At 72.6% G+C, this 114,509-nt stretch carries 114 protein-coding genes, 3 tRNA genes and 4 pseudogenes (2 of these 121 running past the window's edge); 89 read left to right on the top strand and 32 right to left on the bottom strand.

Annotation, left to right across the window (positions count from 1 at the left end; all coding sequences use genetic code 11):
• The 4 genes and pseudogenes from ettA to E4P38_RS01665 form a co-directional block, all read left to right on the top strand.
• Positions 1-1,669: the 3' portion of an energy-dependent translational throttle protein EttA gene (gene ettA / locus E4P38_RS01680; RefSeq protein WP_135129968.1), read on the top strand. It extends 2 nt beyond the left edge of the window; only the last 1,669 of its 1,671 coding nucleotides appear in the window; the start codon is cut by the window's left edge — 1 of its three bases falls inside, at position 1; the stop codon is at positions 1,667-1,669.
• A 64-nt stretch (positions 1,670-1,733) separates the two neighbouring features.
• Positions 1,734-2,147: a thioesterase family protein gene (locus E4P38_RS01675; protein WP_167760396.1), complete on the top strand. Its 414-nt coding sequence runs from the start codon at positions 1,734-1,736 to the stop codon at positions 2,145-2,147.
• A pseudogene (locus tag E4P38_RS01670) lies at positions 2,045-3,175 on the top strand (AMP-binding protein); the annotation flags it as partial. The gene E4P38_RS01675 and the pseudogene E4P38_RS01670, both read left to right, overlap by 103 nt.
• Positions 3,172-4,320 (top strand): thiolase family protein, encoded by a 1,149-nt coding sequence (locus tag E4P38_RS01665; protein ID WP_135129965.1) that lies wholly within the window; start codon positions 3,172-3,174, stop codon positions 4,318-4,320. The pseudogene E4P38_RS01670 and the gene E4P38_RS01665, both read left to right, overlap by 4 nt.
• A gap of 6 nt (positions 4,321-4,326) precedes the next feature.
• Here the strand turns inward: E4P38_RS01665 and E4P38_RS01660 are convergent, their stop codons facing one another.
• From E4P38_RS01660 to E4P38_RS01620, 9 genes are all read right to left on the bottom strand, one after another.
• A complete protein-coding gene (locus E4P38_RS01660) occupies positions 4,327-4,803 on the bottom strand; it encodes an MOSC domain-containing protein (RefSeq protein ID WP_135129964.1) in 477 nt (158 codons plus the stop codon).
• A 50-nt stretch (positions 4,804-4,853) separates the two neighbouring features.
• A complete protein-coding gene (locus tag E4P38_RS01655; RefSeq protein WP_135129963.1) occupies positions 4,854-5,507 on the bottom strand; it encodes an energy-coupling factor transporter transmembrane protein EcfT in 654 nt (217 codons plus the stop codon).
• Positions 5,507-6,238, bottom strand: a complete 732-nt coding sequence (locus E4P38_RS01650; RefSeq protein WP_135129962.1) for an ABC transporter ATP-binding protein — start codon at positions 6,236-6,238, stop codon at positions 5,507-5,509. Before E4P38_RS01650 ends, E4P38_RS01655 begins: the two co-directional genes overlap by 1 nt.
• Before the next feature lie 17 nt (positions 6,239-6,255).
• Positions 6,256-6,822: a biotin transporter BioY gene (locus tag E4P38_RS01645; protein ID WP_135129961.1), complete on the bottom strand. Its 567-nt coding sequence runs from the start codon at positions 6,820-6,822 to the stop codon at positions 6,256-6,258.
• 89 nt (positions 6,823-6,911) lie between these two features.
• Positions 6,912-8,498, bottom strand: a complete 1,587-nt coding sequence (locus E4P38_RS01640; protein WP_209308872.1) for a glycoside hydrolase family 13 protein — start codon at positions 8,496-8,498, stop codon at positions 6,912-6,914.
• A 34-nt stretch (positions 8,499-8,532) separates the two neighbouring features.
• Entirely contained in the window at positions 8,533-8,964 is a 432-nt protein-coding gene (locus tag E4P38_RS01635; protein WP_135129960.1) for a globin, read from the bottom strand.
• On the bottom strand, positions 8,961-10,274 hold the full coding sequence (locus tag E4P38_RS01630) for an MFS transporter (RefSeq protein ID WP_135129959.1): 1,314 nt from the start codon (positions 10,272-10,274) through the stop codon (positions 8,961-8,963). The genes E4P38_RS01635 and E4P38_RS01630 overlap by 4 nt, the downstream gene beginning before the upstream one ends.
• Positions 10,271-11,269 carry a mechanosensitive ion channel domain-containing protein gene (locus E4P38_RS01625; RefSeq protein WP_135129958.1) on the bottom strand — a complete coding sequence of 333 codons (999 nt, stop codon included), beginning with the start codon at positions 11,267-11,269 and terminating at the stop codon, positions 10,271-10,273. Before E4P38_RS01625 ends, E4P38_RS01630 begins: the two co-directional genes overlap by 4 nt.
• Before the next feature lie 56 nt (positions 11,270-11,325).
• On the bottom strand, positions 11,326-13,398 hold the full coding sequence (locus E4P38_RS01620; RefSeq protein WP_135129957.1) for a prolyl oligopeptidase family serine peptidase: 2,073 nt from the start codon (positions 13,396-13,398) through the stop codon (positions 11,326-11,328).
• 231 nt (positions 13,399-13,629) lie between these two features.
• On the opposite strand from E4P38_RS01620, the gene E4P38_RS01615 reads away from it, so the two are divergent.
• Entirely contained in the window at positions 13,630-14,157 is a 528-nt protein-coding gene (locus tag E4P38_RS01615) for an HNH endonuclease (protein WP_135129956.1), read from the top strand.
• Complete coding sequence (locus tag E4P38_RS01610; RefSeq protein WP_209308871.1) at positions 14,154-15,017, top strand: hypothetical protein; 864 nt, start codon at positions 14,154-14,156, stop codon at positions 15,015-15,017. Before E4P38_RS01615 ends, E4P38_RS01610 begins: the two co-directional genes overlap by 4 nt.
• A gap of 11 nt (positions 15,018-15,028) precedes the next feature.
• On the opposite strand, the gene kynU is transcribed toward E4P38_RS01610, so the two are convergent.
• Entirely contained in the window at positions 15,029-16,294 is a 1,266-nt protein-coding gene (gene kynU, locus E4P38_RS01605; protein ID WP_135129954.1) for a kynureninase, read from the bottom strand.
• Between the two features lie 38 nt (positions 16,295-16,332).
• Here kynU and E4P38_RS01600 point away from each other — a divergent pair, with 38 nt between their 5' ends.
• Genes E4P38_RS01600 through E4P38_RS01590 form a run of 3 tightly spaced genes read left to right on the top strand, consistent with a single transcriptional unit; the run spans position 16,333 to position 18,576 of the window.
• A complete protein-coding gene (locus E4P38_RS01600; protein WP_135129953.1) occupies positions 16,333-17,757 on the top strand; it encodes an amidase in 1,425 nt (474 codons plus the stop codon).
• 39 nt (positions 17,758-17,796) lie between these two features.
• On the top strand, positions 17,797-18,057 hold the full coding sequence (locus tag E4P38_RS01595) for a hypothetical protein (RefSeq protein ID WP_135129952.1): 261 nt from the start codon (positions 17,797-17,799) through the stop codon (positions 18,055-18,057).
• Positions 18,058-18,108: 51 nt separating this feature from the next.
• Positions 18,109-18,576 (top strand): DUF5130 family protein, encoded by a 468-nt coding sequence (locus E4P38_RS01590; RefSeq protein ID WP_135129951.1) that lies wholly within the window; start codon positions 18,109-18,111, stop codon positions 18,574-18,576.
• Between the two features lie 146 nt (positions 18,577-18,722).
• On the opposite strand, the gene pepN is transcribed toward E4P38_RS01590, so the two are convergent.
• The gene (gene pepN, locus E4P38_RS01585) at positions 18,723-21,272 is read right to left on the bottom strand and encodes an aminopeptidase N (RefSeq protein ID WP_135129950.1); all 2,550 of its coding nucleotides are present in this window, start codon (positions 21,270-21,272) and stop codon (positions 18,723-18,725) included.
• A 155-nt stretch (positions 21,273-21,427) separates the two neighbouring features.
• On the opposite strand from pepN, the gene E4P38_RS01580 reads away from it, so the two are divergent.
• On the top strand, positions 21,428-22,093 hold the full coding sequence (locus E4P38_RS01580) for a DsbA family protein (RefSeq protein ID WP_135129949.1): 666 nt from the start codon (positions 21,428-21,430) through the stop codon (positions 22,091-22,093).
• Positions 22,094-22,127: 34 nt separating this feature from the next.
• Positions 22,128-22,883, top strand: coding sequence for an SDR family oxidoreductase (locus E4P38_RS01575; protein ID WP_135129948.1), 756 nt, complete (start codon positions 22,128-22,130; stop codon positions 22,881-22,883).
• Position 22,884: 1 nt separating this feature from the next.
• Here E4P38_RS01575 and E4P38_RS01570 read toward each other — a convergent pair whose 3' ends face one another.
• Positions 22,885-23,550, bottom strand: a complete 666-nt coding sequence (locus E4P38_RS01570; RefSeq protein ID WP_135129947.1) for a DUF429 domain-containing protein — start codon at positions 23,548-23,550, stop codon at positions 22,885-22,887.
• A 26-nt stretch (positions 23,551-23,576) separates the two neighbouring features.
• Here E4P38_RS01570 and E4P38_RS01565 point away from each other — a divergent pair, with 26 nt between their 5' ends.
• On the top strand, positions 23,577-24,077 hold the full coding sequence (locus E4P38_RS01565; RefSeq protein ID WP_135129946.1) for a ribose-5-phosphate isomerase: 501 nt from the start codon (positions 23,577-23,579) through the stop codon (positions 24,075-24,077).
• Here the strand turns inward: E4P38_RS01565 and E4P38_RS01560 are convergent.
• From E4P38_RS01560 to E4P38_RS01550, 3 genes are read right to left on the bottom strand one after another with little or no spacing between them, the layout of a single operon-like run.
• Positions 24,074-25,318, bottom strand: coding sequence for a GNAT family N-acetyltransferase (locus tag E4P38_RS01560; protein WP_135129945.1), 1,245 nt, complete (start codon positions 25,316-25,318; stop codon positions 24,074-24,076). The two genes, E4P38_RS01565 and E4P38_RS01560, sit on opposite strands and share 4 nt — an antisense overlap.
• 43 nt (positions 25,319-25,361) lie before the next feature.
• Positions 25,362-26,006, bottom strand: a complete 645-nt coding sequence (locus E4P38_RS01555) for a response regulator transcription factor (RefSeq protein WP_135129944.1) — start codon at positions 26,004-26,006, stop codon at positions 25,362-25,364.
• Entirely contained in the window at positions 25,997-27,307 is a 1,311-nt protein-coding gene (locus E4P38_RS01550) for a sensor domain-containing protein (protein WP_135129943.1), read from the bottom strand. The genes E4P38_RS01555 and E4P38_RS01550 overlap by 10 nt, the downstream gene beginning before the upstream one ends.
• Before the next feature lie 225 nt (positions 27,308-27,532).
• On the opposite strand from E4P38_RS01550, the gene E4P38_RS01545 reads away from it, so the two are divergent.
• On the top strand, positions 27,533-28,516 hold the full coding sequence (locus tag E4P38_RS01545) for a sigma-70 family RNA polymerase sigma factor (protein WP_135129942.1): 984 nt from the start codon (positions 27,533-27,535) through the stop codon (positions 28,514-28,516).
• A gap of 69 nt (positions 28,517-28,585) precedes the next feature.
• Positions 28,586-28,966: a VOC family protein gene (locus E4P38_RS01540; RefSeq protein WP_135129941.1), complete on the top strand. Its 381-nt coding sequence runs from the start codon at positions 28,586-28,588 to the stop codon at positions 28,964-28,966.
• 6 nt (positions 28,967-28,972) lie between these two features.
• Here the strand turns inward: E4P38_RS01540 and E4P38_RS01535 are convergent, their stop codons facing one another.
• Positions 28,973-29,353 carry a holin gene (locus E4P38_RS01535; protein ID WP_135129940.1) on the bottom strand — a complete coding sequence of 127 codons (381 nt, stop codon included), beginning with the start codon at positions 29,351-29,353 and terminating at the stop codon, positions 28,973-28,975.
• A gap of 262 nt (positions 29,354-29,615) precedes the next feature.
• Here E4P38_RS01535 and E4P38_RS01530 point away from each other — a divergent pair, with 262 nt between their 5' ends.
• From E4P38_RS01530 to E4P38_RS01500, 6 genes are all read left to right on the top strand, one after another.
• Positions 29,616-30,830: a TerD family protein gene (locus tag E4P38_RS01530; RefSeq protein WP_167760394.1), complete on the top strand. Its 1,215-nt coding sequence runs from the start codon at positions 29,616-29,618 to the stop codon at positions 30,828-30,830.
• A 206-nt stretch (positions 30,831-31,036) separates the two neighbouring features.
• The gene (locus E4P38_RS01525) at positions 31,037-35,008 is read left to right on the top strand and encodes a TerD family protein (RefSeq protein ID WP_167760393.1); all 3,972 of its coding nucleotides are present in this window, start codon (positions 31,037-31,039) and stop codon (positions 35,006-35,008) included.
• Positions 35,005-35,772 (top strand): hypothetical protein, encoded by a 768-nt coding sequence (locus E4P38_RS22690; protein ID WP_167760392.1) that lies wholly within the window; start codon positions 35,005-35,007, stop codon positions 35,770-35,772. The genes E4P38_RS01525 and E4P38_RS22690 overlap by 4 nt, the downstream gene beginning before the upstream one ends.
• A complete protein-coding gene (locus E4P38_RS01510; RefSeq protein WP_135129936.1) occupies positions 35,765-36,130 on the top strand; it encodes a hypothetical protein in 366 nt (121 codons plus the stop codon). Before E4P38_RS22690 ends, E4P38_RS01510 begins: the two co-directional genes overlap by 8 nt.
• Entirely contained in the window at positions 36,127-36,345 is a 219-nt protein-coding gene (locus E4P38_RS01505) for a hypothetical protein (protein WP_135129935.1), read from the top strand. Before E4P38_RS01510 ends, E4P38_RS01505 begins: the two co-directional genes overlap by 4 nt.
• 24 nt (positions 36,346-36,369) lie before the next feature.
• Positions 36,370-36,639, top strand: a complete 270-nt coding sequence (locus E4P38_RS01500; RefSeq protein WP_135129934.1) for a WXG100 family type VII secretion target — start codon at positions 36,370-36,372, stop codon at positions 36,637-36,639.
• A gap of 64 nt (positions 36,640-36,703) precedes the next feature.
• Here the strand turns inward: E4P38_RS01500 and E4P38_RS01495 are convergent.
• Positions 36,704-36,777 (bottom strand) — tRNA-Gly (locus E4P38_RS01495).
• A 106-nt stretch (positions 36,778-36,883) separates the two neighbouring features.
• Between E4P38_RS01495 and E4P38_RS01490 the strand changes: the two genes are divergently transcribed.
• From E4P38_RS01490 to E4P38_RS01465, 6 genes are all read left to right on the top strand, one after another.
• Positions 36,884-36,957, top strand: a tRNA-Pro gene (locus tag E4P38_RS01490).
• Between the two features lie 127 nt (positions 36,958-37,084).
• A complete protein-coding gene (gene tig / locus E4P38_RS01485) occupies positions 37,085-38,533 on the top strand; it encodes a trigger factor (protein ID WP_135129933.1) in 1,449 nt (482 codons plus the stop codon).
• Between the two features lie 270 nt (positions 38,534-38,803).
• Positions 38,804-39,436, top strand: a complete 633-nt coding sequence (locus tag E4P38_RS01480) for an ATP-dependent Clp protease proteolytic subunit (protein ID WP_280791038.1) — start codon at positions 38,804-38,806, stop codon at positions 39,434-39,436.
• 22 nt (positions 39,437-39,458) lie between these two features.
• The gene (locus E4P38_RS01475) at positions 39,459-40,088 is read left to right on the top strand and encodes an ATP-dependent Clp protease proteolytic subunit (RefSeq protein WP_135129931.1); all 630 of its coding nucleotides are present in this window, start codon (positions 39,459-39,461) and stop codon (positions 40,086-40,088) included.
• A gap of 306 nt (positions 40,089-40,394) precedes the next feature.
• Positions 40,395-41,669: an ATP-dependent Clp protease ATP-binding subunit ClpX gene (gene clpX / locus E4P38_RS01470; RefSeq protein ID WP_135129930.1), complete on the top strand. Its 1,275-nt coding sequence runs from the start codon at positions 40,395-40,397 to the stop codon at positions 41,667-41,669.
• A gap of 188 nt (positions 41,670-41,857) precedes the next feature.
• Complete coding sequence (locus E4P38_RS01465; protein WP_135129929.1) at positions 41,858-42,778, top strand: DUF559 domain-containing protein; 921 nt, start codon at positions 41,858-41,860, stop codon at positions 42,776-42,778.
• A 70-nt stretch (positions 42,779-42,848) separates the two neighbouring features.
• On the opposite strand, the gene E4P38_RS01460 is transcribed toward E4P38_RS01465, so the two are convergent.
• Positions 42,849-44,369, bottom strand: a complete 1,521-nt coding sequence (locus tag E4P38_RS01460; protein WP_135129928.1) for an AMP-binding protein — start codon at positions 44,367-44,369, stop codon at positions 42,849-42,851.
• Between the two features lie 97 nt (positions 44,370-44,466).
• Positions 44,467-47,052: a valine--tRNA ligase gene (gene valS / locus E4P38_RS01455; protein WP_135129927.1), complete on the bottom strand. Its 2,586-nt coding sequence runs from the start codon at positions 47,050-47,052 to the stop codon at positions 44,467-44,469.
• Between the two features lie 111 nt (positions 47,053-47,163).
• Between valS and E4P38_RS01450 the strand changes: the two genes are divergently transcribed.
• The 24 genes from E4P38_RS01450 (at position 47,164) to holA (ending at position 73,078) form a co-directional block, all read left to right on the top strand.
• Positions 47,164-48,519: a folylpolyglutamate synthase/dihydrofolate synthase family protein gene (locus tag E4P38_RS01450; protein WP_135129926.1), complete on the top strand. Its 1,356-nt coding sequence runs from the start codon at positions 47,164-47,166 to the stop codon at positions 48,517-48,519.
• Positions 48,516-48,881, top strand: a complete 366-nt coding sequence (locus tag E4P38_RS01445) for a DUF4233 domain-containing protein (RefSeq protein ID WP_135129925.1) — start codon at positions 48,516-48,518, stop codon at positions 48,879-48,881. The genes E4P38_RS01450 and E4P38_RS01445 overlap by 4 nt, the downstream gene beginning before the upstream one ends.
• Positions 48,882-49,018: 137 nt before the next feature.
• On the top strand, positions 49,019-50,257 hold the full coding sequence (locus tag E4P38_RS01440) for an NADH:flavin oxidoreductase/NADH oxidase (protein WP_135129924.1): 1,239 nt from the start codon (positions 49,019-49,021) through the stop codon (positions 50,255-50,257).
• Positions 50,258-50,323: 66 nt separating this feature from the next.
• Positions 50,324-50,734 carry a nucleoside-diphosphate kinase gene (ndk, locus tag E4P38_RS01435; RefSeq protein ID WP_135129923.1) on the top strand — a complete coding sequence of 137 codons (411 nt, stop codon included), beginning with the start codon at positions 50,324-50,326 and terminating at the stop codon, positions 50,732-50,734.
• A gap of 7 nt (positions 50,735-50,741) precedes the next feature.
• Positions 50,742-51,080 (top strand): hypothetical protein, encoded by a 339-nt coding sequence (locus tag E4P38_RS01430; protein ID WP_135129922.1) that lies wholly within the window; start codon positions 50,742-50,744, stop codon positions 51,078-51,080.
• A 24-nt stretch (positions 51,081-51,104) separates the two neighbouring features.
• Positions 51,105-53,027: a TIGR03960 family B12-binding radical SAM protein gene (locus E4P38_RS01425; RefSeq protein WP_135129921.1), complete on the top strand. Its 1,923-nt coding sequence runs from the start codon at positions 51,105-51,107 to the stop codon at positions 53,025-53,027.
• Positions 53,027-53,794: a TIGR03936 family radical SAM-associated protein gene (locus E4P38_RS01420; protein WP_135129920.1), complete on the top strand. Its 768-nt coding sequence runs from the start codon at positions 53,027-53,029 to the stop codon at positions 53,792-53,794. The genes E4P38_RS01425 and E4P38_RS01420 overlap by 1 nt, the downstream gene beginning before the upstream one ends.
• 308 nt (positions 53,795-54,102) lie before the next feature.
• On the top strand, positions 54,103-57,084 hold the full coding sequence (locus E4P38_RS23725; protein ID WP_280791035.1) for an Rne/Rng family ribonuclease: 2,982 nt from the start codon (positions 54,103-54,105) through the stop codon (positions 57,082-57,084).
• Positions 57,085-57,285: 201 nt separating this feature from the next.
• Positions 57,286-57,597, top strand: a complete 312-nt coding sequence (gene rplU / locus E4P38_RS01410) for a 50S ribosomal protein L21 (protein WP_135129918.1) — start codon at positions 57,286-57,288, stop codon at positions 57,595-57,597.
• A gap of 7 nt (positions 57,598-57,604) precedes the next feature.
• On the top strand, positions 57,605-57,859 hold the full coding sequence (rpmA, locus tag E4P38_RS01405; RefSeq protein WP_135129917.1) for a 50S ribosomal protein L27: 255 nt from the start codon (positions 57,605-57,607) through the stop codon (positions 57,857-57,859).
• Positions 57,860-57,994: 135 nt separating this feature from the next.
• Positions 57,995-59,509 (top strand): GTPase ObgE, encoded by a 1,515-nt coding sequence (gene obgE / locus E4P38_RS01400; RefSeq protein WP_135129916.1) that lies wholly within the window; start codon positions 57,995-57,997, stop codon positions 59,507-59,509.
• A complete protein-coding gene (proB, locus tag E4P38_RS01395; protein ID WP_245160722.1) occupies positions 59,506-60,633 on the top strand; it encodes a glutamate 5-kinase in 1,128 nt (375 codons plus the stop codon). Before obgE ends, proB begins: the two co-directional genes overlap by 4 nt.
• A gap of 13 nt (positions 60,634-60,646) precedes the next feature.
• Positions 60,647-61,129 (top strand): peptide deformylase, encoded by a 483-nt coding sequence (gene def, locus E4P38_RS01390; protein ID WP_135129915.1) that lies wholly within the window; start codon positions 60,647-60,649, stop codon positions 61,127-61,129.
• Position 61,130: 1 nt separating this feature from the next.
• Positions 61,131-61,721 carry a GNAT family protein gene (locus E4P38_RS01385; RefSeq protein ID WP_135129914.1) on the top strand — a complete coding sequence of 197 codons (591 nt, stop codon included), beginning with the start codon at positions 61,131-61,133 and terminating at the stop codon, positions 61,719-61,721.
• 34 nt (positions 61,722-61,755) lie between these two features.
• Positions 61,756-63,009 carry a glutamate-5-semialdehyde dehydrogenase gene (locus tag E4P38_RS01380; protein WP_209308869.1) on the top strand — a complete coding sequence of 418 codons (1,254 nt, stop codon included), beginning with the start codon at positions 61,756-61,758 and terminating at the stop codon, positions 63,007-63,009.
• 34 nt (positions 63,010-63,043) lie between these two features.
• Positions 63,044-63,931 carry a MoxR family ATPase gene (locus E4P38_RS01375; protein WP_135129913.1) on the top strand — a complete coding sequence of 296 codons (888 nt, stop codon included), beginning with the start codon at positions 63,044-63,046 and terminating at the stop codon, positions 63,929-63,931.
• Complete coding sequence (locus E4P38_RS01370; RefSeq protein WP_135129912.1) at positions 63,931-65,370, top strand: VWA domain-containing protein; 1,440 nt, start codon at positions 63,931-63,933, stop codon at positions 65,368-65,370. The genes E4P38_RS01375 and E4P38_RS01370 overlap by 1 nt, the downstream gene beginning before the upstream one ends.
• A gap of 375 nt (positions 65,371-65,745) precedes the next feature.
• On the top strand, positions 65,746-66,453 hold the full coding sequence (gene nadD, locus E4P38_RS01365) for a nicotinate-nucleotide adenylyltransferase (protein ID WP_245160721.1): 708 nt from the start codon (positions 65,746-65,748) through the stop codon (positions 66,451-66,453).
• Complete coding sequence (gene rsfS, locus E4P38_RS01360) at positions 66,450-66,926, top strand: ribosome silencing factor (RefSeq protein WP_135129911.1); 477 nt, start codon at positions 66,450-66,452, stop codon at positions 66,924-66,926. Before nadD ends, rsfS begins: the two co-directional genes overlap by 4 nt.
• Positions 66,923-67,663, top strand: a complete 741-nt coding sequence (locus tag E4P38_RS01355) for a histidine phosphatase family protein (RefSeq protein WP_135129910.1) — start codon at positions 66,923-66,925, stop codon at positions 67,661-67,663. Before rsfS ends, E4P38_RS01355 begins: the two co-directional genes overlap by 4 nt.
• Positions 67,664-67,742: 79 nt before the next feature.
• Complete coding sequence (locus E4P38_RS01350) at positions 67,743-68,633, top strand: DegV family protein (RefSeq protein ID WP_135129909.1); 891 nt, start codon at positions 67,743-67,745, stop codon at positions 68,631-68,633.
• A gap of 141 nt (positions 68,634-68,774) precedes the next feature.
• A complete protein-coding gene (locus E4P38_RS01345; protein ID WP_135129908.1) occupies positions 68,775-69,620 on the top strand; it encodes a ComEA family DNA-binding protein in 846 nt (281 codons plus the stop codon).
• Positions 69,617-72,064 carry a ComEC/Rec2 family competence protein gene (locus tag E4P38_RS01340; RefSeq protein WP_135129907.1) on the top strand — a complete coding sequence of 816 codons (2,448 nt, stop codon included), beginning with the start codon at positions 69,617-69,619 and terminating at the stop codon, positions 72,062-72,064. Before E4P38_RS01345 ends, E4P38_RS01340 begins: the two co-directional genes overlap by 4 nt.
• Before the next feature lie 12 nt (positions 72,065-72,076).
• A complete protein-coding gene (holA, locus tag E4P38_RS01335) occupies positions 72,077-73,078 on the top strand; it encodes a DNA polymerase III subunit delta (RefSeq protein ID WP_245160720.1) in 1,002 nt (333 codons plus the stop codon).
• Between the two features lie 149 nt (positions 73,079-73,227).
• Here holA and rpsT read toward each other — a convergent pair whose 3' ends face one another.
• The gene (rpsT, locus tag E4P38_RS01330) at positions 73,228-73,488 is read right to left on the bottom strand and encodes a 30S ribosomal protein S20 (protein WP_135129906.1); all 261 of its coding nucleotides are present in this window, start codon (positions 73,486-73,488) and stop codon (positions 73,228-73,230) included.
• Between the two features lie 203 nt (positions 73,489-73,691).
• On the opposite strand from rpsT, the gene lepA reads away from it, so the two are divergent.
• The 4 genes from lepA to E4P38_RS01310 all read left to right on the top strand — a co-directional run bounded on the left by lepA (position 73,692) and on the right by E4P38_RS01310 (position 78,680).
• Complete coding sequence (gene lepA / locus E4P38_RS01325; RefSeq protein WP_135129905.1) at positions 73,692-75,536, top strand: translation elongation factor 4; 1,845 nt, start codon at positions 73,692-73,694, stop codon at positions 75,534-75,536.
• Positions 75,533-76,189 carry an MOSC domain-containing protein gene (locus E4P38_RS01320; protein ID WP_135129904.1) on the top strand — a complete coding sequence of 219 codons (657 nt, stop codon included), beginning with the start codon at positions 75,533-75,535 and terminating at the stop codon, positions 76,187-76,189. Before lepA ends, E4P38_RS01320 begins: the two co-directional genes overlap by 4 nt.
• Positions 76,190-76,282: 93 nt before the next feature.
• On the top strand, positions 76,283-76,960 hold the full coding sequence (locus tag E4P38_RS01315; RefSeq protein ID WP_167760390.1) for an LppX_LprAFG lipoprotein: 678 nt from the start codon (positions 76,283-76,285) through the stop codon (positions 76,958-76,960).
• Between the two features lie 7 nt (positions 76,961-76,967).
• Complete coding sequence (locus tag E4P38_RS01310) at positions 76,968-78,680, top strand: MFS transporter (RefSeq protein ID WP_245160719.1); 1,713 nt, start codon at positions 76,968-76,970, stop codon at positions 78,678-78,680.
• On the opposite strand, the gene E4P38_RS01305 is transcribed toward E4P38_RS01310, so the two are convergent.
• The 4 genes from E4P38_RS01305 to E4P38_RS01295 all read right to left on the bottom strand — a co-directional run bounded on the left by E4P38_RS01305 (position 78,658) and on the right by E4P38_RS01295 (position 80,695).
• Complete coding sequence (locus tag E4P38_RS01305; protein WP_135129901.1) at positions 78,658-79,197, bottom strand: Clp protease N-terminal domain-containing protein; 540 nt, start codon at positions 79,195-79,197, stop codon at positions 78,658-78,660. The genes E4P38_RS01310 and E4P38_RS01305 overlap by 23 nt on opposite strands.
• A 2-nt stretch (positions 79,198-79,199) precedes the next feature.
• Positions 79,200-79,433, bottom strand: coding sequence for a helix-turn-helix domain-containing protein (locus E4P38_RS01300; protein WP_135129900.1), 234 nt, complete (start codon positions 79,431-79,433; stop codon positions 79,200-79,202).
• 66 nt (positions 79,434-79,499) lie between these two features.
• Positions 79,500-79,637: a hypothetical protein gene (locus tag E4P38_RS22685; protein WP_167760389.1), complete on the bottom strand. Its 138-nt coding sequence runs from the start codon at positions 79,635-79,637 to the stop codon at positions 79,500-79,502.
• 92 nt (positions 79,638-79,729) lie between these two features.
• On the bottom strand, positions 79,730-80,695 hold the full coding sequence (locus E4P38_RS01295; RefSeq protein WP_135129899.1) for a zinc-binding dehydrogenase: 966 nt from the start codon (positions 80,693-80,695) through the stop codon (positions 79,730-79,732).
• A 69-nt stretch (positions 80,696-80,764) separates the two neighbouring features.
• On the opposite strand from E4P38_RS01295, the gene E4P38_RS01290 reads away from it, so the two are divergent.
• A complete protein-coding gene (locus tag E4P38_RS01290) occupies positions 80,765-81,349 on the top strand; it encodes a class I SAM-dependent methyltransferase (RefSeq protein WP_135129898.1) in 585 nt (194 codons plus the stop codon).
• Positions 81,350-81,359: 10 nt separating this feature from the next.
• Here E4P38_RS01290 and E4P38_RS01285 read toward each other — a convergent pair whose 3' ends face one another.
• The 3 genes from E4P38_RS01285 to E4P38_RS01275 are packed head-to-tail and all read right to left on the bottom strand — an operon-like array spanning position 81,360 to position 83,428.
• Positions 81,360-81,779 carry a hypothetical protein gene (locus E4P38_RS01285; protein WP_209308868.1) on the bottom strand — a complete coding sequence of 140 codons (420 nt, stop codon included), beginning with the start codon at positions 81,777-81,779 and terminating at the stop codon, positions 81,360-81,362.
• Between the two features lie 19 nt (positions 81,780-81,798).
• On the bottom strand, positions 81,799-82,806 hold the full coding sequence (gene selD, locus E4P38_RS01280) for a selenide, water dikinase SelD (RefSeq protein WP_209308867.1): 1,008 nt from the start codon (positions 82,804-82,806) through the stop codon (positions 81,799-81,801).
• 34 nt (positions 82,807-82,840) lie between these two features.
• Complete coding sequence (locus E4P38_RS01275; protein ID WP_135129897.1) at positions 82,841-83,428, bottom strand: WYL domain-containing protein; 588 nt, start codon at positions 83,426-83,428, stop codon at positions 82,841-82,843.
• Between the two features lie 63 nt (positions 83,429-83,491).
• On the opposite strand from E4P38_RS01275, the gene E4P38_RS22680 reads away from it, so the two are divergent.
• From E4P38_RS22680 to selB, 3 genes are all read left to right on the top strand, one after another.
• A tRNA-OTHER gene (locus tag E4P38_RS22680) sits at positions 83,492-83,587 on the top strand.
• A gap of 29 nt (positions 83,588-83,616) precedes the next feature.
• Positions 83,617-84,933 carry an L-seryl-tRNA(Sec) selenium transferase gene (gene selA, locus E4P38_RS01270; protein ID WP_135129896.1) on the top strand — a complete coding sequence of 439 codons (1,317 nt, stop codon included), beginning with the start codon at positions 83,617-83,619 and terminating at the stop codon, positions 84,931-84,933.
• Positions 84,924-86,669, top strand: coding sequence for a selenocysteine-specific translation elongation factor (gene selB / locus E4P38_RS01265; protein WP_135129895.1), 1,746 nt, complete (start codon positions 84,924-84,926; stop codon positions 86,667-86,669). The genes selA and selB overlap by 10 nt, the downstream gene beginning before the upstream one ends.
• Before the next feature lie 3 nt (positions 86,670-86,672).
• On the opposite strand, the gene E4P38_RS01260 is transcribed toward selB, so the two are convergent.
• The gene (locus E4P38_RS01260) at positions 86,673-86,978 is read right to left on the bottom strand and encodes a hypothetical protein (protein WP_135129894.1); all 306 of its coding nucleotides are present in this window, start codon (positions 86,976-86,978) and stop codon (positions 86,673-86,675) included.
• A 58-nt stretch (positions 86,979-87,036) separates the two neighbouring features.
• On the opposite strand from E4P38_RS01260, the gene E4P38_RS01255 reads away from it, so the two are divergent.
• Together E4P38_RS01255 and E4P38_RS01250 are read left to right on the top strand one after the other, a co-directional pair.
• A complete protein-coding gene (locus E4P38_RS01255; RefSeq protein ID WP_209308866.1) occupies positions 87,037-87,687 on the top strand; it encodes a TetR/AcrR family transcriptional regulator in 651 nt (216 codons plus the stop codon).
• 42 nt (positions 87,688-87,729) lie between these two features.
• Positions 87,730-88,104, top strand: coding sequence for a PH domain-containing protein (locus E4P38_RS01250; RefSeq protein ID WP_135129892.1), 375 nt, complete (start codon positions 87,730-87,732; stop codon positions 88,102-88,104).
• Between the two features lie 11 nt (positions 88,105-88,115).
• On the opposite strand, the gene E4P38_RS01245 is transcribed toward E4P38_RS01250, so the two are convergent.
• Positions 88,116-88,886, bottom strand: coding sequence for an enoyl-CoA hydratase-related protein (locus tag E4P38_RS01245; RefSeq protein ID WP_135129891.1), 771 nt, complete (start codon positions 88,884-88,886; stop codon positions 88,116-88,118).
• Positions 88,887-88,934: 48 nt separating this feature from the next.
• Here E4P38_RS01245 and hemW point away from each other — a divergent pair, with 48 nt between their 5' ends.
• The 10 genes from hemW to E4P38_RS01195 all read left to right on the top strand — a co-directional run bounded on the left by hemW (position 88,935) and on the right by E4P38_RS01195 (position 98,124).
• Positions 88,935-90,173, top strand: coding sequence for a radical SAM family heme chaperone HemW (gene hemW, locus E4P38_RS01240; protein WP_135129890.1), 1,239 nt, complete (start codon positions 88,935-88,937; stop codon positions 90,171-90,173).
• Between the two features lie 9 nt (positions 90,174-90,182).
• Entirely contained in the window at positions 90,183-91,091 is a 909-nt protein-coding gene (locus tag E4P38_RS01235; RefSeq protein WP_135129889.1) for an oxygenase MpaB family protein, read from the top strand.
• Positions 91,092-91,445: 354 nt separating this feature from the next.
• Positions 91,446-91,745, top strand: coding sequence for a TraR/DksA C4-type zinc finger protein (locus E4P38_RS01230; RefSeq protein ID WP_135129888.1), 300 nt, complete (start codon positions 91,446-91,448; stop codon positions 91,743-91,745).
• A gap of 62 nt (positions 91,746-91,807) precedes the next feature.
• Positions 91,808-93,631: a sulfate permease gene (gene sulP, locus E4P38_RS01225; protein WP_209308865.1), complete on the top strand. Its 1,824-nt coding sequence runs from the start codon at positions 91,808-91,810 to the stop codon at positions 93,629-93,631.
• The gene (locus E4P38_RS01220) at positions 93,628-94,524 is read left to right on the top strand and encodes an ABC transporter ATP-binding protein (protein WP_135129887.1); all 897 of its coding nucleotides are present in this window, start codon (positions 93,628-93,630) and stop codon (positions 94,522-94,524) included. The genes sulP and E4P38_RS01220 overlap by 4 nt, the downstream gene beginning before the upstream one ends.
• Positions 94,521-95,267, top strand: a complete 747-nt coding sequence (locus tag E4P38_RS01215; protein WP_135129886.1) for an ABC transporter permease — start codon at positions 94,521-94,523, stop codon at positions 95,265-95,267. The genes E4P38_RS01220 and E4P38_RS01215 overlap by 4 nt, the downstream gene beginning before the upstream one ends.
• A 20-nt stretch (positions 95,268-95,287) precedes the next feature.
• On the top strand, positions 95,288-96,394 hold the full coding sequence (locus E4P38_RS01210) for a histidine kinase (RefSeq protein WP_135129885.1): 1,107 nt from the start codon (positions 95,288-95,290) through the stop codon (positions 96,392-96,394).
• The gene (locus E4P38_RS01205) at positions 96,391-96,996 is read left to right on the top strand and encodes a response regulator transcription factor (RefSeq protein ID WP_135129884.1); all 606 of its coding nucleotides are present in this window, start codon (positions 96,391-96,393) and stop codon (positions 96,994-96,996) included. The genes E4P38_RS01210 and E4P38_RS01205 overlap by 4 nt, the downstream gene beginning before the upstream one ends.
• Before the next feature lie 127 nt (positions 96,997-97,123).
• Entirely contained in the window at positions 97,124-97,588 is a 465-nt protein-coding gene (locus E4P38_RS01200) for an SRPBCC domain-containing protein (protein ID WP_135129883.1), read from the top strand.
• A 71-nt stretch (positions 97,589-97,659) separates the two neighbouring features.
• A complete protein-coding gene (locus tag E4P38_RS01195; protein ID WP_135129882.1) occupies positions 97,660-98,124 on the top strand; it encodes a YdeI/OmpD-associated family protein in 465 nt (154 codons plus the stop codon).
• A gap of 106 nt (positions 98,125-98,230) precedes the next feature.
• Here E4P38_RS01195 and E4P38_RS01190 read toward each other — a convergent pair.
• A pseudogene (locus tag E4P38_RS01190) lies at positions 98,231-98,521 on the bottom strand (type II toxin-antitoxin system VapB family antitoxin); the annotation flags it as partial.
• A gap of 230 nt (positions 98,522-98,751) precedes the next feature.
• Between E4P38_RS01190 and hrcA the strand changes: the two are divergent.
• The 10 genes and pseudogenes from hrcA to E4P38_RS01145 all read left to right on the top strand — a co-directional run bounded on the left by hrcA (position 98,752) and on the right by E4P38_RS01145 (position 107,529).
• Positions 98,752-99,774 carry a heat-inducible transcriptional repressor HrcA gene (hrcA, locus tag E4P38_RS01185; protein ID WP_245160718.1) on the top strand — a complete coding sequence of 341 codons (1,023 nt, stop codon included), beginning with the start codon at positions 98,752-98,754 and terminating at the stop codon, positions 99,772-99,774.
• A 15-nt stretch (positions 99,775-99,789) separates the two neighbouring features.
• Positions 99,790-100,920: a molecular chaperone DnaJ gene (dnaJ, locus tag E4P38_RS01180; RefSeq protein WP_135129880.1), complete on the top strand. Its 1,131-nt coding sequence runs from the start codon at positions 99,790-99,792 to the stop codon at positions 100,918-100,920.
• A gap of 1 nt (position 100,921) precedes the next feature.
• A complete protein-coding gene (locus tag E4P38_RS01175; RefSeq protein ID WP_135129879.1) occupies positions 100,922-101,683 on the top strand; it encodes a 16S rRNA (uracil(1498)-N(3))-methyltransferase in 762 nt (253 codons plus the stop codon).
• Between the two features lie 89 nt (positions 101,684-101,772).
• Positions 101,773-102,132: a histidine triad nucleotide-binding protein gene (locus tag E4P38_RS01170; protein WP_245160717.1), complete on the top strand. Its 360-nt coding sequence runs from the start codon at positions 101,773-101,775 to the stop codon at positions 102,130-102,132.
• Positions 102,133-102,164: 32 nt separating this feature from the next.
• Positions 102,165-102,986 carry an enoyl-CoA hydratase/isomerase family protein gene (locus E4P38_RS01165; protein WP_135129878.1) on the top strand — a complete coding sequence of 274 codons (822 nt, stop codon included), beginning with the start codon at positions 102,165-102,167 and terminating at the stop codon, positions 102,984-102,986.
• 285 nt (positions 102,987-103,271) lie between these two features.
• Positions 103,272-104,705: pseudogene (locus E4P38_RS23720) on the top strand (PhoH family protein); the annotation flags it as partial.
• Positions 104,706-104,969: 264 nt separating this feature from the next.
• Positions 104,970-105,326 (top strand): annotated as a pseudogene (locus E4P38_RS23715) (PhoH family protein); the annotation flags it as partial.
• Between the two features lie 5 nt (positions 105,327-105,331).
• On the top strand, positions 105,332-105,835 hold the full coding sequence (ybeY, locus tag E4P38_RS01155; protein ID WP_135129877.1) for an rRNA maturation RNase YbeY: 504 nt from the start codon (positions 105,332-105,334) through the stop codon (positions 105,833-105,835).
• Positions 105,832-107,187, top strand: coding sequence for a hemolysin family protein (locus tag E4P38_RS01150; RefSeq protein WP_135129876.1), 1,356 nt, complete (start codon positions 105,832-105,834; stop codon positions 107,185-107,187). The genes ybeY and E4P38_RS01150 overlap by 4 nt, the downstream gene beginning before the upstream one ends.
• Before the next feature lie 6 nt (positions 107,188-107,193).
• The gene (locus E4P38_RS01145) at positions 107,194-107,529 is read left to right on the top strand and encodes a cytidine deaminase (protein WP_135129875.1); all 336 of its coding nucleotides are present in this window, start codon (positions 107,194-107,196) and stop codon (positions 107,527-107,529) included.
• Positions 107,530-107,596: 67 nt separating this feature from the next.
• Here the strand turns inward: E4P38_RS01145 and E4P38_RS01140 are convergent, their stop codons facing one another.
• Complete coding sequence (locus E4P38_RS01140) at positions 107,597-108,157, bottom strand: hypothetical protein (RefSeq protein ID WP_135129874.1); 561 nt, start codon at positions 108,155-108,157, stop codon at positions 107,597-107,599.
• Positions 108,158-108,217: 60 nt separating this feature from the next.
• Between E4P38_RS01140 and era the strand changes: the two genes are divergently transcribed.
• From era to E4P38_RS01115, 5 genes are all read left to right on the top strand, one after another.
• Positions 108,218-109,135, top strand: a complete 918-nt coding sequence (era, locus tag E4P38_RS01135; protein WP_135129873.1) for a GTPase Era — start codon at positions 108,218-108,220, stop codon at positions 109,133-109,135.
• A gap of 33 nt (positions 109,136-109,168) precedes the next feature.
• On the top strand, positions 109,169-109,915 hold the full coding sequence (recO, locus tag E4P38_RS01130; protein WP_135129872.1) for a DNA repair protein RecO: 747 nt from the start codon (positions 109,169-109,171) through the stop codon (positions 109,913-109,915).
• Positions 109,912-110,676: an isoprenyl transferase gene (locus E4P38_RS01125; RefSeq protein ID WP_135129871.1), complete on the top strand. Its 765-nt coding sequence runs from the start codon at positions 109,912-109,914 to the stop codon at positions 110,674-110,676. Before recO ends, E4P38_RS01125 begins: the two co-directional genes overlap by 4 nt.
• A 126-nt stretch (positions 110,677-110,802) precedes the next feature.
• Positions 110,803-111,570 carry a hypothetical protein gene (locus tag E4P38_RS01120; RefSeq protein WP_135129870.1) on the top strand — a complete coding sequence of 256 codons (768 nt, stop codon included), beginning with the start codon at positions 110,803-110,805 and terminating at the stop codon, positions 111,568-111,570.
• A gap of 141 nt (positions 111,571-111,711) precedes the next feature.
• Complete coding sequence (locus tag E4P38_RS01115; RefSeq protein ID WP_135129869.1) at positions 111,712-112,443, top strand: hypothetical protein; 732 nt, start codon at positions 111,712-111,714, stop codon at positions 112,441-112,443.
• A gap of 5 nt (positions 112,444-112,448) precedes the next feature.
• Here E4P38_RS01115 and E4P38_RS01110 read toward each other — a convergent pair whose 3' ends face one another.
• Complete coding sequence (locus tag E4P38_RS01110; protein ID WP_135129868.1) at positions 112,449-112,874, bottom strand: transcriptional repressor; 426 nt, start codon at positions 112,872-112,874, stop codon at positions 112,449-112,451.
• A 68-nt stretch (positions 112,875-112,942) separates the two neighbouring features.
• Between E4P38_RS01110 and E4P38_RS01105 the strand changes: the two genes are divergently transcribed.
• The 4 genes from E4P38_RS01105 to E4P38_RS01090 all read left to right on the top strand — a co-directional run.
• Positions 112,943-113,218, top strand: coding sequence for an antibiotic biosynthesis monooxygenase (locus tag E4P38_RS01105; RefSeq protein ID WP_135129867.1), 276 nt, complete (start codon positions 112,943-112,945; stop codon positions 113,216-113,218).
• 55 nt (positions 113,219-113,273) lie between these two features.
• Entirely contained in the window at positions 113,274-113,654 is a 381-nt protein-coding gene (locus E4P38_RS01100) for an HNH endonuclease (RefSeq protein ID WP_245160715.1), read from the top strand.
• 79 nt (positions 113,655-113,733) lie between these two features.
• Positions 113,734-114,234 (top strand): hypothetical protein, encoded by a 501-nt coding sequence (locus tag E4P38_RS01095; protein ID WP_135129866.1) that lies wholly within the window; start codon positions 113,734-113,736, stop codon positions 114,232-114,234.
• An 84-nt stretch (positions 114,235-114,318) separates the two neighbouring features.
• A protein-coding gene (locus E4P38_RS01090) for a glycine--tRNA ligase (protein WP_245160714.1) crosses the window boundary here: on the top strand, positions 114,319-114,509 show its start. 1,234 nt of this gene lie beyond the right edge of the window; the window shows 191 of its 1,425 coding nt (coding positions 1-191); its start codon is at positions 114,319-114,321; its stop codon lies beyond the right edge, outside the window.

The raw sequence follows: 114,509 nt of genomic DNA, 5'->3' as shown, positions 1-114,509 counted from the left end.
GGCTCAGTACATCTACACGATGGTCCGCGCACGCAAGGCGCACGGCGACAAGGTGATCCTCGACAACGTCACCCTGTCGTTCCTGCCCGGCGCCAAGATCGGCGTCGTCGGCCCCAACGGCGCCGGCAAGTCGACCGTCCTCCAGATCATGGCCGGCATGCAGCAGCCCTCGAACGGAGAGGCCAGCCTCGCGCCGGACGCCTCGGTCGGCATCCTGCTGCAGGAGCCGCCGCTCAACGAGAAGCTCGACGTGCGCGGCAACGTCGAGGAGGCCGTGAAGCCACTCCGCGACGCCCTGACCCGCTTCGAGCAGGTCAGCGCGGCGATGGGCGAGCCCGACGCCGACTTCGACGCACTCATGGGCGAGCAGGGCGAGCTCATGGAGGTCATCGAGCAGCACGACGGCTGGGAGCTCGACGCCCGCATCGAGCAGGCCATGGACGCGCTGCGCTGCCCGCCAGGCGACGCCGACGTCACCGTCCTCTCCGGTGGCGAGCGCCGCCGCGTCGCGCTGTGCCGGCTGCTGCTCGAGGCGCCGGACCTGCTGCTGCTCGACGAGCCCACCAACCACCTCGACGCCGAGAGCGTGGCGTGGCTGGAGCAGCACCTGGAGAAGTACGCCGGCACCGTCGTCGCCGTCACCCACGATCGGTACTTCCTGGACAACGTCGCCGAGTGGATCCTCGAGCTCGACCGCGGCCGCGCGTACCCCTACGAGGGCAACTACTCCACCTACCTGGAGACCAAGTCCACCCGCCTCCAGGTGGAGGGCGCCAAGGACGCCAAGCGGCAGAAGCGGCTCAAGGACGAGCTGGAGTGGGTGCGCTCCGGCGCCAAGGCCCGCCAGGCGAAGAGCAAGGCCCGCCTCGCCCGCTACGAGGAGATGGCTACCGAGGCCGAGAAGACCCGCAAGCTCGACTTCGAGGAGATCCAGATCCCGCCGGGCCCGCGCCTGGGCAGCATCGTCGTGGAGACCAAGAAGCTCACCAAGGGCTTCGGCGACCGCGTGCTGATCGACGACCTCTCGTTCACGCTGCCGCGCAACGGCATCGTCGGCGTGGTCGGCCCCAACGGCGCCGGCAAGACCACGCTGTTCAAGATGCTGGTCGGCGAGGAGAAGCCCGACGACGGCGAGATCAAGGTCGGCGAGACGGTCAAGCTCTCCTACGTCGAGCAGAACCGCGGCGGCATCGACCCGATGAAGACGCTCTGGGACGTCGTCTCCGACGGCCTCGACCACATCAAGGTCGGCAACGTCGAGATGCCGTCTCGCGCCTACGTCGCGGCGTTCGGCTTCAAGGGCCCGGACCAGCAGAAGCGAGCCGGAATCCTGTCCGGTGGCGAGCGGAACCGGCTCAACCTCGCCTTGACCCTCAAGCAGGGCGGCAACCTGCTGCTGCTCGACGAGCCGACCAACGACCTCGACGTGGAGACGCTGACCAGCCTGGAAGGCGCGCTGCTGGACTTCCCGGGCTGCGCCGTGGTGGTCAGCCACGACCGGTGGTTCCTCGACCGGGTGGCGACGCACATCCTCGCCTACGAGGGCGAGTCGAAGTGGTTCTGGTTCGAGGGCAACTTCCAGGACTACGAGAAGAACAAGGTCGAGCGGCTCGGCCAGGAGGCCACCCGCCCGCACCGCGCGACCTACCGCAAGCTGGCCCGCGACTGAAGGAGGGCCGGGAGCGCCCAGGATCACAGCGCGTTCCCGGCAGCCGTACGGCAGGGTGTCCGCCGTGAGGCACACGGTGCAGGTCCCCATGCGCTGGGCGGACATGGACGCCTACCAGCACATCAACAACGTCGCGTTCCTCGGCTACTTCGAGATGGCGCGGGTCAACCTGTTCTTCGAGCACCCCACGCACGACACCAGGACCGGCATGCGCCGCGGCCTCGTCGTCGCCTCCCACGAGATCAAGTACAAGCGCTCGGTCGTCTACGACGCCGACCCCCTGGAGATCCAGATCTGGGTGTCGACCGTGCGCGCGGCGTCGTTCCTGTGCCACTACGAGGCCTTCGACCACGGTCAGCTCGCCGTCACCGGCAACACCATGCTGGTGCCGTTCGACTTCGCGCTGAACCGCCCCCGCCGGATCACCCCGGAGGAGAAGGAGTTCCTGGCGCGCTACACCGACGAGCCGTCGACCTGAGCGCGGACATGCCCCCCGTCCGCGAAATCGCGTCAGCGGCGGACCCCGTGGCGGCCGTGCTGGACGCCCACGAGCGCGGCGAACTCATCGCGCTGCAGACCTCGGGGACGACGAGCCGTCCCCGGTCGGTCGTCCGCACCACCGCGTCCTGGGTCGACTCCTTTCCGCACGTCTCGCGCCTGGCCGGCATCGACCGGCGCTCCCGCGTGTGGGTGCCCGGCCCGATGTCGGCGACCATGAACCTGTTCGCCGCGGTCCACGCCCGCACGGTCGGCGCCACCCTGGTCGATGGACCGGAGGACGCCACCCACGCCCACCTCACCCCGGCGACCCTGCTCACCGCCCTCTCCGGCGGCGGTGACCTGCGGGGTGTCCACGTCGTCGTCGCCGGCGACCGGCTCTCCCGCGACACGGCCGCGCGCGCCGAGGCGGGCGGCGCCCGCGTCAGTCACTACTACGGAGCGGCCGAGCTCTCCTTCGTCGCCTGGGGCAGCTCCGAGGAGGACCTGCGGCCGTTCCCCGGGGTCGAGGTACAGATCCGCGCCGACGCCATCTGGGTGCGCTCGCCGTATCTCTCCCTGGGCTACGGCGGCGGTGCCGACGGCCCCCTCACCGTGGACGACGACGGGTTCGCCACCGTCGGCGACCGCGGCAGCCTCGAGCAGGGGGCGCTCACCGTGACCGGCCGCGGCACCGAGCTGGTGCTCACCGGCGGCGCCAGCGTGCTGGTGGCCGACGTGGAGCAGGTGTTGCGGCGGGGGATCGGCAGCGACGTCGTCGTCGTCGGCGTACCGCATCCCCGTCTCGGCCACGTTGTCGGCGCCGTCCTGCTCGAACCGGCCGCTGCGGCCCCGGTCCGCGCGGTGGCGCGGGCCGAACTGGCGTCGGCCCAGCAGCCGCGGTTGTGGTTCTCGGTGCCGTCCTTCCCGCTGACCGTGAGCGGCAAGGTCGACCGCACCGCGCTGGCGGCCTTGGCCGCGACCGGGCAGCTGACCGCCCTGACGCCGCTGAGCGGAAGCGGGACGTGAGCAGCGTCGACGACGCCCCGGTGCTGATCTCGGCCCGGCGTACCCCCATCGGCACGGCCGGGCGCTCGCTCGCCGGATTCACCGCCGCCGACCTCGCCGCGCCCGTGATCGCGGCCCTTGCCGACGAGCTCGAGCCCGCCGAACGCGCCGACCTCCGCGAGGTCGTCCTCGGCAACTGCATGGGACCCGGCGGCGACGTCGCCCGGGTCGCGGCGCTGCAGGCCGCGCTCCCGGTCGGCGTCCCCGGCCTCACCGTCGACCGGCAGTGCGGCAGCGGCCTGGCCGCCGTCGTGCTCGCCGTCGCGATTCTGCGAGCAGAGCCGGGCGTCGTCCTCGCCGGGGGAGTGGAATCGGCGTCGACCGCTCCGTGGCGGTCCTGGCCCCCCGTCGACGGCGGCGAGCCCACCCGTTACGAGCGCGCCCCGTTCGCGCCGGCGGGCCTGGGTGATCCCGACATGGGGGTGGCGGCCGATCTCCTCGCCCGCGACTTCGCCGTTCCCCGGAGCGCCCAGGACGAGTACGCCGCGCGTTCGCACGCCCGCGCGTTCGCCACGCAGCGGGCCGGCGGATTCGACGCGGAGATCGTGCCCGTCGGCGACGTCCAGACGGACGACCGTCCGCGCGAGGGCCTGTCGGTCGAGCGGCTCGCCCGCCTGCGCCCGGCCTTCCTGCCCGACGGCACCGTCACCGCAGGGAACTCCTGCGGCATCAACGACGGCGCGGCACTCGTCACCGCGGTCGACGCCGGGACGCACCGCCGCCTCGGCGTGCCCGGTCTGCGCGTGCTCGCCACCGCCACCGCCGGGGTCGACCCGAACAGGCCGGGCATCGGCGTCGTCCCGGCCACCCGGCTCGCGCTCGACCGGGCCGGGCTCACCCTGGACGACATCGACGTGATCGAGTTCAACGAGGCCTTCGCCGGGCAGGTGCTGGCCTGCTGCGCCGCCCTGGACCTCGATCCCGAGCGCGTCTGCCCCGAGGGCGGCGCCCTCGCCCTCGGCCATCCGTGGGGTGCGTCCGGCGCCGTCCTCGCAGTGCGCCTGTTCTCCCAGCTCGTCCGGCGTGATCAGGGGCAGTACGGCCTCGCGGCGATCGCGGTCGGCGGCGGCCAGGGCGTCGCGATGGTCGTGCAGAGCTGCCGTTGAGCTCGGTCAGACCCGCCGGGGGACGGGACGGTCGGCCCCGACCGGCGCTCCACGGCGGGCCGCCTCGTCGTGGGACACCGGCCGGACGACGGCCCCGTCCGCGATCTCCGCGCCGCCGAACACCGCCGCGTTGATCCCGCCGCGGTGCAGCATCGCCTTCACCAGCTTCGCGCCGGTCAGCCGCTCGAGGTGCGCGCACGGCGGGCAGCGCTTCATCCCGAACAGCAGTGCGTCCCCGACGGCGAACCACCGCCCCACCAGCGCGGGCAGGTCCACGCCCACGGTGACGAGGTTGCGCCGGGTGTCGCCGGGCGTGAGCTGCACCCCGACCTCGGCGGCGACGGCGGCCACCTCGTCCCGGTCGATCAGCGTCAGCTGCTTATCCAGGTCCGGATACCGGGCCCAGGTGCCCCCGCCGAGCGCGTAGCGGTCGCCGTCCAGTCCGGCCCCGGCGACCAGTAGCCCCGTCGGCACGCGGCGCATCGGCGCGGCGGCGGCTCCGGTCAGCCAGATCTCGGTGACGACGCCGCCGGTTACGTCGTCCCCAGGTTCTCGGCCGCCGCCCGGCGACGCGGACGGCGGCCGGGCACGTCACCCGCACCGCGGGCGTCCAGCGCCTCACCGACCGTGGTCGCCATCCGGAGCACCTGCACGAGCAGCGGCACGACCATGGCCAGCCGCACCCGGTCCGCGCCGCGCGCCGCCTGGGCTTCCCGGATGCGGGCCGCCCGGTCGGCGACCAGCGGGATGAACCGCAGCGTCATCGCGATGACCAGCCCGATCCGCGCCGGGCGCACCCCGAACACCCGCAGCGGCGAGGTCAGCCATTCGATGACGGCCACCAGGGCGGTCACCCGCGTCGTCGCGGTGACCACCGCCGCGGCGACCACCAGGGTCAGCAGCCGGAGCACGGCGACCGCGCCGACGAGGGGGCCGGTCACCAGCAGGTGGAACCCGAACAGCGCGGCTAGCCAGATCCACACGGGTCGCACCTGCGCGGTCAGCGCCCGGAACGGAAGCCGCGCCCAGAGTAGCCCGGTGGCGAGCACGAGCAGCAGCGCGGTCGCCACCAGATCCAGACGCCCGGTCGCGAACAGCCCGACGCCGAGCACCGCCAGCACGGCGAGCTTCAGCCCGGCGGGCGCCCGGTGCACGGGCGAGGCCCCCGGCACGTACAGCGACAGCATCAGCCCATCCTCGCCACGTACCAGGGCACCGTCTCGCCCGGCGAGCCGTCGGCGACCACGCGGCCGTCCTCGAACACGAGGACCCGGTCGAACCCGTCCAGCAGGTCGAGGTGATGGGTGACCACGACCGCGTCCTGCTCCAGCGCATCGATGACCCGGGAGACCCGCCGCGTGTTGGCCAGGTCCAGCAGCGTCGTCGGCTCGTCGAACACGATCCGCTGGGGCCGCATGACCAGCACGCCGGCGATCGCCAGCAGCTGCTTCTGGCCGCCGCTGAGCAGGTGCGCCGGGTGGTCCCGGTGTCCCGCCAGGCCGTAGCGGACCAGCATCTCCTCGACCCGCCGAGCCGTCTCCTCGGCGGCCACGCCCTGGTTGTGCGGCCCGAACGCCATGTCCTCCTCGACCGTCGGGTGCACGATCTGCGCGTCCGGGTCCTGGAAGACGAAGCCGACCCGGCGGCGCACCTCGCGGCCCTGCGTGCGGGTGTCCAGCCCGTCGACCAGCACGCTGCCCTCAGCGGGGATCACCAGGCCGTTGAGCAGGCGGGCGAACGTGCTCTTGCCCGAGCCGTTGGCGCCGATGACGCCGATCCGCCGTTCGGTCAGGGTCAGCGAGACGTCGGTCAGCACCGGGCGGTCGCCGTAGAAGTGGGCGACGTCGTGCACCTCGATCGCCGTCCGCGGAACGATGGCCGCCGCGGCCGCGGCGTCGGCCCGCCGTCCGCGCCGCACAAGGAGCCCCAGGATCGTCAGCCGGCCGTCGCGCGCCGGGCCGGCAGCTCGATGACCGGGTACGCCTTGTGGACGGCGACCGCGACGAGCGAGGCGGCGACCGCCTTGACCAGGTCGCCGGGGACGAACGCCATCGACCCGGTGAACGCCGTCGACAGCGGCACGTCCCCGAACAGGCTCAGGAACGGGATCCCGATCGCGTAGATGACCAGCACGCCGCCGATCAGGTTGGCCACCAGCGCCCACGCGAGGTTGTAGCGGCGCCAGAACAGCTCGGTGAGCAGGCCGATGACGAACGCGGCGATCGGCCAGCTGTACAGGAAGCCGGCGGACGGCCCGACGAAGACGGCGAGCCCTCCGCGGCCGCCCGAGAGGACCGGCAGCCCGACCGCGACCACCGCGAGGAACACGAGCAGGGCGAGACCGCCTCGGCGCGCGCCGAGCACCGATCCGGCCAGCATGACGCCGAGGGTCTGCGCGGTGATCGGCACCGGGATCCCCGGCACGGGCACCGGCGGCAGCAGCCCCAGCACCGCCATGATCGCGGCGAACAGCGCGATGTAGGCGAGGTCCTTGGTCTTCACAGCACGGTCTCCCGGGGGCGTCGTCGTCGCCCGGAAAGTACCGGAGCCGCGGTAACGGACCCCGCGCGCTCCCGGAACGTCCGGCCTTCTCAGGCCGCGAGCCACACCGCCGTGTCGTCGGGCAGGGTGCCGTCGCCGAGATCCGCGCTGGCCAGGAGCACCTGGCCCTCCGGCAGCGGGACCGGCGCTCCCGAGACGTTGACCAGGCAGACGAGGCCGCCCGGACGGCGGAACGCAAGGCAGCCGTCGGGCGCCGGTAGCCAGTCCAGCGCCTCGCCGCCGAACAGCGGCGAGGTCGTGCGTAGCGCGAGGGCCGCCCGGTACAGCGACTGTATCGACGTAGCGTCTGCCGCCTGCCCGGCCGCGGTCAGCGCCGCCCAGCCCTCGGGCATCGGCAGCCAGGTGTCCGCCCGCGAGGAGAACCCGTAGGAGGGTTCCGTCCCCGACCACGGCATCGGCACCCGGCAGGCGTCCCGGCCGCGCTCGGCGTGCCCCGAGCGCTCCCAGATCGGGTCCTGGAGCGCCTCGTCGGGCAGGTCGACGTCGGGCATGCCGAGCTCGTCGCCGTTGTAGAGGTAGACCGCTCCGGGCAGGGCGAGCTGGAGCAGCGCGGCGGCGCGCGCCCGGCGGAGGCCCAGCTCGCCGCCGCCGTACCGGGTGACGTGCCGCGGCCGGTCGTGGTTGGACAGCACCCAGCAGGCCGGCGCGGGGGTGCCGGCGACCGCGGCCAGGGAGTGGGTGACGGCGTCGCGGAGGTCGCCCGCCGCCCACTCCGCGGTCAGCAGCTTGAAGTTGAACGCCAGCTGCAGCTCGTCGGGACGGAGGTACTGCGCCAGGCGCGCGTCGTCGGACACCCACACCTCGCCCACGGCCATGGTGCCCGGGTAGGCGTCGAGGACCGCCCGGATCCGGCGGTGGACGACGTGCACGTCGTCCTGGTCGAACCGCAGGTCGCCGGCGCCGTGGTCGTCGAGCAGGCCGACGCCCTCCAGCAGCACCATGTCCGGCAGGCCGTCGGGCTTCGCCATGCCGTGGGCCACGTCGATGCGGAAGCCGTCGACGCCGCGGTCGAGCCAGAACCGCATCGTCGCCTCGAGGTCGGCGACCACCTCGGGGTTGGTGAAGTTCAGGTCCGGCTGCTCCGAGGCGAAGATGTGCAGGTACCACTCGCCGTCGGGCACACGGCTCCAGGCGGGGCCACCGAAGATCGAGGGCCAGTTGTTGGGCGGCTCGGCGCCGTCCGGCCCGCGTCCGTCGCGAAAGAAGTAGCGCGCCCGCTCCGGGGAACCCGGCGCCGCGGCCAGTGCCGCCTGGAACCACTCGTGGTCGTGCGAGCTGTGGTTCGGGACCAGGTCGATCGTCACCCGGAGGCCCACGGCATGCGCCTCGGTCAGCAGGGTGTCGAACTGCGCGAGGTCCCCGAAGACCGGTTCGACGTCCCGTGGGTCGGCGACGTCGTAGCCGTGGTCGGCCATGGGCGACGGGTAGAACGGCGTGATCCACAGCGCGTCCACCCCGAGGTCTGCCAGGTACGGGAGACGGCTGCGGATGCCGGCCAGGTCGCCGACGCCGTCGCCGTTCCCGTCGGCGAAGCTGCGGATGTAGATCTGGTAGAAGACCGCCGACCGCCACCAGTCGGCGGACGGGGACAGAACAGGATTCGGGTCCGGGTGCACCGGGCTCTCCAGAGGTCGATCGGGTGCGGGGACGTCAGGGGGTGAGGTCGACCTCGGCGTCGTCTGGGAAGCGGTTCTGCATGCTGAGCGCGGCCATCTCCAGGTAACCCCAGAGCGTCGCGTCCTGCTCGGGGGAGAGCCCCAGGGAGTCGACGGCGGCGCGCATGTGCGCGAGCCACGCGTCGCGCTCGGCCGGGCCGATGGCGAACGGCGCGTGCCGCATCCGCAGCCGCGGGTGGCCACGTTCCTGGGAGTAGGTCGTCGGGCCGCCCCAGTACTGCTCGAGGAAGCCGCGCAGCCGCGTCTCGGCGCCGTCCCAGTCGTCCTGGGGGTACAGCGGCGCGAGCACCGGGTCGGTGCGGACCCCGGCGTAGAAGTGGTGGACGAGCGCCCGGAAGACCGGCGCGCCCCCGACCTCGTCGTAGAAGGTGCGCGCCGAGGGGAGGGACCGGCTCGACTCGCTCATGGAGTCGATGGTCCCTCAGCCGCGCCGTCGGCTGCCATGTGACCCCGGGTACGTCGGTAGGCGATGAGCGCCGGCGCCACCGCGATCAGCCCGAGGCCGCCGGACAGGGCGAGCACTCCGCTGGCCGACACCCCTTCGGCCCCGAGGCCCGCACCGAGGGCACCGATGGCCTGGACGCCGTAGAGCCCGCTGACCGCGACGCCGAAGGCGCGGCCGCGGTAGGCGCTCGGCACGGCCTGGACGAAGGAGACGTTGAGCGGGATCAGCCACGAGGCCCCGAGGCCGGACACGAAGAGCAGACCCACCACGAGCCAGAAGGCGAGATTGCTCGGCTCGGCCAGGACCGCGATCAGCCCGGCGGCGAGGATCGGCGCCAGCGAGAGGACGACGAGGGGGACGACGAGCCGTTCGCGCCGGTCGGGTGCGACCAACCGGGCGATGACCAGTCCGCCGATCGTCACTCCCAGCGGGTTGGCCGCGAGCAGGACACCGATGGCCGACGTCCCGTGGCCGAGCTCCTCGACGAGCGGGGCGGCGACGCCCTCGGAGGCGTAGGCGAACGCCGTCGCGACCCAGAGCACGCCCATGATCGCCAGCAGCCGGGGGGAGCGGGCGATCAGCCGCAGGCCGTCCCCGGTGTCCTGCCACAGGGAGCGGCGGCCGCCACCGGCCTCGGACGTCGGGGCGGGCCGCCGTCGCAGGCCGCGAGCCAGCCAGAGCGCGGACACCGCGAACGTCGCACCGTCGATGAGCAGCGCCGCCGACGGACTGAGCGCGGTGACCAGTAGCCCGGCGGCCAGGAAGCCGACCACCTGTGCCAGCTGCAGCGTGATGTTGGTCAGGGACGTCGCGACGGCATAGCGGTCGCCGTCGAGCACGTCGGCCATCAGCGCCGACCGGGCCGACTCGAACGGCGGTGCGCACAACGACACGAGGAAGAGGAGGCCGAGCAGGACCGGCAGCGGCGTGCCGGGGATGGCCATGAGGCCGAGCAGCACCGCGCGGGTGACGTCGGCGGCGATGAGCACCCGATGGCGGGGCAGCCGGTCGGCCAGCGCGGACAGCACCGGGCCGCCCAGCAGCCAGGGCAGATGGCCGATCGCGAAGGTCATCGCCGACAGCAGCGGCGAGGAGGTGCGCTGGTAGACCAGCACGGTGAGCGCCACCCGTGCGAGCTCGTCGCCGGCGGTGGAGAGGAGGAACGTGCCGAACAGCGGCCGGAACTCCCGGACGGCGAAGACCTCCCGGAAGGTCGCCTGCCGAGCCGGTGCGCCGACGGGGGAGAACCCCTCCGGCGCGGGCGCGCTCACCGGACTCCCGTCGCGGCACCGGTCAGGAGCGGCAGCGGCGTCCGGATGCCCTCGGCGACGAACCGCTCCTTGAGCCGCATCCGCAGCTCCCGGCCGACCCGCAACTGGTCGGCATCGGTCGAGCGGACGACGAGCCGGGGGAAGACGCCCTCCGCGGTGATCTGCTCGACGCCGAGCGACTCCGGCTCGGCGAGCAGGACGGCGGCCCACTCGTCCTCGTACATCGCGTCGGCGACCTCCTGCATCGCCGTCCGGGCGTACTCGAGGTCGGTGTCGTGGGCGACGGGCATGTCGATGACCACCTGGGCGAAGCCCTGGCTCTTGTTGCCGACCCGCAGGTTCTCGCCGTTGCGGACGTACCAGACGACGCCGTTGACGTCGCGGAGCCGCGTGATCCGCAGGCCCACCGCCTCGACCGTCCCGCTGGCCTCGCCGAGGTCCACGACGTCCCCGACGCCGTACTGAGAAAGGACCCCCTGCCCCCCACCGCTCGCAAGCTCGCGACGGGACCCTGCAGGGGGCCACAGCCCGACCACGCCGGCGCTGGCGACGATCGGGGCGAGGTTGATGCCCAGCTCGCCGAGGACCAGCACCACACCGATGCCCAGCACGAGGATCGAGGCGACGATGCGCAGCACCGACCCGATGGCCTCGGCCGGCTGGGTGCGGCGCTCGGTGGCCTGGTCGAGCGCCTCGGAGTTCGACGGCACCCGGTTGCGCAGCGGCCGCAGGATCGTCGGCACCGCGCCGGTGGCCGTGCGGTCGGTGAGCCGGCGGATGCCCCGGTGCATCAGCGCCCGGACACCGACGGCGAGCAGCACGATCAGCAGGATCTTCGCCGGCGAGGCGATCAGCGTGTCGGCATTGGCCGCGAGCCAGTCCAGGCCGAACCACTCGTAGACCTTCGCGCACAGCGTCGTGGAGTCCTCGACGCAGCTGGGAACCGCGCCCGAGACTCCGTCGGCCGCGGCGAACACGAGCTGTGATCGAGACATCACCCAGGAGTCTCCCAGGTGCGGCGCGCCCTGTCAGCGAAGGGGCGAGATACGTCCTACCGGCGAGCGAGACCGGTGTGCTCGGCGAGGAAGGCCAGTTGGTCGGCCGCCAGCCCCACGGTCCGGCTCACCGCGCGTGCTCCGTGCCCCACCGACGTCTCGCGACGCAACACGATCGGTGCCTCTCCTGCGGTCGCGTGCTGCAGGGCGGCAGCGAGCTTGCGGCCGTGCAGCGGGTCGACGCGGGTGTCGGACTCGAAGGTCGTGAACAGCACCGCCGGGTACGCCGTCCCCTCGCGGACCGCGTGGTAGGGCGAGTAACCGAGCAGCCAGCCGAGCTCGTCGGGCTTCTCCGCCGTGCCGTACTCGTCGTTCCAGGTGCGGCCCAGGCCGAACAGCTCGTACCGCACCATGTCCAGCAGCGGCGCGCTGCAGACCACCGCGGCGGCGAGTTCCGGCCGCTGGGTCAGCGCGGCCCCCACCAGCAGCCCACCGTTGGACCCGCCCATGACGGCGAGCTGCTCGTGCGTCGTCCAGCCCTGGGCCACCAGGTGCTCACCGGCGGCCGCGAAGTCGTCGAAGACGTTCTGCTTGCGCTCGCGCATCCCCGCGCGGTGCCACTCCTCGCCGTGCTCGGAGCCGCCGCGGAGGTTGGCCACGGCCCACACGCCACCGGCGGCGACCCAGGCCAGGGCCTGCGCGGTGTATGCCGGGGTCAGGGACACGTTGAAGCCGCCGTAGCCGTAGAGCACGGTCGGCCGCGGCGTGTCGGGAGTGCCGTTGCCGGAGAGCACGAACAGGTGCACCGGGATCCCGTCGGCCGACGTCGCGTGGGTCTCGACCACGGTCAGGTCGGGCACCTCGCCGGCGACGGACGCCTCCTCCCACGTGGTCAGCGTGGTCGGCGACGCGGCCTCCCAGCGCAGTACCGATGGCGGGGTCGCGTAGTCGGTGTAGCCCACCCAGGCCGACGTCCCGCCCTCCGGGGGCGCGCTGACCCCCGAGACGCTGCCCACGCCGAGGCCCGCGACGTCGGCGAGGCGGCCGGAGCCGTTCGCGGCCCACACCGACAGCCGGTCGGTGGCGTCGACCGCGTGGACGGCCAGCACCTGCAGGTCGCCGTCCGCTCCGTCGACCAGGGCGACGTCGGAGAGGACGGCGTCCGGTTGCTGGGGGATGACGTCCTGCCAGGACTCCGGTGACCACGTGCCCGGGTCCGCGGGATCGGCGACGGCGAGCCGCCAGCGCGGGGTGTCGCGGTCCGACATCAGCCACAGCCGGCCGTCCCGGGCGACCCAGGCGGCGGTCTGGGCGTCCACGCCCACCTGGAAGTCGCGGAGTTCGCCGCCTCCGGCGAGGTCGGCGATCCAGACGTCGTCGCGCGGTGCGGTGCCCGCGGACCCGGAGACGACCAGCCAGCGGCCGTCCCGGCTGGTGTGCACGCCGAAGTAGGTCGTCGGGTCGCTGCCCTCGCCGTGGACGAGCACGTCGTCACCGGCCGGGGCGCCCACCCGGTGGCGCCACACCCGCCGGTGGAACTGCTCCTCGCCGTCGGGCACGAGCTCCGGGGCCAGGCGGCGGACGTAGTAGAGCTCGTCGCCGCCGGGCAGCCACGCGACGGGGGAGTAGCGGCAGCGGTCGATCGGACCGTCGACGACCTCGCCGGTTGCGACGTCCAGGACGTAGAGGCTGGATTCCTCGTCGCCGCCGGTGGAGAGCTGGTAGGCCAGCCGGTCGCCCTCCCAGGACGCGGACCAGGCGTCGAGGGTCGTCGTGCCGGCCGGATCGAGCGCCATGGGGTCGACCAGCACCCGCTCCGTGCCGTCGGCCTCGCGGACGCGCAGCACGGCGTGCTCCTGGCCCGGGTCGCGCCGGGTGGAGAAGGCCCGCTCGCCGCGCCACACCGGGATGCCGACCGCGCCGGCGTGCACGAGCTTCTCCAGCCGGACGGCGAACTCCTCGCGCAGCGGCAGGGCGCCGAGCACCTCGGCCGTGACGGCGTCCTGGGCCTCGGTCCAGGCCCGGGTGCGCGGATCGGCGGCGTCCTCGAGCCAGCGGTACGGGTCGGCGACGGGATGTCCGTGCAGGTCCTCGACGAGGTCGAGCCGCGGGGCCTCGGGATAGCGCATCGCACCAACGGTAGTGGCCGACGGAGGGCCCGTGGGCCGCGCTCCGAGGGGTGCGACGGAAACCGACAGCGCCGATCGCCGTTTCTCGGGTCAGAATGGGGGCCGCCCGTGGGTCGCTCGGCACCCGGCGGTCCGGGCGTCCGGAGGTGATCCGTGCCGCGTCTCGCGCCCGGGTCGTCGTCCGTGGGCCATCCAGGTCCGCGCCGCGACCCCGTTCGTTCGCTCCTGCCTGTGCCGTCACCGGGCACCACGAGCGCGACCCTGCTGCTCAACGCCACCTACGAGCCGCTGTGCGTGGTGTCCAGCCGCCGCGCCATCGTGCTGGTGCTCGCCGAGAAGGCCGAACCGGTCGACTCCGCCGACGACGTGGTGCACGCCGAGCTGATCAGCCTGGCGGTCCCGGTCGTCGTCCGGCTGACCCGGTACGTGCGGGTGCCCTTCCCGGCGTCCGTCCCGTTGTCGCGGCGGGCCGTGTTCACCCGCGACGGACAGACGTGCGTCTACTGCGGGGGGTCGGCGACGAGCATCGACCACGTCGTGCCGCGCAGCCGGGGCGGCACGCACACCTGGGACAACGTCGTCGCGGCGTGCCGGCGGTGCAACCACACCAAGGCCGACCGGTCGCTGGCGGAGATGGGCTGGGCGCTGCCGCACCCGCCACGCACGCCCAGCGGTGCCGCATGGCGCCTGCTGGGCACCCGGACCGTGGACCCGCGGTGGCGTGAATGGCTGGGCGTGCCCGAGAGCGTCAGCGCGTGACGTCACCGGCCGGTGCCCGCCGGCTCTGGGCGCTCGGTGAGCCGTACCACGCGCTGCTCTACTTCGCGGCCGAGTGCCTCGGTGCCGGTGAGAACGTCGGACTGCGGGGGTTCTGGAACGGCTACTTCGCCGCCCGTGCCGCACCGCTCGGTGCCGTGGGACCGGAGGTCGTGACGGCGACCTTCTACAACTTCGCTCCGGGCTTCGTGGCCCGCCGGGTTCCCGCGATCTGGTCCGCCACGACACCGGAGGCCGCGCTGCAGGCGCGGCTGGACGGGATCGACCGGGCCGTCCGGCGGGTGCTGGGGGAGGAATGGCCGGGCTCGGCCGAGGCGGCCGAGGCCGCGGAGCTGGTAGGGACGGCGGCAGCCGCGGTGGATCTGCCCGGGCGGCCCCTGGCGGCCGCGAACCGGAGCCTTCCCGTCCCCGCCGAGCCCCATCTCGCGTTGTGGCAGGCGCTCACCACCTTGCGCGAGCACCGCGGCGACGGGCACAACGCGGCCCTGCTCGTGCGGGAGATCGACGGCGTGAGCGCCCACGTCCTCGCCGCAGGGGCCGGCCGCAGCACGCGGGACTGGCTGCAGCGGGCCCGCGGCTGGCACGACGACGCGTGGGACGCCGCCACCGAGGGGCTGACCGACCGCCGCTGGATCGACGAGGACGGGCTCACCGCCGAGGGGCTCGCGATCGTGGCAGGGGTCGAGGCCGACACCGACCGGCTGGCCCTCGGACCGTGGCGAGCGCTCGGCGATGCGCGCTGCGACCGGCTCGCCGTCCTCCTCGCGCCGCTGCGCCAGGCCGTCGTCGCGGCGGGGGAGTGGCCGGCGGGCAACCCGATCGGCGTGCCCGACCTCGAGTGAGGCTCCGTCCGTCACGTCACCCGGGCGCGCTCGGCCGGGTAGCTCTCCTGCGCGCCCTCGGCGAGGACGTCCCGGAACCGGCTCATCCCGTCCCAGACGTCGACGAACCGGGTGTAGAGCGGCGCCGGTCCCAGCCGGACCCGGTCCGGCGTCCGGAAGTCCGGCACCACCCCCCGGTCGACGAGGGCCTGGGTCAGCTGCCACGCCTGCGGATGGGCGAACGTGACGTGCGATCCGCGCCGAGCGGGATCGCGGGGGGACGCCAGCGAGATGCCGTGCGGCGCGAGCCAGGCGTCGCCGAGCGCCACGATCAGCTCGGCCATGGCGCTGCCCTTGGTGGCCAGCCGGTCCACGCCGGCCTCTGCGGTCAGCCGCGCGCCGACCTCGACCGCCGCCATGCCCAGCACGGGCGGGGTGCCGACGCCGAACCGCTCGATGCCCTCGGCGGGCTCGTACACCGGTCCCATCGCGAACTGGTCGCGCTGGCCGAACCAGCCCTGGATCGGTGAGCGCAACTGCGCCTGCAGGTCCCGTCGCACGTAGAGGAACGCCGGGGCGCCGGGGCCGCCGTTGAGGTACTTGTAGGTGCAGCCGACGGCGAGGTCGGCGTCGGCCGCGGCGAGCTGCACGGGCACGGCGCCGACGGCGTGCGACAGGTCCCACAGCACCAGCGCACCGGCGTCGTGCACCAGCCGGGTCACCGCGGCGAGGTCCGCCAGCGCGCCCGACCGGTAGGCGACCAGCGAGAGGACGACGACGGCGACCCGCTCGTCCAGCGCGGCCGCCAGCGTCGCCGGATCCAGGCCCTCGTCCAGGTCGGCCGGGAGCTCCCGCACGGTCATGCCCCGGGCCTCGGCCACCCCTCCGACGACGTACCGGTCGGTCGGGAAGTCGTCGGCGGTGCACACGAGCACGTCCCGGCCGGGCCGGGCCCGGGCGCCGGCCATGAGCAGCTTGTAGAGATTCACCGACGTGGAGTCCGCGACCAGGACCTCCCCGGGCCGCGCTCCCAGGACGCCGTCGGCCAGGGCGTCGCCGAGCCGGGTCGCCTCGCCGATCCAGCCGGCCCACGAGCCGACCAGGCCCTCCCCCCACTGCTGCTCGACCACCCGGGCGAGCGCCGCGGGGGTCTCGCGCGGCAGTCGGCCCAGCGAGTTGCCGTCCAGGTAGATCAGCCGCTCGGGGCCGTCGTCGCCGGTGCCGGTGAAGCGCTCCCGGAAGGAGGCCAGCGGATCGGCGGCGTCGAGCGCCTCGGCGGCGGCGCGGGTCAGGTCCACCTGCCCTGTCTACCGGGACCGGTCTAGCGTCGCCGTCCGTGCCCCAGCTGCACGACCTGACTGCGCTCGAGCAGGCCGCCGCCGTCCGGAGCGGCGAGGTGAGCCCGACGCAGCTCGTCGAGCACGCGCTCGCCCGGATCGCGGCGCTCGACGCCGGGCTCGGTGCGTTTCTCACCGTCACCCCCGAGCGCGCCCTGGCTGCGGCGTCCCGCGCGGAGGAGCTGCTGCGGGCCGGAGGCGACCTGCCCCCGCTGCTCGGCGTGCCGACCGCGATCAAGGACCTCAACAACACCGCCGGCGTCCGGACGACGTTCGGCTCGCGGGTCATGGCCGACAACGTGGCGACCGTGGACGACGCCGTGGTGACCAAGCTGGCCGCCGCGGGCACCATCAGCGTCGGCAAGACCAACACGCCCGAGTTCGGCTACCCGTGCTACACCGACAACGACCTCGCCGGCCCCGCGCGTTGCCCCTGGGACCCGTCTCGGCTCGCCGGCGGGTCCAGCGGGGGAGCGGCGGTCGCGGTCGCCGCCGGGATGGTGCCGTTCGCGCAGGGCAGCGACGGCGGTGGGTCGATCCGAATCCCCGCGAGCATCAACGGGATCGTCGGGATGAAGCCGAGCCGCGGCCGGGTCAGCAGCGCTCCCTTCGGGGCCGACGTGACGGGGCTCGGCGTCAACGGGCCGCTGGCCCGGACGGTGCGGGACGCCGCCGTCATGCTCGACGCGATGAGCGGGCCGGTGCTCGGGGACTTCGCCTGGGCGCCGCCACCACCGGTAGGGGAGACGTTCCTGCAGGCGGCCGACCGCATGCCGGGCCGGCTGCGGATCGGCCGGTACTCGGAGTCGCCGATGCCCGGCATCGAGCTGGACCCGGAGGTGTCGGAGGCCTTCGAGGACGCCGGGAAGCTGCTGGAGAGCCTGGGCCACGACGTCGAGGACGTGCCCCGAGGGCTCCTGGGCCCGGAGGTGCTGCCGTCCTTCGAGCGGGTGTGGGCGCTGTCCGGGACCCTGCTGCCGGTACCGCCCGACCGGGTCGGCGAACTGCGCCCGCTCACGCGGGAACTGCGCGGCCGCGGCCTGGCGATGTCGGCCCACACGGCGATGGAGGCGATGACCGCGCTGCGGCTGTTCGCCCGCCGGTTCCTCCAGGCCACCGACGCCTACGACGTCCTGCTGGCGCCCGTGGTGACGATGACCCCCCGCCCGCTCGGCTGGTTCGACGCCGAGGGCGACGGCGCGGAGGACTTCGAACGGAACAAGCGGTACGCGGCGTTCACGGCGCTGTTCAACGTGACGGGACAGCCGGCAGTGAGCCTGCCGCTGCACTGGACGCAGTCGGGACTACCGGTCGGCAGCATGCTCGTGGGTCGCCCGGCGGACGAGGCGACGCTGTTCGCGTTGTCGGCGCAGGTCGAGGCGGCGCGCCCCTGGGCCGGGCGGCACCCCGAGGGATGGGGCTAGGCGGGCTGATCCGGGGGCCGTGCCGGTAAGTTGTCCGCCGTGACCGTCGCCGAGACCATCCTCGTCTTCGCAGGCGTCCCGCTGGCCATCATCGTCCTGCTGGCGCTGCTGATCTTCCTGCCCGGCGGACGCAAGCGCGTCCGCTACAAGTCCGGTCAGCCGTGGGACCACGCGCCGATCTGGTACGAGCCCCATCCGGACGGCGCCGCCGCCGGCCACGGATCCCACGCCGCTCTTCCGGCCGGTTCCTCCGCTCCCGTCACCGCAGGGCCGCTCGGCGGCGCCCGCGGGACCTGGTGACGGGAGCCGCTGAGTCATGTCCCTGAGTTCCGACAGCCCCGGAGGCCGGCGATGACCCGCGCGCTCGAAGTCGAGTCCCACGACACCGCCACGCACGACACCGCGGCGGCGCGGACGGACGAGGCCAGTGACCTCGACTCGATCTTCAGCTTCCAGGAGCTGGCCCGGCTCGACGAGGCGCTGACCATGTCGTCCCGGGAGACCGGGCTGCGCTTCACGCTGTACATCGGTGACCTCGGCAAGCAGACCCGCATCCGCGCCGAGGAGCTGTTCGGGCACTCCGGCGACCACCTTCCCGAGTCGGTGCTGATCGCCGTCTCACCCGGGCAGCGGGTCGTCGAGGTCGTCACCGGCGCTGCCGCCGCCCGTCGGATCCCCGACCGCGCGTGCGCGCTGGCCGTGCTCTCGATGACCGGTTCGTTCGCCGCCGGTGATCTCGTGGGCGGCATCGTCAACGGGTTGCGGCAGATGTCGGACCAGGCCGGCCACCCGCCCGCCCTGCGCCACCTGCACGACTGACCACACCGCGGTCCTCCGGACCGCACCGCGGCCAGCGAGGCGCTCCGACGAGTGGGGGCCGGAGGCCTCCGCGAGGAGGAGCGGGTAGGGCTCAGTGACCGTCGGGGACGGCTCCTGGTAGCGGTGTCGGCCGGTAGGCCGACAGATCACATGGCGTCCCCGTCGCGCTCCCGGGCGCGGAGCGCGCGGGCGATCCCGTCCCTGCCCTCGAAGATGAGGCGCCGCAGCGGCGGGGGCTGCTCCTCGTCGGCCAGCCAGGCGTCGGCCGCGATGATCGTGCGCGGCTCGACGACCGGCGGGAACAGGTACTGGACGGCGTTCTTGGCGATCTCACCGGGTCGCCTGTCCCACAGTGGCCGGATCTCGGCGAAGTAGCGCTCGACGTACTGAGCGGTCAGCTCGCGCTGCGCTGGGTGCCAGAAGCCCAGCAGCATCGCCTCGTGCACCGCGTTCGGCACGGTGTCGTCGTGGAAGGCGCGCTCCCACGTCTCCGCCTTCGACTCCACGGTCGGCCGAAGCGCCCGGGCGGTCGCCGCGCGCCGCGCGCCGGTCGCGGTCGCGTCCCGCTCCTCCTCGGCGTCGATCTCAGGGTCGCCGGCCGCGCCGATCGCCACGAGCCCGGAGAGGAACGCCCAGCGCGCGTCGGCATCGACCTCGAGGCCCTCCAGGACCCGGGACCCGTCGAGCAGGCCGCGGAGGATCTTGGCGTGCGCGTCGGTGCGGGCCGCGCTGGCGAAGGTGCGCGACCACTGCAGCTGCGCGTCGCTGCCGGGCGCCGAGGCCTCGAGGGAGGCGAGGGCGTGATCGGCCAGCATCGTCCAGCCCGTGCCCGCCCACGTCGGGTCGGCGTAGGAGTTGAGCGCCGTCTGCACGCGGGCGAGCAGCGACTGGACGACGCTGATCTCGGTCTCGGCATCGACGCCGGCAAGCACGAGCTGCACCCATTCGCGGGCGGGCAGCTCGGCGTCACGGGTCATGTCCCAGGCGGCCGACCAGCACAGGGCCCGGGCCAGGGGGTCGGGGATGGCGCCGATCCGCGTGCGCAGGGTGGCCAGCGACCGCTCGTCGAGGCGCAGCTTGGCGTAGGTGAGGTCGTCGTCGTTGACGAGCACGAGGTCGGCGGCAGGGTGGCCGACGAGCTCGGGGACCTCGGTGCGCGCACCGGCGACGTCGAGCTCTACCCGGGAGGTTCGGGCGAGCCCGTCCGGCCCCTCGCTGTAGAGCCCGACCGCCAGCCGGTGGTTGCGCAGCACGGGGTGCTCGGCGACCGCTGTCTGCTCGATGGTGAAGCTCGCGTAGCGGCCGTCGTCGGTCAGGTCGAACACCGGGCGCAGCGTGTTGACCTGGCTGGTGCGCAGCCACTGGTCGACCCACTCCGACAGGTCGCGGCCCGAGCTCTCCTCGAGCGGCGCCAGCAGGTCGGCGAGCGTGGTGTTGCCGTACTCGTGCTGCTTGAAGTACCGCCGGACACCCGCGAGGAACTCGTCCCGGCCGACGTAGGCGACCAGCTGCTTGAGTACCGAGGCGCCCTTGGCGTAGGTGATCCCGTCGAAGTTGACCTCGACCGCGGCCACGTCGGGGATGTCCGCCGCGATGGGGTGGGTGGAGGGCAGCTGGTCCTGCGCGTACGCCCACGCCTTCTCGGTGTTCGCGAACGTCGTCCAGGCGGTCGTGTACTCGGTCGCCTCGGACTGGCAGAGCGTGCTGATGTAGGTGGCGAAGGACTCGTTGAGCCACAGGTCGTCCCACCAGCGCATGGTCACGAGGTCGCCGAACCACATGTGGGCGAGCTCGTGCAGCACGGTCTCGGCGCGCCGCTCGTAGCGGGCGCGGCTGACCTTCGACCGGAAGACGAAGTCCTCGAGGAAGGTGACCGCCCCGGCGTTCTCCATGGCGCCGGCGTTGAACTCGGGCACGAAGAGCTGGTCGTACTTGTCGAAGGGGTACGGGTAGTCGAACACCCGGTGGAAGAAGTCGAAGCCCTGCTTGGTGACGCGGAACAGCTCGTCGGGGTCGAGGAACTTGGCGAGGGACGCCCGGCAGTAGAGCGCCAGCGGGATGCCCTCGTGGGAGTCGGTGACCTTGGCGTAGGGCCCGGCGATCAGCGCGACGAGGTAGGTCGAGATCCGCTTGGTCGGCTCGAAGTGCGCGAGCTGGGAGCCGCCCGGCCCGGCCTCGATCGTGCGCCCGCCGGTGTTGGAGATGACCTGCCAGTCGAACGGCGCGACCACGTGCACCGTGAACGCGGCCTTCAGGGCGGGCTGGTCGAAGCAGGCGAACATCCGCTTGGCGTCGGCCGGCTCGAACTGCGTGTAGAGGTAGACCTGCCCGTCCTCGGGGTCCTGGAAGCGGTGCAGGCCCTCGCCGCTGTTGGAGTACCGGTAGTCGGCGGTGACCACGAGCGTGTTCGTCTCCGCGAGGCCCGGCAGCGGCAGGCCGCCCTCGGCGGTGTAGCTGCTCACGTCCAGCTCGACCCCGTTGAGGGTGGCGGAGTGCACGATCTCGGCGACCAGGTCGATGAACGTGTCCGCGCCCGGCTGGCGGCTGGTGAACTCGACGGTGGTGACCGACCGGAACGTCTGCTCGCCGGGGCGGCCGGCCCCGTCGGTGACGTCGAGGTGCAGGTCATAGTTCTGGACGGCGAGCAGTTCGGCGCGCGCGGCGGCGTCGGTGCGGGTCAGGTTGGGTACGGACACACAGGAAAGCTTTCCATGCGGGGACGACGTTCCTCCTCGGTGCTCCACAGCGGCTCGCCGAGCGGAGGCGGGAACAACCCGACGGCGATCCGGATTTGGACAGGCAGCGGGCCCGGCGCGATCAGCCGGGCCGACGAATCCCGGAGGACGGTTACATGACCGAGGCAGTGCAGAGCGCCCCCACCAAGGCCCGCGTGGACTTCTGGTTCGACCCGCTGTGTCCCTGGGCGTGGCTGACCAGTCGCTGGGTCCTCGAGGCGGCCAAGGTGCGCGACCTCGACCTGCACTGGCACGTCATGTCCCTCGCCGTCCTCAACCGCGGGCGGGACCTGCCCGAGGACTACCAGGAGATGATGAAGCAGGCGATCGGACCCGTGCGGGTCGCCATCGCCGCGGCCCAGAAGCACGGCGACGAGGTCCTGGGCGACCTCTACACCGCGATGGGCACGCTGCGGCACCACGAGAAGCTGGAGCTCGAGGACCTGATCGTCCCGGCGCTCGAGCGCGTCGGTCTCCCGGCGGAGCTGGCCGAGGCGGCGACCTCGACCGAGTACGACGCGGACCTCGAGAAGAGCCACCACGAGGGCATGGACCCGGTCGGTGACGACGTCGGCACGCCGGTCATGCACATCGACGGGGTGGCGTTCTTCGGTCCGGTGATCAGCAAGGTGCCGACCGGCGAGGCGGCCGGCAAGGCGTTCGACGGCGCCGTCCTGCTCGCCAACCTGCCCGACTTCTGGGAGCTCAAGCGCACGCGGACGACCGGCCCGGACATGGACTCGGTGCCCGCCGACGTCCTGGAGCTGACCGGCCGCCGCTGAGGCCCCCGGGACGGGGGTGCGGCATGCTGTCGCGGTGCCGCACCCCGAACGTCTGCGCATCCTGATCTCCGGCGCCAGCTCCGGCCTGGGCGAGGGCATGGCCCGCCGGTTCGCCGCCATGGGCCGCGACCTCGCGCTCTGCGCCCGCCGGCTGGATCTGCTGGAGGCGCTCCGCAAGGAGCTGCTCGCCGCTCATCCGGGGATCCGGGTCGAGGTCGCCGAGCTCGACGTCGACGACCCCGACGCGGTGGCCCGGGTGATCCCCGAGCTGGCCGACCGGCTCGGCGGCCTGGACCGGGTGATCGTCAACGCCGGCATCGGCAAGGGCGCCTCGATCGGCACCGGCAAGGCGTGGGCCAACCGCGCGACGCTGGCCACCAACGTGCTCGGCTCGCACGCTCAGTGCGAGGCGGCGATGGAACTCTTCCGTGCCCAGGGCGCCGGACATCTGGTGCTGATCTCCTCGGTGGCGTCCATCCGCGGGATGCGCGGCACCCGTACGGCCTACGGCGCCAGCAAGGCCGCGCTGAACGCGCTCGCCGAGGGCATCCGCTCCGACGTCCTCGGCTCGCAGATCAAGATCTCGACGATCCTGCCGGGCTTCATCGAGACCGACATCAACGTCGGCCGCCGGGGTCCGCTGACCGTCGGGCTGGACAAGGGTGTGAAGGCGCTGGTCGAGGTCGTCGAGCGCGAGCCGGTGCGCGGCTACGTGCCCGAGTGGCCGTGGCGCCCGGTGGCCCGCCTGCTTCGCGTCCTCCCGCTCTCTGTGGTCCGCCGCCTCACCTGAGCTACCAGGAGATCCGCATCGGGCGGCCCCGCCGGTCGACTGCGCCGTCCCCGACGCTCTCGGCGACCCCGTCGGCCAGCCGCTGGGCCGACCAGGCTGCCGCGCAGGCGTCGAGCGCGTCGATGACCGGCACCTTCGGCGGTGCCGTGGCGAGGGCGTCGAGAACGTCCATCACCGGCGAGAGCGCCCGCACCCGCTGTGCCAGCCCCCGCGCGCTCGCCTTCCGGTCGGCGACGCGGGCGTCGATGCTGCGGAAGGCCAGTTCGGGGTGCACCTCGTGCACGGGGGTCGTCGCCTGCTCGGCCAGCGCGGTGTCGAGCGCCCGGATCGCCGGGACCAGGTTCCAGGCCTGGATCGACAGCGCCTTCCCTGACGCCTGGCGCGACACCTCGCACGCTTCTGCGTAGTCGTCGCAGTCGAGGACGGCGCGCACCGGGGCCGGGAACACCGAACTGCCGGCTCGACCGAGCCGCCGCCGAGCCAGGACGTCGCAGGCGCGGGAGCCGTCGTCCGAGAGGCCGATGGGCATGTCGATCCCGACGACGTCCACCTCCGGCACGGCGAGGACGGCGGCGACGTCGGGCAGCGCCAGGACGGTGACGGTGCTGCCGTCGAGGAGGGCCCCGACCCAGCCACCGCGCCAGCCGTCGACTCCCAGGACCGCCATCCCGGCAGCCTGTCAGACTTGCCGCCATGCGCGTCTTCGTCGGGACCGACCATGCCGGCCTGGAGTTCAAGGAGCACCTGAAGCAGGCGCTGACCGCCGCGGGGCACGAGCCGGTCGACTGCGGGGCGTTCGAGTACGACGCCCAGGACGACTACCCGCCGTTCTGCTTCGAGGTGGGGGAGCGGACCGTGGCCGAGCCCGGCACTCTCGGCGTCGTCATCGGGGGATCGGGCAACGGCGAGCAGATCGCGGCCAACAAGGTGCCCGGCGTCCGTGCGGCCCTGGTCTGGAACACCTCGACCGCGCAGCTCGCGCGCCAGCACAACGACGCGAACGTCGTGTCCATCGGTGCCCGCCAGCACTCCGACGAGGAGGCCACCGCACTCGTCCTCGAGTTCCTGCAGACCCCGTTCAGCGAGGACGAGCGCCACGTCCGCCGGATCGGCCTGATCAGCGACTACGAGCGCGACCGGCACCGCCCGGCCGGCGGGCTCCCGACGCGAACCCCGCCCCGAGCCTCCAGCTAGAACTCCTCCGGGCACCACGGGGTGACCGGCCAGAAGAACGCCGTCGACGCGAGCGTGACCGCGCCCGGGCTGATCTCGGTGACCCGCCCGGCCGCCTGGAGGGTGGCCAGGGAGACCCCGCCCAGATAGGCGGCCGAGAGCTCCTCGATGCCGAGCACCAGATCGGGGTCGCGGTCGGTGCGGTCGCAGAATGCGCCGGCGGGATGCCCCCAGACGTGCCAGCGCCCGGCGTTCCACGGGCAGAACTCGTCGCGCACCTCGAAGACCAGATTGATGTTCGTCGGGTACCGCCGTGCGGACAGTGCGGGCCCGACGTCGACCAGCCGGACCCACATCCCGTCGGCCGGCCGGAGATTCAGGGCGCGCGGATCGGTGACCAGCTGGCGGAGCGGGTCGTCGGCCGAGGCCATCGGCACCTGCAGCGTGCGCACCAGGTCGACCGACAGCAGCACCTTCCACAGCGACGCGTAGGCCGGTGCGGTGCTGGCCCGCGCCTCCTCCACGATCAGCGTGCCGTCGGGCTCGCCGCCGTCGGTCCAGCCGCCCTTCATCCGGAAGGTGGCGTACCCGGTGACGGTCCCGTCGGCCTCGGTGTGCAGCAGGAAGCGGCGCTCGGTGGCGCCTTCGCGGTCGTCGGGCTCGTCGCGGAGCAGCCGGGTCCACCAGCGCTCGTCGCGCGCCAGGTTGCCCGGCACGAACCGGCGCACCGCGTCGTACACGGCCGCCGCCGCCGGCCGGTAGGTCTCCAGCGGGACGACGTCGACGCGCCCGGCGCCCAGGTCGATGTCCGGTCGCAGCCGCAGGCGTTCGCTCCGGCCGGTCATCCCGCCCTTGACGGTGGCCGGCGCGTACCCGAAGCGTCCGTAGATCGAGGACTCCGACGCCCAGAGCGCAGCCACGGGCTCCCGTCCCTGCTCGTGGATCTCGGTCAGCTGCCGCCGCATCATCGAGGTCAGCACGCCGCGTCGGCGGTGGGTGGGCGCCACGGTCACCCAGGTGATGCCGGCGCACGGCACGACGGCGCCGGGGACGGTCAGCTGGCGGCTGTAGATGCCGGCCGTGGCGACGACCTGGTCGCGGTCCCACAGGCCCAGCGACCGGTCCATCTCGGCGACCGGTGGGGGAATGTCGGTGTAGGGGCCGGTGGGGGTCTCCCCGAACGCCCCGACCATGGTCTTCAGGAAGACGGGCCACTCCTCGGGGGTCGCGGGGCGGAGCTGCAGGGCGGGATCGTCGGCCACGGACAGATGTCTACCGGGCACCGCCGACGCCCGGCCACCGAGTTCAGCCGCGCAGGTAGGCCAGGGTCGCCATCACGCGGCGGTGCTGGTCGTCGTCCTGGGAGAGACCGAGCTTCGCGAAGATGTGCTGGGTGTGCTTCTCCACCGCGCCTGGCGTGACGACCAGGCTCCGCGCGATCGCCGTGTTCGAGTGGCCCTCCGCGATCAGGCCCAGCACCTCCCGCTCGCGCGGGGTCAGCCGGCGGACCGGGTCGTCGGCGCGGCGCCGGGCGAACAACTGGGCGACCACCTGCGGGTCGAGCACCGTGCCCCCGCCGACGACGTCCTCCAGTGCGGCGAGGAACGAGTCGACGTCGGCCACCCGGTCCTTGAGCAGGTAGCCGACGCCGCCCGCGCCGTCGGCGAGCAGCTCGTCGGCGTAGGCGACCTCGACGTACTGCGAGAGCACCAGCACCGCGGTCCCCGGGACGGCGAGCCGCGCCTCGACCGCCGCCCGCAGCCCCTCGTCGGTGTGCGTCGGCGGCATCCGGACGTCGACGACCGCGACGTCCGGGCGGTGCTCGCGCACCGCCCGGACCAGGGAAGGGCCGTCCGCGACCGCGGCGACCACCTCGGTACCGGCCTCCTCGAGCAGGCGGACCAGGCCCTCCCGGAGAAGGACGGAGTCCTCGGCCAGGATCACCCGCACGGCAGCTCCGCCGTGAGCCGGGTGGGGCCGCCGCGCGGGCTGTCGACGGTCAGTCCGCCGTCCACCGCGAGCAGCCGGTCGGTGAGCCCGGACAGGCCGTGCCCGGGAGCGACCACCGCACCGCCGATGCCGTCGTCCTCGACGACGACGCGCACCCGGTCGCCGCTGCACCGGACCTCGACCCGGCAGGTCGTCGCGTCGCTGTGCTTGGCCACATTGGCCAATGCCTCGCTGACGACGAAGTAGGCGGTGTTCTCGGTGACCGGCGCCAGCCGCTCGGCGGGGAGGTCGACGGCCAGGTCGACCGGGACCGGCGAGCGGGCGGCGATGGCGGCGAGGGCGGCGGCGAGGCCGCGGTCGGCCAGGACCGGGGGCGCGATGCCACGGGACAGAGCCCGGAGGTCCTCGAGCGTCTCCCGCGCCAGGCCGGCGGCCTCGCCGAGCGCCGCCCGGGCGGCGCCAGGGTCGCGCTCCATCTGCCGCTGGGCCCGGGCGAGGTCCATGTTCAGCCGGACCAGCTGCTGCTGGGGGCCGTCGTGGATGTCGCGCTCCAGCCTGCGCAGCGCCACCGCCTCGGCGGCGACGGCGGCATTGCGGCCCTCGGTGAGCCGGCCGAGCTCGGCCTGGGTGGCGGCGCGCGAGGTCAGCAGCACCCGCCCCAGCGAGGCCTGCAGCACGGCGACTCCTCGGACGACAAACGGCAGCAGGACGGCGAAGACGAGGCCGATGACGGTGTAGACGAGGATCCGGCGTCCCGCGGTGCTCTCGAGGCCGACCAGCTCGAGGAGGTCCTGGTTGTCGGCGGTCCGGGACGCATCTGGGAGCGCCCAGTCCCACGCCCCGTACGTGATGCCGCCCAGGGCGACCGACCAGAAGGTCACGGTGAGGACGAAGGAGAAGATCGCCACCGGGAAGCGGACGATCGCGTGCAGCGCGTCGAGCCACGGCTGGGGATCGCGCAGCGGCGTGGTCAGCCGCCGGACGGGGCGACCCTCCGCGCGGAGGTAGGCCGGCTCCGGCAGCGGGCGGCGGAGGACGGCGGGCAGCCAGGTGCGCTCGAGCGTGGCGAGTGCCCGCGCGGCGAGGAGGGCGGCCGCGAGCACTGCGACACCCACCCACACGACGAGCAGCCCCACGCCGAGGCTGAGGCCGGTGACGAGGACGACGAAGGCGGCGATGGCGACGGGGAAGCTCACGAGGACGTAGCCGGTGTCGACGCCGAGCTGGCGGAACCAGCCGCGCGAGCGGGCGATCGGGGTGGGCGAGGCCACGGTGGGGAGCACGAGGGTGTCTGCGGTCATGCCGTCGAGCCTGGTTCCGGGCGGCGTCCGGACCCATCCCGCTGGCTGGTCGATCGGGGGTCGGGCCCGCCCGACTGTCGGCTGCTGGTCATCTCGGTCGCCGATGCTCCCGCACTGCCCCGGCCCCGTGTCCAGTCCCGGCCCCGACCGGGCGATCAGGGCTCCCGAACTGTCGTCGTCCTGTGGTCTGCTGGACGGACACAACGACACGAGGAGTGGTCACAGGTGACCAGCGTCGCCATCGGACCGACCGACCAGCTCGACCCACGCCTGCTCGAGCACCGCCGCGAGCTCACCGGGTACTGCTACCGGATGCTCGGGTCGTCCTTCGACGCCGAGGACGCGGTGCAGGAGACGCTGGTGCGTGCCTGGCGCGGTCTGGGCGACTTCGAGGGCCGGTCGGCGCTGCGGTCGTGGCTGTACCGGATCGCGACCAACGTGTGCCTGGACCAGTTGTCGGGCCGGCAGCGCCGGGCGCTGCCGATGGACCTGTCCGGATCGCCGTGGCAGCCCGTCGAGCACTCCCTGGCCCAGCGTCGCCCGGGGACGGCGTGGGTGGAGCCGGTGCTCGACCGGCAGGTGATCCCGGACGACGCCGACCCCGCCGAGCGGGCGGTGGCGAAGGAGTCGATCCGGCTGGCGTTCGTCGCGGCGCTGCAGCACCTGCCGCCGCGCCAGCGCGCCGTCCTGATCCTGCGCGAGGTGCTGCGCTGGAAGGCCGACGAGGTGGCCCAGCTCCTCGACAGCACGGTCGCCTCGGTCAACAGCGCGCTGCAGCGGGCCCGGGCGACGCTCGCCGCCGCTGGTGGTGCGCCCGCACCCCGGCCCCTGGACGCCGACGACCGGGAGCTTCTCGCTCGCTACGTCGACGCCTTCGAGCGCTACGACATCGACGCCTTCGTCCGCCTCCTTCACGACGACGCCACCCAGCACATGCCGCCCTACGAGATGTGGCTGCGCGGGGCCGAGGACATCGGCACCTGGATGCTCGGCCCGGGGGAGGGCTGCCGGGGTTCGGTGCTGGTTCCGCTCGAGGCCAACGGAACGCCGGCATTCGCGCAGTACCGCCCGCGCGAGGGTGGTGGACGGGAGCCGTGGGCTCTGCACGTGCTGGAGGTGGAGGACGGGCGGATCGCCCACATCTCGAGCTTCCTGGACCTCGACAGCGGCCTGTTCCTGCTCCTGGGCCTGCCGGCCGTCCTCGACTGAGCCGCCGTCCGCCGATGAGTTCGGGGCACCCGCGCGGTCACCACCAGGACCGATCGAGAGGGGATCTCCGTGCTCACCGACAGCCCGGCATTCAGTGGTTTCTCCGTGGACGACCTGGACCGTGCCCGCAATTTTTACGAGCAGACGCTGGGGCTCCAGGTCTCCGCTGTGCCCGAGATGGGCGGCCTTCTCCGGCTGAAGCTCGGCGGCGGCACGGACGTCCTCGTCTACGCGAAGGACGACCACGTGCCGGCGACGTTCACGGTGCTGAACTTCCCGGTCGCCGACGTCGAGAAGGCGGTCGACGAGTTGATCGGCCGCGGCATCACGTTCCAGCAGTACGAGAACCCGCCGACCGACGAGAAGGGCATCATGCGGGCCGGCGGGCCGTTGATCGCCTGGTTCACCGACCCGGCGGGCAACGTCTTCTCGGTGATCCAGCAGGACTGAGCGCGCTCAGTACCCGGTCCGCACGGCAGTCGGTTCCGGAGGGGCCTGCTCCGGAACGGTCGGCTGCGGAACGGCCGGGGCCTCGTCGGTCGTGGTCCGCTGAACCGGGATCGCCGGCGCCGGCGCGGCTGGGGCTTCGCCCTTCAGCCGCTCCTCGCCGATGAAGGAGGGCCCGTCGCCCTTGCCGAGGGTGCCACCGGCGACCGCGAACAGGATGGTGACCAGCGAGGCCATCCCTGCGACCGAGAGCTTCTCGAACCACGAGGTGTCGAGAAGCCCGGTGCCTGCGGCGGTCAGGAGCGAGGCGAGCGACGCGGCGAACGAGCGGATCGCCCGTTCCAGCGTTGCGATCAGGAATGCGCGTGAGAACAGGCTCTGGACGGACATGACGGCCGGCTTCCCCCAGGCGGATGTGTCGGAGAAACGATCCCGCTCGCCGTTCTCGGGATACAGCCGGTCGAACCTGTATCTCCTCGGGGAGGCAGCACTCCGGGTGTCGGTGCCGGGCTGTTCCTGAGTGCTCACGCGGCGTCCGGCGCCGAGAGGGTCTCCGCCAGCCCGAAGCCGTCTCGACACCGCCCAGGCGGATCAGGCGGGCCGACCCCTTCGCATGGACTCGGCTGTAGTCGGGGCGATCCCCTACTTGGTCGTGGTGCAGGCGCCTGACATCATCTGCCCACTGAGCGGAGGCCATCGTCTGGCGGGGGCACGGGTGGGCGCTGTACGGCTGAGCAAAGGGCAGAACACGACTCTGTCGAGCGCCGACCTGGCCTTCTTCCTCATGACCACACCCGCGGGTGGCATCGACACGTCCGCGCTCGTCCTGGGGCAGAACGGAAAGATCCGGCAGGAGTCGGACTTCGTCTTCTACAACCAGCCCGCTCATCCATCCGGCTCCGTTCGGCATCTCGGGGCCGATGCCGTCACTGGGGTCGACGGTATCCAGGTCACGTGCGGTGGACTCGATGCCGGAGTGGACCGCGTCCTGATCACGGTGTCCGTGGATACGGGCTCGATCCGTGGCTATTCACACGCGAAGCTGCTCGTCCGTGATCTCGTGACCGGCGCCGACGCCTACGAGGTCGACGTGGCCGGCGAGGGCGACGAGTCGGCGCTCGTCCTGGCCGAGCTCTATCGGCGGAACGGGGCGTGGAAGCTGCGCGCGGTGAGCCAGGGCTACGACTCGGGACTCGCCGGCTTGGCGACCGACTACGGGATCGAGATCGCCGAATCGACCACGGCCCCTCCGTCGGCACCATCGTCGGACACGCAGCAGGACGGGGTGCCGACGCCGATCCAGGCGCCGACAGATCCGGCGCCGCCGGTGCCGGACCCCGAAGAGGTCGCGCTCGTCCGGAATCTGATGCTGCAGTACGGGCAGGCGTGTCAAGCCATCGGGCAGCACGTCGACGAGGCCGCGCAGGTGGCGCACGTCGTCCTCCAGGCGCGACAGATGGCGGAAGTCCGCCCCCAGCACGAGATCTCCATCGCCCACTTCGCGAAACTCGCCACGGAGAAGGAGCGAGATTTCTCCGCCCTGTACGAGGCCTTTGAGGGTGCCCGCAGGCGTGCGCGCGCCATCGGCAGTCAGATATATGCGGCAGCGTCGACCGTCAAGGTGCCCTTCGATCCTGAGATGGTCGCGCTGATCGTGCTCGACGAGGCGGGGACCTACGGCTTCGCGCAGGTGGGCTCCCATGTCATGAGGACCGAATTCGCCCCGAGTCCACAATCCTTTCTCGACGGATTCCGCCGCGCTCAACAGTCGATAGAAGACGACGACTCGACGATCCTGAGCGCGGCATTCCCCGGGTACGTGGTGGCAGAAGCGCAACCGGCCTCGTCGTCGCACGGCGTCCTGTAGACGCCCACCGTGACTGCCCTGTTGCGCCGCCTCGGACGGGCGAACGCTTTGCTGACCGGGGATCCGGCAGAGCCAGACATCGACGGTCACCCCCGTCCCGGTGGATCGAGGACGCCGTCGGACCGTTCGTGGCTCACCCCAGTGTCTGGTGTGGCCACTGGTCCGCGGGCGGGTAGGTGCCGGTGTTGGTCGGCGGAGGGCGGCGCGTGAGCACGGTCAGACTCAGCAAGGGGCAGAACACCGGTCTCACCGCGCTTGGGCTGGCCTTTCGGCTGGTGACCTCCCCGCGTGGCGGCGTCGACACGTCGGCTCTCGTTCTCGGGACGTCCGGCAAGACCCGCTCCGATTCCGACTTCGTCTTCTACAACCAGCCGCAGCACCCGTCGGGCTCCGTCCGACTCGTGCCCGACGGCGGCGGGGCCGATGCCGTCGAGTTGACCTTCGCCGGTCTGGACGCCGGTGTCGAGAAGGTCCTCGTCGCGGCCTCGGTCGACTCCGGTTCCATCCGGCGATACGACCAGTTCAGCTTGGTCATCCGCGACCTGGCGACCGGGGACGACGCGTACGAGATCGACGTCGTCGGCGAGGGGAACGAGACGGCGATCGTGCTCGCCGAGGTGTACCGCCGCAACGGCGGCTGGAAGTTGCGCGCAGTCAGTCAGGGCTACGACTCAGGTCTCAGCGGCCTCGCTACGGACTACGGCATCACCGTCGACGACCCGGTCCCCTCGGAGGAGTCGCCGTCCGCGGCACCGACACCGTCCGAGACCCAGGCGCCACCGAAGCCGGCCGCGCCGCCACCGGCAACCGTCGCCACGGGATCCCCCGGAGCCGGAGCGAGCGTCTCCTACGCGCACCGGACCCGATCGACCGCAGGCAAGCTGCAGCAGCCGTCCGACCGGGCGCCCGCTGGGCTGCCTGCGACAGCACGCCCACCAGCACGTCCGGCATCGCCGCCGTCGAGGCGCACGGGAGGCAGGACCGCTGACGCGAAGCCCGCGCTCGTGACGGCCAGTGCCACGTGGGACGCCGTTCGTACCGCGGCGCTCACGGACGTCCAGGTGCTCGCCGACATGATCGCTGCCGCTGCGCGCGGCTTCCAGTCCGCCCTGCCCAGCATCTCGGACGAGGTGCGGGAACTGGATGCCTGGCACCAGAACCTGCGGTCCGCGTGGATCAGCCGCTTTCCCAAGAACCCGCCGCCGGCGGACAGAGGAAACGAGCCGTACTCGCTGACCGCGCCCCCTACGTCGCCGGCTGCGTGGATCTCGCGCGCCCGCGCGGTGATCGACGAGCTGGACGCGCACACGGTGAAACTCACGTCGGACGGACGGCGCAACTACCGGTTCTCCATGGCCAGGCAGTACACGGAACTGGTCCAGGAGCTGCCCAGCGTGACGATGAGCTTGCGCCAGGCCGCCTGGGACACGATGAACGATCGCGGCTCCGGGCGCGGGAGCGCCGCAGCCAACGAGGCCGTCCAGCGGTGGGCGGACATCGCGCTCCCGCCCGCACCGATCGGTCCCTTCACCGCGCCAATCGCAGAGGGCGGCAACTTCACCCGCGGTCTGGGGCCGACCAAGATCACGGTGGGCTTCGCCCGGGCGCAGAGGCTGACCTTCTCCACGGAACGCCCCGCTACCCCCAACGGCCGCCGGCACCATTCGGTCGACCTGCCCAGCCGTCCGCGGATCCCGATCGTCCTCGACCTCGACGAGACCGGTGGCTTCGTGACGGCGATGCCCCAGGTCGCGGAAGCCACCGCGCTGTCGCTCCTGAGCGCGCTGCCGCCTGGACAGGTGAAGCTCGACGTCTTCGACCCCGACCGGCTCGGCGAGTCCGCCAAGTTCCTGTACGGCCTCGGTGACGCCGCCGAGAAGGTGATCGGCCAGAAGGTGCGCACGACCTCCGCGGAACTGGCGCAGTTGCTCGTCGAGATCGAGGAGCACATCACCTTCGTCACGCAGAAGTACCTGCAAGGGTCGTACGACTCGCTGACCGCCTACAACCTGGCATCCGGTGATGTGTCAGAGCCCTACCGGCTCCTCGTCCTCTACGACTACCCGAGCGGATTCAGCCGGGACAACGAGTACGACAAGGAACAGTTCGACCGCTTCCAGAAGATCCTCTCGACGGGCCGTCGGTGCGGAGTCTTCTGCGTGATCGTCCATTCCGGAGTCGCCAGCGACTACGCGAACCGCGTCTCCCAGGAGGTCCCCTGGCTGAGTCGGACCGACTTCAACCCCCAGCTGGTTCTGCGAAGTCTGGGGGCAGATCCACGCGCGGAGCTGGCGTTGCGCGGTACCTCCGGCGTCTTCGCCGACATGGCGGCGCACTGGTCGTTCGAGGCGGCACCGGCACCGGCACCGGAGGTGGCCAGCAGCCTGATCGCGCACATCGAGCGGGGCTTGCGGCTGGCGTCCGACGTCCGGGTGGACCCCGATCGCGTCTCTGAGCTCGCGACCTCGTCCATGAACCGGGACGTGGCACGCGGAACCCGCCAACGGGAGCCGATCGCTGCGGCGTACGACCCGTCGACGTGGTGGCAGGGCTCTAGCCACGACGAGATCACCGCCATCGTGGGCCGGCTGGGTGCCGCCGACACCGCTCGGATTCGTCTCGATTCGCAGACCGCGTCGAGCGTGCTGATCGGTGGCCGGCCCGGCTCCGGGAAGTCCATCCTGCTCCACGCCCTGATCATGAGCCTGACCCAGCAGTACGGGCCCGACGAGCTGTCCTTGTATCTCGTGGACTTCAAGGAGGGCGTCGAGTTCAAGCAGTACGCCACGTACCACCTGCCACAGGCCAAGGTGGTCGCCATCGAGTCGGAGCGCGAGTTCGGCGTCTCCGTCCTGGAGAGCCTGGCCGATGAGATCGTCCGCCGCGGCCAGCTCTTCCGGGAGGCGGGCAGCGGCGAGGAGACGAACATCGGCCACTTCCGGCGCCGCACCGGGAGGTCGCTGCCGCGCGTCGTCCTCGTCATCGACGAGTTCCAGGTGATGTTCGATCGCGATGACAGGCTTGGTGGCCGCGCCGCCGAACTGCTCGAGCGGGTGCTGCGCACTGGGCGTGCGTTCGGCGTCCACGTGATCCTGGCGTCGCAGACGATCGCCGGGATGCCTGCCCTCGGTCGCCATCTGCCGAACCTGATCCCCACCCGGGTGGTGCTGCAGTCGGCCGACGCGGACTCTCGACTACTCCTCAGCGAGGACAACGCCGACGCGAAGCTGCTCCAGCGGCCAGGGGAGGCCATCTTGAACACCAAGGGCGGCCTGAAGGACGCGAACCAGCGTTTCCAGTCCACGTACTGGGATCCCGAAGATCGAGCATGGGTCCTGGACCACCTGCGCGAACAGGCTGACCGGCTGGGCCATCGCAGTTTTCCCGTGGTGTTCGAGGGGCAGCGCGGCGCGGACGTCGCCGAGGTCGACCCCGAGACGTTCACCGTTCCGCCGTCCGACAAGCGCGTCAGTGTGCCGCTGGGCACGCCGATGACGCTGGCCGGGCCCGTCCGCGCGGATCTGAGGCGGGAGCCGGGGGCGAATCTCTTGGTCATCACCGAGGGACCCGGCGCGTTGCTCGTCAGCGTCGGCGTCCTCGGAAGAGCTGGCACGCACGTCGAGGTCCTGGACTTCGGCGGCGCGGAAGAAGACGACGGTGCGGCGCTGGAGGCGCTGTCCAATGTCCCGACCACGATGGTCTCGCGCCGGCGGGACGCCAAGGCGCGCTTGGCCGGCGTGGCCGAGATCGTCGAGGCACGGCTACAGGCGCACGACTACACCGCAGTCCCTGTCGTCGTCGCCATCCACGGCATGCACCGGGCACGGGAGTTCGACGCCAACGTCGACTACGACGACCAGTCCGAGTCCGGGCTGCTGAAGAAGATCGTCCGGGACGGCCCCGAGGTGGGAGTGCACGTCATTGCGTGGATCGACAAGAAGGCCTCGGTCGATCGCCGGATGTCCTACGACGTGCTCCGCGAGTTCTCGCTCCGTCTCTGCGGGCCGATGAGCCGCGAGGACTCGCTCGCGTTGATCGACACCGACGACGCGGCAACGCTGCACCCCGGTCAGGCGGTCTTCGATGACCATGACCAGGGCAAGCGGCACCGCCTGCGCGTGTTCTCGAGTCCTCAGCCTGCGTGGGCCGCCGAGCTGCTCGGACAGGGACGGCGATGAGTGGCGCTGCCAGGGTCGATCCTGCTGTCATCGAGGAGGTCGCCCGAGCCCTCGTCCGCTACGGGGTCGCCGAGGAGGCGGTCCTGGCGCAGGCCGAGAGCGCCCTTCGGGCAGCGCGCGGACACGTCACGTCGGAGCAGCGACGACGCCGCGGGGAACTGGACGCCGCCGAGGGCGCTCTCCGGTCCTGCCAGGCCAAGGAGAACGCTGACTGTTCCCAGCTCCACGCCGCTGTTCGGCGGGCCAGGACGCGCCTCGATGCGGCTCAGCAGGCGATGCGCCAGATCGAGGCCGCAGCGACGCGGTACCAGGTGGTGAAGTCCAAGCACACCGCGGTCGTCCACAGCCTCGTGCAGAACGGTCGCAGCCATCTCGACCGCAAGGGCAGGGAGCTCTCCGCATACGCCGACGGCGGAAGCGGGGGTTCCGGCGGCGGCGGTTCGGGTGGGTCTGGTTCGGCTGGCTCGAGCGGCGGCGGAGGCGGGGGCGGCGGGAGCCGCCAGCGCGAGGTCGCGGGAATGATCGCCAAGACAGCCGGGAAGGAGATCGCGAAGGCGCTGGCCCTGCCCTTGCTCATGCAGGGCGTCGGGCAGATCAACCCCAACCTGGACGCGCCGGGTGTCGACGACTTGATCGCGCAGGGCATCAAGATGGTCCGATCGCCCGGCTTCGGTCAGGTGATGGCCGGCCAGGTGGGCAGTGCTCTGCGCTTCGACCAGATGGGTGCGACCGTTGCCCACGTTCGTAAGCATCTCCGTGGCTAGCAGTCTCCCCGCACGGGTCGACGAGGCCGTGACGACGATGCGCCGCGGCTCAGATCATGAGGTCCTGCGGGCACTGCTGGGCCTCGCGGCCGAACCGCCGACAGCGGTTCTGGAATTCCTCGTCGACCGGCTCGTGGAACACGAGCCGTCGAGTGGTGGAACCGGCACCCCTGCGGGCTCGCGGTTGCCCGATGACGGCACCATCGCCCGTGTGTACGAGCTGGTCATCCAGGCGGACGCCCGAGGGCTCATGGAGCTCGGCGGAGGAACCTACGACGGCATGGTGGCCCTGCTCGTCGCCACCCTGGCTGCCCTGGACGATGACGCGTCCGCCGGCCGGATGGGACAACCGTCATGACCAGCATGTCCGCAGCGGTGGCTGCTCACGACCGTGCCTCGAACGACCGACGGCAGACACAGGCCCGGATGGGTCAGGCATGGCGAGATGCCGCCGCACGTGTCGTCGAGTCGCGCTACCTCGAGCCGCTCGACGCGCAAGATCGGGCCTTCGCCCACGCACTGGTGGACCTCGGCGAGCAGATCGACAGAGCCACCCGGCTGCTGGAGAACTAGGACACAACGGAGGACGAGAAGACCATGCCCGGTGGCGGAGCGAACACGGACCCAGCCGACCTGCGTCGACTGGCGAGCGAGATCCAGCGAGCGCAGAACGACATCTCGTCGTCGATCAAACGGGTCAAGTCGGCGCTGAACTCAGCGCGCTGGGACGACCCGGCCCGCCGCAAGTTCGAGAGCCAACTCGCCGAGATGGAATCGGCGATCAGTCGGTTCACCAATTCGGCGCAGGAGTCGAGTCGCTTCCTCACGACCAAAGCAGGTCAGCTCGAGACGTTCTTGCGCACCTGAGCCATGCGGGGCGCGTCGATCGCCAGGGGAGTGTCTTGAGCGCCATCGGAACTGCGGTCATGCGTGGAGCGGGTGACCGGGATCGAACCGGCATGGCCAGCTTGGAAGGCTGGGGCTCTACCATTGAGCTACACCCGCGAGGTGCCCGGACAGCGTAACGGGCGCCTGCATCTGCTCCTACGCAGCCGCCCTTCCTGGCCTCTGGCGCGGTCCGTCGCGCGGCGCACCTAGACTCGGTCCGCCACGGGGTGTGGCGCAGCTTGGTAGCGCACCTGCTTTGGGAGCAGGGGGCCGCAGGTTCAAATCCTGTCACCCCGACCGTGGGGCTTCGGCGGCGCAACCCGCCACCCGACCGTTCCACGCCGTCTCTAGACTCGTGGGCAATTCCGCGTCGTCCACGCCTGTCGGCGCTCGTCCGTCCGCAAATCCAAGGAGCACAGCCGCTGTGAAGAGCACCATCGAGGAACTGGGCCCCACGCGGGTCCGGATGGCGATCGAGGTGCCCTGGGGGGACCTGGACCACGCCTTCGGTGAGGTCTACAAGGAGCTGGGCAAGCAGGTGCGCGTGCCCGGCTTCCGTCCCGGCAAGGTGCCCAACCGCGTGCTCGACCAGCGCATCGGCCGGCCCGTCGTCCTCGAGCAGGTCGTCCAGCACGCGATCCCGGAGGTCTACTCCGAGGTCGTCCGCGAGAACCAGGTGCGCGTTCTCGGACAGCCCGAGATCGAGGTGACGCGGCTCGACGACAACGACACCCTGGCCTTCACCGCCGAGGTCGACGTCGCCCCGCAGCTGGAGCTGCCGTCGCTGGAGAACCTCGCCGTCACCGTCGACGACGTCGAGGTCACCGACGAGGAGATCGACCAGCAGGTCTCGGTCATGCGGGAGCGCTTCGGCATGCTCACGGGCGTCGAGCGCGCGGCCGAGGACGGCGACTTCGTGTCCATCGACCTCGAGGCCACGCTGAACGGCGAGGTGCTCGAGGACGGGTCGACCACCGGCATGTCCTACGAGGTCGGCTCCGGCAACCTGATGGAGGGCCTCGACGACGCCGTCCGCGGGCTGTCCGCCGACGAGAGCAAGACCTTCCAGACCGCGCTGCTCTCGGGCCCCAACTCCGGTGAGTCCGCCGACGTCACCGTCACGGTCCGCTCGGTGAAGACCAAGGACCTCCCCGAGCTGGACGACGAGTTCGCCCAGACCGCCAGCGAGTTCGACACCCTGGCCGAGCTGCGCGACGACGTCCGCACCCGGCTGGCCCGCACCAAGACCCTGGGTCAGGGGGCGCAGGCCCGCGACAAGCTGGTCGAGCACCTGATCGAGGCCGTCGAGGTTCCGGTCCCGGAGAACCTGGTCGAGCGCGAGATCGAATGGCGCAACCGCGCCTTCGAGCAGGAGCTCCAGCAGGCCGGCATGGACTGGGACGCGTTCCTGTCGATCTCGGGTGTGGAGAGCCGCGAGGTCTACGAAGCCGACCAGCGCAAGACGGTCGAGGAGGCGGTCCGCACCCAGTTCATCCTCGACGCGATCGCCGACGCCCGTGAGGTCACCGTCGACAACGACGACCTGTCGGCGCAGATCATGGCGCAGGCCCAGCGCAGCCGGATGAGCCCGGAGCAGTACGCGCAGCAGCTCCAGCAGGGCGGCAACATCCAGGAGTTCGTCGCCGACGTCCGCCGCACCAAGACCCTGGCCCAGCTGCTCGAGGAGACGACGATCACCGACGCGTCGGGCAACGTCGTCGACCTGGAGGCCCTGCGTCCCCGGACGATCCAGGCCCCCACGGCCGACGACGACGACGACGAGGACGCCGACGACGAGGTGGCCGAGGAAGCCGCCGCGGTCGAGGCCACCGAGGGCGCGACCGAGAACACCGAGGACGCCGGGAAGGCATAACAGCCCGGCACCGCTCGTCCGACGGCGCCGTCCCACCCGACACGGGTGGGGCGGCGCCGTCGCCTTTTCGGCAGATGGCGCTGCGCCGTCGGCGAACACCGGCCCGACGGGGACTGTGACGTCGGGGGTCCGCGTTAGGGTCGACAGGACTCAGGCGATCGCCGGGGGGTACCGCCTCCCGGAGGGCCGTTCTGGCCTGCACGACCGATCCACCGCCCACCGAGACCGACTGAACAGAACAGTCCTACGGAGGTCACCGCACCCGTGAGCATTACCCACCCGAACTCGGCGAGCGCACCGATGATGCGCGGCGCCAGCGGAATGATGAACCTCGGAGACTCCGTCTACGAGCGGTTGCTGCGCGAGCGCATCATCTTCCTGGGCAGCCAGGTCGACGACGTGATCGCCAACCAGCTGGCCGCCCAGATGCTGCTGCTGTCCGCCGAGGACCCCAAGCAGGACATCCACCTCTACATCAACTCACCCGGTGGCTCGGTCACCGCGGGCATGGCGATCTACGACACCATGCAGTTCATCGACTGCGACGTCGCCACCTACGGCATGGGGCTGGCCGCCTCGATGGGCCAGTTCCTGCTCACGGCCGGCGCCAGCGGCAAGCGCTACGCCCTGCCTCACGCCCGGATCCTGATGCACCAGCCGTCGGCAGGGGTCGGTGGCACCGCGTCCGACATCGCCATCCAGGCCGAGCTGTTCCGCAGCACCAAGCAGCAGCTCAACGAGCTGCAGGCACTGCACACGGGTCAGACCCCGGAGCAGATCGAGAAGGACTCCGACCGCGACCGCTGGTTCACCGCGCAGGAGGCCCTCGAGTACGGCTTCGTCGACCACGTGGTGAGCAGGGCCGCCATGACCGACGCCGCCAACCCGGTCGCGGACAACTGACGGTTCGGAGGAACTGACCCACATGAGCTTCCAGATGCCTTCCAGCCGCTACATCCTGCCCTCCTTCGTGGAGCGCACGAGCTACGGCATGAAGGAGTCCAACCCCTACAACAAGCTCTTCGAGGAGCGCATCATCTTCCTCGGGGTGCAGATCGACGACGCCTCGGCGAACGACGTCATGGCCCAGCTGCTCACGCTGGAGTCCACCGACCCCGACCGCGACATCACGATCTACATCAACTCGCCTGGTGGCTCGTTCACGTCGCTCATGGCCATCTACGACACGATGATGTTCATCCGCCCGGACATCCAGACCGTCTGCATGGGCCAGGCCGCCTCGGCTGCCGCCGTCCTGCTCGCGGCCGGTACGCCCGGCAAGCGGCTCGCGCTGCCCTACTCGCGGGTGCTCATCCACCAGCCGTCGGGTGAGTCCGGTGGCCAGGTCTCCGACCTGGAGATCCACGCCGCCGAGATCCAGCGGGTGCGCAGCCAGATGGAGGAGATCCTGGCCCGGCACACGGGCCAGACCGTGGCTCAGGTCCGAATCGACATCGAGCGGGACAAGATCCTCACGGCTCAGGAGTGCAAGGCCTACGGCATCGTCGACGAGGTCATCCAGAGCCGGAAGCTCAACGCCCTTCCCGCGGTCTGACACGCGTCGGGCCGAGACCGCGCGTGTCGCGGGCTCGGCCCGTACCGTCGTCGAATCACAAGTTTTCGAAGGCGTTGGGCACCGGCGGGACAGAAGTGGACGGGCCGGGTGAACCGGGTGAGTCATTGCCCGGGGACGTCGGCAACGCGGGTTACGGTCTGCGAGCACGTGATCCCCGGCCAGACTCGCCGGGAGGACAGCCTCGCGGATCAGGCCGAAACATGAGGCCGAGCAGGGGCAGAGCAGCAAGAATCAGCACGCAGGCTCCTGGTACCAGGACCGCGAATCACAGGTGGAGGTCAGCAGGTGGCACGAATCGGTGAGAGCGGTGACCTGCTCAAGTGCTCGTTCTGCGGGAAGAGCCAGAAGCAGGTCAAGAAGCTCATCGCGGGCCCCGGGGTCTACATCTGCGACGAGTGCATCGACCTCTGCAACGAGATCATCGAGGAAGAGCTCTCCGAGTCCTCTGATCTGAAGTTCGACGAGCTGCCGAAGCCGAAGGAGATCCACGACTTCCTCGAGCAGTACGTCATCGGCCAGGACAAGGCCAAGCGGACCCTCTCGGTGGCCGTCTACAACCACTACAAGCGCATCCAGGCCGGCGGTGAGCGCGCCGGCCGCGACGAGGGCGTGGAGCTCGCCAAGTCCAACATCCTGCTGATGGGCCCGACCGGCTGCGGCAAGACGCACCTGGCGCAGACCCTGGCGCGGATGCTGAACGTGCCGTTCGCGATCGCCGACGCCACCGCCCTCACCGAGGCCGGCTATGTCGGTGAGGACGTCGAGAACATCCTCCTCAAGCTCATCCAGGCCGCCGACTACGACGTCAAGCGCGCCGAGACCGGGATCATCTACATCGACGAGGTCGACAAGATCGCCCGCAAGAGCGAGAACCCGTCGATCACCCGCGACGTCTCCGGTGAGGGCGTGCAGCAGGCGCTGCTGAAGATCCTCGAGGGGACGACGGCGTCGGTTCCTCCGCAGGGCGGTCGCAAGCACCCGCACCAGGAATTCATCCAGATCGACACGACGAACGTGCTGTTCATCGTGGGTGGCGCGTTCGCCGGTCTGGAGAAGGTCATCGAGGCGCGCACCAGCAAGCAGGGGATGGGCTTCGGTGCTGAGATCCGCGGCAAGGCCGAGATCGACGAGGCGAACTCCTTCGCCGAGGTCATGCCCGAGGACCTGCTGAAGTTCGGCATGATCCCCGAGTTCATCGGCCGTCTCCCGGTGATCACCAGCGTGCAGAAGCTCGACCGTGAGGCGCTGATCAACATCCTCACAGAGCCGAAGAACGCCCTGGTGCGCCAGTACCGCAAGCTGTTCGAGCTCGACGGGGTCGACCTGGAGTTCACCGACGACGCCCTCGTGGCGATCGCCGACCAGGCCATCCTCCGTGGCACCGGTGCCCGCGGGCTCCGCGCGATCATGGAGGAGGTGCTCCAGTCGGTCATGTATGACATCCCCAGCCGTGAGGACGTCGCCTCCGTCGTCATCACCAAGGAGGTCGTCCTGGAGCACGTGAACCCGACGATCGTCCCGCGCAAGCCCACCCGCGAGCGCCGCGAGAAGTCCGCCTGACCTAGTCGCACCGACGAGCCCGTCCCCGTTCGCGGGGGCGGGCTCGTTCGCGTTGTAGGCGGCGAGCGTGTGCGCTGACGCCCGGTTTCGCCGGCCACAACTGGGCGTCGGCGCACACAGTCCACCGAGGCCGTCCACAGATTCCGTCCAGGTCGTCGCTGGGCGCCGCCGCGCTGCAGCCTCGGCAGGTGTCGCTCGACGTGGATGCCCTGATCGGACCCGACGGTTGGATCACCTGGGAAGCGCTGCTCGCCCGAATCGACCGGAAAACGGTCTCTGACTGGGTCGCAGCCGGTCGATTGCTCCGGGTGCAGCCCGGTGTGTACACGGTTCCGTCGGCCGCACTGGACCGGCGAGTGCGGTTGGAGGCGATAGCCGGGGCGACGGGTGGACTGATCAGTCATCGCTCCGCCCTCGCGCTGTGGGAGCTCGTGCCCTGGGTGGACGGACCGGTCCACGTGACCGTGGATTTCGCGCGCAGCGGCCGGGGATCGGCGGGGGTGCTCCTCCACCGCTCCAGGGACCTGACTGACGTGGCGCGCCGGGTCGACGGACTGCCGGTGACCAGCGTCGAGCGCGCGGTCGTGGATGCCTGGGGGGTGCCCGGCGGAGCGGGCAGGGACGAGCTGCGGGCGGCAGCGATCAGCGGCGTCCGCCGGCGCTTGTGCGGACCGCGCGACATCCTCCGTGAGGTGGGCCGCCGACCGTGCCTTCCCGGCCGGGCAGAGCTCTCGAGCCTCGTCGGCCTCTTGTCCGACGGCTGTCAGAGCGAGCTGGAGATCTGGGGATGTCTGCAGGTCCTGCGAGCGCCGGCGATGCCGCCTTTCGTGCAGCAGCGCCGGGTGACGGTCGCCGGAGAGGTGTTCGTGCTCGACGCCGCGTACGACGACGTCCTCCTCGCGGTGGAGATGGACGGAGCGGCATGGCATGGCTCCCGGGAGCAGCGGGAGCGGGACATCCGCCGCGATGCGCTGCTCGCGACCATCGGCTGGCAGACGCTCAGGTTCGGCTGGACTCGGATGAGGTCGGCCCCGGACGCGTGCCGGCGGGACATCCTCGCGGCGTACCTCGCGCGGCAGCGACTCATGACCCCGGAGCGTGTGCGCTGACGCCCGGTTCCCGTGGCCGAAACCGGGCGTCAGCGCACACGCTTGGCGTCAACCACCGATGCGGGTCAGGTCAGGCGGGGGCGCCGTAGAGCTCGCGCACCCGGCGGCGCAGCATCTTGCCGTTGGGCAAGCGGGGGAGGGCGCCCACCACGTCGATCCGCTTCGGGCACTTGAAGCCGGCCAAATGGGTGCGGCAGTGCTCCGCGAGCTCGGCGAGCAGCGCATCGCCGCCGGACGTGCCCGGGATCAGCTCGACGACCGCCCGCACCTGCTCGCCGAGGTCGGCGTCGGGCACCCCGATCACCGCGACGTCGGCCACGGCCGGGTGCTGGGACAGGACGTTCTCGATCTCCTGCGGGTACACGTTCACGCCACCGGACAGGATCAGGTCGACCCGCCGGTCGGACAGGTAGAGGAAGCCGTTCTCGTCCAGGTGGCCGACGTCGCCCAGGGTGCTCCAGCCGGCGTCGTTGAACGCCGCGGCGGTCTTCTCCGCGTCCTTGTGGTACTGGAACGTGCCGGCGTCCTCGAACCAGATCGTGCCCACCTCGCCGACCGGCAGCTCCTGACCGCCGTCGTCGAGGATGTGCACGACGCCCCGCATCGCGCGCCCCACCGAGCCCGGGTGGGCGAGCCAGGTCGCGGAGTCGATCGCGAAGTAGCCGCTGCCCTCGCTGCCCGCGTAGTACTCCCACACGATGGGCCCGAACCAGTCGATCGCGGCCCGCTTGACCTCGACCGGGCACGGCGCCGCGGCGTGCACGACCGCCTGCAGGCTCGAGAGGTCGTAGCGGGCCCGCACCTCATCCGGCAGCCGCAGCATCCGGATCAGCATCGTGGGCACGACCTGCAGATGGGTGACCCGGTGGCGCTCGATCAGGGCGAGCGTCTGCTCGGGGTCGAAGCGCTCCATGACGACGGACGTGCCGCCGATCTGCTGGGTGGTCATGGCCCAGCCCAGCGGCGCCGCGTGGTACATCGGCCCGGGGGACAGCTGCACCGATTCGGGGCCCAGGCCGTACAGCCCGCGCATGAGTGCGTCGATCGGCCCGGGCGTTCCGAACGGCACGCGGGCGGGCTCACGCAGGATCCCCTTGGGGACGCCGGTCGTGCCCGACGAGTAGAACATCGCGAAGCCGGCCCAGTTGTCGCCGGCGGGCTCGTCGGACATCCCGGCCGCCAGGGCGTCGGCGTCCACCATCCCGTCGACCGGCCCGCCCACCGAGAGCACGGCCTCCAGATCCGGCGCGCCCGCGGCGATCGCGGACCCGAGGTCGGCCAGCGTCGACGAGACCAGCAGCAGGCGGGCGTCGCAGTTGTCGACGACGTAGGAGGCTTCCTCGCGGGTGAGGTGCCAGTTGAGCGGGGTGTAGTACAGACCCATCAGGTGCGCCGCCCACGCCACCGGGAACAGCTCGGCGCGGTTCTCGAACAGCAGGGCGACGTGCTCGCCGAACTCGAGGCCCCGGGCCTCGAGCACCCGTCGGTACCGGGCGGTGGCGTGCTCGAGTTCGCCGAACGTCGTCGTCGCGCCCGAGCCGCCCATCACCAGGGCCACCTTGTCGCGTGGCGCCACGTCCCCGAGCTGCATGAACGGCCTCCGCGTCCGCGGGCGCCTCGTCGGGCCCGGCGTGGCCGGAACCTAACAGCCGCCGTACCGCGTCCGGTATGGCGGTCCGGATGTCACGTCACGCGTCGGCGAGCGGCGCCAGGACCACGTTCACGACCAGCGGCCCGTCGCCAGCCACGACCGACAGGGTGGCGATGCGCCCGGAGTCGATCAGGTCCGACCGGACAGCCTCGACCAGGGCCACCTGCTCGGCCGGGGCGATGATCGTCGCGGTCTCGACGTCGGCCCGCATCGACTGCTTGGCGTCGGACTTGGCCTTGCGCACCCCGGCCAGCGCCTCGGCGGCCGCCGTCACCACGGCCGGGTTCCCGCCGGCGGGCAGCTCGGCGGCCGTGGGCCAGAGCGCACGGTGCACCGACCCCTCCTGCCACCAGGACCAGACCTCCTCGGTGACGAACGGCAGCACCGGCGCGAACAGCCGCAGCTGGACCGAGAGCGCCAGCGCGAGCGTCGCCTGAGCGGACTCCGCGGCGACGTCGGACCGGTAGGCCCGCGACTTCACCAGCTCCACGTAGTCGTCGCAGAACGACCAGAAGAAGGACTCCGCGGTTTCGAGAGCCCGCGTGTAGTTGTAGGCGTCCATGGCGGCGGTGGCGTCGTCCACCACGCCGGCGAGCGTGGCCAGCAGAGCCCGGTCGATCGGCTCGGTGACCTGGTCGGCGGACAGACCGGCCGAGGCGCCGAGGCCCAGGACGAACTTCCCGACGTTGAGGATCTTGATCGCCAGCCGGCGGCCGACCTTCATCTGCGTCTCGTCGAACGGCGAGTCCGCACCCGGGCGCGCACCGGCGGCCCGCCACCGGACGGCGTCGGTGCCGTACCGCTCCAGGACGTCGATCGGCGTCGTCGCGTTGCCCTTCGACTTCGACATCTTCTTGCGGTCGGGGTCGACGACGAAGCCGGAGATCGTGGCGTGCGACCACGGCACGGTGCCGAACTCGAAGTGCGACCGGACGACGGTGCTGAACAGCCAGGTGCGGATGATGTCGTGCGCCTGCGGCCGCTGGTCCATCGGGAAGACGTGGGCGAACAGCTCGGGGTCGGTGTCCCAGCCCGACGCCACCTGCGGCGACAGGGACGACGTCGCCCAGGTGTCCATGACGTCGGGGTCGGCCATGAACCCGCCCGGCTTGCCCCGCTGGTCCGCGGTGAGGCCCTCCGGGACGTCGGACGACGGATCGACCGGCAGCGACGCCTCGGGCGCGAGGATCGGGTCGGTGTAGTCCGGCTCGCCCTCCGTGTCGAGGCGGTACCAGACCGGGAACGGCACCCCGAAGAAGCGCTGGCGGCTGATCAGCCAGTCGCCGTTGAGGCCTTCGACCCAGTTCTCGTAGCGGTGCCGCATGTGCTCGGGCACCCACTGGATCTCCCGGCCACGCGCGATCAGGGCATCCCGCAGGTCGGCGTCCCGACCGCCGTTGCGGATGTACCACTGCCGCGTCGTGACGATCTCCAGCGGGCGCTCGCCCTTCTCGAAGAACTTGACCGGGTGCGTGATCGGCCGTGGCTCGCCGTCCAGGTTCCCGGACTCGCGCAGCAGCTCGACGATGCGGGCCTGCGCGCTGAACATGGTCTTCCCGGCCAGCTCGGTGTAGGGCTGCGCCGGGACGTCGGCCGGGGGGTCGGCCAGGATCCGGCCGTCCCAGCCGACGATCGGGCGGGTCGGCAGCTGGAGCTCCCGCCACCAGGTGACGTCGTTCAGGTCGCCGAACGTGCAGATCATCGCGATACCCGAGCCCTTGTCGGGCTCGGCGAGGCGGTGCGCGACGACCGGGACCTCGACGTCGAACAGCGGCGTCCGGACCGTCTTCCCGAACAGCGGCTGGTAGCGCTCGTCGTCGGGGTGGGCGACCAGCGCGACGCAGGCGGGGATCAGCTCGGGCCTGGTCGTCTCGATGAAGACGGGGCCGGCCGGGCCCGCGAAGGAGATCCGGTGGTAGGCGCCGGGGCGCTCGCGGTCCTCGAGCTCGGCCTGGGCGACCGCCGTCCGGAAGGTGACGTCCCAGAGGGTCGGCGCCTCCTGGGCGTAGGCCTCGCCGCGGGCCAGGTTGTGCAGGAACATCCGCTGCGCGGTGGCGCGGGAGGACTCGGAGATCGTCCGGTAGACGTCGGACCAGTCCACCGACAGGCCGACCCGGCGCCAGAGCTTCTCGAACTCGGCCTCGTCCTCCTCGGTGAGCTGCATGCACAGCTCGACGAAGTTGCGCCGCGAGACCGGGACCTGGTCCTTGCCCGGCTTCTCCGGCGGGGTGAACGAGGGCTCGTAGTGCAGGGACGGGTCGCACCGGACGCCGTAGTAGTTCTGCACCCGGCGCTCGGTGGGCAGGCCGTTGTCGTCCCAGCCCATCGGGTAGTAGACGTGCCGGCCGCGCATCCGCTGGTAGCGGGCGATGAAGTCGGTGTGGGTGTAGCTGAAGACGTGCCCCACGTGCAGCGACCCGCTCGCGGTCGGCGGCGGGGTGTCGATCGAGTAGGTCTGCTCGCGTGGCGCCCGCAGCGCGGCGTCCCGGTCGAAGGCGTAGGTGTCCTCGGCCGCCCAGCGGGCGACCCACTTGTCCTCCAGCCCGTCCAGCGACGGCTTCTCGGGTACGCCGACGGTCGCTCCCGGCGCAGCAGGATCCGGGGTGCGGGTGTCGGTGACCATGTGCCTCATCCTAGGAACCCGTCGACTGGCGACAGCCCCGGGAGCATCGAGCGAGGAACGAGGGAGGAGCGGACCGGGGCGCGGAGGTTCAGGCCTGGCATCCTGAGCAGGATGAACAGCAGCAGTACCGGTGACATGGCCCGGGTCGAGAAGGAGCTGCTGGCGCGCTGGCCGGAGAGCCGGCTGGAGCCGTCGCTGACCCGCATCACGGCGCTGGTCGACCTGCTGGGATCGCCGCACCGCGCGATGCCCGTCGTCCAGGTCGCGGGCACCAACGGCAAGACGACGACGGCACGGATGATCGACGAGCTGCTGCGCGGGTTCGGCCTGCGGGTGGGCCGGTTCACCAGCCCGCACCTGCAGTCGATCCGCGAGCGGATCGTGCTGGACGGCGAGCCGGTGAGCGCCGAGCGCTTCGTCGTGACCTACGACGACATCGCGCCCTACGTGCAGATGGTCGACGCGGGCAGCGGCGTCCCGATGAGCTTCTTCGAGGTCATGGTCGGCATGGCCTACGCCCTCTTCGCCGACGCGCCGGTCGACGTCGCCGTGATCGAGGTCGGCATGGGCGGCACCTGGGACGCCACCAACGTGGCCGACGCGCGGGTCGCCGTCGTCACGCCGGTGGCGCTGGACCACGCCGAGTACCTCGGTCCGGACGTCGCCACGATCGCCGGTGAGAAGGCCGGGATCATCAAGGCCGACGCGATCGCCGTCCTGGCGCACCAGGAGCCGGGCGCGCTCGACACCCTGGTCCGGCGGGCGGTCGAGGTGGACGCCGTCGTGGCCCGCGAGGGCACCGAGTTCGGCGTGCTGGAGCGGCGGGTCGCCGTCGGCGGTCAGCAGGTGCGGCTGCAGGGGCTGGGCGGGGAGTACGAGGAGATCTTCCTGCCGCTGTTCGGTGCCCATCAGGCGCAGAACGCGGTGACCGCGCTGGCCGCGGTCGAGGCGTTCCTGGGCGCGGGTGCCGCGACGGGCCCGATCGAGCAGGAGACCGTCCGCGCCGCCTTCGCCGCGGTGCGCTCGCCGGGCCGACTGGAGCGCGTGCGCACGTCACCCACGGTGCTCGTCGACGCCGCCCACAACCCGGCCGGCATGGCGGCGACGGTCGACGCGATCAAGGAGTCCTTCGACTTCACCCGGCTGATCGGGGTCGTCGGCTGCGTGACCGGCAAGGACGTCTCCGGGATGCTCGCGGCGCTCGAGGACGTCTGCGCGGAGCTGGTCGTCACCCAGAACAGCTCGCCGCGGGCCATGCCCGCCGACGAGCTCGGCGCGCTCGCGGTCGACATCTTCGGCGCCGACCGGGTCAGCGTCTCGCCCCAGCTGGGTGAGGCGATCGCGGAGGCGATCGAGCTGGCCGAGGCCGGCACGGACAACGCGCTCGGCGGCTCGGGCGTGCTCGTGACCGGCAGCGTGATCACGGCGGGGGAGGCCCGCACCCTGATGGCCGGACGGCGCTCGTGACGGCGCCCGATCCGGTGCGCGCCGGGCGCGCACTGGGGGGCGCCGCAGCCGGCATCCTGGTGCTCTCCGGGCTGGCCACGCTGTTCGTCCCGCGCGGGATCGCGCAGAGCGGTGACGGGCTGACCGGCGGCCGGCTCACGTACCTCCTGGTGCTGGCCCTCCTGCTCATCCTGGCCGCCGGGGTGCAGCGCCGTCCGTACGGCGTGGTCGTCGGGACCGTGCTGCAGGTGCCGTTGCTGCTGACCGGTCTGTTCGACGGCGTGATGTGGCTGGTGGCGGGCGCGTTCGTGCTGATCTGGCTCTATCTGCTGCAGGTGCGCAAGGAGCTGCTGGGCTCACCGTTCCGGGCTCCGTCAGGCTGACGTTTCCGCGGCATCACCCGAGCTCGGGGCCGGCGGTGAGCGGAACGGAACGAGAAGTCAGCGACAGCGAAATTCGCGCTCCTCATCCGCGACGTTCACTGCAGGGACCCACCTGCTCACGCCCCCGGGAGAAGCCCATGTCACACCTGTTCAGCGAGTTCACCCTGAAGGGCGTCACCCTGCGCAACCGCATCGGGATGAGCCCGATGACGATGTACCGGTCGACCGACGGGCGCCTGGACGACTACCACCTGATGTACCTCGGGGCGCGGGCGGCCGGCGGCTTCGGCCTCGTCTTCCCCGAGCAGATCGCGATCGTCCCGGAGGGCCGCACCAGCGTCCATTGCGCCGGCATCTACGACGACGCCCAGGTCGAGGGCCATGCCCGCGTGACCTCGATGATCAAGAAGATGGGCGGCGTCGCCGGCATCCAGCTCGGGCACACCGGCCGCAACGGGAGCGAGGAGCCGCCGTGGGCGGGCTGGGGCCAGATCGCCCCCGACCAGCCGACGGGCTGGCAGGTCGTCGGGCCCTCGAACATCCCCTACGGCGCTCCGAAGCGTCCGTACCCCGTGCACCCGATGACCGTCGACGAGATCAAGGCGGTGCACCAGAGCTACGCCGACGCCGCCGTCCGCGCTGCCGAAGCCGGATACGAGTGGCTGGAGATGCACTTCGCCCACGGCTACCTCGGCTCCAGCTTCTTCTCGCCGCTGGCCAACCAGCGCCACGACGAGTACGGCGGGAGCCTCGAGAACCGCGCCCGCTTCCTGCTCGAGGCCCTGGACGCCGTGCGCGCCGTGTGGCCCGAGCACCTGCCGCTGACCATGCGGCTGGGCTCCGACGACTTCCACCCGCAGGGCACCCAGTTCGAGGAGTCCGTCACGGCGATCGGCTGGATGAAGGACCACGGCCTCGACCTCGCCGACGTCAGCTTCGGCGGCAACACCGACGACATGGTCGACCCGTTCTGGAACGACGTCAGCGCCTGGGTGGCCAAGGCCGGCCGGATCAAGCGTGAGGTCGGGATCCCCGTGGCAACGAGCTGGAACCTCGGCGTCCCGCAGAACGCCGACGCCGCGGTCCGGTCGGGCGATGTCGACGTCGTCCTGCTCGGCCGCCCCGCGCTACCCAACCCGCACTGGCCGGTCTGGGCCGCCCGCGAGCTCGACCACCCCAGCCCGTTCGGCCTGGTCCCCAGCGACTGGGCGTGGTGGCTGGAGAACTTCCGCGGCCACGGCCCGAGCATCGGCTGGCCGGCGACCGACGCGGAGACGGAGGTCGCCGCGTTCGAGGCCGACCTGTCCGAGCCGGAGCCGAACGTGGTCGCCGCCGGCGACGTCCCGGTGCCCATGACCGAAGGCGCCTCCCGCTGATCGCGAGGACGGGTCCGGCGCTCCCGCCGGACCCGTCCGATCCGCGCCCCCGTAGGCTCCGGCGCCGTGACCGAACGCACTCTCGTCCTCGTCAAGCCCGACGGCGTCGCCCGTGGACTCGTCGGCGAGGTGATCACCCGGCTGGAGCGCAAGGGCCTTCGCCTCGTGGCCGCTGAGCTCCGCACGCTGACCGCCGAGGTGGCCGAGACCCACTACGCCGAGCACAGCGAGCGGCCGTTCTTCGGCTCGCTGGTCGAGTTCATCACCAGCGGCCCGCTGATGGCCCTGGTCGTCGAGGGCCCGCGCGCGATCGAGGCGTTCCGCGCCCTCGCCGGCGCCACCGACCCGGTGAAGGCCGCCCCCGGCACCATCCGCGGCGACTTCGCCCTCGAGGTGCAGAACAACATCGTCCACGGCTCGGACTCGCCCGAGTCCGCCGCGCGCGAGATCGGCCTGTTCTTCCCCGACCTGGGCTGAGGCCCCCGTGATACGTCGCGTCGTCCTCCCGCTCCAGGAGTGGCGGGAGCTCGGCGTCCGGGGACGGCGCGAGGTCCGGCGTGCCACGCGCCGAGGGCATCGACACCCGGACCCGTACGTCGCCGACCTGGCGCGGGCCTGGGCGAGGGAGACGCTCCGTATCCACGGTCGTCCGTCGTCCGTGCGGGAGCGGGCCGGGGGAGGGGTCCTCGGTGTCGGCGTGCTGGCGGTCTTCGGCAGCCTCTTCGGTCCGGAGGGCGTCGGTGCCTCGCTGGGAGGGGCCGGCGCCGAGCGTCGCCTGGCCCGGCGCATTCTCGCGGTGTCGACGGGGAACGGCGGCTCCTGAGGCGGCGGCTACCCTGGACCGGTCATGACTGGTGAGACTCTCTATCCCCGCCTCGAGCCCCTGCTGGCTCAGATCCAGAAGCCGATCCAGTACGTCGGCGGTGAGCTGAACGCGCAGGTCAAGCCGTGGGACGGCGCCGCCGTCCACTGGGCGCTGATGTATCCCGACGCCTATGAGGTGGGGCTCCCCAACCAGGGCCTCATGATCCTCTACGAGGTCCTCAACGAGCGGCCGGACGCCCTGGCCGAGCGCACCTACGCCGTCTGGCCCGACCTGGCCGCTCTCATGCGCGAGAACGGCGTCCCGCAGTTCACCGTCGACGGGCACCGATCGGTCGCCGACTTCGACCTGCTGGGCGTCAGCTTCGCCACCGAGCTCGGCTACACGAACCTGCTCGAGGCCCTCGACCTCGCCGGCGTCCCGCTGCACGCGGTGGACCGCGACGAGTCGCACCCGGTCGTCGTCGCCGGCGGGCACGCCGCGTTCAACCCGGAGCCGGTCTCCGACTTCGTCGACTGCGCCGTCCTCGGGGACGGCGAGCAGGTCGTCGGCGACATCACCGACGTCGTCCGCGCGTGGAAGGAGCAGGGCAGGCCCGGCGGCCGCGTCGAGCTGCTGTCCCGCCTGGCCCGCGTCGACGGCGTCTACGTCCCGCGCTTCTACGCGGTCTCCTACGGGCCCGATGGCACCATCGCGGCGGTCCAGCGCACCCGGGACGACGTCCCCGCGCGGATCGGCAAGCGCACCGTCATGGACCTCGACGAGTGGCCGTACCCGAAGACCCCGATCGTCCCGCTCGCCGAGAGCGTCCACGAGCGGATGAGCGTCGAGATCTTCCGCGGCTGCACCCGCGGCTGCCGCTTCTGCCAGGCCGGGATGATCACCCGTCCGGTGCGCGAGCGGACGATCACCGGCATCGGCTCGATGGTCGAGCAGGGCCTCAAGGCGACCGGCTACGAGGAGGTCGGGCTCCTCAGCCTCTCCAGCGCCGACCACTCCGAGATCGGCCAGCTGGCCAAGGAGCTCGCCGACCGCTACGAGGGCACCAACACCAGCCTCAGCCTGCCCAGCACCCGGGTCGACGCCTTCAACGTCACCCTGGCCAACGAGCTGTCCCGCAACGGACGGCGCAGCGGCCTGACCTTCGCCCCCGAGGGCGGCAGCGAGCGGATCCGCCGGGTGATCAACAAGACGGTGTCCAAGGAGGACCTCGTCCGCACGGTGACGACGGCGTACGCCAACGGCTGGCGCCAGGTGAAGCTCTACTTCATGTGCGGTCTGCCCACCGAGACCGACGAGGACGTCCTGGAGATCGCCGACCTGGCCGTCGAGGTGATCAAGGCCGGCCGCGAGGCCAGCGGGCAGAAGGACATCCGCTGCACGGTGTCGATCGGCGGTTTCGTGCCCAAGCCGCACACACCGTTCCAGTGGGCGGCCCAGGCCAGCGCCGAGACGATCGACCACCGGCTGCGGCTCCTGCGGCAGAAGATCAACGAGGACCGCCGCATCGGCCGCTCGATCGGCATCCGCTACCACGACGGCAAGCCCGGCGTGATCGAAGGACTGCTGTCCCGGGGCGACCGCCGCGTCGGCCGGGTCATCGAGCGGGTCTGGCGCGAGGGCGGCAAGTTCGACGGCTGGAGCGAGCACTTCTCCTTCGACCGCTGGACGACGGCGGCCGCCGAGGAGCTCGCCCCCTTCGGCGTGGACCTCGACTGGTTCACCACCCGCGAGCGCACGGAGCACGAGGTCCTGCCCTGGGACCACCTGGACTCCGGCCTGGACAAGGAGTTCCTCTGGGACGACTGGCAGGAGGCGCTCAACGAGGAGGAGGTCGCCGACTGCCGGTGGACCCCCTGCTACGACTGCGGCGTCTGCCCGACGATGGGCACCGAGATCCAGATCGGCCCCACCGGGCGCAGTCTGATCCCGCTCACCGTCGTCTGATGGCCCGTCAGCCCGAGGGTCCGCCCCCGCCGCCGACCGTCCAGAAGCTGCGCATCCGCTACGCGAAGCGGGGCCGGCTGCGGTTCGCCTCGCACCGCGACCTGGCGCGCACGCTCGAGCGGGCCCTGCGCCGGGCCTCGGTGCCGATGGCGTTCTCGGCCGGCTTCAGCCCCCACCCCAAGATCTCCTACCTCGGCGCCGCTCCCACCGGTGCGGCGAGCGAGGCGGAGTACCTCGAGATCGGCCTCTCCGTCCGGTGCGACCCCGAGGCCGTGCGGGCCGCTCTGGACGCTGCGCTGCCCGAGGACGTCGCCGTCCTGGACTGCGTCGAGGCGAGGGAGGGGACCGGCTCGCTCGCCGACCGGATCGACACCTCGGTCTGGCGGGTCGAGCTGCCCGGGGTCACCCTCGCCGAGCTGCAGCCCGCTGTCGCGGCGTTCCTGGCGGCCGACGAGGTCACGGTCGCGAAGCGCACCAAGAACGGCCTGAAGGACATCGATGCACGCGAGGCGGTGACCAGCGCGTCGGCGGCCGAAGGAACTGGTTGTGCCATACTGCACATGGTCGTCCGGCAGCTGACGCCCGCTGTACGACCAGACGACGTGTTGGCTGCTCTGGCTGCCGTCGCCGACCTGCACCCGCCGTTGCCCGCCCGGGCCGTGCGTGAGGCGCAGGGCCGGCTAGACGACAGCGGAACCGTGGCCGATCCGCTCGGTCCGGACCGCACGGCGCGCATCCTCCATCGCGAGGAGCACGCGGCGATCTGACCGGTGGATCCCCGGGGCCGCACGACGCCAGCGGCACGGCTGCCAGACGTGACGCACCCCGACCGGCCCGAACCCGGGCCCGGCCACTGAGACCACCGCACGACCGACAGACCAGCACGGCATCACCGCACCACCAGCAGTCCGGTCACCGCCGCGGCAACCACCGCGCGATGGCCGGTTCCAGACTTCCGCAGGACGAGCCACAACCGCCGTACCCCGCGCGGCGGCCCGTCCCGCCCAACCCGTGCTCCTGCGCGGCCGCCAGTCATCCGATCGGCGCCCGGGAGTGCATGAGGAGACGAGCCCTCGTGGCCGATACCGAGAACACCAGCACCGACACCACCGATCAGGCCCGCCCAGACGACGAGGTGATCGAAGCCCCTGCCGTGTCGGAGGACTCCGCGGTCCCCGCGGACCCGGGCGACCCGGCCGATCCGGCGGACCCCGCCGATCCGGCGGACCCCGCGGACCCGGCCGATCCCGCGGACCCGGCCGGTCCCGCGGACCCGGCCGATCCGGCGGATCCGGCAGATCCGGCGGATCCGGCCGACTCTGCAGAGGCCACCCTCGAGGAGAGCCCCGGCGATCCCGAGCCGGAGCTGCCGCGCTTCGCTGCACCGTTCAGCTCTCCGGAGCCGACCGCGGTGGTCGCCCGCCCGCGCCGCCGCGCCACCCGCTCGGTGATCGCCGCCGACCCCGACTCCGTCGAGGCTCCCGCCCCGGCGCCGGCGGTGCCCGCCTTCATCAGCTTCGTCGCGCCGTCGGAGACCGACGCCCCGCCGCCGCGCCGGCGCAGCCGCAAGGCCGCCGAGGCGCCGGCTGCCGAGGTCGCCGAGGAGCCGGCCGCCGCGGCCGACACCGACACCGAGGACGCCGCTCCTCCCCGCCGGAGCCGCTCCCGCCGGCGCACGGCCGAGCCGGTCGAGGTCGTCGAGACCGTCGACGCGGTCGAGGACACCGACGTCGAGGACGTGACCGACGAGCAGGACGACGCCGAGGACCGCGACGAGGGCGGCACGGGCAGCCGGCGCCGTCGTCGTGGACGTCGCGGACGTGGCCGTGGCCGCACCGGCGAGGACGCCGTCGAGGGTGACGAGGACGAGGCCGGCGAGGTCGAGTCCGACGACGAGGACGAGACGGCCGAGGACGGCGGCGAGGCCGACACCGACGAGGTCGAGGGCGAGGGCGGCTCGAGCACGCGTCGCCGCCGTCGCCGCCGGCGTCGCAGCGGCACCGGTGGCGGCGAGGACCGCGTCGAGGAGTCCGACGACGACGACCGTCCCGAGCGGGCCGGGCGCAACGGTCGGACCACCAGCGACGACGACGTGCGCGGTGTCGCCGGCTCCACCCGTCTCGAGGCCAAGCGCCAGCGCCGCCGCGACGGCCGGGACACCGGACGCCGCCGCGCGCCGATCCTGACCGAGAGCGAGTTCCTCGCCCGCCGCGAGGCGGTCGACCGCAAGATGGTCATCCGCCAGCGCGGCGAGCGCACGCAGATCGCCGTCCTCGAGGACGACGTCCTGGTCGAGCACTACGTGACCCAGGCTCAGGCGACCTCGTTCGCCGGCAACGTGTACCTCGGCCGCGTGCAGAACGTGCTGCCGAGCATGGAGGCGGCGTTCGTCGACATCGGCAAGGGGCGCAACGCCGTCCTCTACGCCGGTGAGGTCAACTGGGACGCCGCGGGCCTCTCGGGCAAGCAGCGCTCCATCGAGACGGCGCTGAAGTCCGGCGACAAGGTGCTGGTGCAGGTCACCAAGGACCCGATCGGACACAAGGGCGCCCGCCTCACCCAGCAGATCAACCTGCCCGGCCGCTTCCTGGTCTACGTGCCCGGCGGCTCGATGACGGGCATCAGCCGGAAGCTCCCCGACACCGAGCGCACCCGCCTCAAGGACATCCTCAAGAAGATCGTCCCCGAGGACGCCGGCGTCATCATTCGGACCGCCGCGGAGGGGGCCTCGGAGGAGGAGCTCACCCGCGACGTCAACCGGTTGACCGCGCAGTGGGACGTCATCCAGAAGAAGGCCGAGTCGACGTCGAACGCGCCGACGCTGCTCTACGGCGAGCCCGACCTCGCGATCCGGGTCATCCGCGACGTCTTCAACGAGGACTTCAAGGGGCTCGTCGTCCAGGGCGACGACGCCTGGGACACCGTCGAGGCCTACGTCGCGCACGTCTCCCCGGAGTTGACCGGCCGGCTGTCGCGCTACACCGGCGAGGGCGACGTCTTCCACGACCTGCGCATCGACGAGCAGCTGATGAAGGCCCTCGACCGCAAGGTGTGGCTGCCCTCGGGTGGCTCGCTGGTGATCGACCGCACCGAGGCGATGACCGTCGTCGACGTCAACACCGGCAAGTTCGTCGGCTCGGGCGGCAACCTCGAGCAGACCGTCACGCGCAACAACATGGAGGCCGCGGAGGAGATCGTCCGCCAGCTCCGGCTGCGCGACATCGGCGGCATCATCGTCATCGACTTCATCGACATGGTGCTCGAGAGCAATCGCGACCTCGTGCTGCGGCGGCTCACCGAGTGCCTGGGCCGCGACCGCACCAAGCACCAGGTCGCCGAGGTCACCTCGCTCGGTCTGGTCCAGATGACCCGCAAGCGGGTCGGTCAGGGCCTGCTCGAGGTCTTCTCCGAGCCGTGCGAGCACTGCCGTGGCCGGGGCGTGATCGTCTCGGTCGACCCGGTCGACGAGAAGCGCCGCAGCGGTAGCGGCAACGGTGGTGGCAACGGCGGCGGCGGGAACGGCGGCAGCCCCAACCGTCGTGGCGGCCCGCGGGACGTCAAGGAGGCGGGGAGCAGGGACGCCGGGAGCAAAGACGCCGACGAGGCCCCGGCCGAGGAGACCGCTGCCGCCGAGCCGGTCGCCGGCGACGGCGAGCCCGCCGACGGCACCCGCACGGGGAGCCGCCGCAACCGCGGCCGGCGCAACCGGGGCCAGTCCGGTGAGGACCGCGCGGCGGAGGACGCCGCCGTCCTCGCGGGCGTCCAGACCGACGTCGAGCCCGACACCGAGGAACTCGGCGCGACCGAGCCCGCGACCGAGGCCGAGCCCGCTGTCGAGCCTGCCCCCGCCCCTGAGCCGGTTGCTTCCGGCGACGGAGCGGTCGAGGAGGCGCCGGCGGTGAGCAACGCCGTCGAGATCGTCCCCGCCCTCGCGGAGACGGTGCCCTCGGTGGACGGGCAGCCGACGGACGACAGCGAGCCGGCCGAGGCTGCGGCCCCGGCCCGACCCCGGCGTCGCCGGGCCGCCAGCCGACCGGCCGGACCGCCCGTCTCCTGAGACAGACCCCCTCCCCGAACCAGGAGGGGCCGACCAGCCCGTGTCGACCGGCCGTGCGCCGCTCGGGTACGCTGGCCGGGTTGCACCGCCACCGCGCGGGGGCCTTCGGGTGCCGCCGGGTCAGGCGTCCGCAGCCCGTCCAGCACCCGGCGATCGCTCGGTCTGCGCGCGAGACAAGAAGAAGCGAACGAGGAGTCAGTGGTGTACGCAGTGGTGAAGGCCGGTGGCAGCCAGCACAAGGTGGCCGTGGGCGACACGTTCACGATCAACCGCCTGCAGGGCGCGGCGGGCGACAGCGTCGCCCTCCCGGCGATCCTGCTGGTCGACGGCGACACCGTCACCAGCGACGCAGCGGCCCTGGCCAAGGTGACCGTGACCGGTGAGATCGTCGAGCACGGCAAGGGCCCGAAGATCCACATCCACAAGTTCAAGAACAAGACCGGCTACCACAAGCGGCAGGGGCACCGTCAGCCCCTGACCAGCGTCGTGGTCCGCGACATCTCGAAGGGCTGACGCCGACATGGCACACAAGAAGGGCGCCTCGTCGTCCCGCAACGGTCGCGACTCCAACGCTCAGCGCCTCGGCGTGAAGCGCTTCGGCGGTCAGGTCGTCAAGGCGGGCGAGATCATCGTGCGTCAGCGCGGGACCCACTTCCACCCGGGTCTCGGCGTCGGTCGCGGCAGCGACGACACGCTGTTCGCGCTCGAGCCGGGTTCGGTCACGTTCGGCACGCGACGGGGACGCAAGACGATCTCCATCACCGCCGTCGAGTGAAAGGACCCCGTCCTCCCCACCCTTCGCAAGCTAGGGGCGGTGCCCGGGACGGGGCCACAAACAACGTTCCGTCGACGAGCGCACGGGCCCTGGGCCCGTGCGCTCGCGGCGCTTAGCAGGTAGGGGGCGGCGGAGATGGCCGCTTTCGTCGATAGAGTGACCGTGCACGTGGCCGCCGGCAACGGCGGACACGGCGTGTCCTCGGTGCACCGCGAGAAGTTCAAGCCGCTCGGCGGCCCCGACGGGGGCAACGGCGGCGACGGGGGCGACATCGTCCTCGAGGTCGATCCCAGCGTGCACACGCTGCTGGACTTCCACCACCGCCCGCACCAGAAGGCCGGCAACGGCCAGCCCGGCGAGGGCAGCAACCGGCACGGTGCCCGCGGCGAGGAGAAGGTCCTGCGCGTGCCCGCCGGCACCGTGGTCAGCACCCCCGACGGGCGGGTCATCGCCGACCTCGTCGGAGCGGGCACCCGCGTGGTGCTCGCCAAGGGCGGCAAGGGCGGGCTCGGCAACGCCGCGCTGGCCAACTCCCGCCGCAAGGCACCCGGCTTCGCTCTCCTCGGTGAGGAGGGCGAGTCCTTCGACGCCGTCATCGAGCTCAAGAGCATCGCCGACGTCGGCCTCGTGGGGTTCCCCTCGGCGGGCAAGTCCTCGCTGGTCGCCGCGATGTCCGCGGCCCGGCCGAAGATCGCCGACTACCCGTTCACCACGCTGGTGCCCAACCTCGGCGTGATCCGCTCGGGCGACACGACCTACACGATGGCCGACGTCCCGGGCCTGATCCCGGGCGCGTCCACCGGCAAGGGCCTGGGGGTGCAGTTCCTCCGGCACGTCGAGCGCTGCGCCGTCCTGGTGCACGTCGTCGACATGGCCACCATGGAGCCCGGCCGCGATCCCGAGAGCGACATCGAGGCCCTCGAGCACGAACTGGCCGAGTACGGCGGCGAGGAGCTCGACCTGGTCGGCCGGCTGCGGATCGCCGTCCTGAACAAGATCGACGTCCCGGACGCGCGGGAGCTCGTCGACCTGGTGCGCGCCTCGCTGGAGAAGCGTGGCCTCGACGTCTACGCGGTGAGCGCGGCGACCGGTGAGGGGCTGACCGAGTTCGGCTACGCCCTGGCCGCAGCCGTCGAGGCGCACCGCGCGAGCCTGCCCGCGATGGAGCCGGCCCGGGTCACCATCGTGCCCCGGTCGGTGGACGACACCGGCTTCACGGTCGAGCGCGACCCGGAGTGGGAGGGTTCGGGAGACGACAGAGCGTTCGTCGTGCACGGCGTCCGGCCCGAGCGATGGGTCCGGCAGACCGACTTCACCAACGACGAGGCGGTCGGCTTCCTCGCCGACCGGCTCAACCGGCTCGGTGTCGAGGAGCAGCTGGCCAAGGCCGGTGCCGTCGAGGGCGACGCGGTCACCATCGGCGGCGTCACCTTCGACTGGGTGCCGACCCTGCCGGCCGGGACGCTCACCGTCGAGGAGTCCGCAGGCCTCGGCGGTCGCGGCACCGACAGCCGGATCGACGCGCCGCACCGGGTGCGCGCGGAGGAGCGGCTGGCCGCCAAGAAGGCCCGGCGGGTGCCCTACGAGCTCAGCGAGGAGTTCTGGACCGACGACGATCTGCCGCCGGACCTGCTGGACGAAGAGTCGTGACGCCCGCTGCCCGCCCCACCATCGCCGGGGCCCGGCGGGTCGTGGTCAAGGTCGGCTCGTCCTCGTTGACGACACTGCCCGGCGGGCTGGACGCCGCTCGGCTGTCGGCGCTGGTCGACGTCCTGGGCGCCGTCCGCGCCGCCGGCCGTGAGGTCGTCCTCGTCTCCTCCGGCGCGATCGCGGCCGGCCTCGCCCCCCTGGGGGTCACCGGCCGACCGCGCGACCTGGCCACCGCGCAGGCGGCGGCCAGCGTCGGCCAGCTGCGGCTGGTGCAGACCTACTCCGACGCCTTCGCCCGGCACGGGATCACCGTCGGCCAGGTGCTGCTGACCGCCGACGACCTCACCCGCCGGAGCCACTACCGCAACGCCCATCAGACGGTCGAGCGGCTGCTGGCCCTCGGCGCGCTGCCGATCGTCAACGAGAACGACACGGTCGCCACCGAGGAGATCCGGTTCGGCGACAACGACCGCCTCGCCGCCCTCGTCGCCCACGTCGCGCAGGCCGACCTGCTCGTGCTGCTGTCCGACGTCGACGGTGTGTACGACGGCGACCCACGGTCCGGGCCCGCCCAGTTGATCGACACCGTCTCCGACGCCGCCGAGCTCGCCGGGGTGACCCTCGGCTCGGCCAAGCGCAACGGCGTCGGCACCGGCGGCATGGCGACCAAGGTCGAGGCCGCCCTCATCGCGGCGCACGCCGGTGTGCCGGTCGTGGTCACCTCGACGGCGCAGGCGGCGGCCGCGCTGGCCGGCGAGCAGGTCGGCACCTTGTTCACCCCGATGGGCCGCCGTCCCGGCGCCCGCCAGTTCTGGCTGCGGTACGCGAGCCGCCCGCGGGGAAGGCTGATCCTCGACGCGGGCGCGGTCCGCGCCGTCCTGGAGCGGCACGCCTCGCTGCTGGCGGCCGGGATCACCGGCGTCTCCGGCGACTTCCTGGCCGACGACCCGGTAGAGCTCGTGGGGCCCGACGGTGTCGTCGTCGCCCGTGGGCTGGTCGCCTACGACGCCCGGGAGCTTCCCGCGCTGCTCGGTTGCAAGACCGGAGACCTCGCCCCGGAGTACCGCCGCGAGGTGGTGCACCGCGACGAGATGGTGCTGGTCGGGCGCCGAACCGTCTCCTGAGAGACTGCGCGGCGTGACGATCCGTCCCATCCGCGAACTCGGCGACCCGGTGCTGCGCACCCCCTCCGACGAGGTGAAGGCCTTCGACGGCTGGCTGGCCGCCCTCGTCCGTGACCTGGTGGAGACCGTCGACCACCCCGGCCGGGCCGGGCTCGCGGCTCCGCAGATCGGCGTGAGCGCGCGGGTCTTCTCCTACAACATCGACGGCGTCATCGGCCACATGGTGAACCCGGTGGTCGTCGAGCTGTCCGAGGAGGTCCAGGACGGCGACGAGGGCTGCCTGTCGGTGCCCGGCATCTGGGCGCCCACCGTGCGGGCGCAGCACGCGGTGGTCGAGGGCTTCGACGTCGACGGGAAGCCCCTGCGGCTGGAGGGCGACGGGCTGATGGCGCGCTGCCTGCAGCACGAGGTCGACCACCTCGACGGCAAGGTGTTCCTCGACCGGCTCACCGGCGAGGCACGCAAGTCCGCGCTGCGGGCGCTGCGGGCACGCTGACGTGGCCTTCCTGGAACCGGTGACGCTGGCCGGCGACGTCGTCACCCTCGAGCCCCTGCACCCCGACCACCACGACGAACTGGTGTCAGCCGCCTCGGACGGGCGCCTCTGGGAACTCTGGTACACCTCGGTGCCCTCGCCGCAGACGATGGCTGCCGACATCGACGCCCGGCTGGCCATGCAGGCGGCCGGGAGCATGCTGCCGTTCGTCGTCCGCCGGGCCGGCGACGGGAAGGTGGTCGGTGCCACGACCTACTGCAATGCGGAGGCCACGGTGCCGCGGGTCGAGATCGGCTACACGTGGACCGCCGCCTCCGCCCAGCGCACCGGCGTCAACGCCGCGAGCAAGCTGCTGCTGCTCACCCATGCCTTCGAGGTGCTCGGCTGCCGGGCGGTCGAGTTCCGCACGCACTGGCACAACCAGCAGTCGCGCGCCGCGATCACCCGGCTGGGCGCCAAGCAGGACGGCGTGCTGCGCAACCACCGGCGGATGCCGGACGGCTCGCTGCGCGACACCGTCGTGTTCTCGATCGTCGACTCCGAGTGGCCCGCCGTCCGCAACGGGCTCCGGCACCGGCTCGCTCGCTCATGACCGTCTCCCGGCGCTCCCGCGTACCCTCGCGACCGTGTCCGACGCCGTCGACCTGCCGCTGATCGGTGCCGCCGCGCTGCGTGCGCGGGCGGCCGCCCGGGTGCTGCGCACCCTCCCGACCGACGTCAAGGACGCCGCTCTCGCGGCCATGGCCGACGCGCTGGTGGAGCGAACGGACGAGGTGCTCGCGGCCAACGCCGTGGACGTCGACGCCGCCGCCGCTGCGGGCACACCCGAGTCGGTCCTCGACCGGCTCCGCCTCGACGCCGTCCGGGTGGCCGGGGTCGCAGGTGCCCTGCGTGAGCTGATCGCCCTGCCCGACCCGGTCGGCGACGTCGTCCGCGGATCGCGCCTGCCCAACGGGCTGCAGCTGCGCCAGGTGCGGGTGCCTCTCGGCGTGGTCGGCATCGTCTACGAGGCCCGTCCGAACGTGACCGTGGACGCCGCCGGGCTCTGCCTCAAGAGCGGCAACGCGGCGCTGCTGCGCGGCTCGGCGTCGGCGTTCGGCACCAACACCGCGCTGGTCGCCGTCCTGACCGAGGCAGGCACCAAGGCGGGGCTCCCGGAGGGCTTCGTCGAGCTGCTGCCCGCCGACCGGGCATCCGTCGGCGAGCTGCTGAACGCCCGCGGCAGGGTCGACGTGGTCATCCCGCGGGGTGGCGCGTCCCTGATCGAGCGCGTCGTGCGCGAATCCACGGTGCCGGTGATCGAGACCGGCGTCGGCAACTGCCACGTGTACGTGGACGCGTCGGCCGACCCGGCGATGGCCGAGGCGATCGTGCTGAACTCCAAGACCCACCGGGTGAGCGTCTGCAACTCCGCCGAGACGCTGCTCGTGCACCGCGACGTCCCGTTCCTGCCGCGCCTGCTGGCGGCGCTCGCCGACGCGGGGGTCACGTTGCACGGGGACGACGCTGCCCAGGCTGCGCACGACGCCGTCGTCCCGGCGACCGACGAGGACTGGGCGACCGAGTACCTGTCGATGGACATGGCCGTGCGGGTGGTCGACGACCTGCCCGCCGCCGTGCACCACATCGCGCGCTGGGGGAGCGGCCACAGCGAGGCGATCGTGTCCGACTCCGCTGCCGCCATCGCCGACTTCACGGCCGGGGTGGACGCCGCCGCCGTGCTGGTCAACGCCTCGACCCGCTTCACCGACGGGGGCGAGTTCGGCTTCGGCGCCGAGATCGGGATCTCTACCCAGAAGCTGCACGCCCGCGGCCCGCTGGGCCTGCCGGAGCTGACCTCCACCACCTATGTCGTGACCGGCAACGGCCACACGCGGTAGGTCCACCCACCCCACCGCCCCCACGAGGAGTTCGATGCCCCGCCCCCCGACGCAGTTCCCGCAGTTCTCCTCGGTCGCCGACGTCAGCAAGCGCTTGTCGACGGCGGGGTACCTGCCGGACGCGCAGATCGCGACGACGGTCTTCCTCGCCGACCGGCTGGGCAAGCCGCTGCTCGTCGAGGGCCCGGCCGGCACCGGCAAGACCGAGCTGGCGAAGGCGCTGGCCACCGCGACGGGCTCGGAGCTGATCCGGCTGCAGTGCTACGAGGGCCTGGACGAGGCGCGGGCGCTGTACGAGTGGAACTACAAGAAGCAGCTGCTGCGCATCCAGGCGTCGCAGGGCACCGACGGCGCCGACTGGAACACCGTCCACGACGACATCTTCGGTGAGGAGTTCCTGCTCTCCCGGCCGCTGCTGACCGCCATCCGGCGCACCGAGCCGACGGTGCTGCTCATCGACGAGACCGACAAGGCCGACGTCGAGGTCGAGGGGCTGCTGCTGGAGGTGCTGTCGGACTTCCAGGTGACCATTCCCGAGCTCGGCACCATCGCCGCCACCCGACGGCCGATGGTCGTGCTCACCTCCAACGCCACGCGCGAGCTGTCCGAGGCGCTCAAGCGCCGCTGCCTGTACCTGGCGCTGGACTACCCGAGCGCGGAGCGGGAGCGGGAGATCGTGCTGTCCCGGGTGCCCGACCTGGCGCCCGGGCTGGCCGACCAGCTGGTGCGCACGGTCCGGGCGCTGCGGGCACTGGAGCTGAAGAAGTCGCCGTCGATCTCGGAGACGCTGGACTGGGCGCAGACGCTGCTCGAGCTCGGCCTGGACACCCTCGACGAGTCGGTGATGCGCTCGACGCTCGGCGTGGTGCTCAAGCACGCCAGCGACCAGGAGCGCGCCGCGGCCGAGCTGCGGCTGAACTGATGGACGCCGGGGCCGCGACCACCGCCGAGCCGGGTGGGCTGGCCGGGCACCTGGACGGCTTCGTGCGCGCCGTCCGGGGGGCCGGGATCCCGGTGGGCATCAGCCAGGCCGTCGACGCGGCCGAGATCCTGACCGTCGTCGACCTGCTCGAACGCGAGCAGCTGCGGCACGGCCTGGCCGCGGTGCTGCTGCAGCGGGCGGCCCAGCGGCCGACCTACGACGTCCTGTTCGACCTGTGGTGGCCGCTGTCGGACCGGCCCCGGACGTCGGCGGACGCCGGGGACGACGGGAACGCGGACGGCGAGCCGGGGGAGTCGACCCTGGACGTGCCGGGGCTCGACGACGCGGAGCTGTCGGAGCTGATGCGCGCGCAGCTGCTGAAGCTCCTCATGGACGGCGACGAGGAGGCCCTGCGCCGGTTCGCGCGGATGGCCGTGGACCGGCTCGGGCGGGGCCAGCCCTCGCCGTCGGGCCAGTCGTTCTTCAGCTACCGGGTGCTGCGGGCCCTGTCGCCGGACACCCTCATCTCCCAGCTGCTGGCCGGACTGCTGAACGAGGGTGACCGGGGCGGACTGGCCGAGCAGGTGGCCCGGCATACCGTGCGCGAGCGGCTGGCCGCGTTCCGGGCCGCGATCGAGGCCGAGGTCCGGCGGCGGACAGCGGCGGAGAAGGGCCGCGACAAGGTCGCCAAGAACGCCATCCGCCCGCTGGCCGACCAGGTGGACTTCCTGCGGGCGCAGTCCAGCGACCTCGCCGAGCTGCGCCGGGCGGTCGCCCCGCTGGCCCGCCGGCTCGCCGTCCGGCTGTCCGCCCGGCGGCGGCTGGGACGTGAGGGCCGGCTGGACTTCCGCAAGACCGTGCGGGCCTCGCTCGCCACCGGCGGCGTCCCCGTCGTGACCCACCACCGGCCGCGGAAGGTGCACAAGCCCGAGTTGGTCGTCCTCTGCGACGTCAGCGGTTCGGTGGCCGGGTTCAGCCACTTCACCCTGATGCTGACGCAGGCGCTGCGCGAGCACTTCACCGGCGTGCGGGCGTTCGCGTTCGTGGACACGACCGACGAGGTCACCCGCTTCTTCCGGCCGGGCGCCGACGTGGTGGACGCCGTGGCGCGGATCGGACGGGAGGCCGACGTCGTCGGCTTCGACGGGCACAGCGACTACGGAACAGCCTTCGAGGTGTTCGCCGACCGCTGGGCGTCGGCGGTGGGGCCGAAGACGTCGCTGCTCGTCCTCGGTGACGGACGGACCAACTACCGGCCGCCCGGCATGCCGGTGCTGGCTGACCTGGTGCGGCGGTCCCGCACGGCGCACTGGCTCAACCCGGAGCCGCGGCGGCTGTGGGGGAGCGGTGACTCCAACGCCGACCGCTACGGCGAGGTGATCGACATGGTCGAGTGCCGCAACGCCGCTCAGCTGTCGGAGTTCGTCACGACCCTCTGAGAAACACCCCCTGCCCTCCACCGCTCGCGGCAGGGGCCGGTCCGCTTGTCGACGGGGCTGCTTGTCGACGCGGCTACAAGTCGACTGCTGCCGTGCGTCCGAGCGATGGTCCCGGCCGTGTGTCGACGCCCACAACCGGTTTCGGCCGGGGCCGTAACCCAATCGCAGCTCAGCCGTTTATCAGCGCGGTGCCGACGTCGTCCACGGCCCGGCACCGTCCATCCGCAACGTCGCGGCTGGAATGCGACCGGCTTGCACGGGGGAGCCGGTCGCGGCGGTCCGCCGGGCACCGGCCTCCGGGTCGGTGCCCGCGGGTTCGCCGGCCAGGGCTGGTCCTCTGGGGCCGTCTCCCGTGGCCCCGGATAGGCTCGTTCGGTGGCAGGTGGCCGAGTCGGGATCATGGGTGGAACGTTCGACCCCATCCACCATGGCCACCTCGTCGCTGCCAGCGAGGTCGCGGGACTGTTCGGACTGGACGAGGTCGTGTTCGTGCCGACCGGTGAGCCGTGGCAGAAGACCGAGCGCGAGGTCAGCCCGCCGGAGGACCGCTACCTCATGACGGTCATCGCGACGGCCTCCAATCCGCGGTTCACGGTGAGCCGGGTGGACGTCGACCGCGGTGGTCCCACGTACACGATCGACACCCTGAACGACCTGCGGAAGCTGCGACCGGACGCGGAGTTGTTCTTCATCACCGGCGCCGACGCACTGGCCCAGATCGTGAGCTGGCGCGACAACCAGCAGCTGTTCGACCTGGCGCACTTCATCGGCGTGACGCGCCCCGGCTTCCACCTCGCCGACGCGCACCTGCCCGAGGGCGTGGTAAGCCTGGTCGAGGTTCCCGCGCTGGCGATCAGCTCGACCGACTGCCGGGAACGCGTGGGCAGGGGGATGCCGGTCTGGTACCTCGTCCCCGACGGCGTGGTGCAGTACATCGAGAAGCGCGGCCTCTACCGCGGGGAGCCGCGCCGGCTCGTGCCCGGCGGCCGCGAGGCCGCCCCGGGCACTCCCGGTTCCTCCCCGGGCGACGGGCAACCGCCGCCCTCCACTCCCGACACCCACTACCAGGAGGTACCCCGATGACCGCCTCGGCCGAGGCGCGGGACACCGCGCTACTCGCCGCTCAGGCGGCTGCGGACAAGCTCGCCACCGATGTCTCCATCGTCGACGTCAGCGATCGGCTGGCGATCACCGACGCGTTCGTCCTCGCCTCGGCGCCCAACGAGCGCCAGGTGCAGTCGATCGTGGACGCCGTCGAGGAGCGCCTGCGCGAGCACGGCATCAAGCCGGTGCGCCGCGAGGGCGTCGCCGAGTCGCGCTGGGTGCTGCTGGACTTCATCGATGTCGTCGTGCACGTCCAGCACGCGGAGGAGCGGGCCTACTACGCCCTCGAGCGGCTGTGGAAGGACTGCCCGACCATTCCGTTCACCGACCGCGCCGTGCAGGAGCGGACCGCGACCGGCACCCCGTCGGCGGACGACGGCAGTGGCGCCGCGCAGCCGGTCCCCACGTCGGCTGACGGTGCCGCCTCCGGTGGGGACACGACCGGCCGGTGAGTTCCGCGCTCCCCGTGCTGCCGGTCCCGCGGCTGGTGCTCTGGCGGCACGGCCGCACGGAGTGGAACGCCACCGGTCGCTTCCAGGGCCAGCTCGACCCCCCGCTCGACGAGGTCGGCCGGAACCAGGCGGGCCTCGCTGCTCCGCAACTCCTGGCCGGCGGGCTGCCCCCGGAGGAGACCGTGGTGGTCTCCAGCGACCTCAGCCGGGCGGCCGACACCGCCGCGACGCTCATCGCACTGCTCGGTGGGCCGCTCCGGCTGGACGCCCGGCTCCGTGAGCACGGGATGGGCTCCTGGGAGGGGCTCACGCGTGACGAGGTGGCCGAGCGATACCCCGATCAGTTCGCCGACTGGATGGCGGGCCGCCCCGTCCGGGGGCGCGGCGGGGAGGACCCCGCCGAGGTCGCCGAACGGGCGGTCGCGGCGCTGGCCGATCTCCCGCCCGCGCGAGCGGCTGTCGTCGTCACCCATGGCGGCACCGCCGGTCGGCTCATGGAGCGGTTGCTCGAGATCGACTTCGATCATCGTCGGGTGCTCGGCCCGCTGGGCAACTGCGCGTGGAGCGAGCTCGTCCTGCAGGGCGACCGCTGGCGGCTCGTCCGGCACAACAGTTCTGTGCCCCCGTCGCCCGGCAGCAGCACCGAGGGAGTGGCCCGGCGCGGGGCGGCGCCCGCTCCGCCGTCCCCGCCCAGCGGTGACGAGCCGCCGGTGACCGACGCCGACGCGATGCGCTGAACCCGACGCCACTGACGGTCGGCGGATCCGTGCCGTGCGCCCGCGCTGGAGCGGGCAGCCAGCGGGCTAGCCTCGCCGGGTGTCCGTAGCCGTCGTCACCGATTCGACGGCATACCTGCCCGCCGAGCTCATCGAGGGATACGGCATCCACGTTGTGCCCCTCTACGTCGTCCTGCCCGGCCGCTCCGGGCGCGAGGGCTTCGACATCGGACCCGAGGACGTCGCTCGCACCCTGGCCGTCCGTGGCCAGACGGTGTCCACGTCCCGGCCGACCCCCGGTGATTTCGTCGCCGCGTACCGGCACGCGCTCGCGTCGGGCGCCGATCGGATCGTCTCCATCCATCTCTCGGCCGAGCTGTCGAGCACCTCGGACGCTGCGCGACTGGCAGCGTCGCAGGTCGGCGAGCACATCGTGACCGTCGTCGACTCCCGGTCCGCGGCCATGGGATGCGGCTTCGCGGTCCTCGCCGCGGCCCGTTCCGCCGCGGCCGGCGCCGACGCCGAGGAGGTCGCCCGGACCGCCCGGCGGACCGCCGCGGAGACGACCACGTACTTCGTCGTCGACACCCTCGAGCACCTGCGCCAGGGCGGCCGGATCGGGGCGGCTGCTGCCGTCCTCGGGTCTGCGTTGGCAGTCAAACCCGTCCTGCACGTGAAGGACGGGCGGGTGGTCCCGCTGGAGAAGGTCCGCACGTCCGCCCGCGCGCTCAACCGACTCGTCCAGCGGGCGGTGGAGGCCGCTGGTGAGGGGCCCGTCTCGGTCGCGGTGCACCACCTCGCCGCCGGCGAACGGGCCGAGCGGCTGGCCGCGGAACTGCGGGAGCGGCTGCCCGCCCTGCGGGAACTGCACGTCAGCGAGCTCGGCGCGGCGATCGGCGCCCACGTCGGACCCGGCGCGGTCGGCGTCGTCATCGCTCCGTTCTGGCAGGAGCCGGACGACGAGCAGGACGGCCGGACAGCGGCCGAGTGAGCAGGCGATCGAGCGGAGCATGGGCGACACGCTGCCGCTGAAAGCCCCTTCGGTGCCTCCCGCCGTCCACAGACAGCGGTCGGATCCACAGATGATTCCGGCGGCCACCACTCAGGGAGCAGCCTCCCTAGCGTCCGACCGGTGCGCCTTCCCTCCCGCCGCGGCGACGACGCCGATGTCATCCGCGCTCGCCTCCGGGCCCTGCTCGAGGACCGCGATCGGGCCCGCGGCTGGGTGCCGGACGACGACCCTTTCGACGACCCCGATGCCGAGGGTTGGGAGGACCGGACAGCCACCGTCCCGGTGGACGAGCTGGTGTCCGACGACGGAGTCCCCGCGGGACTCGGGCGCCACCGTGCCCCGGATCGCACCGCCCGCTGGGATCCCGGACGGCTGGGCGCCCGTTCCCTGTGGGCCGCCGGGGTCGTCGCGGCGCTGCTGCTGATCGGCTGGACCTGGCTGCACCGTCCCTCGGTCGAGCCCGCTCCGGTGCTCCCCGCCGGGAGTGCGGCTCTGACGACCGGTCCCGCCCAGTCGCCGGTGGGCGAGGTCGCCGAGACGTCCGCCGTGGTGGTCGTGTCGGTGGTGGGGACCGTGGCGCGGCCGGGGTTGGTCACGCTGCCGTCCGGAGCGCGCGTGGCCGAGGCGGTCGAGGCGGCCGGAGGGCTGCTGCCCGACGCCGATCCGGCGTCGGTCAACCTCGCGGCCGTGGTCTCCGACGGCCAGCAGATCGTGGTCGGCGTCCCAGGAGGCGCGGTGGACGTAACGGACCCCGCCGGGTCCGCGGCTGCGCCTGCAGGCCCGGTGAACCTCAACACGGCCGGCGTGGCCGAGCTCGACGCCCTGCCCGGCGTGGGGCCCGTGCTGGCGCAACGCATCGTGGACCACCGGAAACAGAGCCCGTTCACCAGCGTCGACGAACTGGACGACGTGCCGGGCATCGGTCCGGCCCGCGCCGCGGAATTGGCCGACCTGGTGACCGTGTGAGCTCCGCTGCCGTCCGGTACCGGCACCGGTCGGGGTCCCGGTGGACCTGGGTCGACCTTCGCCTCGTTCCCGCTGCCCTGACGGTGTGGGTCGGATGTCTCCTGGCGCCCTACCTGTCGCCTGGCGCGCTCACCGCGAGTGCCGGGGGTGCGGTCGCGGTCGGAGTGGCCATCGCCACCACGCGGCGGTCCGGAGCCGTCGCCGCCGTCGTCCTGGGCATCCTCGCCGCGCTCGCGGTCACCGCGGCGACGGCCGCGGTGCGTGGGGCTGCGCGGGAGGCCTCGCCCCTGAGGGCGGTCGCCGAGGCGGGTCGCACGGTGACCGCCGTTCTTCACCTGGACAGCGCTCCCCACCGGTTGGCCGGCGCCGGAGAACCACGGGTGATCGCCGACGCCACGGTCACCGGGCTGATGGAGGCGCAGCGCACCCATCGCCTCGACGACCGCGTGCTGCTGTTCGCGGCGGGCGCGGGGTGGGGCGACCTGCTCCCCGGCCAGGGGGTCCGGGCCCGCCTGGGCGTATCGCTGCCCCGGGCCGGGGACAATGTCGTCGCTGTCGTCTCCGCCCGGGGACCGCCCGCGCCGGTCGCCTCGGCGGGCGCTGTGCAGCGAGTAGCCGGATCCCTCCGCGATGGGCTCGCTGCCTCAGCGGCCCGGGTACTCGATCCGCCGGCGGCCGGACTGCTGCCGGGCCTGGTCGTCGGCGACACCCGGGCCATGGACCCGGTGCTCAGCGAGGACTTCCGGCGGGCCGGCCTGACGCATCTCACTGCCGTATCCGGCGCGAACGTCGCCATCGTGCTCACCGGTCTGCTCTGGCCGCTGCGGCGTCGCGCCGTGCGCCGACGGGTGCAGGCCGTCGTCGCGGGGCTCGGGCTCGTGGGGTTCGTCGTCCTCGCCGGCCCCAGTCCCAGCGTCGTCCGCGCGGCCGCCATGGGAGCGGTCACCCTGCTCGCGCTCGCCTCGGGGCGATCGAGGGCGGCGATCCCTGCCCTGGGCGCCGCCGTCTGCGTGCTGCTGCTCCACGATCCTGGCCTCGCCCGCGACGCCGGCTTCGCCCTGTCGGTCGTGGCCACCGCCGCGATCGTCCTGCTGGCGCCGGGCTGGTCGCGTCGGCTCCGCGAGCGGGGCTGGCCACGGCTCCTCGCCGATGCCCTGACGGTCAGCGCCGCGGCGGGCCTGGCGACGGCCCCGATCGTCGCCGGTCTCTCCGGCACGGTCAGCCTGGTCTCCCTGCCGGCCAACCTGCTCGCTGCCCCAGCGGTCGCGCCGGCCACGGTCGTCGGCCTCCTCGCCGTGGTCGTGAGCGTTCCCGTCCCTCCGCTGGCCGATGTACTCGTCTGGCTCGCGGGATGGCCGGTCCGCTGGCTGGTGCTGGTGGCCGAGCGTGCGGCGGCGGTGCCGGACGCGGCGACGGGGTGGCCTGCCGGGAGCAGGGGCGCCGTGGTCCTGGCCGTCCTGCTCCTCGGCGGCACCTGGTGCCTCTGGCGGTTCCCACGGCTGCGCCTGCTGGCGCTGGCGGCCGTGGTCGGACTCGTCGTGCTCGGCTGGCCGCTCCGGCAGACGGTGCGGGGCTGGCCGCCGCAGGACACGGTGGCCGTCGCCTGCGACGTCGGGCAGGGCGACGCGCTCGTGCTGCCGGCCGGACCCGGGGCAGGGGTCCTCGTCGACAGCGGCCCCGAGGTCGGGGCGGTCGACCGATGCCTGGACCGGTTGGGCATCGACTCGCTGCCGCTGGTGCTGCTGTCCCACCTGGACGCCGACCATGTGGGTGGCCTGGCCGGCGCCCTGACCGGCCGCGACGTCGGTGTGGTCGCGACCGCGACGTTGTCGGCGACCGACGACCGGGCCGCCGCCCTCGACCGGCTCGTCCAGCGGGAAGCCGGCGAGCGAGCTGTTCTCGTGCCAGGGGACCGGCGCACGGTGGACGGCGTCGCGATCGAGGTGCTGGCGCCGGACCCGGCGCGGGCCACGGCCTCGGCGGCACCCAACGACCTCTCGATGGTGGCCCGGGTGACCGTGCGCGGCGTGCGCATCCTGCTGACCGGCGATCTCGGAGCCGAGGCGGAGTCACGGATCGTGTCGAGCGGGATCGACCTTCGGGCCGACGTGCTGAAGGTGCCGCACCACGGCAGCGCCGACGCCGATCCGGCGTTCCTTGCCGCCAGCGGAGCCCGCGTCGCCCTCGTCTCGGTGGGTGCGGACAACACGTACGGCCATCCCACCGCGCGGACGCTCACCGCGCTCGTGCGGGACGGGATGCGCGTGCACCGGACCGACCGGGAGGGCGACCTGGCTGTCGTGGGGTCAGCCCGGTCCTGGGGTGTGGCTGTCCGCGGGGGGCCGTCGGTCGCGGCGGCGGAGCGCCTGCAGACGGGGACCACGCCCGCGCCGGCGGCCACCCGAGCCCCCCGTCGTCGCGGTCGGAGTGTCGTGCCCCCGTGACACCATGGCGGTGTGTCGGCGACCCCCGTGGAACCCACCTCGCACCTCCGGGTGGTGATGGGGGAGGAGGAGTTGCTGCGCGCCCGAGCGGTCTCCGCGGTCCGGGCCGCCGTCTTCGCCCGCCACGAGGACGCCGAGGAGCACGAGCTCGCCGCCGCGGGCCTGCCGATCGGCCAGCTGGCCGACGTGCTGGCGCCATCGCTGTTCGGCGGGCACCGGCTGGTCGTCGTCACCGGGGTCCAGGAGTGTGCCGGTGCGCTGGCAGACGCGCTGGTCAGCTACACCAAGGATCCTGACCCGGATCTCACGCTGGTGATCGTCCACTTCGGGGGCAAGCGCAACGAGGCCCTGGTCAAGTCCTTCCGGTCGGCGGGCGCGGCGCTCGACGAGTGCCCCAAGGTCACCTCGGTCGGCGACCGCATCGGCTTCGTCCGCAACGAGGTCCGCCAGGCCGGCGGCCGGATCACCGCCGACGCGGCCAGTGCGCTGGTCGACGCCGTCGGTGCGGACCTGCGCCAGCTCTCCGCCGCGGCGAGCCAGCTGGTCTCCGACTTCGGCGGGAACGTCGACGCCGAGGCCGTGGCCCGCTTCCACCACGGCCAGGCCGAGGTCACCGGCTTCACCGTCGCCGAGCGGGTGCTCGTGGGGGACCGGGCCGGCTCGATCGAGATGCTGCGCTGGGCGCTGCAGCGCGGCGTGGCGCACGTGCTGATCGCCGACGCCATCGCCGACGGCGTCCGTACCGCCGCCCGGGTCGCATCGCTCAGTTCCACCAACCCCGGCGAGCTCGCCCGGATCCTCAAGCTGCCGCCGTGGAAGGTGAAGAAGGCCCAGGCGCAGTCACGAGGCTGGAGCATCGACGGGCTGCAGCAGGCGATCGGCGTGGCCGCCGAGCTCAACGCCGACGTCAAGGGTGCCGCGGCCAGCGCGGACTACGCGCTGGAGCGTGCGGTCCGCCGGATCGTCACGATCCGCGCCGAGACGGGCCGCGGACGGGCATCCGCCGGGCGCTGACCCCCTGCGCTGGAGCCCGGGCGCCTGGTCCCGGGACTACCCAGAACGCGGAACGAGCCCCGTCCCGCGAGGGGAGGGGCTCGTTCGGCACCACACGTTGGGTGCCGCGTCCGGGACGCGGCGTGCCGGCCTCAGTGGCCGGCTCAGCCTCAGAGGCTGGCGACCTGCTTGGCCATGCCCGACTTGCGGTTGGCGGCCTGGTTCTTGTGGATGACGCCCTTGCTGGCGGCCTTGTCGAGGGCCTTGCTGGCGGCCTCGAGAGCGGCCGTCGCGGCAGCGGCGTCCCCGGAGTCGGCGGCGGTGCGGAAGCGCCGGACCGTCGTCTTCAGGGCAGAGCGCACCGCGACGTTGCGCTGGCGCGCCTTCTCGTTGGTGCGGATCCGCTTGATCTGGGACTTGATGTTCGCCACGCGTGAGCCTCGGTGTCTCGCAGGAGGGAGTACTTCTGACAATGCGTCCGGGCGCAGACCGACAGGCCCCGCGCCAGCGGACCGGTCTGCCAAGATACCAGCGTCGATCGGCAGACCCCAACCCGCCATCAGTTGACCCCTGCCACACGGGCTGACCGGCGGTCGCCCGGCCCGGCCGGGTGCCGTGGGACGATGGCGGCACTGTGACGACTCCCGCCAACACCGATCCGGCCCTCATCCGGAACTTCTGCATCATCGCCCACATCGACCACGGCAAGTCGACGCTGGCCGACCGCATGCTCGAAGTCACCGGGCTCGTCGAGGGTCGCAACATGCGCGCCCAGTACCTCGACCGCATGGACATCGAGCGTGAGCGCGGCATCACGATCAAGGCGCAGAACGTCCGCCTGCCCTGGACCCCGCGGTCGGGCGAGCACACCGGCACCGAGTTCGTGCTGGACATGATCGACACCCCGGGCCACGTCGACTTCACCTACGAGGTGTCCCGGTCGCTGGCCGCCTGCGAGGGCGCCGTCCTCCTCGTCGACGCCGCCCAGGGCATCGAGGCCCAGACGCTGGCCAACCTGTACCTGGCGCTGGAGAACGACCTCACGATCATCCCGGTGCTCAACAAGATCGACCTCCCGGCCGCGCAGCCCGAGAAGTACGCCGCCGAGATCGCGCACATCATCGGCTGCGAGCCCGACGACGTGCTCCGGGTCAGCGGGAAGACCGGCGTCGGCGTCCCCGAGCTGCTCGACCTGATCGTCGACCGGATCCCCGCCCCGAGCGGGCGCGACGAGGGCCCCGCCCGCGCGATGATCTTCGACTCGGTCTACGACATCTACCGCGGCGTGATCACCTACGTCCGCGTGGTCGACGGGCGGATCTCCGCCCGCGACAAGATCAAGATGATGTCCACCGGTGCGACCCACGAGCTGCTCGAGATCGGCGTCATCTCCCCGGAGCCCAAGCCGGTCGAGAGCCTCGGCGTCGGCGAGGTCGGCTACTTCATCACCGGGGTGAAGGACGTCCGCCAGTCCCGCGTCGGTGACACCGTCACCCTCCAGCACAAGCCGGCGACCGAGTCGATCGGCGGCTATCGCGACCCCAAGCCGATGGTCTACTCCGGCCTCTATCCGATCGACGGCAGCGAGTACCCGCTGCTGCGCGAGGCCCTGGACAAACTGCTGCTCAACGACGCCGCCCTGGTCTACGAGCCGGAGACGTCAGCGGCGCTCGGCTTCGGTTTCCGCGTCGGGTTCCTCGGCCTGCTGCACCTGGAGATCGTCCGCGAGCGGCTGGAGCGCGAGGCCGGCATCAGCCTCATCTCCACCGCACCCAACGTCGTCTACCGCGTGATCATGGACGACGGCTCCGAGATCACCGTGACCAACCCCAGCGACTGGCCCGCCGGGAAGATCGGCACGATCTACGAGCCGGTCGTCAACGCCACGATCATCGCGCCGAGTGACTACACCGGCGTGATCATGGAGCTCTGCCAGGGCCGCCGCGGCCAGCTCGGCGGCATGGACTACCTGTCGGAGTCCCGGGTCGAACTGCGCTACACGCTGCCCCTGGGCGAGATCATCTTCGACTTCTTCGACGCGCTGAAGTCGCGCACCCGCGGCTACGCCTCCCTCGACTACGCCGAGGCCGGCGAGCAAGAGTCGTCCCTGGTGAAGGTCGACATCCTGCTCCAGGGCGAGGCCGTCGACGCGTTCAGCGCGATCGTGCACAAGGACAAGGCGTACAGCTACGGGGTGCTGATGGCCGGCAAGCTCCGCGAGCTCATCCCGCGCCAGCAGTTCGAGGTGCCGATCCAGGCCGCCGTCGGCTCCCGGGTCATCGCCCGCGAGACGGTCCGCGCCATCCGCAAGGACGTCCTCGCCAAGTGCTACGGCGGTGACATCACCCGCAAGCGCAAGCTGCTGGAGAAGCAGAAGGAGGGCAAGAAGCGGATGAAGATGGTCGGCCGCGTCGAGGTCCCCCAGGAGGCGTTCGTCGCCGCGCTCTCCACCAACGAGTCGACCGCCTCCAAGAAGTGACCGGACAGCTCGACGCGGTCTGCGTCTCCGGCGCAGACCTGCTGCCCCTGCCCGACCGCAAGCCCAATCGCAGCGGCATCGACAAGCGGCCGGTTCCCGGACGTGTCGCCGTCCATCCGCTGGGTCTGGACGGCGACGTGCAGGTCAACCGCAGGCACCACGGCGGCGAGGGGCAGGCGGTCTACGCCTACGCCCAGGAGGACGCCGACTTCTGGATCGCCGAGCTGGGCCGCGAGCTGCCGCCCGGACGGTTCGGCGAGAACCTGCGCACCAGCGGCCTGGACCTGCGCAACGCGCTCCTCGGCGACCGGTGGCAGATCGGGACGGCGCTGTTCGAGGTGACCGCGTGGCGCACACCCTGCGCGAACTTCGCCCGGTTCTGGGACATCCCCGACCTGGTCAAGCGGTTCGCCGCGCACGGCGCCACCGGCGCCTACCTGCGGGTGCTGGCGACCGGTGACATCGGGGCCGGCGACGCCATCGAGGTGGTGTCCCGACCCGACCACGGGATCACCGTCGAGCGGGCGTTCCGGATCGCCATGTTCGAGAAGTCCCGGCTGCCTGAGCTCGCCCCGGCGCTGCAGTACCTGCCGGTCAAGGATCAGCCGAAGATCGCCGCCAAGATCGAGGCTCGGACCGGCGTCCGCGCCTGAACGGAGCGGCGCGCTACTGTCCGCCGCGGTACGCCGGGAGCTCGCCCGGCCGACGGGGAGGTCGCCGTGTCGCTGGGCCGTAGGTGCGCTCCGGTGCTCGCGCTGGCGCTGTTCGCCGTCCCGGTCCTGGCCGGCTGCTCGGGCGGCTCGTCGGAGGAGTCGGCGCCGGACCTGCTGGCCGAGGCCAAGCAGACCCTCGACGAGGCGAGCAGCGCGCACTTCGAGCTCAGCAGCGAGGGCGCCCCGGAGACGGGCACCGTCCTGGTCGGGGGCGAGGGCGACATCGCCCGGCCGGCCTCCTTCGAGGGGACCCTCAAGGTCCTCGCCCTGGGCTCGACACTCGACCTGCAGGTCGTCTCCATCGACGGCACGGTCTGGGCGCAGCTGCCCTTCACGTCGTCGTTCTCCGAGATCGACCCCGCGCAGTTCGGCTTCGGCGACCCCGGGGCGCTGCTGGACCCCGACACCGGCATCTCCCAGCTGCTCGACAAGGCGACCGGGGCGAAGCTCGGCGAGGAGCGTCGGGTCGACGGCGAGGTGGTGCGCGAGGTGACCGCGGAACTGCCGGGCGACCTGGTGGAGCAGATCCTCACCAGCGAGGACCCCAGCAAGCCGGTCCAGGCGCGCTTCTCGATCGCCACCGACACCGGGGAACTGCGGCGCGCGGAGCTGACCGGGCCGTTCTTCACGGCCGAGGACGACGCCACGTACACCCTCGAGCTGAGCGACTTCGGGGCCGATGTCGAGATCACCGCACCGACCCCCGGCTGACCAGGCGGTGGCGCCCGCCGCGCGCGACCGGCCGGGGCTGCCGGTCGTCGTCCTGGCCACGCTCGCCGTCCTCGTCACGGCGGCCGACACCTACGTCGTCGTCCTGGCGCTGCCCGACATCCTCACCGGGGTCGGCGTCGGCCTCGACGAGCTGCAGCGGGCGACCCCGATCATCGGCGGCTTTCTGCTCGGCTACACCGCCACCCTGCCGCTGCTCGGCCGGCTGGCCGACCTGCGCGGTCGGGTGCCGGTCCTGGTCGGGTGCCTGCTGCTGTTCGCCCTGGGATCGCTCCTGACCGCCACCGCCGACGGGTTGGGTCCGGCCGTCCTGGGCCGCGGCCTACAGGGCATCGGGGCCGGGGGACTGGTGCCGGCGACGCTCGCGCTCGTCGCCGACCGCTGGCCGCCGGAGCGGCGCGCTCTGCCGCTCGGCGTGGTCGGCGCCGTGCAGGAGGCCGGCGCGGTGCTCGGGCCGCTGGCCGGCGCGGCGGTGCTGGCGGTCGCCGACTGGCGGGCCATCTTCTGGCTCAACCTGCTCCTCGGGCTCGCCCTGGCCGGAGGGGTGCTGGTCTCGGCCCGGGGACGACGCCCCGATCCGGTCGGCCTGGCGCTGGCGGCGCTGACCGGCCTCGCGGTGGCGCTGCAGCTCGCCGCGCCGGCGGCGCTGGCCGAGGACGTCACCCTCGGTCTGCTCTACGTGCCGGCGATCCCGTCGCTGGAGGCGTCGACGCCGCTGGTCCTGATCGCGCTCGTGGCCGGCGCTGCGCTCGTCGTCCGCAGTCTCGCCGCACCCGTCGGCGCCGTCCTGCCGCTGCGGGGGCTGCCACGGCTGGCCGGCGAGGTCGACGTGCTGGGTTCGGTCCTCGCCGTCGTCGCGCTCGGCAGTCTCGTGTGGGCGTTCGCAGCGGCCGACCCCGCGACGCAGGTGGTCGCCCACGGCCCGGTTCTGCTGCCGCTCGCGCTGGTCGCGGCGATCGCCTTCGTGCTGCACGAACGGCGCACCCCCGAACCCGTGCTGCCCCTCGGTGCGTTGCGGCCGAGAGGCGCGTGGGGCGCGCTCGTGGTGAACCTGCTGGTCGGGGTCGCCCTCGTCGCCGCCCTGGTCGACGTGCCGCTGTTCGCCCGCAACACCACGACGCCCGGCGATCAGCTCGGTGCCGCGCTCGTCCTGCTCCGGCTGCTGGTCGCCGTCCCGGTGGGCGCGGTGGCCGGTGGCTGGCTGTGCCGCACATTCCCCTCGCGGCTGGTCGCTGCGGGCGGGATGGCGCTGACCACGGTCGCATTCGTCGTGATGACGACGTGGGGTTCGACATCGCTCGACGGCGTCGCGTCCTACGTCGTCCTGCTGGCCGCCGGGTTCGGCTTCGGGCTGGCCATCGCCCCGGTCAACGCCGTCCTCCTGGGGGTGACCGCCGCCGACGTGCACGGCAGCGCCAGCGCCCTGGCCGTCGTCGCCCGCACGGTCGGCATGCTCAGCGGGTTGTCGCTGCTGACCGCGGTCGCGCTCCGTCGGTTCACCGCCGAGGTGGACGCGATCGGCACGCCGTTCGAGCTCTGTCCGGACACCCCGGCCGACTGCGCGCCCTACGACCTGGCGACCGACGCGGCGATCCTCACCCAGCTGCACACGGTGTTCGCCGGCGCCGCCATCGCCGCCGGCCTCGCGGCGGTCGCGGCCCTCGTGCTCCTGCGCGAGGTCAGGGGATCAGTGCGGTCCTGAGGTCCTGCCGAAGCGCCTCGACGTCGACCCCGCGGTCGAACAGGATCTTCACGGCCAGGCCTTCGCCCTCGCGCAGGACGCCGAGCGCGATGTGGCCGTCGGCGATCTCCTTGGACCTCATCGCGAGGGCCTCGCGCAGCGACAGCTCCAGCACCTTCTTCGCGCGGGGCGTGAAGGGAATGTGTCCCGAAGGGTCCTTCGTCTTCGACCTCGGCCGGTCGAGCGCGCCGGGGCCGAAGCTCGCTTCGACCGAGCTGCGGACGGCGTCCAGATCGATGCCCACGGCGGTGAGCGCGGCGGCGTCCAGTTCGTCGCCGCCGACGTACGCCGCAACCGTCTCGGCCACGTCGTCCCGGGTCAGGCCGTGCCGGGCGAGCACCGCGGAGCTCGCCGTCCCCTGGGCCAGCAGGCTCAGCAGCAGGTGCTCGGTGCCGATGCGCTGGGAGTGCAGCCGACGCGCCTCCAGCTGGGCGCCGACCACGGTCTCCCGGGCCTCGATGGTGAACCGCTCGAACATGGTCAGTCCTTCCGCCGGAGCGGCCCGCGGCCGCTCGCGTACTTCTTGTGCACTGCCTGCCGGGTGACGCCCAGGAGCTGGGCGATCTGCTCCCACGTCCAGCCGTGGTCGCGGGCGTTGCGGACCTGGAGGTCCTCGAGCCGTTCGACCAGCGTCCGGAGGGATCGGACCGCCTTCAGCCCGATGGCCGGGTCCCGGCTGCTGGCAGCGGATGCCACCTGCGTCGTGTCCGTCATGTCTGTCAACCTAAGTTGCCCTCGACGGCGCTGTCAACCCTTCTTGACACGCCAGGTTGGAGGCGGTCAGGCCCCGGCGAAACCTCGGACGACGTCGAGGGAGTTCCAGAAGCTGAGGGTGACGATTTCGGTCCCGCCGTCGCCGAGGTCGCGGGCGAGCATGTGGGCGCCCTGGTTCCCCGGCGTCCGCCGGTACTCCGCCATGCCGGTGGCCTCGACGTAGGCGAGGTAGGCATCCGGCCCCCTGCAGGGCCCCGCCGCGAGCGTGCGAGTGGCGGGGGGCAGGGGGTCCGCTTTCAGAGCGTGAAGACGATCTTTCCGTTGGTGCGGCCCTCGAGCATGCGCTCGAAGCCCTCGCGGGCCTGTGACAGCGGCAGTTCGACGTCGATCTGCGGGCGGATGCCGGTGACGCTGCACAGCTGGATCAGCGACTCCAGTTCGGACTTCGTGCCCATCGTCGAGCCGATGACCGACAGCTGGGTGAAGAAGATCCGGTTGAGCTCGGCGCCCGGGTTGAAGCCGGTGGTCGCGCCCGAGGTGACCACCACCCCCCCGGGCTTGAGCGACTTGATGCTGTGCGACCAGGTGGCCTCACCGACGGTCTCCATGACGCCGTCGACGCGCTCCGGCAGCCGGGCGCCGGACTCGAACGCCTGCTCGGCGCCCATCGCGAGGGCGGCGGCGCGCTTCTCCTCGCTGCGACCGGTCACCCAGACCCGGAGGCCGGCGGCGCGACCGAGCACGATCAGCGCCGTCGCCACACCACCGCTCGCGCCCTGGACCAGCACGGTCTGGCCGGGGCGCAGCCCCGACTTCACGAAGAGCATGCGGTAGGCGGTGAGCCAGGCGGTGGGCAGGCAGGCGGCCTCGGCGAAGGACAGCTCGGCGGGCTTCGGCAGCACGTTCCGCTTCGGGACGACGACCTGCTCGGCCATCGTGCCCTGGTGCAGTTCGGAGAAGAGCGTGCGCTTGGGGTCCAGCGTCTCGTCGCCGGTCCAGTCGGGGCTGGCGACGACGCCGTGGACGACGACCTCGTTGCCTTCTGCGTCGATCCCGGCCGCGTCGGTGCCGAGGATCATCGGCATCCGCTCCTGCGGCAGACCGATGCCTTGGAGGCTGAACAGGTCGTGGTGGTTGAGCGACACGGCCTTGACCTGGATCGTCGTCCAGCCCTCGGGCGCCTCCGGTTCGGGGCGGTCACCGACCTCGAGAACGGACAGCGGGTCCTTCGGGGCAGGGGCGGAGACGAAGGCGGCGAGCATGATCGGACGCTAGGGCATGGCGCTCCGGCGGGCGACACCGCCATCGCAGACCGTGCGACGCTGGCCGCGATGACCGATCCCTGGGACGCCGCCGCCGCCACGTTCGACGACGAGGCCGACCACGGACTCCGGGATCCCGCCGTGCGGGCCGCCTGGGCCACCCTGCTCCTCCCGCTGATGCCCCAGCCGCCCGCACGGATCATCGACGTCGGCTGCGGAACCGGGTCGCTCGCGGTTCTCCTGGCGCGGGCCGGACACCGGGTCAGCGGCGTCGACACGTCTGGACAGATGCTCGGCGTGGCCCGGGCGAAGGCGGCTGCAGCCGGCGTGCGCCTCGACCTGGCTCGTGGCGACGCCGCCTCCCCGCCGTTCGCGCCGGAGTCCATGGACGCCGTCCTGTGCCGACACGTGCTGTGGGCGCTGCCCGACCGCGACGCGGTCCTGGCGAGCTGGACGCGACTTCTGCGCCCCCACGGTCGGCTGGTGCTGGTCGAGGGCAGGTGGGCGACGGGAGCGGGGCTGCCGGCTGTCGAGTGCCGGGACCTCGTCCTGCGGCGGCGCGAACAGGCCCTCGTGCGACAGCTGTCGGGCGATGCCGCGCTCTGGGGCGGCCGCGTGGACGACGAGCGTTATGTCCTGGTGAGCACGCGCTGAGCTACCGCGGTCACTGTCCCGCCTTGCCGTCATCTTCCGGTCGCTGGGCCCCCGCGGCCAGCGCCTGCTCGGCTCGCTGGACCAGCGCGCTCAGGACGTCGGAGCGGGTGACCGGGACCTCGATGTCGAGGGCGACCACGGTCCGGTCGGGGGGAACGGCCTCGCTGGTGCCCAGCGTCGCGAGCGTGAAGGTGAAGAAGGAGCAGCACGAGGCCTCGGCGTCGGCCAGTCGCCGGACCCGATCGGGCAACGTTCCGTCGCCCTCCAGCACGAGCCTCGTGTGCACGGCGGAGGAGGTCTCGACGGCCCGGAGGGACGCGCCGAACAGATCGTCGAACTCGGCCACGCGCAGCGGCTGCTCGGCAGTCGGCAGCGTGCAGGACTCCACCGGCACCCAGTCGGCAGGACGAGGCGTCAGCGGTAGGTCCACGGTCGAACGGTAGGCCGACCTACCGGATGACGACGACGTACTCGCCGCGCGGTACGAACTCGCCGATCACCGGCGCTCCGGGGATCTCGCCGCCCAGCAGCAGCCCGCCGGAGGTCTGGGCGTCGGCGAGCAGCAGCGCCTCGTCCTCGGTGATCGCCGACAGGTCGGTGTGCGGGCGGACCCAGTCGAGGTTGCGCCGCGTCCCACCGGAGACGTAGCCGTCGGCGAGCGCCTCGCGGGCACCGGCCAGGTACGGGACGGCGGAGGCGTCGACCACTGCGGTGACCCCGCTGGCCCGCGCCATCTTGTAGAGGTGGCCCAGAAGTCCGAAGCCGGTGACGTCGGTGCCGGCCCGGATGCCCGTGGCGACGGCTGCCTCTCCCGCCTCGCGGTTGAGCGCGGTCATCGACGCGACCGCCTCGTCCGACACCTCGCCGGTCGCCTTCATCCGGCTGTTGAGCACCCCGACCCCGAGCGGCTTGGTCAGCGACAGCGCCGTCCCGGCGACCGCGGCGTCGTTGCGGATGATCCGGTCGAGGTCGACCAGGCCGGTGACGGCCATGCCGTACTTCGGCTCCGGGTCGTCGATCGAGTGCCCGCCGCCGACGTGACAGCCGGCCTCCTGCGCCACCTCGAGTCCGCCGCGCAGCACCTCGGCGGCCAGCTCGGCCGGCAGCACGTCCCGCGGCCAGCCGAGCAGGTTGACGGCCACGACCGGGGTGCCGCCCATGGCGTAGACGTCCGACAGGGCGTTCGCCGCCGCGATCCGGCCGAACGTGTACGCGTCGTCGACCACCGGGGTGAAGAAGTCGGTGGTGAGCACCAGCCCCTGTCCGCCGGCGATCCGCACCACGGCCGCGTCGTCACCGTCGTCCAGGCCGACGATCAGCTCGGCGTTCGGCGACGCGGGGCCGGTCCTGGTCAGGCCGGCGACGACCGCCTCGAGCTCGCCCGGCGGGATCTTGCAGGCGCAGCCGCCGCCGTGCGCGTACTGGGTGAGCCTGATCGTGGACGGTGCGATGGTCACGGGGCGAATGTAGGCGGGATCGCCACCGCCCGGCCTAGTCCTGCCGACCGCCGGGCAGCAGGGTCAGCCGGGGACGGGGATCCGGCGCGCGCCCGCCCAGCGCCCGGCCCGCCGGATGGGTGGGGTGCCCGTCAGCAGGCGGAGCGCCGAAGGTCGCCGGGTCCCGACGCGGGGCGGACTCGGCGGTCAGCTCCGCGCTCTCGATGCGGTCCTGCCGGAACCACCGGATCGCCTCCCGCTCGCGGCACCAGGCCACCAGGTACTCGCGCTCGGCAGTACGGGCCAGGAGCTGAGGCTCCACCTCGCGCCGGCTCGCCTCGCCCTTGGCGTCCCGGTAGCTGACGACGACCACTCGGTGCCCCGTCAGGGCCTGCTCGAGCACGGACCGCACGGCGTCGGCGCGCCCTGCCTCGACGCGCACGAGCAGGGTGCTCGTCACCAGCGCCTCCCTGCGCCGGGGGTCGGGCTCCAGGGCAGCGAGCACCTTGTCGAGCGCGCCGCGCCCTTCGGTGGCGTACGGGCCGTCGGGCTGGGCCGCGAGCGCGACGGCGATGGCCGCGGCCTGCTCGGGGGTGATCGACAGCGGCAGCGTCACGGGGGAGCGGGACACGGTGCGGGTCATGCGGGGATGGTGACGGCGCCCTCTGACATTTCTGGGTGGCGCTCGCCCCGTAGGCTTCCGGGCGGAGGCGTCAGGGTGTCTGGTGACCCCCGCGGCCTCTAAAGCCGACGTGGCCGAGCATCTCGGTCAGGCGGGTTCGATTCCCGTCCGCCTCCGCCAAGCCTTCTCCGCACCTACTCTGCGTAGCGATGATCGACGACCCGAGGCGACAGGTGCCGCGAACGGACACACTGCTCGCCGACCCACGGCTGACCGACGCCGGCGAGCGGCTGGGCCGCGGCCTGCTGAAGGACGTCGTCCAGCGCGTGCAGCAGCGGGTGCGGGACGGTGAGGTCGCGCCGCCGGACGCCGTCGACGCCGTCCTGGCCGCCCTGCCGGGGACGGCGAGCAGCCTGCAGCCGGTGCTCAACGCGACCGGCGTCCTCGTGCACACCAACCTGGGTCGGGCGCCGCTGTCGCCGGCGGCCGTCGCGGCGGTCGTCGCAGCCGCCGGCACCACCGACGTGGAACTCGACCTCGGCACCGGGCGGCGTGGTGCCCGGGGCGAGGGCGCGATCGCCGCCCTGCTGGCCGCTGTCCCCGCCGCCGAGGCCGCTCTCGTGGTCAACAACTGCGCCGCCGCCCTCGCCCTGGTCGCCACCGCTCTCGGCCAGGGACCGGAGCTCGTCCTCGCCCGCGGCGAGCTGGTGGAGATCGGTGACGGGTTCCGCATCCCCGAGCTGCTGACCGCCACCGGTGCCCGCCTGCGCGAGGTGGGGACGACGAACCGCGTCACCCTCGCCGACTACCGGGGTGCCCTCGGTCCGGACACCGGCGCGGTGCTCAAGGTGCACCCGTCCAACTTCGTCGTCCGCGGCTTCACCCGGCAGGTCGAGGTCGGGGAGCTGGCGGCCGCGCTCGCCGGGACCGGGGTGCCCCTGGTGGCCGACGTCGGTTCCGGGCTCCTCCGCCCGCACCCGCTGCTGCCCGACGAGCCCGACCTGCAGAGCACCCTGGCCGCCGGCGCCGACGTCGTCCTGGCCAGTGGCGACAAGCTGCTCGGCGGACCGCAGGCCGGCCTGGTCCTCGGCCGGGCGGAGGTCGTCCAGCGGCTGCGGCGGCACCCGATGTACCGCGCGCTGCGGGTGGACAAGACCACGCTGGCCGCGCTGGAGGCCACCCTGCGCGGACCGCTGCCGCCGGTCCAGGAGATGCTCGCCGCCGACCTCGACGGACTGCGCGCCCGGGCCCGCGCCCTGGCCGGCCGGCTCGGCGCTGCAGGCATCGACGCCGTCGCCGCTGACGCCGACGCCCGCGTCGGCGGGGGAGGGGCGCCGGAGCACCCGCTCCCCAGCGCGGCCGTGTCGCTGCTTCCGTCTTTCGCCGATCCGCTGCGCCTCGGCTCGCCGCCGGTCGTCGGCTACGTCGAGAACGACCGCACGCTGCTGAACCTGCGCAGCCTGCCGCCGTCCGCCGATGACGCGCTGGCCGCGGCCGTGCTGGAGGTGGCCCGTCGGTGGACGTGATCGCCACCGCGGGGCACGTCGATCACGGCAAGTCCGCCCTGGTCCGGGCGCTCACCGGCATGGAGCCCGACCGGTGGGCGGAGGAGCGCCGGCGCGGGCTGACCATCGACCTCGGGTTCGCCTGGACGACGCTGCCCTCCGGCCGCCGGCTCGCGGTCGTCGACGTGCCCGGGCACGAGCGCTTCGTCGGCAACATGCTGGCCGGCGTCGGGTCGGTGCCCGCGGCGCTGATCGTGGTCGCCGCCGACGACGGATGGTCGGCCCAGACGGCCGAGCACGTCGCCGTCCTCGACGCGCTGGGCGTCCGGCATGCCCTGCTCGCGGTGACGAAGGCCGACCTGGCGGACCCCGCCCCGGTGCTCGCCGACGTGCGCGAACGGCTCGCCTCGACGTCCCTGGGGTCGGTTCCGGGGGTGGCGGTGAGCGCACTGACCGGCGACGGGCTGCCGGACCTGGTGGCCGGGCTCGAAAGGGTGCTCGCCGGCCTCCCGGCGCCCGATCCGGCCGCGCCGGTGCGGCTCTGGATCGACCGGGCGTTCACGATCCGCGGCGCCGGCACCGTGGTCACCGGAACGCTCGCGGCGGGCGCCGTGGCGACGGGGGACCGGCTGCGGCTCGGCGACCGGGAGGTGGTCGTTCGAGGCGTGCAGTCCCTCGGCGAGCCGGTCGAGCGGGCCACCGCGACCGCGCGGGTGGCGCTGAACCTGCGGGGCGTCGCCGTCGAGGAGCTCTCCCGGGGGGACGCACTGCTGACCCCGGGCGCGTTCCGCACGACTGACGTCGTCGACGTGACGCTGACGTCCGAGCCGGCCGATCGGCTGCCTGCCGAGCCGGTCGTGCACGTGGGGTCGGCGACCGTCGGCGCCCGGCTGCGCCCGCTGGACGGCGCGGCCGTGCGGCTGCGCCTGGCGACGGCGCTGCCGCTGCGGGTCGGTGACCGTCTCCTGCTGCGGGACCCGGGTAGCCGGCGGGTGCTGGGTGCCGACGTGCGGGATGTGGATCCCCCGGAGCTGCGGCGGAGAGGCGCGGCCCGTCAGCGGGCGGCGGAGCTCGCCGCGCGTCCGTCCGGTACGGCCGGCGCCGCGGCCGAACTCGCGCGGCGCCGGGTCGTGCGGGCCGAAGACTTCGTCGCGATGGGCTGGCCGGTCCCGCCGGACGCGACGGCGCAGGGGCCCTGGCTGGTCGCGGCCGGACTCGCCGACGAACTCGCCGTCCGGGTGCCCGCCGTGGTGGCCCGCTACCGGCAGTTGCGTCCGCTGGAGCCGGGTCCGCCGGCCGAGGTGCTGCGCCGGGCTCTCGACCTGCCGGATCCCGAACTGCTGCCCGCCGTCGTGCGGTCGCCGTTCGTCCTGCGCGACGGTCGAGTCGTCGACGACGCCGCAGCGCTCCCCGCCGCGGTGCAGCGCGCCGTGGACGAGATCCGGGCGCGGCTCGCCGGCGATCCCTTCGCCGCCCCGGAGGCACCGGAGCTGGCCGTCGCGGGCCTCGGGGTGCGGGAACTGGCGGCGGCCGTCCGCAGCGGACAGCTCGTGCGCATCGCCGACGGGGTCGTCCTGGCACCGGGCGTGGCCGAGCATGCCCGTGCGCGCCTGGCGGCGATCCCCCAGCCGTTCACGCTCAGTCAGGCGCGGCAGGCGTGGGGGACCAGTCGGCGGGTCGCCGTCCCGTTGATGGAGTGGCTCGACGCGCAGGGCGTGACCGTGCGGCTGCCGGACAACACCCGCCGGCTGCGATGATCCTCAGGTGCGGACGCCGTCCACCGCTGCGCCGCGGGCCTCGATGACCTCCAGGTGCTGCACCGTCGGCTCGACCGGCGGGCGACGGCCGCCGAACGCCTGGTCGACGGCCGGGTGGACCCGCTTGTCGAAGGCTCGGGCGCACTGCTCCTCGGACTCCCAGACGTCGATGTAGCGCAGGCCGCCGTCCGGATTGCGGACGCACAGGTGCAGGAGCAGCCCGTCCATCGGCTCGCTCCCGAGTGCCTCGGCGATGCGGGCGTACGTGTCGGTGTCGATCGGGACGTCCTGGGTGAACGCGTAGACCATGGTCGGCTCCCTAATCGGTCCGAACTGGCTTCGGACGGATTCTGGTAGCCTGGCCCGCGTGGCAGAGGACGTCAAGAGCCGACGGCGATATTCGTCGGCGGTCCGCGCGGAACAGGCAGCCGCGACTCGGCTGGCCGTGCTCGGGGCGGCGCGGGAACTCTTCACGCAGCACGGTTACGCCGCGACGAGCATCGCCGCGATCGCCCAGCGGGCCGGCGTCGCCGTCGACACGGTCTACGCCGCGGCCGGCCGCAAGCCTGCCCTGCTCCGGGAGCTCGTGGAGACGTCGCTGTCCGGCTCCGACCAGACCGTCCCGGCGGAGCAGCGCGACTACGTGGTCCGGGTGCGGGCGGCGTCCTCCGCGCGGGAGAAGATCGCGATCTATGCGGCCGCGGTCGCCGAGATCGGCGTGCGGATGGCACCGGTCCACCGCGCCCTGGCCGAGGCGTCCGTCGCCGACGCCGACTGCGCCGCGCTGCGCGCCGAGATCAGCACCCGACGCGCCGACAACATGCGCCTCTTCGCCGCCGACCTGCGGGCGACCGGTGAACTGCGGGGCGACCTTCCCGACGACGAGGTGGCCGACATCGTCTGGAGCATGAACGCCGCGGAGTACCGGGCGCTGCTGGTGGGCGAGCGGGGCTGGTCGGCCGAGCGGTTCGGCAGCTGGCTCGCGGACGCCTGGACCCGGCTGCTCCTGGAGGGCTGACCTTCACGCTCCGCACGGAGAGCGACACGTAAGGTCACGCGGGTGATCGATTTCTCGAACGGCTCCGTATTCAAGCTCAGCGCCGTCCATCCGCAGGAGATCGGCCCGGCGGTCGCACCTCTCATGATCCAGGGCGAGCAGATCGTCGCCTGCTTCAAGGCCGTCCGGGACTTCGTCGTCTTCACGAACAAGCGCCTGATCGCCGTCAACGTCCAGGGCATGACGGGGAAGAAGCGGGACTTCACCTCTCTGCCCTACAGCAAGGTCCAGGCCTTCTCGGTGGAGACCGCAGGGACGTTCGACCTGGACGCGGAGCTGGATCTCTGGTTCAGCGGCCTCGGCAAGGTGCGCCTCGAGTTCAAGGGCAACGCCGACATCCGATCGCTCGGCCAGATGATCGCCACCTACGTGCTCTGAGCGTCCGGCGGTCAGTCGGCGACGGGCACCCAGCGGGCGGGGCGCTTCTCCCGGAACGAGGCGATGCCCTCCTGGCCCTCGTCGCTCGCGAAGAAGCGTGCGGAGAGCTCGAGCAGGTCGTCGAAGCCGAGGTCCGTCGTCCTCGCGCGCAGCAGGCGCTTCGTCTCGGCCAGCGCCGTCGGCGCCCCAGCGGTCAGTTCGATCACCTGGGCGCGCAGTTCGGCGTCCACGTCCGCGTCGGGGACGACGAGGTCGACCAGGCCGCCGTCGGCCGCCGCGACCGCGTCGAACACCTTCCCGGTGAGCATCAGCCGGTGCGCGACGTGGGGGACCATCCGCGGCAGGACGACGGCGGAGATCACCGCCGGCACCAGTCCCAGCCGCACCTCGGAGAACGCGAACGTGGCCGACTCCGCCGCGACGACCACGTCGCAGGCGGCGAGCAGCCCCACGCCCCCGGCCCGGGCGGGCCCCCGGACGACGGCCACCACCGGCTTGGGTGACGTCCAGATCGACTCGAGCAGGTCGGGGAACTCGCGCACGCCCTGGTCCTGGGCGCCGCCCCCGGCCGCCTCGGCGAGATCCATTCCCGAGCAGAACACCCGCCCGGTGTGGTCGAGGACGATCACCCGCACCGCGTCGTCGGCGAGAGCATCGGCGAGGGCGTCGCGCAGCTGTCCCCGCAGGGCCCGGGAGAGCGCGTTGCGGTTGTCAGGGGAGTCCAGGGTCAGCGTCGCGACGCCGCGCGAGACCGCCACCTGCACAACTCGGTCAGAGGTCACGTCCGCATCCTGCCGGGCGATTGCGGCCGCGCGGCACACTGGGAGCAGATGAACACCGTCCTGCCCCTGCTTCCCGACCCGGGCCCGACCTCTGGGTCACCCGGGCCCGACCGGCTCCCCGACAGCGCCCGCGCCGGCCTGACGACGACGCCGTTCGGGCTCTACGTGCACGTGCCCTTCTGCGCGACCCGCTGCGGCTACTGCGACTTCAACACCTACACCTCCGACGAACTCGGCCCGGGCGCCAACCGCGCCGAGTATGCCGGCACGGCGATCGCCGAGCTCCGCCGAGCCGCGCAGACCCTGGGCCCCGACCTGCCGACGATCTCGACCGTCTTCGTCGGCGGCGGCACCCCCACGCTGCTGCCGGCCGACGACCTCGCCGCCGTCCTCGCGGCCGCCCGCGACCTGTTCCCCATGGACGACGACGCCGAGGTCACCACCGAGGCCAATCCGGAGTCGGTCACCCCCGCCTCGCTGAGCCGCCTGCGCGAGGCCGGCTTCACCCGCATCAGCCTCGGCATGCAGTCCGCCGCCGAGCACGTGCTCGCCGTCCTGGACCGCCGGCACACCCCCGGCCGGGCTGTCGAGGCCGCGCACGAGGCCCGCGCCGCCGGCTTCGACCACGTCAACCTCGACCTCATCTACGGCGCACCGGGGGAGACCGACGCCGACTGGGCCGCCTCCCTCGACGCCGTCCTGGCCAGTCCGGTGGACCACGTCAGTGCCTACGCGCTGATCGTGGAGGACGGGACGCGACTGGCCCGCCGGATCTCCCGCGGCGAGCTGCCCATGCCCGACGACGACGTCCTGGCCGACCGCTACGAGACGGCCGACGCGACGCTCCAGAAGGCCGGGTTCGACTGGTACGAGGTGTCCAACTGGGCCACCTCGGACGACGCCCGCTGCCGGCACAACGAGCTGTACTGGGCCAACGCCAACTGGTGGGGCATCGGCCCGGGCGCGCACAGCCACGTCGGCGGGCTGCGCTGGTGGAACGTGAAGCACCCGGCTGCCTACGCCGACCGGCTGATCGGCGGTCACAGCCCGGCACAGGACGCCGAACTCCTGGACGACGCCGACCGCGCACTGGAGACGATCATGCTCGGCCTGCGGCTGCGCGAAGGCCTGACCCTGGACGCGCTGTCGGCAACCGGCCGCGTGCGGGCAGCCGACTCCGTGACGCGCGGGCTGCTCGACCCCGGCGCCCATGCCGCCGGCCGCGCCGTCCTGACCGACCGCGGGCGGCTGCTGGCCGACGCGGTGATCCGCGACCTCACCGACTAAGGACCCGGCATGGGACGGTTCGACGTACTCCGGCGGATCGAGCAGCTGGATCCGGCGCGCGACCACGCCGAGATCTACCGGCTCATGGGCACCCGCGAGTTCCCCTGGGACATGAACCAGGCGCTCAGCTTCGCGCTGTTCCGCACCTACGCCGTGCCGAGCATCGGCGGGCTGCTCGCCCGCACCGGGGAGTTCACCGAGCGCGCTCAGAAGCGGCACGACGACACCGTGCTGATCCTCGACGCCGTCCTCGAGCACGGCACGGACAGTCCCGAGGGCCGGACGGCGATTCGCCGGATGAACCAGATGCACCGGTCCTACGACATCGGCAACGACGACCTGCGCTACGTCCTGGCCACCTTCGTCGTGACGCCGATCCGCTGGGTGGACGCCTACGGCTGGCGAAGGATGACCGAGATCGAGCGGATCGCGAGCGCGAACTACTACCGCGACCTGGGCCGGCGCATGGGCATCCGCGACGTCCCACCGACCTGGCAGGCCTTCGTCCGGTGCCTGGACGTCTACGAGCGCGCGCACTTCGGGTTCGACGAGGGCGCCCGCCGCGTGGCCGAGTCGACCCTCGCGCTGCTCGCGACCTTCCCGCCCAACGACCGGTTGCCGGCGGTGCTGGTCCGCCGCATCTCCCTCGCGACCATGGACACCCCGCTGCTCGACGCCTTCCGGTTCCCGCGGCCGTCGCGCCTGACGAGTGCGCTTGTCCGGGGTGCACTGAAGACGCGCGGCCGCGTCGTCCGCTTCCTACGGCCACGCAGCGAGCCCTACTTCGCCCGGCAGCTCCCGCAGATCCGCAGCTACCCCGACGGTTACGCGGTGTCCGAGCTCGGGACCTTCCCGCCCGGGTGCCCCGTGGCGCACCCCCGGCCCGATCAGTCCGAGAGCCTTCCCGCACCCGGCTGAGGCTCACCCGAACGGGCCGTGGCAGATCCGCAATTTGGGGCTAGAGTCCGCGTTCCGGCAACGGCGCCGGTCCCGACGGGGGGTGGTCAGCGGTGGGCGGAACGTCGTCCTGGCGTGCGGCCGAATCCCCCCGTGGGTTCCGGATAGCCGCCGGCCCTGCCCTCTCCGGAGGCATGGTGCTCGCGCTGGCGATGAACCGGCGCGCCCGCGGCCTGCGAGGACTCGACGTCCTCCGCCGCAGCCAGGACCGGGCCCCGCCGCAGCACTCCTGACTCCTCCGGAGTCGCAGCCGCCCCGTCCTGACGCGCCACCCCCGGTGACCGCGTCTTCCCGCGTTGCCCCAAGGAGATCCACATGTCCGCCAGCCTGGACACCACCAACCGCTTCCGCACGCTGCTGGAGACCCAGCGGGCCGACTGCATGCACCAGCGCGAGGAGGCCCTCGCCGAGTGCGCCCAGTCCGTTCCCGACCCGGTCGCGCAGCGGCGCAGCGCCGATCTGCAGCGCACGATCGGGGAGATCGACGCGGCCCTCGTTCGCATCGAGGCCAGCACCTACGGCACGTGTTCGGGCTGCGGGGCCGCCATCCCCGAGGAACGGCTCGAACTGCGTCCGTTCACCCCCACCTGCGTCGCCTGCCAGCCGTCGCGCTGACGGATCGACCACAGCCGGGAGCCTGCTCGGCAGAATGACCGGATGACGTCGGCCGGCCGGTGGTGAGTTCCACCGGCACGGCCGCCGACGTGCCCGGGGCCTGGCGGTTCCTGCCAGGGCTCTACCGGCTGCGGCACTACGAACGCGGCTGGCTGCGGCCCGACGTCCTGGCCGGAGCGGGCGTCGCCGCCTACCTGATCCCGCAGGTGATGGCCTACGCCGAGGTCGCCGGGCTGCCCGCCATCGTCGGCCTCTGGGCGATCAGCGTCGCGCTGCTCTGCTACGCGCTGGCGGGCTCGTCGCGTCAACTCTCGGTCGGACCCGAGTCGACCACGGCACTGATGACTGCCGCGGTCGTGGGCCCCCTCGCCGCCGGCGACCCGGCGAGGTACGCGGCGCTCGCGGCCGCGCTGGCCCTCGTCGTCGGCGCACTGTGCCTGCTGGCGCGGGTGGCCCGGCTGGGGGTGCTGGCCGAACTGCTCTCCAAGCCGGTGCTGATCGGCTATCTCGCCGGCATCGCCGTGCTCATGATCGTGAGCCAACTCGGCAAGGTCACCGGCGTGCCGGTGTCGGGCGACAGCACGATGGCGGAGGTGGCGTCGTTCGTCCGCGGCATCGACCGCCTGCAGCCCGCGACCGCACTGCTCGCCGCCGCGGTGCTGGCCCTCCTCCTCGTCGTCCACCGTCGCTTCCCGCGGGCGCCCGCGCCGCTGATCGGGATGCTGGGCGCGGCCTCGGCGGTCGTCGTCCTCTCCCTCGACGACCACGGCGTACTGCTCGTCGGCGACATCCCGGGCGGACTGCCGGCCGTCACCCTGCCCGCCGTCGGTCTCGCAGACCTCTCCGACCTGCTGGCGCCGGCCCTCGGCGTGATGGTCGTGGCCTACGTGGACAACGTGCTCACCGCTCGCGCGTTCGCCACGCGCAACGGCTACCGGATCGACCCCAACCAGGAGTTGCTCGCGCTCGGGGTGACCAATCTGGCGGTCGGCTGCACCCAGGGATTCCCCGTGAGCAGCAGCGGGAGTCGCACGGTGATCGGCGACGCGCTGGGCAGCCGCTCGCAGCTGCACTCCCTCGTGGCGCTCCTGTCCGTCGTGGTGGCGCTGCTGTTCCTGCGGCCGCTGCTGGCCAGCTTCCCGACCGCCGCACTCGGCGCGATCGTCGTCTACGCGGCACTTCGGCTGATCGATCTCGCCGAGTTCCGGCGGTTCGCCGCATTCCGGCGCAGCGAACTGCTGCTGGCGCTGTCCACCACAGTCGGGGTGCTCGCCCTCGGCGTGCTCCCCGGGATCCTGGTCGCCGTGGGGTTGTCCATCGCCGACCTGCTGCGCCGGGTCGCCCACCCCCATGACGGCATCCTCGGATACGTCGAGGGGATCGCCGGAATGCACGACGTCGACGACCACCCGGGTGCGCGCCTGGTGCCCGGCCTCGTCGTCTACCGCTACGACTCCCCGCTGTTCTTCGCCAACGCGGAGGACCTCCGCAGCCGGGCACTCGCGGCCGCGCTGACGGCCCCGACGCCGACGGAGTGGTTCGTGCTCAACGCCGAGTCCAACGTCGAGGTCGACCTCACCTCACTCGACGCGGTGGAGGAGCTGCGGGCCGAGCTCGCCCGGCGGGGTGTCGTCTTCGCGATGGCCCGGGTCAAGCGCGATCTCATGGTCGCGCTGGAGGCGGCGGGCCTCGTCGAACGGGTGGGCGCCGACCGGATCTTCCCGACGTTGCCCACCGCGGTCCAGGCATATCTGGACTGGTACGCGACCACCCACGGCCACCCTCCCGATGGGTGGCGACCGACTCCGGTCCGACGGATGTCAGGCGAGGTCGGCGACGTCTCGCACTACCTCCGCCCGGTCGCGCGGAACACGCTTGCCGCGTGACCCGACCACCCGCCCTGGAGATCTCCGCGCTGACCGTCCGCTACGGCGACATCGTCGCCGTCGCCGACCTGGACCTCACCATCCCCGCCGGTTCCACGGTGGCCCTGCTCGGCCCCAACGGCGCCGGCAAGTCCACCATCGTGAACGCCGTGCTCGGTCTCCTGCCCGTTGCCACCGGAGCGGTGCAGATCCTCGGCCGCGACCCCCACGAGGCGGTCCGCGCGGGCTGCGTCGGCGCGATGCTGCAGCACGGCGGGCTGCCCAGCGAGACGAAGGTGGGCGAGGTGCTGGCCCTCGTCCGGCGGAGCTTCCCGCAGCAGTGGGCGCTCGACGACCTGCTCGTGACCGCGGGCATCGACGGGTTGCTCGGCCGCCCGGTCGAGGCGCTCTCCGGCGGCCAGCGCCAGCGGGTGCTCCTGGCCCTCGCACTCGCCGGGGCGCCACCGCTGCTGCTCCTCGACGAGCCCACCTCCGCCATGGACGTCGAAGGCCGACGGGCCTTCTGGACGACGATGCGCGGCCTCGCCGAACGCGGGCACACCGTCGTCTTCGCCACCCACCACCTCGACGAGGCCGACGCCGTCGCCGACCGGGTGGTCGTGATCGCCGACGGGCGGGTGATCGCCGACGGCTCGGCCGCCCAGGTCAAGTCCGGTGTCGCCGGCCGCACCATCTCGTTCACCGCGGACCCCGGACGCCGGCTCGACGGCCTCCCCGCGGTGTCCGCAGTCACCTGGCACGGCGACACGGTCACGCTCGCGACCGCCGATGCCGACGCCACCCTCCGGGCGCTGCTGTCCGACGACGGTTCGCTGCCCGACCTGGAGGTCCGCGGCGCGAGCCTCGAGGACGCCGTCCTCTCCCTCACCAGCACGATCGGAGCGACCCGATGAACCCGCTGTTCGCCTTCCAGCTGCGTCGCGTCGGGCGCAACCGGCAGTACCTGTTGTTCACCGTGCTGCTGCCGGCGCTGTTCACCGTCTTCTTCACGAAGATCTTCGGTGGGCTGGCCGCGGGCCCCGCCGAGTACCAGGAGGAAGCGGCGCGCTACATGGTCTCGATGATGGCGTACGGCGGCCTGGGCGCGGCGCTCGGCGCGACCATCCGGATCTCCTTCGACCGCGCGTCGGGATGGCTGCGTCAGCTGCGGGTGACCCCCGTGTCGCAGACGGAGGTGTTCGGCGTCGACGTCGCCGTGGGCGCCCTGCTCACCCTGCCCAGCCTCGTCGTCGTCGCCCTGGTGGGCCGGTTCGTCAACGACGTCCAGCTGGACCTGAGCACCTGGCTGACGCTGGTCGGCGCGCTCTGGGCGGGCTCGATCACGTTCGTCGCGCTCGGGCTGCTCATCGGCCTGGCCCTCGACGAGCGGGCGGCCGGCGGCGCGATCGGCTTCGTGGGCGTCGTGCTCGCGGCGCTGGGCGGCCTGTGGGCGCCCGTCGAGGTGTTCCCGGACTCGATGGTGACCCTCGCCCACGCCATGCCGTCCTACTGGTACGCGGACCTGGGCCGGGACATCGCCGCGGGGACGGCCCCGTCCGGGCAGGCCGTCCTCGTGCTCGCCGGCTTCACCGCGGGGTTCGCCGCACTCGCGGTCCTCGTCGCGCGGCGGCGTCCGCTGTACGCGGTCGCCGGCTGAGCCGGGCTACGGTCCGGGTCGTGGAGGGGTGGAGGTCCTGGCGGACGCTGGGCTGGGCGCTGCCCTGGCTGCTGTTCCAGGGCTTTCCGATCGCCGACCTGGGCCTCACGCCACGTCCGCCCGCGGTGCGCATCGTCGCGGGCGTCGCGCTCGTGGTGTTCACCGCCGCGTACCTGGTGGTCTTCAGCCGCATGTTCGGCCGCAACAAGCCCGCCCGCGGTGCGCTCGTGGTCGTGGTGGTGCTGGCGGTGGTGCTCGCCGTGTGGCTCGGCACCTCGTGGGCGGGCCTGATGATCTACGTGTCGGCCGCGGTGTCGGTGAGCCTGCCCCGGCGCTGGATCTGGCCCGCCGTCGTGGGTGCCGCGGCCGTCTGCACCGCGGTGCTCGCCGCCGACGGACTGCTCGACGAGGTCTTCATCCTCCCGGTCATGTGTCTGCTGACCTCGTTCGCGCTGCAGGGCACCCGGCACCTGATCTCGGTCAACACCGAGCTGGTGGAGGCCCGCGACGAGCTGGCCCGCAATGCGGTCGCCCAGGAGCGGCTGCGCTTCGCTCGTGACCTGCACGACCTGCTCGGCCACAGCCTGTCGCTGATCGCGCTGAAGAGCGAGCTCGCCGGCCGGCTGGCGGAGATCGATCCCGCCCGGGCACGGCAGGAGATGGCCGACGTCGAGGCCGCCGCCCGTCGGGCCCTGGCCGAGGTCCGGGACGCGGTCAGCGGCTATCGCCAGGTCAGCCTGGCGCAGGCACTGGCCGAGGCCCGCTCGGCGCTGTCGGCTGCCGGCATCACGTTGCGCTCCCCGGCGCCGGGGGAGCCGCTGCCGGGAACGGTCGACGCGGTGCTCGGCTGGGTGGTGCGGGAGGCCACGACCAATGTGCTGCGGCACAGCGGCGCCGGCGTCGTGACCGTCGAGCTGACCACGGACGACGACGAGGTCACGCTCACGGTCTCCGACGACGGGCAGGGCGCCGCCGGCACGGCGGGCGACGGGCTGGCCGGCCTGGAGGAGAGGGTGTCGGCGCTCGGGGGCCGGCTGCGGGCGGGCTCGGGGTCGGGCGGCGGTTTCCGGCTCACCGCCGTGCTGCCGACCGCGCCGGCAGCCCAGGAACAGGTGAGCAGCCGGTGATCCGGGTGCTCATCGCCGAGGACCAGTCACTCGTCCGCGGTGCGCTGCGGGCGCTCCTCGAACTGGAGGAGGACATCGAGGTGGTCGCCGAGGTCGGCCGCGGGGACGCCGTCGTCGACGCCGCCCGCGAGCACCGGCCGGACGTGGCGCTCCTGGACATCGAGATGCCCGGCGGCGACGGGATCGAGGCCGCCCGCGAGCTGGCCGCGGCCGTGCCCGGGTGCCGCGCGGTCATCCTCACCACCTTCGGCCGGCCGGGTTTCCTGCGTCGGGCGATGGAGGTGGGCGCGGCCGGGTTCCTGGTCAAGGACGCACCCGTGGCGGAGCTGGCACGCGGCATCCGGGCGGTGATGGCGGGGGAGCGGGTCATCGACCGTGACCTGGCCGCCGCCGCGCTGGCCATCGGGGCGACGCCGCTGTCGGCGCGCGAGGCGGACGTCCTGAGGGCCGCAGCCGATGGCGCGACAGTGGCCGACATCGCCGGCCGGCTGTTCCTGTCCGAGGGGACGGTGCGCAACTACCTGTCGTCGGCGATCGGGAAGACCGGCGCGCGGACCCGCGTCGAGGCGGCCCGGGTCGCCGCGGACAAGGGCTGGCTCTAGTTCGCGTCAGGCCGGCATCGCCCTGACGGCCTGCGGGTCGCGGCGGGGCGGGTGAACCGACCCCTGCTCGCCGCGCGGCGTCCTACGGTGGCCATGCCCGGAGCGCTCACCATGAGGAGAGGTTCCGTTGATCGGCGAACACAGGACATCCATCGACATCGACGCCACACCCGAGCTCGTGTGGGAGGTGCTGACCGATCTGCCCGCCTATCCGGAGTGGTGCCCACTCGTCACCGGCGCAGAAGGGACGTTCGCCCTGGGTGGTCGAGTGTCGTTCACCTTCCCGCCCATGGGCGCGCTGCTCCGGACGACCGTGCGGGCCACAGTGCTGGAGGTGACTCAGTGTCGGCGGCTGCGATATCTGCTGCGGTTCGCCAGGCGTGGCGTACCAGGCCTTCTCGACGTCCAGCACACCGTGACCATCGACCTCCAGGACGACGGGGTGCGGCTGTGGGAGGAGATGCGGTTCCGGGGACTGCTGCTACCACTGATGACTCGTTCCCTGAACCGCGACAGCGGTCCGGCCGTCGGCGCCATGCCCGCAGCACTCAAGAACCGGATCGAAGGCAGGCGGGCGACCCGCATTGAATGATGTGACGGGGGATGTCCCCGGCCGAAGCGGGTGCCTGATCGGCAGAAGAAGATCATGAGGACGGGACGAAGATGACCGAGGCGAAGAGCGCGACGTTCGACACGACTGTGGCCGCGACCGGCAACAACACCGGGATCGTCGTGCCGGTCGAGGTCATCGAAGCGCTCGGGGCGGGCAAGCGCCCTCCGGTGCTCGTCAGCGTCAACGGTCACGAGTACCGCTCCACCGCCGCCGTCATGGGCGGGAAGCACATGATCGGCATCAGTGCCGCCGTCCGTGCCGCCACGGGACTGAAGGGCGGCGACCCGATCCGAGTGACTCTGACGCTCGCGGACACTCCGCGCGAGGTCGACGTCCCGGCCGACTTCGCCGTCGCCCTCGCTGCCGAGGAGGGCTCGTCCGCCTTCTTCGGGAAGCTGTCGAACAGCCTGCAGCGATTCCACGTCGACAACGTCAACGGTGCAAAGACCGCCGAGACGCGTCAGCGGCGGATCGAGAGGGCCGTTGCGCTCTTCCGCGACGGCAAGCAGCGCTGACCACCGGAGGGGGTCGGTTCTAGACCCGACGCGGGTTGGGAACCGGCGGCTGCGCGGGGATCGAGGCGGTGGCCGGGCCGGTCGAGGCCTGCACCGGCGTGAGCGCGTCGAGGTCCAGCACCCGCACGTGGAGCACGTTGCGCTGCTGGAGCGCCGCCCGGAGCGCGCGGTGCAGCCCGTCCTCGAGGTACAGGTCGCCGTGCCACTGGACGGCGTGCGGGAACAGGTCGCCGTAGAAGGTGGAGTCGTCGGCGAGCAGCGCGTCGAGCGCCAGTTCCTTCTTCGTCGTCGTCAGCGTGTCCATCCGCACCTGGCGGGGCGGGATCATCGCCCAGTCCCGGGTGGACAAGCCGTGATCGGGATAGGGCCGGCCGTCACGTACCGCTTTGAAGATCAGGGAACCGACCTCCGCTCTCTGGCCCGGCACGGGGCGCCGACCCGGCCCACCCTAGCGGCCGCCCACCCCGTGCGCCCGCCTCCCGGGGGAGGGTGAGGCCGCCTGCGAGCCCCGCGACGGAGCGGCGCGGCAGACGTATGCTGGCCTGGCACTCTGTCCGTGCGAGTGCCAGTTCGGGCATGTCCCGACGGCGCCGCACGGCACGTCGACCGGTACGGGGAGGTGTCACCGTGGCGCACGACGAACGCCGCCTGGAGGTCCTCCGGGCCATCGTCCAGGACTACGTGTCGAGCAACGACCCGGTCGGCAGCAAGGCCCTCGCCGAGCGGCACGACCTCGGGGTGTCCCCGGCCACCATCCGCAACGACATGGCGGTGCTCGAGGAGCAGGGCTACATCACCCAGCCGCACACCAGCGCCGGCCGGGTGCCCACCGACAAGGGGTACCGCCTCTTCGTCGACCGGCTCTCGGCGGTGAAGCCGTTGTCGATGGCCGAGCGCAAGGCGATCGAGCGGTTCCTCGACGGCGCCGTCGACCTGCACGACGTGCTCAGCCGCAGCGTGCGGCTGCTGGCCCAGCTCACCCGCCAGGTCGCGGTCGTCCAGTACCCGACCCTGTCGCGCAGCGCCGTCCGCCATCTCGAGGTGGTGCAGGTGGCTGCCGCCCGGCTGATGCTGATCCTGATCACCGACACCGGGCGGGTCGAGCAGCGGGTCGTCGACTGCCCGGTGGACGTCGACGCCGAGGCCGTGGCCGAGCTGCGCACGCTGCTCAACTCCGCGTTCAACGGCGTCCGGCTCATCGACGCCGGCGACACGGTGCCCGACCTCGTCGACAACGCCCCGCAGCATCTGCGTGGGCTCGTCGCCACCGTCAGCGCGACGCTGATGGAGACGCTCGTCGAGCCGAGCGAGGACCGCCTGGTCATCGGCGGCACGGCGAATCTCGCCCGGGGGAATGCACTGGACTTCCGGGGCACGGTGCGGCCGCTGCTCGAGGCGTTGGAAGAACAGGTCGTCGTCCTGCGGTTGATGGCTCAGGTGGACGCGAGCACGGTGCTGGTCCGGATCGGTGAGGAGAACGCCCACGAGGCGCTCACCGGGGCCTCCTTCGTCTCCGTCGGCTACGGCAAGGCCGACCACCCCCTGGGTGGGCTCGGCATCGTCGGTCCCACGCGCATGGACTACCCAGGAAACATGGCCGCGGTTCGCGCCGTGGCCCGCTACGTCGGCCACCTGCTGGCCGAGAGCTGAGGCTGAGAATTCTTCATGGCAACCGACTACTTCGGCGTGCTGGGCGTTGCCCGCGGTGCCAGTGACAGCGACATCAAGCGCGCCTATCGGAAGATGGCGCGTGACCTGCATCCGGACGTCAACCCCGACCCCGGCGCGAAAGAGCGCTTCCAGGAGGTCACCCGCGCCTACGAGGCGCTGACCGACCCGGAGAAGCGCCGCATCGTCGACCTGGGGGGCGACCCGTTCGACGCCGGCGGCGGCGGGAACGGTGGCTTCGGTGGGGCCGGCTTCGGCGGGCTCGGCGACATCATGGACGCCTTCTTCGGCGGGGCGGCCACCCGCGGGCCGCGCAGCCGCACCCGCGCCGGGCGCGATGCGCTCATCCCGATCGAGCTCGAGCTCGACGAGACGGTCTTCGGCGTCACCAAGGACATCACCGTCGACACCGCCGTCCTCTGCACGACCTGCACCGGCGCCGGGACCGCACCCGGCACGCACCCGACCACCTGCACGACCTGCGCGGGCCGCGGCGAGGTGCAGAGCGTCCAGCGGGGTTTCCTCGGCCAGGTCGTCTCCAGCCGGGTCTGCCCGACCTGCGCCGGCACCGGCCAGGTCATTCCCGAGCCGTGCCCCGAGTGCGCCGGCGACGGGCGGATCCGCTCGCGGCGCACCATCTCGGTGAAGGTGCCGGCCGGTGTCGAGGACGGGATGCGCATCCGGCTGACCGGCCAGGGCGAGGTCGGCCCCGGCGGCGGCCCCGCGGGCGACCTCTACGTGGAGATCCACGAGCGTCCGCACGACGTCTTCACCCGGGACGGCGAGGACCTGCACTGCCGGGTCACGCTGCCGATGACCTCGGCCGCCCTCGGGACGACGCTCAGCCTCAAGACCCTCGACGGAGAGGAGGACCTCGACATCCGTCCCGGCACCCAGTCCGGCAGCGTCCTGACGCTGCGCGCGCACGGGGCGCCGCGGCTGCGCGGCACCGGCCGGGGCAACCTCCTGGTGCACGTCGAGGTCTCGACGCCGACCCGTATCGACCCCGAGCAGGAGAAGCTGCTGCGCGAGCTGGCCGCACTGCGCGGCGAGGACCAGCCGGAGTCGCACCGCGAGGCGCAGGGCGGGCTGTTCTCCCGGGTCCGCGACGCGTTCAACGGACGCTGACATGACGGCCTCCGACACCGGCGTCCCGGAGCTCGGCGGTGCCCCCATGTTCATCGTGGAGGCGCTAGCCGAGTCCGACGAGCTGCTGGTGGACGGTACCGAGGGCCGGCACGCGGTCGAGGTGCTGCGGCTGACGCCCGGTGAGCGGGTCCGCGTGGGCGACGGCCGTGGGACGGTCGCCGACAGCGAGGTCCTCTCCGCCGGGCCCGAGGGCCTGCGAGTGGCGGTGCGGTCGCGGTTCGAGGTGCCCGCGCAGGCACCGGAGTTCGTGCTCGTCCAGGCACTGCCGAAGGGCGACCGCGGACCGCTGACCGTCGACCTCGCCACCGAGCTCGGCGTCGACCGGATCGTGCCCTGGACGGCTGCGCGCTGCGTCACACGCTGGCGCGAGGACCGTGTGGACAAGGGCGTCGCGAAGTGGCGCGCCGCGGCCCACGCCGCGAGCAAGCAGTCCCGCCGTCCCCGCGTCCCGGAGGTCACCGACCCCATGACCACCCGGGAGGTGTGCGGCCTCCTCGCGGACGCCGACCTCGCGGTCGTGCTGCACGAGCAGGCCCGCCGTCCGCTCGCCGAACTCGACATCCCGCGGACCGGGACCGTGGTGATCATCGTCGGCCCCGAGGGTGGGCTCACCGACGGGGAGGTCGTCGCCTTCCGTGCCGCCGGCGCGCAGGCCGTCCGGCTGGGCGTCGAGGTCCTGCGGACGTCGACAGCCGGCGCGGCAGCGCTTGCGGCCCTGTCGATGAAGACCCGCTGGGGGTAGTTCGTCCAGCGAGTGTCGGTCTGCCGTCCTCTCGATCGCGCCGAGAGGACGACAGGCCGACACTCGGCGGCCGGCTCTAGGGTGCTGTCGTGTCCGACTGCCTGTTCTGCCGCATGATCGCCGGTGAGATCCCCGCCGACGTCGTCCTCCAGACCGACCGCGTGTTCGCGTTCCGGGACATCAACCCGCAGGCGCCGACGCACGTGCTGGTGATCCCCAAGGAGCACCACGCGACGGTCGGCGCCCTCGCGGCCGACGACGCCGGTCTGCTCGGCGAGGTCGTGGCCGGCGCGCACGCGGTCGCCCTCCAGGAGGGGCTGGTGACCGACGGCGGTGCCGAGCCCGGCTACCGCCTCGTCACCAACACCGGTCCGCAGGCGGGCCAGTCGGTCCACCACGTGCACTTCCACGTCCTCGGCGGACGCCGGATGGAGTGGCCTCCGGGCTGAGTCGGACGGGCCCGGGTGGCAGGGTGGATCCCATGACCGACCCCGCCGCGCCCGTCCGGATCGAGCGGGACGGCGATGTCGCCGTCGTCGTCCTGGACAGCCCGCCCCTGAACCTCTTCACCCCGGCCGTGTTCCAGGCGCTGGACGCCGCCGTCCGGGACCTGGTGAACCTGACCGACCCGGCCCGCGACGGCCGCGCCCGGGCGGTGCTGTTCGAGGCGCGCGGCAAGGTCGTGTCCGGCGGGGTCGACGTCACCTTCTTCCGCGACATCGCCGAGGGACCGGAGCCCACCGCCCGCGGCGGCGAGCTCTGGGCGCAGCTGCTGCGGGTCGCCCAGACCGTCGAGGACCTGCCGGTGCCGACGGTCTTCGCCGCCCACGGGCTGACCCTCACCGCGGCTTTCGAGCTGTCGCTGTGCTGCGACATCCTGCTGGCCGCCGAGAAGGCCTCCTTCGGGCTGGTGGAGATCGTCGTCGGGCTGACGCCGTCGATGGGCGGGCCGCAGCGGCTGGCCGAGCGGGCCGGCCCCGCTCGGGCGCGCGAGCTCATCTTCACCGGCGAGCGCTACACGGCCGAGATGCTGGAGCGCTGGAACGTGGTCAACCGGGTGCTGCCCGACGAGGGGTTCGCCGAGGCCGCCCGCGCGTACGCCCACCGGGTGGCCGCGGGCCCCACGGTCGCCCACGCGGCGACCAAGCGGCTGGTCGCGGCGTCCGTGCGCGAGGGGGCCCGGGCAGCCGACGCACTGGTGCCCGAGGTGTCCGGCGCTCTCTTCGCCACGGCCGACCTCCGCGGCGCAGTGGCGTCGTTCCTCACCGACGGCCCGGGTAAGGCGACCTACTCGGGACGGTGACCCTGCTGACCCCATGGGGCGAAGCCGGGATTCGGGGGTGCAGGCGCGGGTAGACTCGACCGGTCCGATGTGCACCAGGAAGCTCATAGTCGTTCAGGAAGGCAGGGTCGAGGGTTCTTGCCCGACACCTCCCCAGGCGTCCCCGTGGCTGATGGCAGCGCGTCCCGAGAGGCCTCGGCACGCGCCGCGGCTCAGGACGCGGCCTCCCCCCACACGCCTGCCCAGTCCGCCGCCGGCAGCCCTGCCGCCGTCCGGACCACCATCACCGTTCCCGACTCCGTCTCGATGGTCGCCCTGCTGGGCTCGGCCGACGAGTTGGTCCGCCTGGTCGAGGCGGAGGTCGAGGCCGACATCCATGTGCGCGGCAACGAGATCGCCATCACCGGGCTGCCGGCCGACAACGCCTTCGCCGTCCGGGTGTTCGACGAGCTGATCGCGCTGCTCGGCACCCGCCAGGAGCTGCGGCCGGACTCGGTCCGCCGGGTCATCGCGATGCTGAAGAGCGGCGGGTCCGAGCGGCCGGCCGACGTCCTCAGCCTCGACATCATCAGCCGTCGCGGCCGCACGATCCGGCCCAAGACGCTCAACCAGAAGCGGTACGTCGACGCCATCGACGCCAACACGATCGTCTTCGGCATCGGCCCCGCCGGCACCGGCAAGACCTACCTGGCCATGGCCAAGGCCGTGCAGGCGCTGCAGACCAAGCAGGTCAACCGGATCATCCTGACCCGCCCGGCCGTCGAGGCCGGGGAGCGGCTGGGCTTCCTGCCCGGATCGCTGTCGGAGAAGATCGACCCCTACCTGCGGCCGCTCTACGACGCGCTGCACGACATGGTCGACCCGGAGTCGATCCCGCGGCTGATGGCCGCCGGCACGATCGAGGTCGCCCCGCTGGCCTACATGCGCGGCCGAGCGCAGCCATACGACGCCACCGTGCTCACACCCAACGGCTTCATGCCGATCGGCAGCCTGCAGGTCGGGGACCTTGTCATCGGGTCCGATGGAACCCCGACGCCCGTTCTCGGGGTCTACCCGCAGGGCACGAAACTGGTCTACCGCGTCACCACCCAGGACGGCGCGTCGACGCTGGCCTGCGGTGAACACCTCTGGACGGTGGCCACGCCGGATGACCGCCGCCGCGGCACGACACGCACGCTCGAGACACAAGAGATGACCGGCAATCTGCGCTGGTCGCATGCGCACCGCTACGAGTTGCCGCTGGTCGAGGCGGTCGAGTTCGAGCCCCAGGAAGTACCCCTCGATCCCTACGCGCTCGGCCTGCTGCTCGGCGACGGCTGCCTCACGACGGCCACCACTCCGTCCTTCTCCACGGCGGACCCCGAACTGGTCGTCGCACTCGAGTCGGCGCTCGACGGCATCGTCGTACGGCACACGGCCGGACCCGACTACGTCCTGCACCACGTCAACGGCGGGCGGGGCGGCCTGCGGATCGCGAACCCGGTGACCGAGGCCGTTCGAGAGCTGGGCTTGGCGGGCACTCGGTCGGAGACGAAGTTCGTGCCCTGGGTCTACTCGCACAACTCTGCGGAGGTGCGGACGGCCCTGCTGCAGGGGCTCCTGGACTCGGACGGGGGCCCGGTTCCGCAGCGCGGCCGCACCTGCCGGATTCAGTACACGACGACGTCTGCCCGTCTGCGCGATGACGTCATGTTCCTGGTCCGCTCGCTGGGCGGCTTGGTCACCTCGCGGACCCGTCCGGCGGCCGGACGCCGGCCGGGCCTTGCCCTGGGCCGGCCCGTCCACCACCGGCACGATGCTCACATCCTCGACATCCGCCTGCCTGCCGGCACCCAGCCGTTCCGGCTGGAGCGCAAGCGGAGGCGCTACGACGCCACCGGCGGCGGACGGCCGATGCGGTTCATCCAGAGCATCGAGCCGGTGGGCGAGCAGGAAACCATGTGCATCCAGGTCGCCGCCCAGGACTCGCTGTACGTCACGGACGACTTCCTCGTCACGCACAACACGCTCAACGACGCGTTCGTGATCCTCGACGAGGCCCAGAACACCACCGCCGAGCAGATGAAGATGTTCCTCACCCGCCTCGGCTTCGGCTCCAAGATCGTCGTCACCGGCGACATCACCCAGGTCGACCTGCCCGGCGGCGCGCAGAGCGGGCTGCGGATCGTCCGCGAGATCCTCGGTGACATCGAGGACGTCCACTTCTCGAACCTGACCAGCGCCGACGTCGTCCGTCACCGCCTGGTCGGCGACATCGTCGACGCCTACGAGCGCTGGGACGCCACGAGGCAGCCGGCTTCCGCCCGACCGGCAGCTGGCGCGCCGGTCCGGACGTCGCGACCGCGCCGGCAGGGGAGCTGACCGGCGTGCCCGTCGAGGTGGCCAACGAATCCGAGATCGCCGTCGACGAGGCCGAGCTGGCCGGCATCTGCCGCTTCGTGCTGGGTGAGATGCAGGTCAACCCGCTGGCCGAGCTCTCCGTGCTCTGTGTCGACGTCGAGTACATGAGCAGCCTGCACGAGCGCTGGATGGGGGAGAAGGGGCCGACCGACGTCCTGGCCTTCCCCATGGACGAACTGGACACCGGCCGACCCGACGACCCCGATCCGGGCCCGGCCCTGCTCGGGGACGTCGTCCTCTGCCCGGCCGTCGCCGTCCGTCAGGCCCGGGCCGCAGGCCACTCCATGGACGACGAACTGGTCCTCCTGGCCACGCACGGCGTGCTGCACCTCCTCGGGTACGACCACATGGACCCCGATGAGGAGAAGGAGATGTTCGGTCTCCAGCAGAAGCTCATCGAGGGCTGGCGGTCCGCGCCGCGCGAGCCCGTGACCGGCGAGGCGGCCGGCCGGGAGCCGGGGATCCGATGACGTCCGGAGCGATCACCCTGCTCGTGATCGCGATCCTCCTGGTCCCGCTGGCCGGACTGTTCGCCGCCATGGACGCCGCGTTGCAGCGGGTCTCCAAGGCTCGCGTCGAGGAGATGCGCCGGGAGGGGATCAAGCGCGCAGCCTCGCTGGAGGAGGTCCTCCAGGAGCGCTCGCGCCACGTCGCCCTCCTGCTCCTGCTCCGGATCGTGTGCGAGACGCTCGCGGCGGTGCTGGTCACCGTCCTCTTCTACGACCTGTGGGGGAACAGCTGGCAGACGATCCTCACCGCCGCCGGCGTGATGGTCGTGGTGAGCTACGTGCTCGTCGGCGTGGGTCCCCGCACCCTCGGCCGGCAGCACGCCTACGGGGTCGCACTCGCCACCGCGGGTGTCGTGAAGCTGCTCGGCCGGGTGCTCGGGCCGGTGGCGACTCTGCTGATCCTGATCGGCAACATGATCACGCCGGGACGCGGCTTCCGCGACGGCCCGTTCTCCTCCGAGGTCGAGCTGCGCGAGCTGGTCGACATGGCCGAGGAGCGCGGCGTCGTGGAGTCCGGCGAGCGCCAGATGATCCACTCGGTGTTCGAGCTGGGCGACACCATCGCCCGCGAGGTGATGGTCCCGCGCACCGACGTCGTCTGGATAGAGCGCACCAAGACCGTGCGCCAGGCGCTCGCCCTCGCACTGCGCAGCGGCTTCAGCCGGCTGCCGGTCATCGGGGAGAACGTCGACGACGTCGTCGGCGTCGTCTACCTCAAGGACCTCGTCCGCCGGTCGCAGAACGGTTCCGACCAGCGCGGCCCGCGGGTCGAGGAGGTCATGCGCCCGCCGACGTTCGTGCCGGAGTCCAAGCCGGTCGACGAGCTGCTGCGGGACATGCAGGCTCAGCGCATCCACATCGCGATCGTGGTCGACGAGTACGGCGGCTTCGCCGGGCTGGTCACCATCGAGGACATCCTCGAGGAGATCGTCGGGGAGATCGCCGACGAGCACGACCAGTTCCAGCGACCGCTCGTCGAGGAGCTGCCGGACGGCTCGATGCGGATCACCGCGCGGCTTCCCGTCGAGGACCTGGCGGAGCTGTTCGGTGTGGAACTGCCTGAGGACGACGACGTCGAGACCGTCGGCGGACTGCTCGCCCGCGCACTCGGCAGGGTGCCGATCGAGGGCGCGTCGGCCGAGGTCGGCGGGTTGAAGCTGGTCGCCGAGAGCCGCGGCGGGCGTCGCAATCAGATCGACACGCTGCTGGTGTGCCGGGTGGAGGAGCTGTCCGAGGAGACCGCCGAGGAGCCCCGCGGGTCGTCGGGCAGGGGGGCCACCCGCTACGAGGAGCCGGCCCCGGTGGAAGGCTGACGCCTCGTGTCAGAACTTCAGCCCGAGGACGCCAAGCTCGTCACACTCGCCCGGTCGGCGCGCGGCCGCACCGGTGCCGCCGAGGGTGCGGCGGTGCGCGACACCGACGGCCGCACCTACCTCGCGGCCACGGTGTCCCTGCCCTCGCTGAAGCTGTCGGCGCTGCAGGCCGCGGTGGCCGCCGCCGTCTCCAGCGGGGTAGAGGGCCTGGATGCGGCGGCGATCGTCTCGGCCGCCGACGCCGTCGAGTCCGACGGCCTGGCCGCCGTTCACGACCTCACGCCGTCGGCACCGGTGCACCTCGCCGGCCCAGACGGGAGTCACCGCACCACTGTGTGTTGAAGGACCTCGTCCTCCCCACCCCTCGCAGGCTCGGGGCGGTGCCCTGGACGAGGCCGTAGGGGACAGCTCAGAGCGGGTGGCCCAGGGCGGCGGCGAACGCCGCCGGGTCGCGCACCCAGTGGGTGAACGCCGTGTCGGTCTGCCCGTCCTCGGCCAGATGGCGGACGGCGACCCGCTGACGACCCGGCCACCGGCCGCCCTGCCGCGTCGGTGAGGGCCAGTCGGCCGGGGCGTCCCCGAGCCGCACGTCCCGGACCAGCATCAGCGGCACCACGTTGCCCGGCGACGTCCGGCTGCCCGCGACGTCGGTGGACACGCCGTGGTCGGAGACCGTGAACCGGCAGGTGCTCAGCAGCAGGACGACGAGACCGAGCCCGAGGGCGAGCGGCGCCTCGTCGACGAGTGCCGACGAGCCGCCGACCCAGCCGAACAGGCCCAGCCAGACCGTGACGACGACCGCGACGAAGATGACCGCCGTCGACCGCGCCGCGTCGTACTGCCAGTACCGCAGCGGGGCCGGACGCACCGTCGCCGACGCCTTCGGGCCGCGGCCGACGAGGAACGGATAGCCGCGCGTCTGCTCGAGGTGCCGCTCGCGCTCCTGGATCGCCCGCGCGTGTGCTGCCATGTCCCGATCATCTCAGCCGGTTGCGGCGGATCCGTCGTCCGGCGGTGGGAGACTGGCGGGGTGAGCCTCCCCGAGCAGCCGCCGCACCGCAGCGGCTTCGTCGCACTGGTGGGCCGCCCCAACGCCGGGAAGACGACGCTGACCAACGCGCTGGTCGGCGAGAAGGTCGGCATCGTCAGCAACCGTCCGCAGACCACCCGGCACGCCATCCGCGGGGTGGTGCACAAGCCGAGCGGCCAGATCGTCCTCGTCGACACCCCCGGGCTGCACAAGCCGAAGAGCCTGCTGGGCAAGCGGCTCAACGACGTCGTCCGCGACACCCTGTCCGACGTCGACGTCATCGTGTTCTGCATCCCCGCCGACCAGCCCGTCGGCACCGGCGACGCGTTCATCGCCCGTCAGCTGCGCGAGGTGAAGGCCCCGATCGTCCTGGTGGTCACCAAGACCGATGCGGCTCCGAAGAAGCAGGTGGCCGAGCAGCTGATGGCCGCCAGCCGGCTGGTCGAGGCCGCCGAGGTCGTGCCGGTCAGCGCGGTCAACGGCGACCAGGTCGAGCTCCTGGAGGACCTGCTGATCGGCCTCCTGCCGGAGGGTCCGCCGCTGTACCCGGAGGAGCAGACCACCGACGAGGACACCGAGCGCCAGATCGCCGAGCTGATCCGCGAGGCGGCGCTGGAGAAGGTGCGCCAGGAGGTGCCGCACTCCCTGGCCGTCACGATCGAGGAGCTGGTCCGCCGCCCCGACCCGAAGCGGGCCGGCGGCGAGCTGATCGAGGTGCACGCGCTGCTGCACGTCGAGCGGAACAGCCAGAAGCCGATGCTGCTCGGCAAGGGCGGGCAGATCATCAAGGCCATCGGCAGCGAGGCTCGGGTCGGCATGGAGACGCTGCTCGGTGCCCGGGTGCACCTGGAGCTGCACGTCACCGTGCTCGGCGAATGGCAGGACGACCCGAAGAAGCTCAACCGGCTGGGCTACTGACGTGGCCGCCGAGAACGCCGTAGGAGTCGAGCCGTGAGCACGACGCCGAAGGCGCTCTACCGCGACGAGGGCGTGGTGCTCCGGACCCAGAAGCTGGGGGAGGCCGACCGCATCATCACCGTCCTCACCCGCAAGCACGGCAAGATCCGCGCGGTCGCCAAGGGTGTGCGGCGCACCAAGAGCAAGTTCGGGTCGCGGCTGGAGCCGTTCAGCCACGTCGACCTGCAGCTCTACACCGGCCGCAACCTCGACATCGTCAGCCAGGCGGAGTCCATCCGCTCCTACGGCAACGACGTCGTCGACGACTACCCGTCCTACACCGCGGGCACGGCGGTCCTGGAGACGGCGGACCGCCTCACCTCCGAGGAGAAGGAGCCGTCGCTGCGGCTGTTCCTGCTGGTCATCGGTGCCATGCGGGCCCTGGCCGATCGGACGCACCCGGCCGGTCTGGTGCTCGACGCGTTCCTGCTCCGGGCGATGTCGGTCGCCGGCTGGGAGCCGGCACTGTCGGGCTGCGCCCGCTGCGGCGAGGGCGGGCCGCACCGGCACTTCTCGGTGCCGGCCGGCGGCATGGTCTGCCCGGCCTGCCGGCCGACCGGTTCCTCGATGCCGAGCCCGGTGACGATCGAGCTGCTGGAGGCCCTGCTGACCGGCGACTGGGAGTTCGCCGAGGCCAGCCAGGGCACCAACCGGCGTGAGGGCAGCGGCCTGGTGGCAGCGCTGCTGCAGTGGCACCTGGAGCGTGGCCTGCGGTCCTTGGCGCTGGTCGATCGCACGTGAACCGTGAGGTCAAGGCGCCGAACCCGCACCCCTCCGGCGCGCGCCCCCCGCAGATCCCGGCCGACAAGGTGCCCGGTCACGTGGCCATCGTCATGGACGGCAACGGCCGCTGGGCGAACCAGCGCGGACTGCCCCGGACGGCGGGGCACGAGGCAGGGGAGTCCTCCCTGTTCGACTGCGTCGAGGGCGCCATCGAGCTGGGCATCACCGCGATCAGCGCCTACGCCTTCTCCACCGAGAACTGGCGGCGCAGCCCGGACGAGGTCCGCTTCCTCATGGGCTTCAACCGCGACGTGATCCGCCGCCGCCGCGACGAGATGCACGAGCTCGGCGTCCGGGTGCGCTGGGCGGGCCGCCGTCCCCGGCTGTGGCGCAGCGTGATCAAGGAGCTCGAGGTCGCCGAGGAGCTGACCCGCGACAACGACGTCCTCACGTTGACGATGTGCGTGAACTACGGCGGCCGGGCCGAGATCGCCGATGCCGCCGCGGCGATCGCCCGGGAGGTGGCCGCGGGCCGGCTGAAGCCGGACAAGGTCGACGAGTCGACCGTCGCCCGCTTCCTCGACGAGCCGGACATGCCCGACGTGGACCTGTTCGTGCGCAGCTCCGGGGAGAACCGGACCAGCAACTTCCTGCTCTGGCAGTCGGCCTATGCCGAGCTGGTCTTCCTGGACACCCTGTGGCCCGACTTCGACCGCCGGCACCTCTGGGCCGCCTGCGAGGAGTACGCCTCGCGGCAGCGGCGGTTCGGCACCGCCTGAACCGTTCGCGGCGCGATCGACAGCGGAACGAGACGCGCCGTATCCCGTGGTGGTCGGCGGCTCTCCTCACTACGTTGCGGTCACCGCGGCGGGCGCGGCCCGCCGCCGTCGTGCGAGGGATGCGCCATGAGCCAGCCTCCAGCCCCTTCAGGTGGTCCGCTCGGCCGGCCGGGACCGTACGGCCCAGGCCCGTACCCCGGCTCCTATCCGCAGCCCGGCTCGTATCCGCCGCCCGGCCCGTTCCCGCCCCAGGGCGCGCCGGGCCCCTACGGTCCCGGCGTCCCGCCCTACGGGCCGCCGCCTCCGCCGAAGAGGAACCTGCTGCCCTGGTTCATCGTCGGCGGTGCGGTGCTCCTGTCGGGGCTGGGCATCCTGCTGGTCGTCCTGCTCACCGGGCCGGACGACGACACCTCCACCGCCGCGGGGGACCAGGTGACCGCTTCCGCCACGTCGGAACCGGCTCCGGACGACGCGTCGGCGGACGCCGGATCGCTGCCGGGCGGAGCGAGCGCGGTCGACACCGAGGAGGCCGACAGCGGCGCGCCGGGGGAGACCGCGTACGCCGGGTCCGAGGAGGTGGCGCTCGACTTCATGAACGCGCTGCTCAACCGCGAGAACCAGGCGGCCTACGACCTCAGCTGCGATGCGCTGCAGGGTGCGGGCGTGGCCTTCGGCGCGGCCATCGGGGGCACGGCCGCCGACGGGCTCGCGCAGGCCTTCCGCGACACCGTGGCCAACGGCGAGTTCATGACCGACGGCACCTTCGACGGCATCGCCTACGAGCCGGCGGCCGACGTCGACCGGGCGACGTTCACCGCCGTCCTCGAGAGCGGCTCCTCGGTCGTGATCCACGTCGACGTCGAGTCGGACCTGACCGTCTGCAACTGGTACTAGAGGCCGGCAGGTCACGATTTCGGTTCCCGGGGGGTTCGCGCGGCATATCCGGTCCGCGGTCGGGCGCATCCTCACTACGGTGCCGCCAGCCTGGATGAGCACCGCCCTCTCGTCGCCGTCGGAAAGAGTCCGAGACACGCCATGACCCAGCCCCCCTTCGGCGGCTACGGCCCGCAAGGTCCCTACGACCCCACCGGCCGGCCCGTCCCCCCGCCCGGTTCGTTCCCGCAGCCAGGGCCGTACGGGCAACCGGGTCCCTACGGGCAGCCCGGGCCCTACGGCGGGCCACCGCCCCCGCCGCCTCCGCCGAAGAGGAACCTGCTGCCCTGGTTCATCGTCGGTGGCGCGGTGCTGCTCTCCGGGCTGGGGATCCTGCTGGTCGTCCTCCTCGGCGGGGACGACTCGGCCGATCCGCAGAACGTCGCGTCCGACTCCACGCCGGCGGCCTCGTCGTCCTCGGCCGGGGCCAGCACGTCGGAACGCGCGGAGCTCCCGGGCGGTGCCCGGGTCGCCGAGGAGGACACCGGCGCCGACCAGAGTCGCTTCGAGGGTTCCGGTGACGTCGCCCTGACCTGGGTCCAGGCGATGGCGGAGGGGGAGTTCCAGACGGCCTTCGACCTGTCGTGCGCCGAGGTGCAGCGGGCGGCCACCGATGCGGCCGCCGGCGGGGACGCCGCGTGGGAGCTCGGCACGTACTTCTTCGAGCAGACGCTCGGCGGCCAGGGGTTCACCGACGGGACCTTCGACAGCGTCAATTACGACAACACGTCCGACACCGACATCGCGTCGTTCACCCTGCAGCTCGACAACGGCGAAGAGTTCCTGCTCCTGGTGTACGTGCTGCCCGACGGGACGGTCTGCGACTTCCTCTGACCGGCTCAGGCCGACGTGCGCTCCGGCGGCGCGTCGGACTGGGCCGGCTCGGCGGCCCGGCAGGCCACGCAGGTGCCGAAGATCTCCAGCGTGTGGCTGACGTCGGCGAAACCGTGGTCGCCGGCGATCCGGTCGGCCCACTGCTCGACGGCGGGTCCGGCCACCTCGACGGTGAGCCCGCAGCCGCGGCAGACCAGGTGGTGATGGTGCTGGGGGCTGCACCGACGGTAGAGGGCCTCGCCGCTGTCGGTGCGGATCGAGTCCAGCTCGCCGTCGTCGGCCAGCGACTGCACGGCCCGGTAGACCGTCGACAACCCGACGGGATCGCCCGCGTCGCGCAGCCGCGCATGCACCTCCTGCGCGCTGTGGAAGCCGTCGAGGTCCTGGAAGACCGCTCGGACGGCGGCGCGCTGTCGGGTGGTGCGGGCCATGTACCCATGGTGACAGGCCCACATGGCAACGTCTCCGCTCCGGGTGGGACGACGAGGAGGAGGACGCCGTGTTCGCGGTGACGCGCTTTCGGGCGGCGGGGGACGACGCCGAGGCGCTGGCCGCCGCCGTCGCGCCGCTGCTGGCCGCCCTGGGCGCCCGGCCGGGCTTCCGGGACGGCGAACTCGGCCGGTCCGCCGACGACCCGGAGCTCTGGGCGCTGGTCACCCGCTGGGACGGCGTCGGGTCCTACCGGCGGGCGCTGTCGGCGGCCGAGGTGAAGATCAGCGGCGCTCCGGTCTGGGTGCACGCGCTCGACGAACCCGGGGTGTACGTGACGGACTGACCGGCGCCCGCGTGGCCGACCAGGATCCGGCCCGTGGCGGCCATACGCTCCGGCTGTGGTCAGCGGAACCCGGCGGGCGAGGAGTGCGCGGAAGCGCAAGCGCCGGATGGAGCGGGTCGAGCACGATCTCAGCGCCGAGCAGTGGACCGCGCTCAAGGCGGCCTGGGGAGGTTGCGCGTACTGCGGGGCGGCCGACGCGCCTCTGCAGCGTGACTGCGTGCTCCCCATCTCCCGCGGCGGTCGCTACACCCTCGACAACATCGCTCCGGCGTGCGGCTCGTGCAACGCCAGCAAGTGCAACGACGAGGTCACCGGCTGGCTGCGGCGCAAGCGGCTCGACGAACGCGCGTTCCTGGTGCGCCACGTCGAGATCAGGACGGCGATGACGCATCTGTTCATGCGTGATCCGGGGGACACCGAGCCGGCCGAGGCGTAGCGCGGCGCATCGCGGGCACCACCTCGGGGACGTACCCGGCCATCGCCGGCGAGCGCCACCACGGGAGGCACACCGCGCCATGATCGATCCGCCCCAGCACGACCGCGCTCCGGACGGCACCGCAGCCGGGGGAGAGGACCGCACCCGCGACATCCGCCTGCCGTCGCTGCCGGGCCGTCCGCCGTCGGCGATGCCGCGTGAGTGGGCGGAGGTCCAGCCACGTCCGTCGTCCCCGGCGTCCGGCGACCTGGGTCCGTCGGCCGGCGACCCGGCGGAGACGCCCGACTTCTCCGCGCCCCCTCCGGAGACGTCCGTCACGCACGTCGCCACCCCCGCCCGGCCGCGGGGGACGCCGTTGGTCGACCAGCCGACCGACGAACTGCCCCCGCCCCCCGGCCCGCCCCGCGAGCGGACGATCGCCTTCGCCTCCCCGGAGATGGCCGGTGGGCGGCCCGCGCCGAGCGTGGGGCGGACGCCCCGCCGTCCCCGCCGGTGGCCGTGGGTCGTGCTCACCCTGCTGCCGATCCTCGTCATCGTGGGTGCGGGCATCGCGTGGCTCCTGCTCCTGCGCGGCGCCTGACCTGAGGTGCTCCCGCAGCCACCGCCGAACGGGCAACTACCGTGGACGGGTCAACCGCCGACCGCCAGCCGGATGGAGCCCTCTGTGGCAGCGCCCGTGAACGACCCCGCCCCGACCCTCCGGAAGCGTGACTCTGCGCTCCTGGACAAGGTGGTCAACCTCTGCAAGCGACGGGGCTTCGTCTTCCCGTCGGGCGAGATCTACGGCGGCACCCGCTCCGCCTGGGACTACGGACCCCTGGGCGTCGAGCTCAAGGAGAACATCAAGAAGCAGTG

It is taken from the genome of Blastococcus sp. CT_GayMR16 (assembly GCF_004570875.1).
GTDB lineage: Bacteria > Actinomycetota > Actinomycetes > Mycobacteriales > Geodermatophilaceae > Blastococcus_B.
This window is presented reverse-complemented; position numbering and strand designations above follow the sequence as displayed.

Excerpts from the sequence above, each read along its gene's own strand:
- E4P38_RS01660 (WP_135129964.1), bottom strand. The coding sequence starts at position 4,803 with ATGCGCCGCGTGCCGACGGGGCTACTGGTCGCCGGGGCCGGACTGGAC.
- E4P38_RS01655 (WP_135129963.1), bottom strand. The coding sequence starts at position 5,507 with ATGCTGTCGCTGTACGTGCCGGGGGCCTCGCCCGTGCACCGGGCGCCC.
- E4P38_RS01635 (WP_135129960.1), bottom strand. The coding sequence starts at position 8,964 with ATGAGCGAGTCGAGCCGGTCCCTCCCCTCGGCGCGCACCTTCTACGAC.
- E4P38_RS01625 (WP_135129958.1), bottom strand. The coding sequence starts at position 11,269 with ATGTCTCGATCACAGCTCGTGTTCGCCGCGGCCGACGGAGTCTCGGGC.
- E4P38_RS01620 (WP_135129957.1), bottom strand. The coding sequence starts at position 13,398 with ATGCGCTATCCCGAGGCCCCGCGGCTCGACCTCGTCGAGGACCTGCAC.
- E4P38_RS01590 (WP_135129951.1), top strand. The coding sequence starts at position 18,109 with ATGACCCGCGCGCTCGAAGTCGAGTCCCACGACACCGCCACGCACGAC.
- E4P38_RS01580 (WP_135129949.1), top strand. The coding sequence starts at position 21,428 with ATGACCGAGGCAGTGCAGAGCGCCCCCACCAAGGCCCGCGTGGACTTC.
- E4P38_RS01570 (WP_135129947.1), bottom strand. The coding sequence starts at position 23,550 with ATGGCGGTCCTGGGAGTCGACGGCTGGCGCGGTGGCTGGGTCGGGGCC.
- E4P38_RS01565 (WP_135129946.1), top strand. The coding sequence starts at position 23,577 with ATGCGCGTCTTCGTCGGGACCGACCATGCCGGCCTGGAGTTCAAGGAG.
- E4P38_RS01550 (WP_135129943.1), bottom strand. The coding sequence starts at position 27,307 with ATGACCGCAGACACCCTCGTGCTCCCCACCGTGGCCTCGCCCACCCCG.
- E4P38_RS01535 (WP_135129940.1), bottom strand. The coding sequence starts at position 29,353 with ATGTCCGTCCAGAGCCTGTTCTCACGCGCATTCCTGATCGCAACGCTG.
- E4P38_RS22690 (WP_167760392.1), top strand. The coding sequence starts at position 35,005 with ATGAGTGGCGCTGCCAGGGTCGATCCTGCTGTCATCGAGGAGGTCGCC.
- E4P38_RS01505 (WP_135129935.1), top strand. The coding sequence starts at position 36,127 with ATGACCAGCATGTCCGCAGCGGTGGCTGCTCACGACCGTGCCTCGAAC.
- E4P38_RS01500 (WP_135129934.1), top strand. The coding sequence starts at position 36,370 with ATGCCCGGTGGCGGAGCGAACACGGACCCAGCCGACCTGCGTCGACTG.
- E4P38_RS01475 (WP_135129931.1), top strand. The coding sequence starts at position 39,459 with ATGAGCTTCCAGATGCCTTCCAGCCGCTACATCCTGCCCTCCTTCGTG.
- E4P38_RS01460 (WP_135129928.1), bottom strand. The coding sequence starts at position 44,369 with ATGCAGCTCGGGGACGTGGCGCCACGCGACAAGGTGGCCCTGGTGATG.
- valS (WP_135129927.1), bottom strand. The coding sequence starts at position 47,052 with ATGGTCACCGACACCCGCACCCCGGATCCTGCTGCGCCGGGAGCGACC.
- E4P38_RS01450 (WP_135129926.1), top strand. The coding sequence starts at position 47,164 with ATGAACAGCAGCAGTACCGGTGACATGGCCCGGGTCGAGAAGGAGCTG.
- E4P38_RS01440 (WP_135129924.1), top strand. The coding sequence starts at position 49,019 with ATGTCACACCTGTTCAGCGAGTTCACCCTGAAGGGCGTCACCCTGCGC.
- E4P38_RS01425 (WP_135129921.1), top strand. The coding sequence starts at position 51,105 with ATGACTGGTGAGACTCTCTATCCCCGCCTCGAGCCCCTGCTGGCTCAG.
- E4P38_RS01420 (WP_135129920.1), top strand. The coding sequence starts at position 53,027 with ATGGCCCGTCAGCCCGAGGGTCCGCCCCCGCCGCCGACCGTCCAGAAG.
- rpmA (WP_135129917.1), top strand. The coding sequence starts at position 57,605 with ATGGCACACAAGAAGGGCGCCTCGTCGTCCCGCAACGGTCGCGACTCC.
- obgE (WP_135129916.1), top strand. The coding sequence starts at position 57,995 with ATGGCCGCTTTCGTCGATAGAGTGACCGTGCACGTGGCCGCCGGCAAC.
- E4P38_RS01375 (WP_135129913.1), top strand. The coding sequence starts at position 63,044 with ATGCCCCGCCCCCCGACGCAGTTCCCGCAGTTCTCCTCGGTCGCCGAC.
- E4P38_RS01370 (WP_135129912.1), top strand. The coding sequence starts at position 63,931 with ATGGACGCCGGGGCCGCGACCACCGCCGAGCCGGGTGGGCTGGCCGGG.
- rsfS (WP_135129911.1), top strand. The coding sequence starts at position 66,450 with ATGACCGCCTCGGCCGAGGCGCGGGACACCGCGCTACTCGCCGCTCAG.
- E4P38_RS01305 (WP_135129901.1), bottom strand. The coding sequence starts at position 79,197 with ATGTTCGAGCGGTTCACCATCGAGGCCCGGGAGACCGTGGTCGGCGCC.
- E4P38_RS01300 (WP_135129900.1), bottom strand. The coding sequence starts at position 79,433 with ATGACGGACACGACGCAGGTGGCATCCGCTGCCAGCAGCCGGGACCCG.
- E4P38_RS22685 (WP_167760389.1), bottom strand. The coding sequence starts at position 79,637 with ATGGCGGAGTACCGGCGGACGCCGGGGAACCAGGGCGCCCACATGCTC.
- E4P38_RS01295 (WP_135129899.1), bottom strand. The coding sequence starts at position 80,695 with ATGCTCGCCGCCTTCGTCTCCGCCCCTGCCCCGAAGGACCCGCTGTCC.
- E4P38_RS01290 (WP_135129898.1), top strand. The coding sequence starts at position 80,765 with ATGACCGATCCCTGGGACGCCGCCGCCGCCACGTTCGACGACGAGGCC.
- E4P38_RS01275 (WP_135129897.1), bottom strand. The coding sequence starts at position 83,428 with ATGACCCGCACCGTGTCCCGCTCCCCCGTGACGCTGCCGCTGTCGATC.
- selA (WP_135129896.1), top strand. The coding sequence starts at position 83,617 with ATGATCGACGACCCGAGGCGACAGGTGCCGCGAACGGACACACTGCTC.
- E4P38_RS01260 (WP_135129894.1), bottom strand. The coding sequence starts at position 86,978 with ATGGTCTACGCGTTCACCCAGGACGTCCCGATCGACACCGACACGTAC.
- hemW (WP_135129890.1), top strand. The coding sequence starts at position 88,935 with ATGAACACCGTCCTGCCCCTGCTTCCCGACCCGGGCCCGACCTCTGGG.
- E4P38_RS01235 (WP_135129889.1), top strand. The coding sequence starts at position 90,183 with ATGGGACGGTTCGACGTACTCCGGCGGATCGAGCAGCTGGATCCGGCG.
- E4P38_RS01230 (WP_135129888.1), top strand. The coding sequence starts at position 91,446 with ATGTCCGCCAGCCTGGACACCACCAACCGCTTCCGCACGCTGCTGGAG.
- E4P38_RS01215 (WP_135129886.1), top strand. The coding sequence starts at position 94,521 with ATGAACCCGCTGTTCGCCTTCCAGCTGCGTCGCGTCGGGCGCAACCGG.
- E4P38_RS01195 (WP_135129882.1), top strand. The coding sequence starts at position 97,660 with ATGACCGAGGCGAAGAGCGCGACGTTCGACACGACTGTGGCCGCGACC.
- dnaJ (WP_135129880.1), top strand. The coding sequence starts at position 99,790 with ATGGCAACCGACTACTTCGGCGTGCTGGGCGTTGCCCGCGGTGCCAGT.
- E4P38_RS01175 (WP_135129879.1), top strand. The coding sequence starts at position 100,922 with ATGACGGCCTCCGACACCGGCGTCCCGGAGCTCGGCGGTGCCCCCATG.
- E4P38_RS01165 (WP_135129878.1), top strand. The coding sequence starts at position 102,165 with ATGACCGACCCCGCCGCGCCCGTCCGGATCGAGCGGGACGGCGATGTC.
- E4P38_RS01150 (WP_135129876.1), top strand. The coding sequence starts at position 105,832 with ATGACGTCCGGAGCGATCACCCTGCTCGTGATCGCGATCCTCCTGGTC.
- E4P38_RS01140 (WP_135129874.1), bottom strand. The coding sequence starts at position 108,157 with ATGGCAGCACACGCGCGGGCGATCCAGGAGCGCGAGCGGCACCTCGAG.
- E4P38_RS01120 (WP_135129870.1), top strand. The coding sequence starts at position 110,803 with ATGAGCCAGCCTCCAGCCCCTTCAGGTGGTCCGCTCGGCCGGCCGGGA.
- E4P38_RS01115 (WP_135129869.1), top strand. The coding sequence starts at position 111,712 with ATGACCCAGCCCCCCTTCGGCGGCTACGGCCCGCAAGGTCCCTACGAC.
- E4P38_RS01110 (WP_135129868.1), bottom strand. The coding sequence starts at position 112,874 with ATGGCCCGCACCACCCGACAGCGCGCCGCCGTCCGAGCGGTCTTCCAG.
- E4P38_RS01095 (WP_135129866.1), top strand. The coding sequence starts at position 113,734 with ATGATCGATCCGCCCCAGCACGACCGCGCTCCGGACGGCACCGCAGCC.